Genomic DNA, 112,658 nt, shown 5'->3' with positions numbered 1-112,658 from the left:
TGGTGACGGTGCTGAAGGGCGAGGTGCGCGAGCCCAACATCCCGGCAACCATGGTCGAGATCCATGACGGGCTGGTGGCGATCAGCCAGAACCGCTTCCCCTCGCTGGCCTGGGATATCAATGCCGTCAACCAGCTCGGCGGCAAGATCCTGTCGGCCGGCTTCTATTACAAGACCTTCATGGGGCCGGTGGTCGGCCCGCTGAAAGGCACGCGTTTCTGGATGTTCTGCGAGCATTTCATCCGCCGCGCCGCCGGTCTCGGCAGCGCGGGATCGGCGAAAGACCCCGCCCGCTACGAGCGCATGAACGCCTTTTGCGACGTGCTGGTGGTTGGCTCCGGGCCGGCCGGACTGATGGCCGCCAAGGCCGCCGCCGATCAGGGCGCCCGCGTCATGCTGGCCGATCTCGAACCGCGTTTTGGCGGCTCGACCAGTTGGTCCGATGAAACCATCGACGGCGCGCCGGCCGCGGATTGGGCGCGCCGCACCGTCGCCCAGCTCGAAGGCCGCGACAATGTCCGGCTTTTGCCGCGCACCACGGTCTGGGGCTACTACGACAACAACACGCTTGCCGCACTCGAACGGGTCAGCGACCACAAGGAACAGCCCGCCAAGGGCGAGCCGCGCCACCGCTATTGGGCGATCCGCGCCAAGTCCGTGGTGCTGGCCACCGGCGCCTTCGAGCGTCCCCTGATCTTCCCGGGCAATGACAGGCCGGGCGTGATGCTGGCCCATGCCGCCGAGCGCTACGCCAACGAGTTCGGCGTGCTGCCGGGCGAGCGGATCGCACTGTTCACCAACAATGACAGCGCCTACCGCGCGGCCGTCGCCCTGAAAAAGGCAGGTGCGGCGATCGTCGCCATCGCCGACGTCAGGTCCGAGCTTTCGGCCGAAATGCGCAAGCTGGCGACGGAGGCCGAAGCCGAACTGTTGGCCGGCCATGCCGTCATCGCCACCGAAGGCGGCAGGGCGGTCTCCGGCGTCAAGGTCCAGCGTTTCGACATGGTCGCCGGGGCGCTGAGCGGCGATGAACGCAGCATCCATGCCGACTGCCTGCTGATGTCAGGCGGCTGGTCGCCGACCATCCATCTGGCCAGCCAGGCCGGCGCCAAAGCGGAGTGGAATGCCGCGCGGCAGGCTTTCCTGCCGCCGAAGCCGACGCAGCATTGGCCAACACAACAATGGATTGGCGCCGGCGCCTTTACCGGCAGTTTTTCCACCGCCGAGGCGATCGCCGAAGGCCGCGCCGCCGGTCTTGCTGCCGCAGGTGGAACGAGCACGCCGGCGGCTTTGCCCACCGTCGAGGCCGTACCCGGCGACCCCGATCCGGCCCCTGTCTTCGAGATCAGGGCCAAGGGCAAGAGCTTTGTCGATTTCCAGCACGACGTCACGGCGGAAGATGTCCGCCTGGCGCATCGCGAAGGCTTCGTCTCGGTCGAGCACCTGAAGCGCTACACCACGCTTGGCATGGCGACCGACCAGGGCAAGAGCTCCAATGTTCCCGGCCTTGCCATCATGGCCGAGGCATTGGGCAAGCCGATCCCCGAGGTCGGCACGACGCGTTTCCGGCCGCCCTTCGCGCCGGTCTCGATCGGTTCGCTGGCGGCCGAGCGCTTCGGCGACCTGAAGCCTGAGCGGCTGACACCAATGCATGATTGGCACCTCGCCAATGGCGCGACAATGTATTCCGCCGGCCTCTGGTACCGGCCGATGATCTACGGTCTTTCAGGCGAAACCATCGAGCAGGCCTATGTGCGCGAAGCCAAGGCGACGCGCGAAAGCGCAGGCATCGTCGATGTCTCGACGCTGGGCAAGATTGCCGTACAGGGTCCTGACGCCGCCGTATTCCTCGACCGCGTCTACACCAACATGTTTTCGACGCTCGCCGTCGGCAAGGCGCGCTACGGCCTGATGCTGCGCGAGGACGGCCTTGCCTTTGACGACGGCACCACCTGGCGGCTCGGCGAACAGGATTTCCTGATGACCACCACCACGGCCAATGCGGGCAAGGTGATGCAGCATCTGGAATATTTCCTCGACGTGATCTGGCCGGAGCTGAAAGTGCACGTCACCTCGGTGACCGACGAATGGGCGGGTGCCGCGATCGGCGGGCCAAAGGCCAGGCAGATCCTCGCCGCCTGCGTCACCGGAACCGCGGTCGACAACGCCACCTTGCCCTTCATGGGCATCGTACGTGGCGAAATCGCCGGCGCGCCGGTGATGATTTGCCGGCTGTCCTTCTCCGGTGAAATGGCCTTCGAAGTCTATTCCGGCGCCGGCCATGGTACCCATGTCTGGCAAGCTCTGGTCGAGGCCGGCAAGCCGTTCGGGCTGGTAACCTACGGGCTCGAGGCGCTGGGCACGATGCGCATCGAAAAGGGCCATGTCACCGGCGCCGAGATCGACGGCCGCACCACGGCGCGCGACCTGCATCTCGACTGGATGCTCTCGAAGAAGAAGCCGTTCATCGGCTCCGCGATGATGGACCGCGAAGGCCTGATCGCGTCCGACCGGCTAGAACTGGTCGGCCTGATCGCGCTCGACAACCGGCCGCTCAATGGCGGCGCGCACATTGTCGAAGAGCTTGACGAGGCCAATCCGCACGGCTCGATCGGCCACATCACCGCCTGCTGCTATTCGCCGGCGCTCGGCAAGCATATCGCGCTGGCGCTGGTCGAGGGCGGCAAGGCAAGGCACGGCACCCGCGCCCATGTCTCCGATCCCTTGCGCAACCGCTTCGGACCGGTCGAGATCGTCTCCAACCATTTCTACGATCCGGAAGGGACCCGCATGCATGGTTGAGCGCCAATCCCCCTCGAGCCGGAGTTTCATGTCGGCTCGCACGGCAATTTCGAGCATGGCGTCGAGATCATCCTCACCGAAACGCGGCCGGGCTCGATCGTGCAGCTCGCCGCGTGGCCGGGCGAAGAGAAGACGCTGATCGCTGCCATCCGCACCGTCACCGGGCTTGCCCTGCCCGACGGCGCCGGCGGGGGCTCTAGCGACGGCGTGAAATCGGTGTTCGGCTTCGCGCCGGGAAAATTCACCGTGGCCGATGAGGCCGAAGGGCTGGCCGCTTCCTTCGCCAAGATGGTGACTCCGGCCATCGGTACGGTGACCGACCTGTCGCATGGCCGCACCGCCATCCGCATCGCCGGACCGAAGGCCGAATGGGTGCTGGCGAAATTCTTCGCCATCGACTTCGCGCTGCCGGCCTTCCCGGTCGGCGCCGGCCGCTCGACCACCCATCACGATGTCTTCGCCCAGATCCAGCGCACCGGCGCCGACCAGTTCGACATCTACGTCTTCCGCTCCTTCGCGCGCTCATTCTGGAAGGCGCTTTGCCATGCCAGCGAGGAAGTCGGCTACGAAGTACAATAAGCGTTGCGGCCAGATTGCGGCCCCCGCTGCTTCTGGCCTCAATGCCGACCGGGTTCTGCCGCTAGAGAATCGCGCCGCGGGCGGCCATGGTGGAAAAACGTGGCCGCCAGATCGGCCCAAGGGGTATAAAAATCCCGTCTCAGACTCGGCACATTCGTTGGTTCGAACATCCCCATGACCGCAGAACTATCCGCCGGCGCCCCGGATCGCGCCGATGTGTCGGCCAGAGCCTTGCTCCTGCTGCCGCTGACGGTCGCTTGCGGCGTGTTCATGACCAGCCTCGACCAGAACGTCGTGGTGACGGCGCTGCCCGGCATCGGGGAAAGCCTCGCCCGCCCGCCGAGCCAGCTCGGCCTGTTGATCACCGTCTATGTCGCCAGCCTGATCATCTCTATGCCACTCGGCGGCTGGGCCGCCGACCGCTTCGGCCTGCGCAACGTCTACTGCTTTGCCTTGCTGGTGTTCGCCGGCTCATCGGCGCTGTGCGGGCTGTCCGACAACATCTGGATGCTTGTCGGCGCCCGCGCTCTGCAAGGCTTCGGCGGTGCGCTGATGGGCACGCTTGGCCAGGTCGTCATATTGTCCAGCTTTCCGCGCAGCCGGACGCTCAAGGTCAACATGTATATCTCGGTGGCCAGCCAGACCGGGCCGCTGGTCGGACCGCTCGTCGGCGGCGCGCTGACCACCTACATCTCCTGGCGCTGGATTTTTTTCATCAATGTGCCATTCGCGCTGGCTGCAGCAATCCTTGCCGCATCGCTGTTCCCGACAGTGACCAAGCCCGTGCGCACGCGCTTCGATTTTCCAGGCTTCCTGCTGGTCGGCAGCGGCATGATCCTGCTGGTCTTCGGCATGGACTCGCTTGCCGCCAAAGACGCGGTCGGCGGCATGATCGCCGGTGAGTTGGCGCTGGCGGTCGTCATCCTGTCGATCGCCTCGCTCTACTGCCTGCGCGTGCCCAACCCCCTGCTCGACCTCAAGCTCCTGCGCATCCGCACCTTTCGCATCTCGTTCCTCACCGGCGGCGGCCTGGACACGATCGGGCTGAGCTCCGTCGCCTTCCTGCTGCCGCTGATGTTCCAGCTCGGTTTCGGCATGAGCGCTGTGCAGGCGGGATCGCTGACCTTCGTTGCCGCGCTCGGCTCCGTCATCATGCGGTTCTTCATGCCACGCGTCCTCAACCGGTTCGGTTTCCGCCGCGTGTTGGTCTTCAACACGCCGGTCATTGCCACCATGGTTGCCGGCTTCGCCTTGATGCAGGCGACGACGCCGGTCTGGATCGTGCTTGGCTACATCTTCGTTTTCGGTGTTTTCCGTTCCATACAATGGGCTTCGACCGGAAACCTCGCCTATTCCGACATCGCGCCGGAACAGCTCGCCCGCTTCAGCGCGCTCTACTACATCCTCTGGCAGTTGGCGGTGGCAATCAGCGTTGGCCTGGCGGCTGCCATGCTGTCGTTCCTGGCTGGCGGCGGGCCTGCCGTGACCAACGATTTCCGCATCCTGTTCGCAATCGAAGGCGCCATCACGCTCTGCGCGCTGCTTGCCTATCTGAAGCTGACGCCGCAGGACGGCGCCCATGTCAGCGGCCATGGGATGCAGATGAATACCGAATAGCCGGCACGGTCCGCCAAGTCTCTTTCGGCGGCCGCTCTATTCGCTGAACGTCACCCACTCTTCCAGCGGCACGCGGTCGGTGCGGAAGGCGTTTTCCGGCTTGGACGTGTCCTCGTAGCCCAGCGCCATGCCGCAGACGACGATCTCCTCATCGGGAATGTTGAGCACCGGCCGGATCTGCCGGTGATAGGGCGCGAAGGCGGCCTGCGGGCAGGTGTGCAGGCCCCTGCCCCGCGCCGCGACCATGATGTTCTGCAGGAACATGCCGTAGTCGATCCAGGAGCCCTGGTTGAGGCGGCGGTCGATGGTGAAGATCATGCCGACAGGCGCATCGAAGAAGACGAAGTTGCGGTCGTGCTGGGCACGCATCTTGTCGACCTCGCGGCGGCCGATGCCGAGCGCGCCATACAGGCCGAAGCCATTGGCGCGTCGCCGTGTCAGATAAGGCTCGAAGAACTGAGTCGGATAGTAGCGGTACTCGTCCCAATCGGCCTTTTCGGCGCGGATCCCGGAATTCAGGATAGCATCCGATATCTGTTGCTTGGTCTCGCCCTTGGTAACGTAGACCCGCCACGGCTGCATGTTGGTGCCGGACGGGGCGCGTGCCGCAACCGCCAGAATGTCCCGGATCGTCTCGTCGTCGATCATATCGGGCAGAAACGCGCGCACAGAACGGCGCGACACGATCGCCTCATCGACGATCTCGGCCTCATCGGCGATTCGAGCCTTCTTTTCCAACATGGGCCGTCCCTTAGCCTTTGTATCGATCGGACGTCCCCACTCGCCGCTCACGGCGGAGCCTTTGCATGAACCGTCAAAATCCTGCAAGTAAATCTTGAGCATCGGTGAAATTCTGCTTGATTTTTTCATGAGCTTGATTTCTCATGAAATTCGGATTGAAATTTTCATGAAGAGCGCGTTTTGCCCTCCACTACCGCACGAACATTGCAGGGACCTGACGAACGCGTGCTGGCCGGCGATATCAGGGCGCTGCGCCGGGCACGCGGGCTGACGCTCGCCGAGATCGCGCTGAAACTCGGCCGTTCGGTCGGCTGGGTCAGCCAGGTCGAGCGCGGCCTGTCGACGCCATCGCTCAGCGACCTCAGGGCCTTTGCCGAACTGTTCGGCGTGCCGATCAGCCTGTTCTTCAGCCATGACGTGCCGGTCGAAAGCGAGCGCGGCGTCGTGGTGCGGGCCGGCAGGCGCCGCACGCTTGGCACCAGCGAATCCGGCCTGGTGGAAGAACTTCTGTCGCCCGATCTCGGTGGTAGCTTCGAGATGGTGCGCTCAATCTTCGCGGCGGGCGCGGAGATGAAGACCGAGCAGCTGCGGCCGACCGAGGAAGCCGGCTATATCGCCTCGGGTATTTTCGAGATCGAGATAGCTGGTATCTGGCACCGGCTCGGCGAAGGCGATTCCTTCCGCTTCGAAGGCAAGCCCTATCGCTGGCGCAATCCGGGCACCGAGCCGGCGGTCATCATCTGGGTGGTTTCGCCACCGGTTTATTGAGTCAAATTCTGGGAGACAAACATGGCGGGTTTGCCGAGCACGGCGCGCGTGGTGATCATCGGAGGTGGCGTTGTCGGCACCTCCTCGCTCTATCATCTCGCCAGGGCGGGCTGGACCGATTGCGTGCTTCTGGAAAAGAACGAGCTGACATCAGGCTCGACCTGGCATGCCGCAGGCAATGTGCCGACCTTCTCCTCGTCCTGGTCGCTGATGAACATGCAGCGCTATTCGACCGAGCTTTATCGTGGGCTGGGCGCTGAAGTCGACTACCCCATGAACTACCACGTCACCGGTTCGCTGCGGCTTGCTCATTCGAAGGAGCGCATGCAGGAATTCCAGCGCGCCAAGGGCATGGGCCGCTATCAGGGCATGGACATCGACGTCGTCGGCGTCGACGAGATCAAGCGCCGCTACCCCTTCATAGAGACGCATGATCTGAAGGGCGCGCTCTACGACCCCAGCGACGGCGACATCGACCCGGCACAGTTGACCCAGGCGCTGGCCAAGGGCGCACGCGACATGGGCGCCAAAATCATCCGCTTCTGCCCCGTCACCGGCGTGCGCCGCGAAAACGACGAATGGGTGGTTGCCACACCGCAGGGCGAGATCCGCTGTGAGATCGTCGTCAACGCCGCCGGTTACCGCGCCGCCGAGGTCGGCAAGATGTTCGGCCGCGAGGTGCCGATGATGGTGATGAGCCACCAATACATCCTGTTCGAGGAAATTCCCGAACTCGCCGTATGGTCGAAGGAACAGGGCAAGAAGCTGCCGCTGCTGCGCGATGTCGACACCTCCTATTACCTGCGCCAGGAAAAGGCCGGCATGAATCTCGGCCCCTATGAGCGCAATTGCCGCGCGCATTGGGCTACCCACAACGACCCGATGCCGGAGGATTTTTCCTTCCAGCTCTTCCCCGACGATCTCGATCGGCTGGAACATTACCTGGCCGACGCCGTCGCCCGCGTGCCGATCCTCGGCACCGCCGGCCTGTCCAAGGTCATCAACGGTCCGATCCCCTATGCGCCGGACGGCAATCCGCTGATCGGCCCGATGCCCGGCGTGCCCAATGCCTTCGAGGCCTGCGTCTTCACCTTCGGCATCGCCCAGGGCGGTGGCGCCGGCAAGGTGCTCGCCGAATGGGTGACGCAGGGCCAGACCGAGTGGGACATGTGGTCCTGCGATCCGCGCCGCTTCACTTCTTTCGCCGCCGCACCCGACTACTGCGTCGCCAAGGGTCTCGAAATCTACGGCAATGAATACGCCATCCAGTTCCCGCGCCATGCCTGGCCGGAAGGGCGCGACCGCAAGCTGTCGCCGATCCACGACCGCATCAAGGCGTTCGGTGCGCGCTTCGACGCCTATAATGGCTGGGAGCGTGCCACTTGGTACGCGAAGGACGGCGACGACATCTCCGAGGAAGCCACGCTGACCTTCCGCCGCGACGGACCGTGGCAGCATCGCGTGCGCGAGGAATGCTTGGCCGTGCGTGACGCCGCCGGCATTTTGGACCTGCCCGGCTTCTCGCGCTTCAACCTCGAAGGCCCCGGGGCCGCCGAATGGCTGAGCCTGCAGGTCACCGGACTGGTGCCGAAGCCCGGCCGCATCGGCCTCGTCTACTTCGCCGACGACAAGGGCCGCATCGTCACCGAAATGTCCGTCGTGCGCCACGACGGGAATGTGATGACGCTGATCACCGCCGCGGTCGCGCAATGGCACGATTTCGAGTGGCTGAAATCGCGTATGCCCAAGGGCGCATCGTTCAAGCTGATCGACCGGACTGAGGAATTCTCCACCCAGATCCTGGCCGGCCCCAATTCGCGAAAAATCCTCACTGATGTCTGCGACGCCGACCTCTCCTTGCCGTGGCTGACACATCAGGAAACGAAGATCGCCGGCCGCTGGGCCAAGCTCGTGCGTGTTTCCTTCGCCGGCGAACTCGGCTGGGAAATCCACACCAGGGTCGACGACACCGCCGCCATCTTCGATGCCGTTTGCGCGGCAGGGCAACAGCATGGCCTGAAGCCGTTCGGCATGTACGCTCTGGATTCACTGCGGCTCGAAAAGGGTTACCGCACCTGGAAAGGCGATCTCTCGACCGACTATTCCATCCTGCAGGGTGGGCTCGAGCGCTTCGTCAAATGGGAAAAGCCCGACTTCCGTGGTAAGGCCGCGCTGCAGAACGAAAAGCAGCAAGGCGTGAAGAAGCGCTTTGTCACCCTGGTCGTCGAAAACCCCGGCGATTGCGACGCACCCTACATGTCGACGCTGTGGCATGGCGGCCAGATCGTCGGCGAGACCACGTCAGGCGGCTGGGGCCATCGCATCGACAAGTCGATCGCGCTCGGCATGTTGCGCGTCGATTTGACCGAGCCCGGCACATCAGTCGAGGTCGAAATCTTTGGCGACCGTTTCAAGGCGATCGTGCAGAACGACGAACCTTTGTGGGATCCGAAGAACGAAAGACTGAGAGCATGAAGAAAGTCATCCTCACCGACGGTGGTATGGGCCAGGAACTGGTCCGTCGCAGCAAATCCGAGCCGACGCCATTGTGGTCGGCCAGGGTGCTGATCGACGAGCCCGATCTGGTGCGCGACCTGCATGCCGAATTTATCCGTGCCGGCGCCCGCGTCATCACCATCAACACCTATTCGGCGACACCCGAACGCCTGGCGCGCGAGGGCGCCGAGGACCTGTTCAAGCCCCTGCAGAAACGTGGCATCGAACTGGCCAGGCAGGCTCGCGACGAGGCCGGCGACGCAGCGATCGCCGGCTGCCTGTCTCCGCTTTTCGGCAGCTACGCCCCGGCGCTGACCATCTCTTACCAGGAGACGCTCGACATCTATCGCCGCATCGTCGCCGAGCAGGCCGACGGTGTCGATCTCTTCCTGTGCGAGACCATGGCGTCGGCCGATGAAGCGCGGGCGGCCGTCACCGCAGCCTCTGAGAGCGGCAAGCCGGTCTGGGTGTCGTGGACGCTCGCCGATCACGGCGCGCCACGGCTGCGCAGCGGCGAAACAATAGCTGCCGCGGCCAGCGCGCTCGATGGCCTGCCTATAACGGCGCGGCTGCTCAATTGCTGCCGGCCGGAAGCGATCGCCGCCGCCTTGCCTGAACTGATCGATCTCGGCGGCCCGGTCGGCGCCTATGCGAATGGCTTCACCTCCACGGAGGCGCTCAAGCACGGCGGTACCGTCGACGTGCTGCATGCCCGTCACGACCTCAGCCCGGACGCCTATGCCGAGCAGGCAATCGGCTGGGTGGAGGCAGGTGCCGACATCGTGGGCGGCTGCTGCGAAGTCGGACCGCCGCACATTGCCGCGCTGCGCGATCGACTGCAGCAGGATGGTTACGAAATTTCGGGAGTTTTGCATGCCTAGACCATCGTCTCGCATTTCCGGCATTGTCCCGTCGGGCAAGGATGGCTGGGAAGTCCATTCCGCCGCCTGGGCTCGCAAGGCAGCCGGCGAGAACATCATCATGCTGTCGGTCGGCGACCATGATTTCGACACACCTTCCCAAACGATCGAGGCCTGCGTGGCCGCGGTTCGCGGCAGCAATCATCATTACACACCGCTGCCCGGCCTGCCGCGCCTGCGCCAAGCAATGGCAGCAGCCTCCAGCGCCTGCACCGGCGTCGAGACGACGCCCGACCAGGTGATCGCCACGCCGGGCGGCCAGGCGGCCCTCTACGCGGCTGTGCAGGCCGTGCTCGACCAGGGCGACCACGCCATCGTCGTTGCCCCCTACTACGCCACCTACCCCAACACGTTCAGCGCCGCCGGTGCCAGTTTCACCGTGGTCGAGACGCCGGCCGAGGATGGTTTCCAGCCGCACGCCGACATGATCCGGGCTGCGCTCAAGCCCAACACACGCGCCATCCTGATCAACACGCCGAACAACCCGACCGGTGCGGTCTATTCGCGTGAGCGGCTGGAACAGCTGGCCGAAATCTGCCGTGAGCATGACCTCTGGCTGCTGTCGGACGAGGTCTACTGGACGCTGGGCGGTGGCGAGCACGTCTCGCCGCGCTCGCTGCCCGGCATGGCCGAGCGCACGTTGGTCATCAATTCCATGTCCAAGAGCCATGGCATGACTGGCTGGCGCATGGGCTGGCTGACCGGGCCTGAAGCGATGATCACGCTGCTCATCAACCTCAACCTGGTGACTACCTACGGCCTGCCGGCCTTCATCTCGGTCGCCTGCGCCGAGGCGCTGGAGAACCATTACGGCGTGAAGGACATCGCCGAGCGCTACGCGGCGCGCCGCACCGTCTTCCTCGATGCCGTGCGCGGCATGAACGACGTCAGTGTGCGCGGCTCCGAAGGCGGCATGTATGTCATGCTCGACATATCCGAGGTCGAACCCGACGACGAGAAATTCGCCTTCGCCTTCCTCGACAAGGAGAATGTCGGCGTCATGCCGGGCTCCAGCTTCGGCGAGGCCGCCGCCGGCCACATCCGCATCAGCCTCTGCCAGCCGGAGCCGATCCTGCAAGAAGCAGCACTTCGGCTGCGCCGTTTTGCTTCCAGCTACCGCCGTGAGGCCGCATGACCACCAAGTCCATCCCCACCAAAGCAAGGGCCGTCATCATCGGCGGCGGCGTTTCCGGTTGTTCGGTCGCTTACCATCTGGCCAAGCTCGGCTGGACCGACATCGTGCTGCTGGAACGCAAGCAGCTGACATCGGGCACGACATGGCACGCCGCCGGCCTGATCGGCCAGTTGCGCGGCTCGCAGAACATGACGCGCCTGGCGAAATATTCGGCCGACCTCTACGTCAAGCTGGAAGCCGAGACCGAAGTCGGCACCGGCATGCGCCAGGTCGGCTCGATCACCGTGGCGCTGACCGAGGAGCGCAAGCACGAGATCTACCGGCAGGCGTCGCTTGCCCGCGCCTTCGATGTCGATGTGCGCGAGATTTCACCCAACGAAGTCAAGCAGATGTACCCGCATCTCAATGTCTCCGACGTCGTCGGCGCCGTGCACCTGCCGCTCGATGGCCAATGCGATCCCGCCAACATCGCCATGGCTTTGGCCAAGGGTGGGCGCCAGCGCGGCGCCACCATCGTCGAGAATGTGAAGGTGACGAAGGTTCACACCAAGGCCGGCCGCGTCACCGGCGTGTCCTGGGCACAGGGCGAGGAACAAGGCACCATCGAAGCCGACATTGTCGTCAACTGCGCCGGCATGTGGGCGCGCGAACTGGGCGCCCAGAACGGCGTCACCATCCCGCTGCACGCCTGCGAGCATTTTTATCTCGTCACCGAGCCGATCCCCGGCCTCAGCCGCCTGCCGGTGCTGCGCGTGCCGGACGAGTGCGCCTACTACAAGGAAGATGCCGGCAAGATGATGCTCGGCGCCTTCGAGCCGGCGGCCAAACCCTGGGGCATGGACGGCATCCGCGAGGATTTCTGCTTCGACCAATTGCCTGAGGATATGGACCATTTCGAACCGATCCTTGAAATGGGCGTCAACCGCATGCCGATGCTGGCCACCGCCGGCATCCACACCTTCTTCAACGGTCCCGAAAGTTTTACGCCCGACGACCGCTACTATCTCGGCGAGGCGCCGGAATTGTCTGGCTACTGGATGGCGACCGGCTACAATTCGATCGGCATCGTCTCCTCCGGCGGCGCCGGCATGGCGCTGGCGCAATGGATCAACGACGGCGAAGCGCCGTTCGACCTCTGGGAAGTCGACATCCGCCGCGCCCAGCCGTTCCAGAAGAACCGCCGCTATCTCAAGGAGCGCGTCTCCGAAACGCTCGGCCTGCTCTATGCCGACCATTTCCCTTATCGGCAGATGGCGACATCGCGCGGTGTGCGCCGCTCGCCCCTGCATGAACACCTCAAGGCGCGCGGCGCGGTGTTTGGCGAGGTCGCCGGCTGGGAGCGCGCCAACTGGTTCGCCCGCGAAGGACAGGAGCGCGAATACCGCTATTCCTGGAAGCGGCAGAACTGGTTCGACAACCAGCGCGAAGAACATTTGGCGGTCCGCAACAGGGTCGGCCTGTTCGACATGACCTCGTTCGGCAAGATCCGCGTCGAGGGCCGCGACGCCTGCGCCTTCCTGCAACAACTGTGCGCCAACGATATGGACGTGGCGCCGGGCAAGATCGTCTACACGCAGATGCTCAACCAGCGCGGCGGCATTGAGAGCGATCTCACCGTCTCGAGGCTGTCGGATACGGCATATTTCCTCGTCGTGCCGGGTGCCACGCTGCAGCGCGATCTCGCCTGGCTGCGCCGGCATGTCGGCGAGGAGTTCGTCGTCGTCACCGACGTGACCGCGGCCGAAAGCGTGCTCTGTCTGATGGGCCCGGATGCGCGAAAGCTGATCCAGAAAGTCAGCCCCAACGATTTCTCCAACGAGAACAACCCGTTCGGCACGTTCCAGGAGATCGAGATCGGCATGGGCCTCGCCCGCGCTCACCGCGTCACCTATGTCGGCGAACTCGGCTGGGAACTCTATGTCTCGACCGACCAGGCAGCCCATGTCTTCGAGGCGATCGACGAGGCGGGTGCTGATGTCGGCCTGAAACTCTGCGGCCTGCATACGCTCGATTCCTGCCGCATCGAAAAGGCCTTTCGGCATTTTGGCCACGACATCACCGACGAGGACAATGTGCTGGAAGCCGGTCTCGGCTTCGCGGTGAAAACCGCCAAGGGCGACTTTATCGGCCGCGATGCCGTGCTGAAGAAGAAGGAAGCCGGATTGAACCGCCGCCTGGTCCAGTTCCGGCTGAAAGACCCGCAGCCCCTGCTCTTCCACAACGAGGCGATCCTGCGCGATGGCAAGATCGTCGGCCCGATCACCTCAGGCAATTACGGCCACCATCTCGGCGGTGCGATTGGGCTGGGCTATGTGCCGTGCCAGGGCGAGAGCGAGGCGGATGTGCTGGCCTCATCCTACGAGATTGAGATCGCCGGCGAGCGTTTCGCGGCGGAAGCGTCGCTGAAGGCGATGTATGATCCGAAGGCGGAACGGACAAGGATGTAGCGCCTCTTCCTTCTCCCCGTTTACGGGGAGAAGGTGCCCGAAGGGCGGATGAGGGGCGGCGCCAGCATTCGAAAGTTCGTGCTGCCCCTCATCTGCCTGCCGGCATCTTCTCCCCGTAAACGGGGAGAAGGACGCTAATTCCTCAAAACCGCTCCAGCTTCGCCCTCACCTTCGCCAGAAACGCCGCCCGCGTCTTTGGTGTCGAGGCATCCATCAGATAATGTGCCAGGAAGAACGTCTTGCAGCGCGTCGCGCACAGCGCCCGCATGCCGCGCAGCAACGTCTTGCGCCCCGGTTGTCCGACGACGACGCTCCACCAGGTCGGCGCGCCGCAGGTGGTGATGACGCCGACCTTGGTGACATGCGTCATCAGCGATTTGATCCGCCCCTTGCCCACAGGCAGCTTGAAGGCAACATCCGTCGCCCAGACCCGATCGAGCCAGCCTTTCAGCATCGCCGGCAGCCCGTACCACCAGGTCGGATAGACGAACAGGATCGCTTCCGCCCAGGCGAGCAGTTCGAAATGCGGCTTCAGCGCCGGATCCTGCGGCGCCTGGTTGTTGTAAGTGCGCCGCTCCTCGCAGCCCATCACCGGGTCGAATTTCTCGGCATAGAGGTCGAGCAGCCGCACCTCCCAGCCCCTTGCCTTCAGCACATCGACGGCGGTGTCGCGAATGCTTGCACAAAAACTTTCCGGCACCGGATGGCAATAGACCACGAGGACCCGCATCAGAACGCATCCATGCTCGCCGCAACCTTCGTCATGAAGGACTTCCGTGTTTCGTCGGTCGACAGATTCATTGCGTAGTGCGCGAGGTAAGTCACAGGTGCGCCCGGCTTTACCGTGGCGCGCAGCATGCGCTTGATCAGTTTGCGCGGCGGATCGCCCATCAAAATGGCGCGGAACCGGCTGCCGCCATAGGTGGTGACCGCCGCGACCTTGCGGATGTTGTGCAGCGATGGCTGCACCTTGCCGTCGACCAGCCTGAACGACACGCCGGGCAGCAAGACACGGTCGAAAAAGCCTTTCAGGATTGCCGGGAAACCGTAGTTCCAGACCGGATAGGAAAGCACCAGCGCATCGGCCCGCAACAGGCGATCGACATAAGGTGCTGCTGGATCCCCGGAGCCGCGCGGGTTGTGATAGTCCAGCCTCTCTTGGCGCGTCAGCCGCGGATCGAAATCCTCGGCATAGAGATCGCAGTCATCGACCGCATGCCCCGCCGCCGTCAGCCGCTCGACGATCAACCGGTGCAGGCCGGCATTGAAGCTGGTCTCGACCGGATGGGCGTAGAGGACGAGGATGTTCATCAGCCTGCCTTTTGCAGTCCCTTGAACAGAAAAGTCCGGCCCGAACGATAGTCATAGTCCGGGTTTTCCCAGGCGATCATCTTGCCGGGGTTGAGCAGGCCCTGCGGGTCCGTCTCGCGCTTGAAGGCGAGTTGCACGGCATCCGTCTGCTTCATGCCGCCCTCCTCCAGCGTATAGCGGTGCGGGTTGAAGATCGGGCAGCCATTGTCCTCATGCAGGCGCACGATCTCGTCGAGCCGCGCCTCGGTGGTGAACTTCACCAATGGCAGGCCAAAGCAGGTGATGTTGCCATCCAGCCGCACGAATTCGAGATGCGAGAACACTTCGCCCGGAAACATCGCATCCATCTTCTCGACCAGCGCCAACTGGTTGGGAAACGGGTAGAGCGACTGTAAATATGTGACCGAAGGGTCCACGCGTAGCGCTCTCAGCGTCGTGTGGTTCCAGGCCAGCTCATAGGCCGGCGGCAGGCCCTTTTTCTCCTCGGGCGTCGCGGTGGCGGCATTGAAGATCACCTCGCCGCCGGCGCGCCGGGTGAAGGCGAGGAACGCATCCAGCCCATGCTGCGCCACCATGACGACGCAGATGCTTTGCCCCTCCCTGAAAAATTTCTGGTGCCGCTTGAAGTAAAGCTGCGGCACGGGTGCCGCGATCGGCGTGATCAGCTTGGTCAGGATACCGTCCTGGCATGCCAGCTTATTGCCATAGCGCGCCGCATCCATGAAGGCATCGAAGCCGACAATGACGTCGACCCACTCATAGGCCGCGGTCAGCGGCATCTCGACTTCGGTGATGATGCCGTTGGTGCCGTAGGCGTGGGTGACCTTGTGCAAATCCTCGCCGGTGAGTTCGAGCGCCTTCGGCTCGGCCTCCATGGTCACGACGCGCAGCCGCAGCACATTGCCGAAATCGCGCAAGCCGCCAAAATTGATCGAGCCGACACCGCCCGAGCCGCCGGCGATGAAGCCGCCGATCGAGGCAGTGTTGTAGGTGGAGGGCGATAGCCGCAGCTCCTGCCCGGAATGCGCCCGCGTCGCCTTGTCTATATCGGCCAGCACCGCGCCCGGCCCGGTGACCACGCGCCCCGGCGCGATCGACTTGATCTCGTTCATCTCGGCAAGGTTGAGCACGACACCGCCCGACAATGGCATTGCCTGCCCATAATTGCCCGTACCGCTGCCGCGCGGAGTCACCGGCACGCCATGCCGATGACAAGCGGCAAGCACTCGGATCAGTTCGGCCTCGGTCTTCGGCGTCACAATCAGGTCGCCGGTAACATGGTCGAGTTGCTGTTTCAGCACCGGGCTGTACCAGTAGAAATCCCGGCTCTTCTGCTGGACGATGGCCGGATTGTCGTCGAGTTTCAGCCCGTCGAGATCACGTTTGAGCGCCGAAACATCCATCATTCCACCATCAGTTCGTCGAGCTCGGCATAATCGGGCAATTGCCGCTCGATCGCGCGGCCGGCGCGCACGACGATGCGATCCGATTCGGGCCGCGACAGCAATTCGGTCCAGCTTCGACCTTTAAACAGGATGAAGTCGGCGTCGCCGCCGGCGGCAAGCGTGCCGAAACCATCGAGCCGCATCACCTTGGCCGGGGTCGCGGTGACCGCTTGCGGCCAGTCGGCGACCGGATGATCGAAATGCAGGATGCGCGTCGCCATGCGGTACACCTCCAGCATGTCGAGATCGCCATAGGCATAGAAGGGATCGCGCGTGTTGTCGGAAGCGACGGCGACCGGAATGCCCCTCGCCTTCATCTCATGCAGCAGCGTCACGCCACGCCAGCGCGGCGTGGTCTGGTCCCCGCGCCGATCCTGCAGATAGAGATTGCACATCGGCAGCGACACCACCGCCAGCCCCGCCTTCGCCACCTTGTCCAGCGTGTCCAGCACCTCAAGATCGGGCTGGCGCGCCAGCGAGCAGCAATGGCCGACGAGGATCTTGCCTTCGAAGCCGCTCCAAAGTGCCGCCTCGGCGATCTTCTTCAGCGAGATCGCCGCGACGTCGTCGGTCTCGTCCGCGTGGAAATCGAGGTCGAGCCCATGCTTGATCGCCTGCGCGAAGACATGATCGAGCAGCTCTTCCAGATCCGGCACCATATAGGTGACGACACCGAGCACGCCCTTGGCGGCGGCAACCCGTTTCGCCAAGCTGTCGAACCATTCCTTGTCGCGCACGCCCTCGATGCCGAGCAGGCAGGCGCCCTGCAATTCGATGCGACCGCGCCAGGTCTCGCGCATCGTCTCGAACACCGGCCAGGAGATCTCCTCCTGCGGCGCGACGCTGTCGAGATGGGTGCGCAGCGCCCTGGTGCCATGCGCGTAGGCGGAGCGCAGCGAGAAATCCATGCGCTTGGCGAGGTCCTCGGCGCTCCAGCGCGCGACGCGGTCGGCGCCGGCGGCATTGAGCGCACCCATGAAGGTGCCGTCGGGATTGGGCTTTCGCGGCCAGATATGGCCCTTGTCGATATGCGTGTGGCAGTCGACGAAACAGGGCAGGATGATGCGGCCGGCAAGGTCGATCGCGTCGGCTGGCGCCGCTGCCCGATCATGCGCTGCAATGCCCGCGATCTTGCCATCGGCGACAGTGATGTCGACCAGCGCAAAGCCGTCCCCGTCATAGGCGGCGGCAAGCCCCGGCGTCAGCGATGCGTGAACACGGGCATTGGCGAGCCGGTATGAAGCTGAGTCTGGAATCAAGGCACTACCGCTCCTGCTTCAGCGCGCTTTCGTGCCAGCGCCGCAAAATGAGATGCGAAATCAGCGACAGCACGAGGAAGATCAGGATGCCGGTCAGCGAGATCAGGAACAGCGCCGCGAACAGCCGTGGCGCGTTGAGCCGGTAGCCGGCCTCGATGATCCGCGAGGCGAGCCCCGACGACTGGCCGGTGGTGCCGGCGACGAACTCCGCCACCACGGCGCCGATCAGCGACAGGCCGCCTGCGATCTTCAACCCGCCGAGGAAATACGGCATCGCCGCCGGCAGTCTGAGATAGCGAAGTTGCTGCCAGCGCGTCGCGCCATTGAGCTTGAACAGGTCGCGCAGATTGCGGTCGACGGAGTTGAGGCCGAGCGTGGTGTTGGACAGGATCGGGAAGAAGGCGACGATCCAGGCGCACAGCAGAAGCTTGGTCGTCTGGTTGTTCACATAGATGTTGATCAGCGGAAAGATCGCCACGATCGGCGTCACCTGCAGCACGATGGCGAACGGGAAGAACGACATCTCCACCCATTTCGACTGCGTGAACAGCACTGACAGGCCGACGCCGCCGATGACAGCCAAAGCCAGGCTGAGGAAGGTGATGCGCAAGGTGACCAGCAGCGAGGAGAACAGCAGGCCAGCGTCGTTGAAGAGTGTCTGCAACACCACGCCGGGGCGCGGCAGGATGTATTGCGGGATCTCGTTCCAGACACAGATGCGGTCCCACAGGCAGATCGCCAGGATCATGATCGCCAGCGGCAGAACCCAGCGGCCGATGCGTTCAAACTGCTCTTGGCGCACGCGGCGCGCTTCCTCGGGATCGAGTTGGAGCACCTGCTCGTCAATGACCGTCATGATGCGCGCCTGCTGTTGAATTGATGGCAGTGACCAACACGTCCGAGGCCTGTCGGCAAAGCGCCGCATAGTCCGGCGAGGTGCGAAACACCTCGTCGCGCGGATAGGAGGCCTCGATGGCAAGTTCGTCGAACACCCTGCCCGGCCGCGCCGCCATGACGACGACGCGATTCGACAAAAACACGCTTTCAAAGACGCTGTGGGTGACGAAAACGACGGTGAAGCGTTCGTCCTGCCATAGCTCCAGGAGATCGTTGTTGAGTTTGAAGCGCGTGATCTCATCCAGTGCGGCGAACGGCTCGTCCATCAACAGCACGCGCGGCTTGGTCACCATGGCGCGCGCGATCGACACGCGCATCTTCATGCCGCCCGACAGTTCGCGCGGCACCGCGTCCTCGAAGCCGGTCAGGTGCACCCGCGCCAGCATCTCGGTGATCGCCGGCGCCGCCTTGGCGCGGGAAATGCCTTTTAGCCTGAGCGGCAGCCAGACATTGTCGAAGACGCTGGCCCAGGGCAGCAGCGTCGGCTCCTGGAAGACGAAGCCGATATTGGCGCGGTCGAGCGAGCCGCCGCCGCGCCAGTCTAGCACGCCGGAGGTCGGCGTCGACAGGCCGGCGATCAGCCGCAGCGCCGTCGACTTGCCGCAGCCGGACGGCCCGAGCAGGCTGAGGAAATCGCCTTCCCGGATGGTCAGGTCGACAGCGCTCAGCGCCGTCACGCCGTTGGAAAACACCTTGCCGACGCCGCGCAGCGCCAGCAAGGTCGGAGCGACGTCCGATGCCGGCGCTCGCGCCACTTTTTCCCCTATCATGCCCAGGCTGGCCTATTTCTTCAGGTCGAGCCCGACGCCCTTGTTGACGAAGGCCAGCGTGTAGGCCTTCGTGATGTCGATGCCTTCAGGCGTGACCTTGGCCTTGACCATCTTGTCGTAGAAGCTCTTGATCCGCGCATCGGTCATGGCGCCGATGCCGAGCTTCTCGGTGTCGCCGGAATCGGCAAGGCCGAACTTCTTCATCTGGTCGATGGAGAAGGCGATCTGGTCGTCCGTCATGTCAGGATTGTCTTTCTTGATCATGTCGTTCGCGGCTTTGTTGTCGCCGTAGAGGTATTTGTACCAGCCCTTGGCCGAGCCATCGACGAAGCACTGGACAACCTCCGGCTTCTTGTCGATCGTGTCCTGCATCACCTCGATCGTCGTCGAATACGTATCCCAGCCATAGTCAGCGAGCAGGAACTGGTTCGGCACGAAGCCGCCTTCCTTCTTGACCGCGAACGGCTCCGAGGTGACGTAACCCTGCTGGATCGACTTCTTGTTGGCGAGGAACGGAGCGGTGTTGTAGGTGTAAGGCGCGCGCTTGGCGGCGTCGAAGCCGAGCGCCGTGACCATCCACTGGAAGAAGGTCTGCACGCCTTCGTCGCCCAGTATGTACTGGTCGGCGTTCTTCAGATCCTCCCATTTGTCCAGCCCCTCGCCGGGGTGGGACATGATGACCTGCGGGTCCTTCTGGAAATCGGCGGCCACGACGCGCATCGGAATGCCTTGCTGGACGGCGTCGAAGGCCGACAGCAGATTGCCGCCCATGTAGAAATCGATCTTGCCGGCCAAAAGCATCGGCCGGCCGCTGACCTGCGGGCCGCCCTGCATGATGGTGACGTCGAGACCGCAGGCGGCGTAGGTGCCGTCCGCCACGGCCTGGTAGTAGCCGCCATGTTCCGGCTCGGCCAACCAGTTGGTGCCGAAGGTCACCTTTTCATTCGCCACCGCACCCAGCGTGCTGGCGGCAAGCAAGGCCACCACCGCGACCGAGATCTTCTGTTTTGCGTACATCGACAACCACCCTCTGTTTGCTCCGGCGCCACGCGCCAGGCTCGACACCAAAGATCCAAGAAGCAAGACACATGCCACCGGCGTCTCGCGCCGGGACCCGCCCGCCTGCACCACAGCCATCTGCGAAAGCCGGAAAGGTCGTGCTGCACCGGAGGCATCGTGCCTATTTTTTGAACGCCTGTCCACAATCGCACGGGCAACATGCACCGCCATCTTGAAGCTGTAACGCATCCCGCCTTAGGCTGGCGATATCCAGGAGATTGCCATGTTCAGATTCCTCACCCCGAAGTCGATCAAGCCGCCTTTTGCCCGCTACAGCCACGGCGTCGAGGTGCCGCCAGGCAAGCGGCTGGTGCTGTGCTCGGGCCAGGTGGCGATCACGGCGGACGACCAGATTCCCGAGGACGCCGGCGCCCAGGCCGAACTCTGCTTCCGCAACATCGAGGCGATCCTCGCAGAGGCCGGACTGGCACTCCAGGACATCGTTCGCATCAACGCCTATGTCACCGACCGCGCGCATCTGCGCCCCTATATGGACGTCCGCGACCGGCTGTTTTCCAGCCCTGCGCCGGCCTCGACGCTGATGATCGTCAGCGGTTTTGCCCGACCCGAATTCAAGGTCGAGGTCGAGGCCATCGCGGCCGGGTGATCGACAGCAGGCCCTTCCCGCGCTAGGTCTCACCGATCATCGAAGAGGCATGACATGACCGCAGCCAAAAGACGCGTCTGGTGGGGCGACTACCGGACAACCGAATATGCCTCGATCGATCCGGAGGCGACGATCGCGGTTCTGCCGGTGGCGGCGATCGAGCAGCATGGGCCGCATCTGCCGGTGTCGACCGACACCTCGATCATGAACGGCATGCTCGACACGGTCATTTCGCGCCTGCCCGACGATCTCGACATCCGCATCCTGCCCGTCCAGGCGGTCGGCAAGTCAAATGAGCATCTGCACGCGCCGGGCACCCTCACCTTGCCGGCAACGACGCTGATCGAGGCCTGGACCGAGCTTGGCCTGTCGATCGCGCGCGCCGGCGTGCGCAAGCTGGTCGTCGTCAACTCGCACGGCGGCAATGAAGAGATCATGGGCATCATCACGCGCGAACTACGCGTGCGCGAAAAGATGCTGGCGGTGAAGACCAGCTGGCAGCGCTTTGGCCGCCCGGCCGGCATGTACACCGAACTCGAGGATCGTCACGGCATCCATGGCGGTGATGTCGAGACATCGCTGATGCTGCATTTCCGGCCGGACCTGGTCGACATGGGCAAGGCCGACAATTTCGTTTCCAACGTCGCCAAGGCCGAGAAGGAATTTTCGCTGCTGCGCCACACCGGCACCCACGCCTTCGCCTGGATCGCCAGCGATCTCAACCCCAACGGCGTGGTCGGCGACGCCAGCATCGCGACAGCCGAAAAAGGCAGGCTGACCGCGGAATATCAGGCCGATGGTTTCATCAGCCTGCTCAGGGACGTGCGCAAGGCGAAGCTCGCCGACTGGTTGAAGTAGCGGCATAGCCACAATCGCGCCTTCGCAAACAAAAGACTCCCGCATATGAGATTTTGACAAACTTTGCCAAAATAGATCGTACTGGACGGGATATGGAGGCCGATATGGCAACAATGAACGTATCATTGCCCGACCCGATGAAGGATTGGGTTGAGGCGCAAGCCGAAACGGGTCGCTACGCCAACGCGAGCGACTATGTCCGCGATTTGATCCGTCGGGATCAGGAGCGCAACGACAAGATTGCTGCCATGCAGCGCTTTGTCGATGACGGATTGAAGAGCGGCATCGGCAATCGATCCAGGGACGCGCTTTTTACTGAGGCGGTCAAGCGCGCTGGAAAGTCACCCGGCAACGGGTAATGGGATTTCGCCTTTCCTTAGCCGCCCATCTTGTCGTCTATCGGATCGAAGCCGACGGCGACGTGTTCATTGTCCGGGTACGCCACGGGCACGAAGATTGGGCGAATGAAGGCACTCGATAATATCCAACAACGACATATGGGCGCAGCTAGCTGTCGATCCTTAGCGCGAACGGCGTGCCTTCGAACGCGTCGGCGCCGCGCCCGATCGACTGGATCGCCTCGATCATGCGGCCATTGCGGTCAAGCAGCGTGTCAGCCACGGCAATCAGCCGCGGATTGGGCGTCGCCGAGGGCGACAGCGCCCGCAACGTGCGAGCCAGCTCGGCCTCGTCGCGTTTCGGCGCCAGTGCGGCGGCGATGATGTAGGCGGAAGCAGTCGAGCGGCTGATGCCGGCATAGCAATGCACCACCATCGGCTTTGTCCGATCCCAGCGACGGGCGAAGTCGAGCAGGTTGCGGACATGCTCCTCGCCCGGCATGGTCATGCCATCCTGCGCCACCGCGATATCGTGCATGACCAGATGCAGGTGGTTTTCCCGCGCTATCGAGGCCGGCCGCGTCACATCGGTTCCGACGGAGAGCAGCGACAGCATGCGGTCGGCGCCGGTCCTCGCCACCGTTTCCTCGATCTTCGCCAGCGAGCAGACATGGATCATCGTTCAAAACCCTTCGATCGATCCTCGCGCCGCGTCGCCCATTCGGCAAGGGCGGATTCGAGCCGCCGCCATTCCTCCTGACTCCCCGGCAGACCGGCACGCAAGACATGCGGCCGGTCGGAGAAATGCCTAAACAGCACGCCGCGCTCTCCAAGCGCAGAAAACAGGCCGGCTGCATCGGGCAGGCTGAGATAGCGGAAGAGTGTGGTGCCGCCCGCGACAGCCACGCCGAAACGGCCGAACAGCCCGTCGAGCCGCGCCGCTGCCTCGGCAAGGGATGCCCGCATTGCGTCCTGCCAGCCAATATCGGCAAGCGCGCGAATGCCATACTCCAGCGCCGGACCGGCGACAGCCCAGGGTCCGAACTGCGTTTCCAGCCGGCCGACCGTTGCAGCATCGGACAGCGCGAACCCAAGCCGCAGGCCGGCCAACCCAAAAAACTTGCCGAACGAGCGCAGCACGACGATGCCGCCCTGCCCAACATCGCCGGCGAGGCTGTGCTGGCGCGGGCCGACATCCATGAAGGCCTCGTCGACGACCAGCAGCCCGCCTTTGGCGCGCAGCCCGGCGGCAAGCGCCAGCAACCGGTCGCGCTCGATGACGCGACCGTCCGGATTGTTGGGGTTGACGATGATGGCGAGGTCGGCGTCCGCCAGTGCCGCAAAATCGCTGACTTCGCTCACCTGATGCCCGGCAATCGCCGCTGTACGCGCATGTTCGGCATAGGTCGGCCCCAGCACCAATGCCTTGCCGGGCCTGACCAGCGAAGCCACGCGCGGCAGCAGGATCTGCGTGCCGGGCGCCGCGACGACATTGGCCGGCGACGGCGCGCCATAGGTGCTGGCCGCGATTTCCGTCAGCTCGCGCCCGCGCGCGGCTTCCGGCAATCGCGACAGCGAGGTGGCGGGAAGCTCGAAAAGCGGATAGGAGTGCGGATTGATACCAGTCGAGAGGTCGACGAAAGGCTGCACGGCGTTGGGGAAAAGCACCCTCGCCCGGCCAAGACTTCCACCATGGTCCACCGCTCCATCAAGAAGCTTCATGTCAATCCTGATCGCTTTCCTGTCATTGGCCGTCGAATTCGCCCTCGGTTACCCGGACTGGCTGTTCCGCGCCATCGGCCATCCGGTGACGTGGTTCGGCAGGCTGATATCCTTTCTCGATCGCAGGCTCAACCGCGCCACTGATCCCGACGCGCTTCGTCGCCAACGCGGTGTCCAGGCGCTGCTGGTCATCGTGCTGGTGCCGGCGGTGATTGGCCTTAGCGTGCAGCTTGTCCTGCTCTGGTTCGTTCCGTTCGGGCTGTTCATCGCCGCCCTTCTGGCGACATCGCTTCTGTCGCAGAAGAGCCTCTACGACCATGTCGAGGCTGTTGCCGACGCGCTGGACTCGGGTGGCCTCGCCATGGGCCGTGTCGCCGTCTCGCGCATCGTCGGCCGCGATCCCGAAGCGTTAGACCGCGCCGCCGTCTGCCGTGCGGCAATCGAAAGCCTGGCCGAGAATTTTTCCGACGGCATCGTCGCCCCCGCCTTCTGGACTGGCGTCGGTGGGCTGGCCGGTGGCGCCGCCTACAAGGCCGCCAACACCGCCGATTCGATGATCGGCCACCGCACCCCGCGCCACGAGGCCTTCGGCTGGGCGGCGGCGCGCTTCGACGACTGGATCAACCTGCCGGCATCGCGGCTGACGGCGCTGCTGATCGTGCTGGCGGCTTTCCTGGTCAGGGATGCCGACCCTCGCAGTGCCCGGCAAGCGGTGGGGCGCGATGCGAGAAAGCACCGCTCCCCCAATGCCGGCTGGCCGGAAGCCGCCATGGCCGGCGCGCTTGGTCTGGCGCTGGCCGGGCCACGCAGCTATGGCGGCATCGTGGTCGACGACGTCTTCATGGGCGAAGGCGGCCGCCGCGACGTCGACAGCGGCGACATCAGGCGGGCGCTGAAACTTTATCGTGTCGCCGATTATCTGCTGATCGCGCTGTTCGGGTTGGTTTCGATGATCGCGGTTCTGGTGTTCTAGAACTCGATCCCCTGCTGCGCTTTCACGCCTGCCGAAAAATGGTGTTTGGTCACGCCCATCTCGGTGACCAGATCAGCCGCCTCGACCAGCGCCGGCTTGGCGTTACGACCGGTAACGACAACATGCAGGCCTTCGCGCCGCGCTTTCAGCGCCGCAACCACCTTGTCGAGATCGAGATAGTCGTAGCGCAGCGCGATGTTGAGTTCGTCGAGCACGACAAGGCTGATCGACGGATCGGCGATCAGCTCCAGCGCCTTGGCCCAGGCAGCTTCCGCGGCCGCGATGTCGCGCTTCAGATCCTGCGTTTCCCAGGTAAAACCCTCGCCCATCGCGTGCCAGATGACGCGATCGCCGAAGGCGGCGAAGGCGTCCTTCTCGCCGGTGTGCCACTTGCCCTTGATGAACTGCACGACGCCGACGCGTTTGCCATAGCCGAGCATCCGCAGCGCCAGGCCGAAGGCGGCCGTCGTCTTGCCCTTGCCCGGGCCGGTGTTGACGATCAGCAGCCCCTTCTCGACCGTCTTGCTCGCCACCTCGGCATCCTGCACCGCCTTGCGCTTGGCCATCTTGGCGCGGTGGCGCTCTTCGTCCTTATCATCGATGTCGGTCATCTCATTTCACCTTGAGCGGCAGCCCCGCCACCATCAGCAGCACGGTGTCGGCAATCGACGCGACCTGCTGGTTGAGCCGTCCGGCGTCATCACGAAATCGGCGCGCCAGGGCATTGTCCGGCACGATACCTTGCCCGACTTCGTTGGAAACCACGAACCAGGGCCCGCGCGGCCGCGACAGCACATCCGTCAGCCGCCGGCATTCCAGCTCGAGATCGTGATCGGCCAGCATGTGATTGGTCAGCCACAGCGTCAGGCAGTCGACAAGCACCGGCTGGTTGTCAGGCAGAGCCGTAAGCGCGCCGGCAAGATCGAGCGGTGCGTCGACGGTTATCCAGCCCTCGCCGCGCCGCGAGCGATGCAGTGCGATGCGCTCGCGCATCTCGTCGTCATAGGCTTCAGCCGTGGCGATATAGGCCCATGGTGACGGCAACGCCGTCGCCAGGGCTTCGGCGTGCGCGCTCTTGCCGGAGCGCGCACCGCCGATGATGAAGGTCAGCGAGCTTCGATCAGGCAAAGCTGTCGCGCAGGCTGGTCGCGGTGCCGGTGAAGCGTCCGCGCACCACGCCGACGACGGCGCCAAGCACCAGCCAGAACACCAGATTGGTCACCGTCACCGCCACCACGAACTGGTGGTGCAGGCCTTCCGGGATCGGCGTTTCGAAGCTGTCGGGCTGCGGCGCGCCGACGATGTGCGGAGCGACGATCAGCGCCACACCAAGGATCGCCAGCGGCAGTGACTTGCGGAACGCGATCAGGCCGAGCCCGGCTGCGGTCGCCGCCACCGTTGCCCACCACCAGATCTGGCGTTCGGTCAGATCGGCCGCAGGCATGGCCGGCAGTTCCGGCGGCAGGCCGAGACCAGGCGCCAGCGTGAATACGGCGAAGCCGGCCAGGCCCCAGAACACGCCCTGGCGCCAGGTGCCGATGCCACCAGCGAATTCCGAAACAGCGACCAGGATCAGCGCAAAGCCGATGCCGGTGACGATATTGGCAAGCACGCTGAAGGCGAAACGCTCGAAACCGTCGGCCGGCGCCCAACCCTCGTCTTCCGCCGGAGCAGTCGCTTCGGCCGGGGCCGGCGCCGCAGTGCTCATGGCATTCCCCGCCGGGGCGGCCGTGCTCATGGCAGTGGTATCCGTTGCGGCCGGTGCCGCGGCATGGTCGTGCTTGTGGCCACCGCCGGCCTGTTCGTAGACTTCCGCCTTCAGGATCAGCGGCACGGTGGCATAGGCCTGCATGCAGGCGAGGACGACGCCAGCCACGAGCCCTGCGATCGCCGCGATGAACACGACGTTGCGAAACAGGTTCATGATGTCAGATCCTCGTCAGTGGCAGGGAAACGCCATCGAATGGCGATAGTCGTGAGCCGCATTGTGGATCGCATCGATATGCGAAAAGCCGACAAAGCCCATCACGAAAATGCCGAGAAACGCAGCAAGAGCGAGCTGCATGAAGCGCGACTGCGAGGAGACGGAGGCGCCGAGGGAGACGGAAGCGGTAGTCATATCTTGTCCTTTCACCCTCCACCCGAGGGCCTGTCAGTTTTGCCGTCGTCGGCAGGTCTCCTGGCTCGCGGATCAGCGCCCTTCTCCACCTTCCCGAAGACGAGATCTTCAGTGGCATATGGAGAGGACTACCGCACACAGTTGCGGGGGCAGCCACGGCATTGGGCAACAAACGAGCCCGCACCGCATTCCCTCTTGGCTCCAAAACGGAACCGACGACTGTATGACTATAGGGAAAATCACGACACGCGGCAAACCAAATTCCGCCGGCAAACAGCGCGATTGCGCCATGCCGTCTCCAGGCACGACAATTGACAATTCTCCTGGCCGGGTGTCGGCTGGAGCCTTCACAGGAAGCCAGCCATGCAGCCCATTGCCAGCGAGCGCGATCCCTATAACGGCCTGACCCGGGCCGAACCGACGCTGCCCTCATCGGCCTATTGGGATGCGGCAGCCTATCAACGCGACCTTGATGCCATCTGGTACAAAAACTGGCTGCTCGTCTGTCGCGAGGCCGATCTGGCCCAGCCGCTGGCGTTCCGCCGGTTCCGCATCGGCACGCAGGACATCATCGTGCTGCGCGACGACACCGGCGCGCTGCGCGCCTTCCACAACACCTGCCGCCATCGCGGCTCGCAGCTGTGCCAGGAAAGCGAAGGCCGGCTGAAGGCGCGGCTGATCACGTGTCCCTACCACGCCTGGTCCTATTCGCTGCGTGGTGACCTTGTGCGCGTGCCGTCGAAATCGCTGCCGGACGGCTTCGACAAGGCCGACCACCCGCTCTATCGCGTCGCGCTGTCGGTGTGGCGCGGCTTCGTCTTCGTCAATCTGCAGGAGGACGCGGCCGGCTCGGCGCAGGAATCCTTCGACCCCGCCTCCGGTAATCTCGGCAACTGGCCGCTGGAAACACTGGTCTCAGGCCATGTGCTGCGCAAGGTGATGAACTGCAACTGGAAGATCTTTTGGGAAAACTTCAACGAGTGCCTGCATTGTCCGGGCGTCCACAAGGACCTGTCGCGGCTGGTGCCGATCTATGGCCGCGGCCTGATGAGCCGGCACGACGATCCCGAATGGACCCGCCACGCCGACAATGACGCGCCGGAGTTTTCCGGCGGCCTGCGCGCCGGCGCCGAAACATGGTCACGCGATGGCCAGACGCACGGGCCGGTCTTCTTAGGCCTGACACCGGCCGAACGTGCCGCCGGCCAGACCTACGTCACCAGCCTGCCCTCGATGTTCATCGTCGGTCATGTCGATTATGTCAGGACCGTTCGCCTGGTGCCGCTCGGCCCCGAACAGACGGAGCTTGTCGCCGAATGGCTGTTCGCGCCCGAGGCGCTGGCCACGACCGACATCGACAACATCGTCGCCTTCGGCACACAGGTGCTGGAAGAGGATGCGGCGATCTGCGAGGTCAACCAGAGGGGCCTGCGCTCGATGCGCCACCAAGCCGGCGTGCTGATGCCCGAGGAATATGACCTGCACCGCTTCCACAACTGGGTGCGCGAGCGGCACGCGGCGCTTGCGCCGTGATCCTTCACAAAGACTTCGGCAGATAGCGCCACGTCACGAAGCCGCAAACCGCCGCAAGCAGGCTGAGCGTGATGAACACCGAGCCCAGTCCGAAGAAGATCAACACCACGGAATAGACCAGCGGCGGCGTCAGCTCGGAAAAATCGAGATAGGTGCGGTAGACCGCTGCCATCTGCGCCCGCTCATAAGATCGCACCGAGCGCATGAAGGCGGTCGAGCCCAGCGCGTCGAGCGCAATGGTGAAGAACGCGCCGCACAGCAGGAAGGCACCGGTGAGCAGCGGCACGGTTTCGCCCACCGTGCCCGCCGCCAGAAGCATCGCCGACATGGCGAAATAGGCGAATGTCATGGTGCGCCTGCCGCCAAAGCGTTTTCCAGCCTTGCCCCAGAAGATCGCCATGAACAGCAGCGCATTGCCGGCCGAAACCAGCAGGCCGCCTGCCAGCTTGCCCTCGCCCGTGATCACCATGAACAGCGGGCCATAGACGAAGAAGGTCGTCCAGAAGCAGGAGCGGCCGAAGGCGATCAGCCAGGCGAGCCTCAGCCTCGGCTGCGCGATGAAGCGGCCGATATTGGCGAGCGGATTGGCCGGCCGGGTCTTGCCTGGCCGGATCGACTGGTTGTCGCCCAGCCGATAGGTCCAGAACAGCGCCAGCAGGGCAAACGCGAACACCGCCACCGCACCATGCGCGGCATAGATGCCGAAGCGCGTGTAGAGGAAGATGCCGAGCGTCGGCCCACCGGTCCACGCGAACATCGACCACGCCATGCGCAGCGATTCGGCCTGCATGAAGTCGGTCTTGCGGATGTGGTCCATGATGTAGAGGTTGAGCGTGATCGACAGCGCACTGGCGCCCATGACCCGGCACAGCATGCCGGCCAACTGCCCGGCCAGCGTGTGGGTGACGAAGAACAGCGAGCCGATGGCGAGCAGGCAGGCGCCTGCCGTGTAGACCCAGCGCCGGGCAAAGCGGCGGATCAGCATCGGCATGAACAAGGTCACCGACAGGCCGAGCAGCGCCACGATCGTGTAGAGGATCGAGACGATCTGCTCGTTGTGGAGGATTTCGTAGGCCTGGATCGGGATGACGCTCGACACCGTGGCGCGGGCGAAGGATTCGACTGCATAGAGCGAGGCGAAGGTGCGCGCATCCGCGGCCTTGAGGGCCGGGAGCCAGATCGGATGGCGTACATGGGTGGACATTGCTTCCCCAAAGCAGACTCACCGGTCAAATCTGCCGTGCTCAATCCCGGGCGATTAAGAGGAAACCGACGCATAACCGGCAAAAAGCGTAACCGGTCAAAGGCTTCCCAGCTCTGGCCCAAAGCGTCGCTTGATCCGATGTCCCGGCCTTCTTCTGTCCCGCCCAACCGTGATAGTCCTCAGGCGGGGCTGAATCAGAACGCGAGACCATGACCATCGACACGCCGACCGCACCCGTTCCGGAGCCATCCAAGCGCATCGTCGCCATCGACATCGTGCGCGGCATCGCGCTGCTGGCCATGGCGAGCTACCATTTCACCTGGGACCTGGAATTCTTCGGCTACACCGATCCCGGCCTCACCGCCTTCGGCTGGTGGAAGATCTACGCACGCTGCATCGCCTCGACCTTCCTGTTCCTGGTCGGCGTCAGCCTCTACCTCGCTCACGGCCAGCAGATCCGCTGGAACGGTTTTTGGAAGCGTTTCGCCATGGTTGCCGGTGCGGCGATCGCCATTTCGGTGGTTACCCGCATCGCGACGCCGGATGGGTTCATCTTCTTCGGCATCCTGCACGAGATCGCGCTCGCCAGCCTGCTCGGCCTCGCCTTCCTGAGACTGCCGGCCCTGCTGACGCTTGTCGTTGCCGCGCTGGTCATCGCGGCGCCCATTTATTTGCGCTTCGAGGCCCTGGATCACCCCTGGCTGTGGTGGATCGGCCTGTCGGCGATCAATCCGCGCTCCAACGACTATGTGCCGCTGTTTCCATGGTTCGGCGCGGTGCTTGTCGGCATCGGGGTGGCGAAACTCGCTTCCGCGTCGGGTGTAAGAGCGCGGCTGGCAAGCCTGGTGCCCGGCCGCTGGGCCAATCCGCTGCTCTTCATCGGCCGCCACAGCCTCGCTTTCTACCTCATTCACCAGCCGCTGCTGATCGGCTGCGTCTGGCTGTTTTCGCAAATCATGCCGGCCCAGGTCGAAACCCCACAGGTCAATTTCCTGAAAACCTGCCAGCGTTCGTGCGAGCAGACGCGCAACGCAACCTTCTGTTCGAGCTATTGCAGTTGCATGCTGACGACGATCGAGGGCGAGGCCACGCTTGATCGGCTCGAGAACAACGACCAGAGTGCGGAATTCCGGGCGCATCTGGGCGATCTGGCCGCCAGTTGCACGGCCCAGACCGAAGACAAGATGGACGAGGGAGGAACGCAATGAGCGAAACCCAGCCGAAGCCCGGGGTCCCATGGCCGCCGGTGATCTACACCGCGGCGATCGCCATCAGCATCATCCTCGGCATGCTCTATCCCCTGCCCTGGATCGGCGACCTTCTGGGCGACCTGCTGTTCGCCGCCGGCTGGGTGGCGCTGTTCGGCGTCGCCGCACTCTGGTTCACCGCCATCCGCACCATGATGCGAGCCAAGACCACGCTCAACCCCAACGCGGTACCCGACCACCTCGTCACCACAGGCCCCTTCGGCATCACCCGCAACCCGATGTATCTGGCCAACACGCTGCTGTTGATCGGCGTCGCCTTTGTCACAGGGATCGTCTGGTTCCTGCCGCTGGCGTTCATCGCCGCCTTCGCCACGCAAAAGGTCGCGATCGAGGGCGAGGAGAAGATCCTGGCGGCGAAGTTCGGCAAGAAATACCGCGACTACGCGAAGCGCGTGCGACGCTGGATTTGAGTGGCGTTATGTGTTGACGCCAAGCTCCACCAAGCGCTCGACGCAGGATTCCTCGGCCTGGTCGAGCTCTGCCAGCGTCTCCTCGAGGTCGCGGCGCTTTTGCCTCAAATCCTCGCGTTTTTCCTCGATGCGCTTGATCATCAGCTTGAGTTGACCGACCTCGCCGGGCGGCTCCTTGTACATCTGGATGATTTCGCGGATCTCGTTGATCGAGAAGCCGAGCCTTTTGCCGCGCATGATCTGCCGGATGAGATGGCGGTCGGACGGACGAAACAGCCGCGTGCGGCCACGCCGCACCGGCTGCACCAGTCCCTCGTCCTCATAGAAGCGCAGCGTCCGCGTCGACACGTCGAATTCGCGGGTCAGCTCAGTGATCGAATAATATTCCCGCATTGTCACTCCCGCACGCCGGATCCCTGGCGATCGCCATGCAGCGTCGCCTTCTGTCCCGAACCAAACCCTTGCCCGTCGGAATCGACATGGCCCCCGCATGAGCCTCGCACGGCATTTACGTAAAAGTCAATTGAGCGACCCATGTGCCTTCACGGCACCGCGAACCACCATGTGGCAAGGCCGAGGAAGGCGAAGAAGCCGACGACATCGGTGACGGTGGTGACGAATACCGCCGAAGCGACCGCCGGATCGATCTTGAAACGGTCGAGCAGCAGCGGGATCAGGATGCCGGCAAGTGCGGCGACGAACATGTTGATGATCATCGCCGCCGCGATGATGCCGCCGAGATTGCGATCGTGGAACCAGGCCGCTGCGACAATGCCGATCAGGATGGCGAAGATGATGCCGTTGATGAAACCGACGCCCATTTCGCGGCGGATGATGCGGCCGGCATTGTAGATGTCGATATCCTTGGTCGCCAGCGCCCGCACGGTAACGGTCATGGTCTGCGAGCCGGCATTGCCGCCCATGCCGGCGACGATCGGCATCAGCACGGCAAGCGCCACGATATGCTCGATCGTGCGGTCGAACAGGCTGATCACCGACGCCGCCAGGAAGGCCGTCAACAGATTGATCAGCAGCCAGGGAACACGCGAGCGCGAGGTCGAAAAAATGCTGTCGGAAAGCTCTTCGTCGCCGACGCCGCCCATGCGCAGCAGATCTTCCTCGGCCTCCTGCTGAATGACGTCGACGACATCGTCGATGGTCAGCACGCCGACCAGCCGCTCGTTCTCGTCGACGACGGCGGCCGAAAGCAGATCGTACTGCTCAAACTCCCGCGCGGCCTCTTCCTGGTCCATCGTCGCCGGAATGGCGTGCCGCGTTTCGTGCATGACCACTCCGACCTTGACCGTGCGCTTGGTGCGCAGGATCTGGTCGAGGTCGATGGCGCCGAGCAGCTTGAAGGTCGGGTCGATGACGAAGATCTGGCTGAAGCGCTCGGGCAGGTTCTTGTCCTCGCGCATATAATCGATGGTCTGGCCGATGGTCCAGAACGGCGGTACCGCGACGAACTCCGTCTGCATGCGCCGGCCGGCGGTCTCTTCGGGATAATCGAGCGAGCGGCGCAGCCTGATCCGTTCGGTGAACGGCAGTTGCGACAGGATCTCGTCCTGGTCTTCCTTTTCGAGGTCTTCGAGAATGTAGACCGCATCGTCGGAATCGAGTGCCTGCACCGCCTGCGCGATCTGCGCATTGGGCATATGATCGACGATCTCCATGCGGATCGCCTCGTCGACCTCGGTCAGCGCGGAAAAGTCGAAATCGGCGCCCAGCAGGCCGACCAGGGTCCGCCGCTGCTCGGGATGCAGCGCCTCGATCAGGTCGCCGAGTTCCGACTGGTGCAGATGGTCGACTTCATGCCTGAGGGCCGACGTATCGCGGTCGGCGAGCGCAGCCCCGATCTGGGCAAGGAAGGACGAACGGACCGCACCGTCCTCGCCATAGATGTCGGCATGGGCGTCGTCAGCCTCCTTGGCGGAGGTTGTCTGCTTGTCCTCCACCAGCGCCTCCCGCCATCCCGGAAAAAATTACGTCTCAGGTCTAGAGCATCGGACCCCAAAGCGGAAATCGGTTTCGCGGGAATCCGATGCATCTCGCATGCAGACGCGATTCGATTTGAGAACTTATCGCTCTAAGGCACGGAATATCAAACGAAACGCTTATTCCACGCCACTCGGCGGGCGTGTCTCGGATGCCTAACCTGGCAATGCCAATCCCATCACGAACCGGCGAATCCCGGCTTCAGACGGCGCGACAGCCGATGTCGCTGGGGAAAGAGCACCCCAGCGCGATTGGGGCAGAATTGTCATGATACGGGTCCAGGCCTGAAACCTGGCCCCGGAGTTGCGGCACAATCCGCCCAGGACAAAAACGGCCCTTGAACAGCAAACCCGGGAAAACGAGCAAGGCAATTGGCGACCGGCGCATGCGCATTGTCGTCGCCGAGCGCAATCCGTTCGTCATATCGGCGCTGCGCGAAATGCTTGAATGCGACGGTCGTTTCGAATTGCTGAGCAGCGTGCAGAGCGGCAAGCAATTCCTGGATCTGGCAGTGAAGGGCGGGTTCGACGTCGCAATCATCGGCTGGAAGCTCTCCGACATGGACGGCGCCGACGTGCTGGCCGAGGTCCAGAGCCGCAAGCTCGATGTGCGCATCACCGTCTTTTCCAACGACCATGATATCGGCATCCTGAAGCAATGCGTGCGGCTCGGCGCCCAGGGGTATTGCTTCCAGTTCGATGATCCGGCCATCATCTTCGACACGATCCTGGCCGTCGCGCATGGCCGCATCTGCATCCCCTACATCGACATCAACAAGGTCAACGACACGCCGCTCGCGCAGCTGACGGTGCGCGAGCGCGAGCTGCTGGCGGTGCTCTCCGATGGCTGGACCAATCTGCAGATCGCGACGCGGACCGGCATTTCCGAGAACACGGTGAAGTACCACCTCAAGAATCTCTACGACAAGCTCGACGTCCGCAACCGGGCAATGGCCGTCGCGCTCTATTCGCGAGAGCGGCGTACCCAGAAGCAGCCTTTCGGGTAGGCCAAGCTTGTACCTGGCCGGGTAGGCCTGCCGGGTAGGCCGAACCCACCCGCGCGCGGTGAGATCTTACCCGCTGAGGTGTTGTTGGCTTTAGCCGTCGAAACGAAACTCCCCTCACCGCTTTGCTGGATCAGGAGGAGTTCGCACCATGGCCGGTTTCACCCATCTCTTCATTCCCGGGCCGACCAACATCCCCGAACAGGTCCGGCAGGCGATGAACCTGCCAATGGAGGACATGCGCGCCGCATCGTTCCCCGATCTCACCTTGCCGCTGTTCGAGGACATTAAAAAGGTTTTCAAGAACGAGACCGGCCGCGTCTTCATCTACCCATCCTCCGGCACCGGCGCCTGGGAAGCGGCGATGACCAATGTGCTCAGCCCTGGCGACCGCGTGCTGATGTCGCGCTTCGGCCAGTTCTCGCATCTGTGGGTCGACATGGCCGAGCGCCTCGGCTTCGAGGTCGACGTCATCGACTGCGAATGGGGCACCGGCGTGCCGCTCGAGCTCTACGCGGAGAAGCTGAGGGCCGACAAGACGCATCGCATCAAGGCCGTCTTCTGCACGCAGAATGAGACCGCGACCGGCGTGACCAGCGACGTCGCCGGCTGCCGCGCCGCGCTTGACGACGCACACCACCCTGCCCTTCTGTTCGTCGACGGCGTGTCGTCGATCGGCTCGATCGACTTCCGCCAGGAAGAATGGGGCGTCGACTGCGCCGTAAGCGGCTCGCAGAAAGGCTTCATGCTGCCGGCCGGCCTCGGCTTCCTCTCGGTCAGCAAGAAGGCCCTCGTGGCTTCGCGAACCGCCACCCACCGGCGCTGCTTCTTCTCCTTCGAGGACATGATCCGCGCCAACGATGCCGGCTATTTCCCCTACACGCCGGCGACGCAGCTGCTGCGCGGCCTGCGCGCCTCGCTCGACCTGATCGCCGACGAAGGGCTGGAGAACATCTTTGCCCGCCATCATCGCCTCGCCGAAGGCGTGCGCAAGGCGGTCGACGCCTGGGGCCTGAAACTCTGCGCCAAGGCGCCGAAATGGCACTCCGACACGGTCAGCGCCATTCTGGTGCCGGAAGGCATCGACAGCGGCGACATCGTCAAGCGCGCCTACCAGACCTACCGGACGTCGCTCGGTGGCGGCCTCAACAAGGTGATGGGCAAAGTCTTCCGCATCGGCCATCTCGGCTGGCTGAACGAGGTGATGGTGCTGGCCTCGCTGTCGGCGGCCGAAATGGCGCTGCTCGATTGCGGCGTCAGGCTGGCGCCGGGCTCCGGTGTCGGTGCCGCCATCCAGCATTTTCGCGCTTCGGCCGCCGTGCCGGTCGCCGAAGCCGCCTGAGGGAGCGCCGACGATGAGCCACACCATCAACCATCTGAAGAAACTCAGGCTGCAGCGCAGCGAACTGGCGGTTCCCGGCTCCAGCCCGGAGATGATCGACAAGGCGGCGAACAGCGCCGCCGACTTCGTCTTCCTCGACATCGAGGACGCGGTCGCCCCGCCCGACAAGGAACGCGCCCGCAAGAACATCATCCAGGCGCTCAACGACATCGACTGGCGCGCCAAGGGCAAGACCGTCTCGGTACGCATCAACGGGCTGGACACGCACTACATGTACCGCGACGTCGTCGACGTCATGGAACAGGCCGGCGACCGGCTGGACACCATCCTGGTGCCCAAGGTCGGCGTCCCGGCCGATCTCTACATGGTCGAGGCCATGGTCAACCAGATCGAGATGGCCAAGGGTTTCAAGACCCGCGTCGGCCTCGAAGCGCTGATCGAGACCGCACTCGGCATGGCCAATGTCGAGGCGATTGCCGCCACGCCAGGACGGTTGGAGGCGATGCATTTCGGCGTCGCCGACTATGCCGCAAGCTGCAAGGCGCGCACCGTCAACATTGGCGGCCTCAACCCCGACTATCCCGGCGACCAGTGGCATTTCGCGCTGTCGCGGATGACCGTCGCCTGCCGTGCCTACGGCCTGCGCGCCATTGACGGGCCGTTCGGCGATTTCTCCGATCCCGAAGGCTATGTCGCCGGCGCCAGGCGCGCCGCCGCACTTGGCATCGAAGGCAAATGGGCGATCCACCCCTCGCAGATCGCGCTCGCCAACGACGTCTTCTCGCCACCGGAAAAGGAGGTCACGCGCGCCAGGCGCATCCTCGAAGTGCTGAAGGAGGCCGAGGCGCAGGGCAAGGGTGCCGCCGCACTCGACGGCAAGATGATCGACGCCGCATCGGAGCGAATGGCGAGGAATGTTCTGGTGGTCAACGAGGCCATCGAACGCGCCGGCCACGTCGCCACGCATTGAAAGTTACGGGAGGACAAAATGGACATCCACGAATATCAGGCCAAGGAACTGCTGGCACGGCATGGGGTGCATGTGCCGCGCGGCGGGCTGGCTTACAGCCCCGAACAGGCGACCTACCGGGCGCGCGAGATCGGCGGCAGCAAATGGGTGCTGAAGGCGCAGGTTCATTCCGGCGCCCGCGGTAAGGCCGGCGGCATAAAACTGTGCGCCAATGACGAGGAAATCTCGAGTGCCGCCGAAGCGATGCTCGGCCGCAAGCTGGTGACCCAGCAGACCGGCCCACGCGGCAAGCTGATCTCCAGGCTCTACCTCGAGGAAGCCGTCGACATCGCCCAGGAGCTCTATGTCGGCTTCGTGCTCGACCGCAAGGAAGAGCGCGTCATGATCGTGGCCTCGGCCGCCGGCGGCATGGAAATCGAGGACATCGTCGAGAAGGCACCCGATTCCATCCTGCGCACATCGGTCGACCCCGGCGTCGGCATGCAGCGCTTCCAGGCCCGCGAGATCGCCTTCGGGCTCGGTCTCGACCACAATCTGATCGGCAAGGCGACCGAAACCATCTTCAGCTGCTACCAGGTGTTCCGCGACTACGACGCCTCGATGCTGGAGATCAATCCGCTGGTGGTGACCCGCGACGGCAATCTTATCGCGCTCGACGCAAAAATGTCGTTCGATGAGAACGCGCTGTTCCGCCGGCCGGAAATCTCCGAACTGCGCGACAAGAGCCAGGAAGATCCACGCGAAACCTTCGCCAGCGACCGCGGCCTCTCCTATGTCGGCTTGGACGGCAATATCGGCTGCATCATCAATGGCGCCGGGCTCGCCATGGCGACCATGGACATGATCAAGATTGCCGGCGGCGAGCCGGCCAACTTCCTCGACATTGGCGGCGGCGCCTCGCCCGAGCGGGTCGCGAAATCCTTCCGCGCCGTGCTTGGCGACAAGAATGTCGAGACCATCCTGGTCAACATCTTCGCCGGCATCAACCGCTGCGACTGGGTTGCCGAAGGCGTCATCAAGGCGATCCGCGAGGTCGGCGTCAACGTGCCGCTGGTGGTGCGGCTTTCCGGCACCAGGGCCGAGGAAGGGCGTCGCATCCTGGCCGATTCCGGGGAGGCGGTGATCGTCGCCGACACATTGGCCGAAGCAGCCGAAAAAGCCGTCGCCGCCTGGCGCGCGGCCGCCAAGAAAAAAGCAGCCTGAGGGAGGTCGAGAAAATGGCAATCCTGCTCAATCGCAGCACCCGCGTCATCGTCCAGGGTTTTACCGGCAAGATCGGCAGTTTCCATGCCGAGGACATGAAGCGTTACGGCACCAAGCTGGTCGGCGGCGTCACCCCCGGCAAGGGCGGCCAGAAGCACCTCGGCCTGCCCGTCTTCAACACGGTCAAGGGCGCGGTGCGCGAGACCCGCGCGGAGGCGAGCATCGTCTTCGTGCCGCCGCCCTTCGCCGCGGATTCGATCATGGAGGCTGCGGACGCCGGCATCAAACTTTGCGTCTGCATCACCGACGGCATCCCCTCGCAGGACATGATGCAGGTCAAGCGCTACATGCGCCGCTACCGCTTCGAGGACCGCATGCGGCTCGTCGGCCCGAACTGCGCCGGCATGATTACCCCCGGACAGGCGCTGATGGGCATCATGCCCGGCAGCATCTACCTGCCCGGCCGCATCGGCATCGTCGGGCGCTCCGGCACGCTCGGCTACGAGGCCGCCTCGCAGATGAAGGCGCTCGGCATCGGCGTGTCGACCAGCGTCGGCATCGGCGGCGATCCGATCAACGGCTCGTCCTTCAAGGACATTCTGAAGCTGTTCGAACAGGATGACGACACCGACGCCGTGGTGATGATCGGCGAGATCGGCGGACCGCAGGAAGCCGAAGCCGCGATCTGGGCGCGCGACAACATGCGCAAGCCGCTGATCGCCTACATCGCCGGCCTCTCCGCCCCGAAAGGCCGCCGCATGGGCCACGCCGGCGCCATCATCTCGGCCTTCGGCGAGTCGGCGCAGGAGAAGGTCGAGATCCTGAAGGAGGCCGGGGTGATCATCGTGCCGACGCCGTCGTCGTTTGGTGAGGTGGTTGCCGATACGTTGTCGCGGATGAAGAAGGCGGCTTAATTTCCGCTGTAAGGCGGCTGTTGCGCAAACAACAAATGGCGGCGCGGTCGGCGTGACCCGCCGCCACTGCCGTTGGGAAATCGAATTCAGGAATTTGCGTGCACGCAAGACCAGCAAACCGACGCTCCGCCATTTCAGAGCGCGCTGGTACAGGCGACAAGATCAGACCAAGATTGCGCAACAAAACTTAACATCACTTCACGCATGCAGCCACTTTCACCTGAAATAGTCTGAGCATCAGGGGCTCTTACTGCCTCGCTGCTCTGGAGCATGCATGTTCAAAATGGTTTCTGGGACCTTCGCCGGCCGGGCCTCCCTCGCCGCGATCGCAATCCTGTTTTCAACGCATTCTGAGATCGTGCTGGCGGCGGACGCTATTGCCGTCGACACGGATGCCGATACTGGGGATTTGACCCCGCCGCCCGAGCTTTCCCGTTTCGGACGTTTCGAACAGAAACTGGGCGACTGGCATGTCGTCCTTGGCGGTGGCGCCATCATCGCTCCCAAATATGAGGGCAGCAACGAGTTCAAGGTCATACCGGTGCCTTTCGTATCGGCGACATTCCTCGACACGGTGACGATCGATCCGACGGGCGCCAACATCGCCCTCTATGAACAAGGGCCGTTCGAATTCAGTGCGCGGCTTGGCTATGACACGGGCCGCAAGGAAGACGATTCCGATCACCTGCGCGGCCTGGGGGATGTCGACATGGGCGCGGTCGTCGGCGCCAAGGCGGCAGTGAAGTTCGGTCCGGCGGAAATTTTCGCACAATTGGACAAGACCATCGGCGGCAGCGATGGCCTGCAGGGCACGATTGGCATCGAGGTGAACCAGCCGCTGTCCCAATCGTTGATGGTTGGCGCCAGCGCATCGGTCGTCTTCGCCGACGAAAACTACATGCAAGCCTATTTTGGCGTCACGCCGGAGCAATCGGCTCGCTCGGGGTTGGCCCAATATGATGCCGGCGCCGGGTTGAAGCGCGCCGATTTTTCGATTTCCGCCACATATATGCTCAATCAGAACTGGATGGTGCGTGGCCAGGCGGGGGTCGGCATTCTTGTGGGGGACGCCGCCGACAGCCCTGTTGTCGTCGACAAGGTCCAGCCTTCAGGGATGCTCCTTGTCGGATATCGGTTTTAATGCCCACACATTCAGCAATGCAGGCTGCGGCAGACTCTAGCCGGATCGATTTGAACGCCGAGTTCAAATCGCCGAGGCAAGGGTCGCGTATCCTCATTGTCGAAGACGATATCGAGATCGCGCGCATGCTGGGCGAGACGCTCACCGAAAACGGCATGATCGTGGAAGTCGCCGGCAATGGCGTCCGCATGAACGCCGCGCTTCGCAACCAAAAATTCGATCTGATCGTGCTCGATATCATGCTGCCGGGTGAAAACGGTCTCAGCATTTGCCGCCGGCTTCGCGCGCAAACGAACATTCCGATCCTGATGCTGACCGCGCTCGGCGAGGAAATCGACCGCATCTTCGGCCTGGAGATCGGCGCCGACGATTACGTGACGAAACCGTTCAGCGCGCGCGAACTGACGGCGAGGATACGGGCGCTGTTGCGCCGCACGGCCTACGCTCCCGAGGAACGCGACCGCACGAAGGTGCTTCGCTTCAACGGCTGGCGCCTCGATCCCGTTCGCCGGCAATTACATGATCCGAGCAACGCGCGGGTTGCGACCACGACGCATGAATTCGATCTGCTGCTGGCGTTCTGCCGCAATGCCGGCCGGGTTCCTTCGCGCGAGGAGCTTCTCAGCGTCACCCACGCAGGGCTTGCCGGCCCGATCGAGCGCAGCGTCGATGTCCATGTCAGCCGGATCCGCCAGAAGATCGAAAAGGAGGCACGCGATCCGGTGCTTCTCAAGACGGTTCGGCTGGGTGGCTACATCTTCACCGCCACGGTGGAGGAAGCGTGAGGCGCTTGGTCCGTCGCTTCCTGCCCCAGTCGGTGCGTGGGCAGTTCGCGGCAATCATTTTCATCGCGGTGATCGTGATCATGTCCGCCGGATCGGCCGTCGAAGGCTTGATAGACAACGTCGACCTTCCTGTCGTGGAAGACAGCGCCCGGCGGGCTGCCGTTGTCGCTGCCCTGCTGCGCCAAACACCAACAGAAGCCCGTGGTGCTGTTCTGGCCGCGGCGACACGCGCCGGCTTTGATTTCAAGATCCTGCCCAGGCAGCAGGTCAGCAATATTCCAGATTCCTATCTGCAATGGCGAAGCATCACATGGCTTCTCCAGATCGAAAGCAGCTCGATCGCTGGGCGCTGGAAAAGGATCGGCGGCAGGTACGCGTTTGTCATCGATCTGGACCAGCAGAGCGTCCTGGCGCATTTCGGCATGCCCGATTCCTGGCTGACATCAGGCTTTGTCCGTGTCTCGTTCTACAGGTTCATGGCTTTCGTCGCGTTGCCCATCCTGATCTGGCTGTTTGCGATATGGGCCGTGACGGCCCCGTTGCAGCGCATCTCGAACGCAGTGGGGGAAGCCGAGATCGAGAATGGCAACGAGCTTTTCGCCGAACGCGGCTCCATCGAAATGGTCGGCCTGGCGCGCGCGCTGAACAGAATGAGAACGCGTATCCGCACCATGATCGAGAACCGCACCCGCATGCTGCGCAGCGTCAGTCATGATCTGCGCACGCCGTTGACGCGGCTGCGCCTTCGCGCCGAGCGCATGGATGACGGCCCCGTTCGCACCGCCCTGCTGTCCGATGTCCAGCACATCGAGGATCTGATCGACGAGACCTTGACCTACCTGCGCAACGACGTCTCGACGGAGAAGCTGCAGCGGGCCGATATCGCCAGCGTGCTGCAGACCGTCTGCGCCGAATTCTCCGATGTCGGGTTTTCGGTCTCCTATTCCGGGCCGGACAGGCTTCTGGGCTGGTGCAAACCCAATGCGCTGGCGCGTGCGATCACCAATTTGTGCGACAATGGGGTCAAATTCGCCGGCAATGTCACCGTCGCATTGACGCAGACCGACACGGCGGCGCGCATCGCGGTCGGCGACGATGGGCCGGGCATTTCGATGACGGCGCGCTCGCGCGTTTTCGAACCCTTCTTCAAGGAGGATATGTCACGCGGCGTTGCCTCGAAGCACGGCTTTGGTCTGGGCCTTTCGATCGTAGCCGACATCATCCAGGGCCACGGCGGCAAGATCGAGTTGCACGACAACCAGCCAACCGGCCTCGTCGTGACCGTCGATCTGCCGAATGGACCCAAGGTCCAGCCATTGTAAGACGGCCAGCGCCGTACTCGGGTCTGATGATCGCCAGATTGCCGGAGGTTATTTCAAGGCGTCCGAAGGCTTGCTTCAGGAAATATTGGTGCGGTCGAGAAGACTCGAACTTCCACGGGTTGCCCCACAGCGACCTCAACGCTGCGCGTCTACCAATTCCGCCACGACCGCACGTGGTAGGAGCCGGAACCGACCGGCTCGCGGCGTGTAGCAAATCGTTTCCGGCGAAACAAGTGCGCCGCACGCAATAATCTCAGGCGATTGGCATAACGGTCCACAGGATCGGAATGAACGGCCGGAACTGGACGTTTTGGACGATTGACGCCATATGGGGGACAGATGCATGTCGCCCGAAAGTGCAAGCGGATCACGACGGCATAAGTGAAAAACGAAAAGCCATGCCAGAACGCAGCCAGATCGCCACGTCGTTCCTGCCCCTGCCCGGCTCGGCACCAGTCGAGTGGCGCATCGAGCCTGGCCTTACTGCCTATCCCGAGGCGTTGGCCTTCATGGAGGCACGTGCCGAGGCGATCCGCAGCGGGGCCGCCGGCGAAATGGTCTGGCTGGTCGAACATCCCCCGCTCTACACCGCCGGCACCAGCGCCCGCATCGAGGACCTGATCGATCCCGACCGCTTTCCGGTCTTTTCGGCCGGGCGCGGCGGCGAATACACCTACCATGGGCCGGGCCAGCGGGTTGCCTATGTCATGCTCGACCTGAAGCGGCGGCGTGAAGACGTGCGCGCCTTCGTCGCCGCGCTCGAACAGTGGATCATCGGCACGCTTGCCGCCTTCAACGTCCATGGTGAGCGCCGCGAGGACCGTGTTGGTGTCTGGGTGGTGCGGCCCGATCGCCCTGCCTTGCCGGACGGCTCGCCGGCCGAAGACAAGATCGCGGCGATCGGCATCCGGCTGCGGCGCTGGGTGAGCTTTCACGGCATCGCCATCAATGTCGAGCCAGAGCTCGAGCATTTCGGCGGCATTGTGCCTTGCGGCGTACAGGACCACGGCGTCACCAGCCTCGTCGACCTTGGCCTTCCCCTTGGCATGGCCGACCTTGATCTGGCGCTGAAATCAGCCTTCGAGGATGTGTTTGGTCCTGCCACTGCCTTGACCGCCGAAGCGGCCCGCAAGGCCGATTGACCTTTTCGGGCTCAACACGAGCTCAAAGCAGTTGCGCCGACGCCCACAACACGCCGCAGCCGTGAATGGTGAACACCGCCAGCAGCGCGCCGGCGATGGCGAAGCGGTCGACGGTGCGGATCGGCTCCAGCTCGTGGCGTGGCTTCACGCCGCTGCCGACAGTGAGCAGACTGAGGATCGAAAACACCGCTCCCGCCACGATCAGAAAGCCGGACGAGAAACCTGCCTGTCGGCCGAGTGCCAGGAAGACGGAAAGCAGGAAGAATGAGGCCAGCGCCAGCGCGATCGGCCCGGGGCAGATCTGGCGCAGCACCTGGCCGCCGTCGAACTTCCACACCGGAACCAGATTGGCGATGTTGAACAGAGCCGCACAACCCGCGAGCGCCGCCAGCAGCGCGGCCGCCGCCTTATGCCCCTCGCCGCCCGCAAACGCGCTCGCGGCAATGACGATCGGCACCAGGAAGGCGGAGAAACCCGCCCCCATCAGCGCCACGAACGCCACCTCGAAACGGCTGTTATAGGGCCGGCCGCCAATGGCGATGCCGCCGAGCAGCGGAATGAAGATCATCCGCGCCTTGCGGTGACCCATCAGCCGGAACGCCGCCATATGGCCAAGTTCGTGCAAGGCCACGACCGACGTCAGGATCGCGGCCAGCGCCAGCCCGCCGAGATGGAGGCCGAAGAACGGCCACAGGATCAATGCCGACAGCACGGCAAAGCCGACTTGGCTCAGCGGATGCTCGAACCAGCCACCCTTGCGATACTGCCCGGTTACCGCCCAACGCTGCAGCTTGGACAGTTCGCGGCGCATGGCGAAGAACCGAAACACCAGAAAGGCAGCGCCGCGGTAACGATCCGCCTGGCTGAGCGTCACCCGCGTGCCGCTGCCTACGGAGACGAGTTCGGCGGTTTCGCGATAGTCTTTCCAGAACGAGAGATCGAGCGCGGTGTCCTCGAGGACGCGCATGGCGAAGCGGCTGCCCTCGACGACGTCTTCAAACCGAGCCCTGCGCTCGATCGGCTTGCCGTCGCGGCCCTCCCACGACAGCATGATGCGGGACACGCCCTCGCCGTCCAGCGGCTCAGCTGACAGGATCTCGCCGGACCAGCCGGCATCGCTGCCAAGCGGCCACAGCGCCTGCCAGAGGCGCTGGCGGTCCATCGCAATCACGCGGCTGACCCTGACCGTGCGCAAACCAAGCGGCACGGTCATCAAGAGAAAGATCAGCCCGAGATTGCTGGCCACCAGAATGGCCGTGACGATGGGCGACACCTGGACGTTGCTCCTGCCTCAGAGGCGCACCCTAGCGCTGCGGCGGCAAGAAAGACTTAACGGAGAAGCGGGTCTCAACCGCTGGGAACGACGGCGGCAAGAGCCGCCAAATCACATGGCGCCGATCCAGATCGCCATGGAAACGAGAAACGCACTCATGCAAACCAGCGAGATGACATCCTGAACCAGATCGGTCATAACTCTCTCCTGTTGTTGATATGTTCGCAATTTGTTCTAATTTTGTTTCAAAGTCAACGCGCAGAATCCGCCCGCAGCTGGAATCTTCGAGCGATCAAATCGGCAGGGTTAAGAAAAGGTTGATGGGGAAATGACCGACTGCCCTGGCCAGGGCAAGCCAATCAGCCGCTGCCATTGGTAGCTGGAGATGGGGCAACAAGCGGCGGCTGATCGCACGTCTTGGCCCGCAGTTCATCATTCCAGATGTATTTTCCCGATGTCTGGTCGTCGCAAAGATCGATCTGATTGTTCACAACGTCGCACTGCCACAAGCCTATCGCGGGAAGCGATAGGGCTAGCGTTAGAAATAGGCCTCTCCTAACAAGAGATCGGACCACTACGCATCCTTACGCTCGTTCAGACCGATTGGGTTTTGCCCTAAAGCGGCACCACTTTGCCATCGGCCAGCGTAACGCGCCGGTCCATGCGCGAGGCCAGATCGTGATTGTGGGTCGCGATCAACGCCGCGAGGCCCGATTGCTTGACCAGCGCGCCCAGCGCGTCGAAGACATAGGAGGCGGTGACCGGGTCGAGGTTGCCGGTCGGCTCGTCGGCCAGCAGCACCAGCGGGGCGTTGGCGACGGCGCGCGCTATGGCGACGCGCTGCTGTTCGCCGCCGGACAATTCGGCCGGCCGGTGCGAGGCGCGCTTGCCGATCTGCATATAGTCGAGCAGCTGTGCGGCGCGCTCCGCCGCTTCCTTGCGCGACAGGCCCTTGATCAGCTGCGGCATCATGATGTTTTCCAATGCGGAAAACTCCGGCAGCAGATGATGGAACTGGTAGACGAAGCCGACATCGTTGCGGCGGATCGACGTGCGTTCGTCGTCGGACAGCCGTCCGCAGGCGCGGCCGGACAGGATCACGTCGCCGGCGTCAGGGCGTTCCAGCAGGCCAGCCGTGTGCAGCAGCGTCGACTTGCCGGTGCCCGACGGCGCCACCAGCGCCACCATCTCGCCGCGCTTCAGCGAGAAATCGGCGCCGTTCAAAATGGTGAGCTTGCGCGGCCCTTGCACATAGTGCCGCTCGACGCTCTTCAGCTCGATAATGACCTCGGCCACTACTCGTACCTCAAGGCTTCGACGGGATCGAGTCGGGCCGCCCGCCATGCTGGAAACACCGTCGCCAGGAAGGACAGTCCAAGTGCCATGATGACGACATAGGTCGTCTCACGCGGATCCATCTTCGCCGGCAGCTGGCTGAGGAAATAGAGTTCCGGGTTGAACAGCACCTTGCCGGTCATCCAGGAGAAGAACTGGCGGATCGATTCGATGTTGGTGCAGATGACGACGCCAAGCAACACACCGGCGAGCGTGCCGGTGACGCCGATCGCCGCCCCCGTCATCAGGAAGATGCGCAGGATAGCACCACGCGTCGCGCCCATGGTGCGCAGGATGGCGATGTCGTGCCCCTTGTCCTTCACCAGCATGATCAGTCCGGAAATGATGTTGAGCGCCGCCACCAGCACGATCAGCGTCAGGATCATGAACATCACATTGCGTTCGACCTGCAGGGCCGAAAAGAAGGTCTCGTTGCGCTGGCGCCAGTCGACCATGTCGATAGGCCGCTGCGCCGCCTCTTCCACTTCCGATTTCAGCGCGTCTACATCGTCGGGATTGTCGACATAGATCTCGATCGTCTGCGCGCGGCCATCCATGTTGAAATAGAGCTGCGCTTCGGAGAACGGCATGTAGACGATGGACGTGTCATATTCCGACATGCCGACTTCGAAGATCGCCGAGATCTTGTAGCCTTTCATGCGCGGTGTCGTGCCGATCGGCGTCACGTCGCCATCAGGCGAGATCAGCGTAATCGTGTCGCCGAGCGTCAGCCCGAGGTTCTCCGCCATGCGTTTGCCGATGGCGACGCCCTCGCCGCTATCGAAATCTGCGAGCGAGCCTTGCTTGATGTTGCTGGCGACGATGGCGATCTTGCCGAGATCTTCACCGCGTATGCCGCGTACCAGCGCACCGGTGCCGCCGCCGACATTGCCTTGCGCCAGCACCTGGCCGTCGATCAGAGGGATGGCGTATTTGACGCCGGGCACGCCGTTGATGCGGCCGGCAACCTGTGCGTAATCCTCAAGCGGCGAATCGAGCGGCTGCACGATCAGATGGCCGTTGACGCCAAGGATGCGCGTCAGAAGCTCGGCGCGGAATCCGTTCATGACAGCCATGACGACGATCAGCGTCGCCACCCCCAGCATGATGCCGAGGAAGGAGATCGAGGCGATCACCGAGATCACCGTCTCCTTGCGCCGCGAGCGCAAATAGCGCCACGCCACCATGCGTTCGAAGATGGAGAAAGGGCCGGCGCCCGCCGATCTTGTCGCCGCCGCCTCGCTCATGCGGCCGCACCGAAGCGTTTTTTCGCGTCAGCCAACGGCAGCGTTTCGCGCTCGCCGGTCTTGCGATTCTTGATCTCGATCTCGCCGGCGGCCACGCCGCGCGGCCCGACGATCACTTGCCAGGGCAGGCCGATCAGGTCGGCGGTGGCGAACTTGCCGCCCGGCCGCTGGTCGGTGTCGTCGTAAAGCACATCCTTGCCGCTGGCTGCGAAGGCGGCATAAAGCTCGTCGCAGACGCGGTCGCACTCGGCGTCGCCCACCTTCATGTTGATCAGGCCGATGTCGAACGGCGCCACGGCGTCCGGCCAGATGATGCCGTTATCGTCGTGGCTGGCCTCGATGATCGCCGCGACCAGCCGCGACGGGCCGATGCCGTAGGAGCCGCCGGAGACGAAATGATCCTTGCCGTCAGGCCCGGTCACCTTGGCACCCATCGGCTTCGAATATTTGTCGCCGAAATGGAAGATGTGGCCGACCTCGATGCCCCGCGCCGAGACCCGGTCGGCTTCGCCGAGCTTGCCCCACGCCGCCTCGTCATGCATCTCGTCGGTGGCGGCGTAAGGCGTCGTCCACGTCTTGACGATGTCCGATATCTCGGCGTCATTGGCGAAGTCGGTGTTTTCGCCGGGCACCTGGAGCGACAGATAATCGCGATCGCAATAGACCTGGCTCTCGCCGGTGTCGGCCAGGATGATGAATTCGTGGCTGAGGTCGCCGCCGATCGGCCCGGTATCGGCCCGCATCGGGATCGCCTGCAGGCCCATGCGCGTGAAAGTTCTGAGATAGGATACGAACATCCTGTTATAGGCAGCTCTCGCGCCTTCGAAATCGAGGTCGAAGGAATAGGCGTCCTTCATCAGGAATTCGCGTGAGCGCATGACGCCGAAGCGCGGCCGCACCTCGTCACGGAACTTCCACTGGATATGGTAGAGATTGAGCGGCAGGTCCTTGTAGGACTTGACGTAGGCGCGGACGATCTCGGTGACCACTTCCTCATTGGTCGGACCGTAGAGCATGTCGCGGTCCTGGCGGTCCTTGATGCGCAGCATCTCTTTGCCGTAGTCGTCATAGCGGCCGCTTTCGCGCCACAGATCGGCCGACTGGATGGTCGGCATCAGGATTTCCTGCGCACCGGCGCGGTTCTGCTCCTCGCGGATGATCTGGCAGACCTTGTCCAGCACCCGCTTGCCGAGTGGCAGCCAGGAAAAGCTGCCCTGCCCCTGCTGGCGGATCATGCCGGCACGCAGCATCAGCCGGTGCGAGACGATCTCGGCCTCGCGCGGATTTTCTTTGAGGATAGGCAGGAAATAGCGCGACAAACGCATGGACTGGTCCGTGAATGAGAACGGCCACGCCAGAATCGGCGCGACACAAGCTTGCTTGACCCGGCTTCATAGCCATTTCATGGCACAATGGGAACCCGGCCATGGCGGCACATTGACGCCCTCGTGCCCCGATTCCCTCACTTCCCAGATCATGCCGCGCCGGCTTGCTTGAGCCGAAAAGCCGTGGGACGCTGTCCACTTGGGTGGATTGGGGCAGTGCGTTTTTTCCTGGCAGTCATCCTTGCGATCTTTTTCGTCTCGGCGGGACACGCCGAGCGGCGGGTCGCGCTCTTCATCGCGGCCGACGAGTATCGCAACGTGCGACCCCTGAAGAATGCGGTGAACGACAGCCGCACGATCGAATCGGCGTTGCAAAAACTCGGCTTCGACGTCACCACCGAAGCGAACCGCGACTTGAAGCTTATGCGGCGCGCGCTGGAGGACTTTCGCGACGATGCGGCCGGCGCCGATGTCGCACTGATCTATTTCTCTGGCCATGGCGTCGAGATCGCGGGCGACAACCGTCTTCTGCCGGTCGATGCCGATCCGTCTTCGCTGGACCGGTTGAAGGCCACAACCCTTCCGCTTGAGGAGGTGCGCGAGACAGTGACCTCGGTCGGCAAGATCGGCCTCGTGGTGCTCGATGCTTGCCGCAACGATCCTTTCGGCCAATCGGGAGAAAGCAACTCCGGCGAAGGACGCGGCGTGGTGTCCATCGCGCCAGAGGTTAAAGCCGAAGCCAAGCCCGGGCTCGGACGCATGGGCCGGGCGGAAAACGTGCTGTTCGCCTTTTCCGCGGCGCCCGGACAGACGGCCTCTGACGGCACTTCAGGCAATTCCGAATTCTCCGCCGCATTGGCCAGGTTCCTGCCCACCGACGGGCTGGAAATACGCTCCGTGCTGACGCTGGTTCAGCAACAGGTCTACGACCTGTCGCGCGGCAAGCAGCTTCCCTATGTCGAGAGCGGCTTGCCGCGGCTTTTCTTCGCCGCCCAGGCCAGCAAGGACGCCCTGCCCGAGCGCGATCGTCTGCTGCTCGCCATGGCCGATGTCACGCCGGACTTGCGCGTCGAGGTCGAGGCGGTGGCGGCCCACGCCGACATGCCGCTGGCGCCGCTATACGCCGCACTCATCACCTCCGACGGCAAGGCGATGGCGCCGAGACAACGCCAGCAAAAGCTCCAGGAAGCGGCCGACGCTTTCATCAAGGTGCGAGCCGATTTGCGCAACTTCGCCTCGTCCGATCCGCAGGTGACAGCGCTGCGCCAACAGGCCGAGGCGCAATTGGCGCTCGGCTCGTTCGACGAGGCACGGGCGCTGCTTGGCAAGGCGGCGGATATCGACGGCAAGTCGCGCGACGATCTGAAAAACCGCTTCATCGAGCGTACGCTGTCCGAGGCAACGACACACTATTTAGCCGGCGGCGCCTCGCAGGCGCAGTTGCGCTACGACCTCGCCATCGAAGACTACCGCAAGGCCGTGGCGCTCTACGCGGATGTCGAGGGTTTCCAGATACCGGACGACGCGCGCTATCAGCAGACACTGTCCTGGGAACTGATCGGCACACTGGAAACGACCGTCGGTCATCTGCAGGAAGCCGGCAAAGCCTATGATTCGATGGTCCGGTCCGCTGAGAAACGCGCGGCCGCCGAGCCCGACAAGATCGACCACCAGCGCGACCTTGCCGTGGCGCAGAACAAGGTGGCCGACGTCAAGAAGGCGATGGGCGATACCGCCGGCGCGGTCGCGCTTTACCAGCAGGCTCTCGCCACAATGAAGGTGATCCTCGAAAAAGAGCCTACGCTTGGCTATCTGCGCGACTACGCGGTCTGCTTCAACCGCATCGGCGACGCCATGCGGGCTTCGGGCGACGGACCCGGCGCGCTGGTGAACTACCGTTCGGCGCTCAAGGTGGCCGAATTCCTGGTCGAGAAGGCGCCGGATGATGACGGCTTTCGGCGCGACCTTTCCGTCAGCCATTCCAAGGTCGGGCTGGCGCTCAGGCTGACCAACGACCTCAAAGGCTCGATCGCCGATTATGAGGTGTCCTTGCAGATCACCGAGGCGCTGGCGAAGAAGATGCCTGATGACGCCGAACTGCAGCGCGACATCACCGTCAGCCTCACCGCTATCGGCGACCTGCAGCGGCTTACCGGGCACAACGAAAAGGCTTTCGAACCCTACCAGCGCAGCGTCGATATCGCGCGGAGGCTGGTGGCGCGCGACCCCGGCAACACACTATGGCGGCGAGACCTCGAGCTTGCGCTGGGCAAGATAGCCGACGCCCGCGCCGAGGCCGGCGACCTTGATGGATCGCTCGCCGACCGCCGTTCCGCGCAGGCCATTGCGGAATACCTGGCCGAACTCGACCCCGACAATGCCGAATGGCAGCGCGACCTTGCGGTTGGCCACAACCGGATCGGCGATGTGTTGATGGCAAAGGGCGGCAAGACCGGCGCGGCTGCGGAATACCAGGCTGGCTTCGTCATCGCCAAGGCGCAGCTTCAGGCCGATCCCGGCAACGCACAGCGCACGGTCGATGCCGCCTACAGCCGCTACAAGCTTGCTGTGGCTGGCGTTGACCCCTCGACAAATTTCAAGGCCGCGCTGGCCATGCTGACCGGACTGAAATCTGAAGGACGCTTGCCCGGCGCCAATGAAGGCTGGATCGGCATGGTCGAGAAAGCGATGGCTGCGTCCGGCGTCGCAAAATAGGTCCAGCCGACTGTACGAGAGAGCCCAACCTCTTGTGATTTGGCCGCCAATTCTTTGCGCGCGTCAACCGAGGACATGCCGTAAAGGCTCCGTGTTCGTTTCGAAAGCAAAGCATGCCATACTATTGTGCAGTGCAGCACGAGAATGCCTGTTTCGAGGCAAAATTCTTCGTGACATTTTCATTCGGCTTGGGCTAATGTCCCGCGATAACCGAGAGGGCGGAGAAAAATCTGCTCTCCTACGCGGTCAAAGTCTTGGGAGGATGCGATCTAGGCGCGGTTACTCGCTGCCGCCGGAAAACGGAAACAGATCGGACGCGTTTAATTGCAAGGCCTCGTGCCTTGCATTTTTTTTGTGCAATCATCTGGTTAGCGCGGCGAGTTGCCGAGTTACATGACCTAGCGTTAGCTTAGCGTCCGGCCCAAACATGGCGGCATCTCAGTGCCCCTCCGCAACGCTCCGATGTCGCCGGAGCGCTCTCTCGGGAAGACCTATTTCGCCGGGGTCTGGCCGAAATCCGGCACGATGTGCGGGATGTCGTTGAGGCTGTATCCCAGCCCGTGCGTCAGGCCATAGAAAATGCCCATCAGGATCGCCGTGGCGATGGTGGTACGGATCACCGCGCGCAGCATGTGCGGCCCGCGCGGCGCGCTTGGAACCGTGCCCAGCGTCACGTCGTGATCGTCATCCTGCGTGCGGACGCTGAACGGCAGCACCGCAAACAGCACCACCCACCAGGTCGCGAAAAACAGGGCGGTGAACGAAACCCAGCTCATGATTGCTCCAGTTCGATCAGCGTGCCGAAGAAATCCTTCGGATGCAGGAACAGCACCGGCTTGCCATGTGCGCCGATCTTGGGATTGCCGTCGCCCAGCACGCGGGCGCCGGCGGCCTTGAGCTGATCCCGCGCGGCCAGGATGTCGTCGACATCGTAGCAGAGATGATGCATGCCGCCGGACGGGTTCTTCGCCAGGAACGCGGCGATCGGCGAGCCCTCGCCCAAGGGCTCCAGCAATTCGATCTTGGTGTTGCCGACATTGACGAACACCACCGTGACGCCATGCTCCGGCAAAGCCTGCGGCTCGGTCACTTCGGCGCCCAGCGTGTTGCGGTAGGCAGCAATGGCGGCAGCCAGATCCGGCACGGCAAGCGCGACATGGTTCAGCCGTCCGAGCATGTGCGAGCTATCTTTCCTCTGTCCAATGGCTGGCGTCATACGTCAAATCGGCCGAGATCAACAGCCATTCACGAGGCGCGCACTGTCGCACTTTGGTGAACACTCTCCCAAATCACGATCGAGGCTGTTCCGACCGGCAACCGCAAAGTACAAACGGCAATGTCTTACATCCGCCCTGCCCGCGCCCGCGTTTTCACCTTCGATCTCGGATCATTCAAGATTGCCGCCTTGCTCGACGGCGTCGATGTCCGCGACAACCTTGCATCGGCCTTTGCAGCCGGACAGTCGCCAAGCGCGGTGCGCGAACTTGCGATCTCGAACTTCATCGACCGGGATCGGTACGAACACTGTTTCACCCCGACGCTGATCGACACCGGTTCCGAAAAGATCCTGTTCGACACCGGATGCGGAGATGAAGGAAGTTCACTCCTGGACGGATTGCGAGACCTTGGGCTCGGGCCTGATGACATCGACGTGGTGGTCATCACGCACGGCCACCCCGATCACATCGGCGGACTTGTCAGCAATGGCGAACCGGTTTTCAGCCGGGCACGCTATGTATTCGGCGCGGCGGAATTCGCGTTCTGGACCGAGGCAACAGAGGTCCGCGAGGCCAGATTGGCCAACCGTGATCTGTTCAGACAGATTTGCACCGGGCTGGCCGACCGGGCGACATTCATAGCGCCAGGAGATGAGATGCTGCCAGGCATCACCGCCATCGACGCGTCAGGCCATTCCCCCGGCCTGCTGGCATTTCTCGTCGAAAGCGACGGTCAGCAATTGCTGATCTGGTCGGACGCCTTCCTGCACTATGTCGTGTCCATCCAGCATCCGGAATGGCATGCCGATTTCGATGACGACAAGGAACAGGCGGTCCAGACCCGCAAGCGCCTGCTGAAGATGGCCGCGGAACAGCGGCTGCTGGTCGCCGGCCACCACATGCCATTTCCAGGCCTGGGCTACATTGAATCGGCGAACGGTTCTTTTCGCTGGCTTCCGGTCAGCTATCAGCTGAACGTGTAGCGAACCGCTGCCATCCTCACCGTGTAACGAAAACCGTCACCAGCGGCTTCTTGCCCCAGGCTTCGTTGGCGGCCCCGCGCACCGCGCGCCGTACCGCTTCTTGCACCAGGTCTAGGTCTTTTCGCCGCTGGCGGGGGATCGAATCGACCGCGCCGACGGCCGCATCGATCATCAAATCCTCAAGCGTCTCGCCACTGGCATCAGCTTCGGCCACGCCGATGGCGACCAGGTCAGGATCGCCAGCCAGTTCGTATTTGTCGTCAAGCACGACGTTGACCGCGACATGGCCGGCAAAGGACAATTTACGCCGGTCACGAATGCCCATCGCCTGGTCGGTGCCGATCAGCCTGCCGTCCTTGTAGATGCGGCCGAACGGCACCTGGTCGATGATGGTGGCCGGGCCAGGAGCAAGCCTCAGCATGTCGCCGTCGCGCACCTGCGCCACCTGGCCGATGCCGGAGGTCGACATCAGCGAGCCCTGCGCCACCAGATGCGCCGCCTCGCCATGCACGGGAACGCCGATCTGCGGGCGCACCCATTCATACATCTTGCGCAATTCGCTGCGGCGGGGATGGCCGGAGACATGCACCAGCGCATCACCGTCCTCGATGATCTTGACGCCGAGATCGATGAGACGGTTCTTGATCTCGAGGATCGCCTTCTCATTGCCGGGAATGGTGCGCGAGGAAAACACCACCGTGTCGCCCGCCGTCAGCGACACCGATTTCATCTCGTCGCGCGACAGTTTCGCCAGCGCCGCCAGCGGCTCGCCCTGGCTGCCGGTGCAGATGATCACCAGGTTTTCGCGCGGGATGAAGCCGAAATCTTCCTCGGCAATGAATTCCGGCAGGCCGTCCATGTAGCCGAGTTCATCAGCCACATCGATGACCCGCTTCAGCGAGCGTCCAAGTACCAGGCACTGGCGGCCGGCATCGCGTGCTGCTCTCGCGATGGAGACGATGCGCCCGACATTGGAGGAGAAGGTGGTGACGGCAACGCGGCCGACAGCACTCTGGATGACGCCCTTCAGACCCTCGCCAACGGCGACTTCCGAAGGCGACTCGCCTTCCCTGAGCGCATTGGTCGAATCGCAGATCAACGCCAGCACGCCCTTGTCGCCATAGGCGCGAAAGCGCGCCTCGTCGGTCTTGGGGCCGATCGTCGGTTCCGGATCGATCTTCCAGTCACCGGTGTGGATGACCGTGCCGGCCGGCGTGGTGATGGCCAGCGACATCGGCTCGGGGATAGAGTGCGCCACCGGAATCGCTTCGATCTCGAACGGGCCGACCGTGAATTTCTCGCCGGCCCGGTAGATCGTCACCGGGATCTTCGGTGCGCCCTGCTCGCCCTGCCGCTTGGCGTCCAGCAAGCCGGCGCTGAACGGCGTCATCCAGACCGGTGCTTTCAGCTTCGGCCAGGTGTCGAGCAGCGCGCCATAATGGTCCTCATGCGCGTGGGTGATGATGATGCCGCGCAGATTGGCGAGGTTCTCCTCGATGAAGCGCGTATCGGGCAGCACCAGGTCGACGCCGGGCAGGCTGGCATCGGGGAAGGTGACGCCGACATCGATGACGATCCATTCGCGCGCACTCGGCGGACCGTAGCCGTAGAGGGCGAAGTTCATGCCGATCTCGCCGACGCCGCCGAGCGGCACGAAGACGAGTTCAGCGTTTTCGGCTTTCGCCATGATTTTTTCCTTCCTGGCCCTCAGGCCAAGCCGTTGGAGCAATTCCAGGAAAAGCGTGTAACGGCTTCCCCACAGGAATTGCGCAGAAACAAACAGTTATAGCCGTCATTGTTCATATCGAACAATGAGCCGCTCTAAACCCGGGCGGACGCCACCGCGCCGAAATGCACGTCGCCGGCGGCGACCGTCACAACAGATCCCTCATCGTCGCGGATCACGAAACGACAGTCTTCGTCAATGGTCTCGAACACCCCACGCACGACATTACCGTCAATTCTGACAGCAACCTCGCCGCCAAGCCCCGCCGCGCGCGCCAGCCAGCGCCGCCTGATGGCGGCAAGACCGCGCCCTTCATCCCACAGGCGGGCATTCTCGCTCCAGGCATCCGACAGCGCCAGGAACAGCGTTTCCGCGTCGCATGTCGCGCCCAGTGCCTGCAGCGATGTCGCGGGATACGGCAAATCCGGCGGATGCGCCACCACATTGACGCCGATGCCGACGGCAACCGCGAAGCGGCCACCATCCAGTATCGCCGACTCCAGCAGGATGCCGGCGAGCTTCGCACCGGAAGCAAGCACATCGTTCGGCCATTTCAGCTCGAAACGGTTTTGTCCCTGGCTCGCGCCATCGAGGCCGATGGCGATACGGCCCTTCGGCACCACGGCGTCGAGTGCATCGGCCAGCGACAGGCCGGCGACGAAACCGAGCGTCGCGGCAAGGCGAAGCTCACCGCCGGTGAGGACGAGTAATGTCGCGGCCAGATTGCCTTCGGGCGACACCCAGGCGCGGCCGCGCCGGCCACGCCCGCTTTCCTGCTTCTTGGAAACGACCCACAGCCTGCCAGGGTCGCCTGCCCTTGCGTGGTCCAGCGCCACCGTATTGGTGGAGCCGACGCTGTCATGGGCCTCGAGCCGGAACCCTTCCGACGCCGAGGTTGGGGCCAGCCGAAATGCCATCCCGTCTAGAAAAATGTCTTGGCGGCGGCTTCGGCATAGGTGCCGATCGGACCGCCGATCAGCACATAGAACAGCACGAAGGCGCCGCTGACGCCGAGCACGACACGCAGTTCGCTGGCCATCGGCACGAAGCCGCCGACCGGTTCGTCGAACCACATGATCTTGATGATGCGCAGATAGTAATAGGCGCCCACCACCGAGGCCAGAACGCCGATGATCGCCAACGCATAGAGATGCGCGTTGATGGCGGCGAGGAAGACGTACCATTTTCCCCAGAAGCCGGCGAGCGGCGGAATGCCGGCCAGCGAAAACATCAGGATGGTCAGGATCGTCGCCATGATCGGATTGGTCGAGGACAACCCGGCCAGGTCGCTGATCTGCTCGACATTGCCTTCCTTGCGCCGCATGGCGAGGATGAAGGCGAAGGTGCCGAGCGTCATCACCAGATAGATCAGCATGTAGATGGCGACACCGCGCACGCCGGCCTGACTGTTGGCGGCAAGGCCGACCAGCGCGTAGCCCATATGGCCGATCGAGGAATAGGCCATCAGGCGCTTGATGTTGGTCTGGCCGATCGCGGCGAAGGCACCGAGCGCCATCGAGGCGATCGAGATAAAGACGATGATCTGCTGCCAGTCGGCGGCGATCGGCTTGAAAGCGCCCATGGTGACGCGCACGATCAGTGCCATTGCCGCCATCTTGGGGGCTGCCGCCAGGAACGCCGTCACCGGCGTCGGCGCACCTTCATAGACGTCGGGCGTCCACATGTGGAACGGCACCGCCGAGATCTTGAAGGCAAGGCCGGCCAGCACGAAGACCAGGCCGAAAACCAGGCCAAGCTGGCGTTCGCCGCTGCCGAGCGCCGAGGCGATCTCCTGGAAGCCGGTGTTGCCGGTGTAGCCATAGACCAGGCTGATGCCATACAGCAGCATGCCTGACGACAGCGCGCCGAGGACGAAGTACTTGAGGCCGGCCTCGGTCGAACGCAGATTGTCGCGGTTGATCGCGCACAGCACATAGATCGCCAGTGATTGCAGTTCGAGGCCGAGATAGAGCCCGATCATGCCGTTGGCCGAGATCATCAGCATCATGCCCAGCGTGCACAGCAGGATCAGCACCGGATATTCGAACTTGTCGAAACGCTCCGCCTTGGCAAAGCGCATCGACATGATCAGCGTCACCGCCGAGCCGACCAGCGCCAGCACCTTCATGAAGCGGGAGAAGGAATCCTGGATGAAGGCGTTGCCATAGGCACTGCCCTGCCCGGTGTGAAAGATCAGCCAGAAACCGGCGATCACCAGCACGGCGACCGCAAGGCCCGTCACGAAGTTGGCGGTGTTGGCGCGCGAATAGGCGCCGACCATCAGCAGCGCAAGCGCACCGATGGCAAGGATCAGCTCGGGCGTCGAGAGCGACAGGCTGGAGAGAAGGTCCGGCGTCATGGTTCGCAAAACCTCTGGTCAGTTCGCCGCCGCGGTCTGCGCGGCGCCGATGGATGCGGTGACATTGGTGACGAGCGACTTGACCGATTGGGCCGTCGCGTCGAAGACGGGAGCGGGATAGACGCCGAAGAAGATGACCAGCACGACCAGCGGGTAGATGATCACCTTCTCGCGCGCCGAAAGGTCGAGCAGCCCCTTCAGGCTGTCCTTGGTCAGCGCGCCGAAGATCACCCGGCGGTAGAGCCAGAGCGCGTATGCCGCCGACAGGATGACGCCGGTGGCGGCGAAGAACGCCACCCAGGTGTTGACCCGGAACACGCCGAGCATGGTCAGGAACTCGCCGATGAAGCCCGAGGTGCCCGGCAGGCCGACATTGGCCATGGTGAAGATCATGAACACAGTGGCGTATTTCGGCATGTTGTTAACCAGGCCGCCATAGGCATCGATCTCACGCGTATGCATGCGGTCGTAGATGACGCCGACGCACAGGAACAGCGCGCCCGAGACGAGGCCGTGGCTGAGCATCTGGAAGATCGCGCCCTGCACGCCTTCCTGGTTCATGGCGAAGATGCCCATGGTGACGAAGCCCATATGGGCGACCGAGGAATAGGCGATCAGCTTCTTCATATCCTCCTGCATCAGCGCCACCAGCGAGGTGTAGATGATGGCGACGACCGAGAGCGTGAACACCAGCGGCGCGAACATTTCGGACGCCAGCGGGAACATCGGCAAGGAGAACCGCAGGAAGCCGTACCCGCCCATCTTCAGCAGAATACCGGCCAGGATGACCGAGCCTGCCGTCGGCGCTTCGACGTGCGCGTCGGGCAGCCGGTGTGCACCGGCCACATCGGCATCTTCACCGCGAAGGAGGCGAAGAAGGCCAGCCATAGCCATGTCTGCATGTTGGCCGGGAAGCTGTGTGTCAGCAGCGTCGGGATGTCGGTCGTGCCGGACTGGTAGAACATCGCCATGATGGCGAGCAGCATCAGCACCGAGCCGGCGAGCGTGTAGAGGAAGAACTTGAACGAGGCGTAGACGCGCCGCTTGCCGCCCCAGACGCCGATGATGATGAACATCGGGATCAGGCCGGCTTCGAAGAAGACGTAGAACAGCACGATATCCAGCGCGCAGAACACGCCGATCATCAGCGTTTCGAGCAGCAGGAAGGCGATCATGTAGGCCTTGACGCGCTTCTCGATCGATTCCCACGACGCCAGGATGCAGAGCGGCATCAGGAAGGTCGTCAGGATGACGAACAGCATGGAAATGCCGTCGACACCCATATGGTAGGAAATGCCGGAGTCGAGCCAGGCGAATTTCTCGACGAACTGGAAGCCGGCCTGCGAATTGTCGAAGCCGGTCCAGATGAACAGCGAGATGATGAAGGTGAATGTCGTGGTCAACAGCGCGATGGCGCGGATGTTGCGGCGTGCGTTTTCGCTGTCATCGTTGATGAACAGGATCAGCAGCACACCAACCAGCGGCAGGAAGGTGACCAGCGAGAGGATTGGCCAGGCGGTCATCAGAGCATCATCCAGGTGACGAGTGCGGCAACGCCGATCAGCATGGCGAAGGCATAATGGTAGAGGTAGCCGGTCTGCAGCTTGACGACGCGGTTGGTAACATCGACGACGCGCGCCGAAATGCCATCCGGCCCGAGGCCGTCGATGATGGTGCCATCACCGGTCTTCCACAGGAAATGGCCGAGGCGCTTGGCGGGCCGCACGAACAGGAAGTCGTAAAGCTCGTCGAAATACCACTTGTTGAGCAGGAAGGCGTAGAGCCCGCGATTCTGCTTGGCAAGGTTCACCGGCATTTCCGGCGAGCGGATGTAGAACTTCCAGGCCAGCGCGAAGCCGATCAGCATGGCGATGAAGGGCGACAGCTCGACCCACAGCGGCAATTCTTCGATGTCGTGCAGGATGTGATTGTTTGGCAGCGTGAACAGCGACGCCTTCCAGAACTCGGCATTGCCTTCGCCGATGAACGAATTGTGGAAGATGATGCCGGCAAACAGCGCGCCGGCGGCCAGGATGAACAGCGGCACCAGCATCACCGGCGGCGATTCATGAACGTGGTGCATCACCTCATGGCTCGCCCGCGGCTTGCCGTGGAAGGTCATGAAGATCAGCCGCCAGGAGTAGAAGGACGTGAAGCAGGCGGCGATCACCAGCAGCACGAAGGCCAGACCGGCGACCGAATTGTGGCTGGCAAAGGCGCTCTCGATAATGGCGTCCTTGGAGAAGAAGCCGGCGGTGCCGATGACCGTCACCGGAATGCCGACGCCGGTCAGCGCCAGCGTGCCGATCACCATCATCCAGTAGGTGGTCGGGATCAGCTTCCTGAGGCCACCCATCTTGCGCATATCCTGCTCGTCGGAGACGGCATGGATGACCGAGCCCGAGCCGAGGAACAGCAGCGCCTTGAAGAAGGCGTGCGTGAACAGATGGAAGATCGCCGCGCCATAGGCGCCGACGCCGAGCGCCACGAACATGTAACCGAGCTGCGAGCAGGTCGAATAGGCGATGACGCGCTTGATGTCGTTCTGGACGAGACCGACGGTCGCCGCGAAGAAGGCGGTGAAGGCGCCGATGAAGGTGACCACCGTCAGCGCCGAATGCGACAGTTCAAACAGCGGCGACAGCCGCGCCAGCATGAACACGCCGGCCGTCACCATGGTGGCGGCATGGATGAGCGCGGAGACCGGCGTCGGGCCCTCCATGGCGTCCGGCAGCCAGGTGTGCAGCGGCACCTGCGCCGACTTGCCCATGGCGCCCATGAACAGCAGCAGGCAGACGACGGTCATCGCCGACTGCTTGTCCAGCGCATGGCCGAGGAAAGTCAGCACCGCCGCACCTTGCGGAGCGCCTTCAGCCGGAATGAACGTCGCCGCATTGGCAAAGATGGTGCCGAGATTGACCGAGCCGAACAGCACGAACAAGCCGAAGATGCCAAGCGCGAAACCGAAATCGCCGACGCGGTTGACAACGAAGGCCTTGATGGCCGCGGCATTGGCCGACGGCTTCTTGTACCAGAAGCCGATCAGCAGGTAGGACGCGAGGCCCACCCCTTCCCAGCCGAAGAACATCTGCACCAGATTGTCGGCCGTCACCAGCATCAGCATGGCGAAGGTGAACAGCGACAGATAGGCAAAGAAGCGCGGCCGGTTCGGATCGTGGTGCATGTAGCCGATCGAATAGATATGAACCAACGCTGAGACGGTGTTGACCACCACCAGCATCACCACCGTCAGCGTGTCGATGCGCAGCGCCCAGGATACGTCGAGGCCACCCGACTGGATCCAGTGGAGCACGGGCACGACGAACACCTCGCCATGGCCGAAGCCGACGCTGAAGAAGGCAACCCACGACAGCACCGCCGAAATCACCAGGAAGCTGGAGGTGATGTATTCGGACGCCTTGGCGCCGAGCGACGTGCCGAACAGGCCGACGATCAGGAAGCCGAGCAGTGGAAGGAAGACGATGGCCTGATACATGGTGGTTCCGTCAACCCTTCATCATGTTCACGTCTTCGACCGCGATCGAGCCGCGGTTGCGAAAGAAGACGACGAGGATGGCAAGTCCGATGGCGGCCTCGGCCGCCGCGACCGTCAGCACGAACAGCGCGAACACCTGGCCGACGAGATCGCCGAGCGCCGCCGAAAACGCGACGAAATTGATGTTGACCGCAAGCAGGATCAGTTCGACCGACATCAGGATGACGATGACGTTCTTGCGGTTCAGGAAGATGCCGAACACGCCGAGCGTGAACAGAACAGCCGATACGGTCAGATAATGTGCGATGCCGACGACCATCTCAGACTCCTTCGCCCGACTTGACCTTGCGGATTTCCATGCCGGTGGCCGGCGTGCGGCCGACCTGGGCTGCGATCGACTGCCGCTTGACCCCTTCCTTGTGGCGCAGCGTCAAAACGATGGCGCCGATCATGGCAACCAGCAGGATGAGGCCCGAAATCTGGAAGTAGTAGAGGTAGTCGGTATAGAGGATGTCGCCGAGTGCTGCCGTGTTCGAGCGCGTGGCGAGATCGGGAATCGGTTTCGAGATTGTCGAGGCGAGTTGCGGCGCGAATGTATAGCCGCCGAGCACGACGATCAGTTCCGCCGCCAGGATAAGCCCAACCAGCGCGCCGATCGGCGCATATTGCAGGGCGCCGCTCTTGAGCTCCGCGAAATCGACGTCGAGCATCATGACGACGAACAGGAACAGCACCATGACCGCGCCGACATAGACGACGAGCAGGATCATCGCCAGGAACTCGGCGCCGGTCAGCATGAACAGGCCGGCGGCGTTGAAGAAGGTCAGGATCAGGAACAGCACCGAATGCACGGGGTTGCGCGACGAAATGACCATGAACGCCGACGCCACGGCGACAAAGGCGAAGAGGTAGAAAAAGGCCGCCTCTAGTCCACTCAGCATTGGGGTTCCCCCGGGTTCCTGTTCGAACATGGCGCTCGGCGCCGGGTTCGATTGTTTGCGACCGCCTCCGGTCGGCAAGTTGCGTGTTCCTTAGACGAGGCCCCTCGCCCCGTCCATGCGTCAAATATCAGCGGTAGGGTGAGTCCAGCGAGATGTTGCGCGCCAGTTCGCGCTCCCACCGGTCGCCATTCGCCAACAGCTTGTCCTTGTCGTAGTAGAGTTCCTCGCGCGTCTCCGTCGCGAACTCGAAATTCGGCCCCTCGACGATGGCGTCGACCGGGCAGGCTTCCTGGCAGAAGCCGCAATAGATGCACTTCACCATGTCGATATCGTAACGCACCGTGCGGCGCGTACCGTCATTGCGGCGCGGGCCGGCCTCGATGGTGATGGCCTGCGCCGGGCAGATCGCCTCGCACAATTTGCAGGCAATGCAGCGTTCCTCGCCATTGGGATAACGGCGCAACGCATGCTCGCCACGGAAGCGCGGGCTGGTCGGCCCCTTCTCGTGCGGATAGTTGATCGTCTCCTTCGGCGCTAAGAACTGGCGCATCGACAGGAAGAAGGCGCTGACGAAATCCTGCAGCAGCAGCGATTTTGCGGCCTGGGAAAGAGCGGACATCACGCAAACCCCGTGATCTTGAGGAAGGCTGCGGTGGCGACCACCATGAACAGCGAGATCGGCAGGAACACTTTCCAGCCCAGCCGCATCAGCTGGTCGTAGCGGTAGCGCGGCACGAAGGCCTTCACCATCGAGATGCCGAAGAACACGAAGCAGACCTTCAGCACGAACCAGATGACGCCGGGCACCCAGGTGAAGGGCGCAAAGTCGAAGGGCGGCAGCCAGCCGCCGAGGAAGAGGATGGTGGCCAGCGCGCACATCAGCACGATCGCGACATATTCGCCGAGGAAGAACAGCAGGAACGGCGTCGACGAATATTCGACCATGTGGCCGGCGACCAGTTCCGATTCGGCTTCAACCAGATCGAAAGGCGGGCGATTCGTCTCGGCCAGCGCCGAGATGAAGAAAATGATGAACATCGGGAACAGGGCCAGCCAGTTCCAGTCGAGGAACGTGTTGGGCAGGCCGAGCCGCGTGCCAATGCCATCATGCTGCGACAGCACGATATCGGTCAGGTTGAGCGAGCCGGCGGTGAGCAGCACGGTGACTATGACGAAGCCGATCGAGACTTCGTAGGACACCATCTGAGCCGCCGAACGCAGCGCACCGAGGAACGGATATTTCGAGTTGGATGCCCAGCCGCCCATGATCACGCCATAGACCTCAAGCGAGGAGATGGCGAAGACATAGAGGATGCCGACATTGACGTTGGCGATCGCCCAGCCCTGGTTGACAGGAATGACCGCCCAGGCCGAGATCGCCAGCACCGCCGACACCAGCGGCGCCAGCAGGAACACGCCCTTGTTGGCGCCGGACGGGATCACCGGCTCCTTGAAGACGAATTTCAACAGATCGGCAAAGGCTTGCAGCGTGCCCCAGGGGCCGACGACGTTCGGACCGCGGCGCAGCTGCACCGCCGCCCAGATCTTGCGGTCGGCGTAGAGGATGTAGGCGACGAAGACCAGCAGGATAACGATCAGCACGACCGACTTCAGCAGGATGATCAGCGCCGGCAGCACGTAGAAGGAGAAGAAGGTGTCCATGCTTATTCCGCCGCCTGCTTGAAGCCGCTCTTGGCCAGTGCCGAGCATTCCGCCATCACGGCGGACGCCCGCGCGATCGGGTTGGTCAGATAGAAATCCTTGACCGGCGAGGTGAACGTACCCTTGTTCAGCCGCCCGCCGAGTTTCGCCACCTTGGCGATGTCCTCGGCATTGCCGGCCGCGACCTGATCGATGCGGGCTAGGTGCGGGTACTCGCCATAGAGTTTGGCGCGCAACTGCGGCAGCGAATCGAACGGCAGTTTCTTGCCCAGCACGTCCGACAGGGCTCTCAGGATCGCCCAGTCCTCGCGCGCATCGCCCGGCGCGAAGCCGGCGCGGTTGGTCTGCTGCACACGCCCTTCGGTGTTGACATAGGTGGCCGACTTTTCGGTGTAGGCGGCCGCCGGCAGGATGACATTAGCGCGGTGCGCGCCTTGATCGCCATGGGTGCCGATATAGACGACGAAGGCGCCGCCGGTCTTGCCCATGTCGATCTCGTCGGCGCCGAGCAGGAACAGCACGTCCGTCTCGCCCAGCATGCCGGCGACATTCTTGCCGCCCTCGCCCGGCACGAAGCCGAGATCGAGGCCGCCGACTCTGGCCGCCGCATTGTGCAGCACGGCAAAGCCGTTCCAGTCGGCGCGAGCAGCGTTGACAGAAGCAGCGAGCTTCGCCGCCTGGCCAAGCACGGCCGCGCCATCGGCACGAGACAGCGCGCCCTGGCCAACGATGATCAGCGGATGCGTCGCCTTCTTCAGCGTCTGGAAGAACTTGCCATTGCCGTCGGCCAGATCCTTCAGCGAATCCGGTCCGGCACCCAGCAATTCGTACTCGTAGCGCGTATCGCCGACATCGCCGATGACGCCGACCGGCAGATTGCCGACCCGCCAGCGCTTGCGGATGCGCGCATTGAGCACCGAAGCTTCATAGCGCGGGTTGGCGCCGATGATCAGCACCGCGTCGGCCTGCTCGATGCCTTCGATGGTCGAATTGAAGATGTAGCTGGCGCGGCCGAGCGACGGATCGAGTGCGGCGCCATCTTGTCGGCAGTCGGTGTTCTTCGAACCGAGCGAAGCCATCAAAAGCTTTAGCGCGTAGATTTCCTCAACCGCCGCGAGATCGCCTGCGATAGCACCGATCTTCTCGGGCGTCGTCTTCGACACCGCGTCCTTGACCGCGGCAAAGGCCTCGGCCCAGCTTGCCGGAACCAGCTTGCCGTCCTTGCGCACATAGGGGCGGTCGAGGCGCTGCGTGCGCAATCCGTCCCAGATGAAGCGGGTCTTGTCGGAAATCCACTCCTCGTTCACCTGCTCGTTGACGCGCGGCAGGATGCGCATCACTTCGCGGCCACGGCTATCGACGCGGATCGCCGAACCGACGGCATCCATCACATCGATGGATTCGGTCTTGGTCAGTTCCCACGGCCGCGCCTGGAAGGCGAACGGCTTGGAGGTCAGCGCGCCGACGGGGCAGAGATCGATGACATTGCCCTGCAATTCCGAAGTCATCGCGCTTTCGAGATAGGTGGTGATCTCGGCATCCTCACCACGGCCGATCAGGCCAAGCTCCGAAATGCCGGCGACCTCGGTGGTGAAGCGGACGCAGCGCGTGCAGTGGATGCAGCGGTTCATCACCGTCTTGACCAGCGGGCCGATATACTTGTCTTCGACCGCCCGCTTGTTCTCGTGATAGCGCGAAGAATCGACGCCGAAGGCCATCGCCTGGTCCTGCAGGTCGCACTCGCCGCCCTGGTCACAGATCGGGCAGTCGAGCGGATGGTTGATCAGCAGGAACTCCATCACGCCTTCCCGGGCCTTCTTGACCATCGGCGTGTTGGTGAAGATTTCCGGCGGTTCGCCATTGGGGCCCGGGCGCAAATCGCGCACGCCCATGGCGCAGGAGGCCTGCGGCTTGGGCGGCCCACCCTTCACCTCGATCAGGCACATACGGCAATTGCCGGCGATCGACAGCCGCTCGTGGAAGCAGAAGCGCGGCACTTCCGCGCCCGCGTCTTCCGCCGCCTGCAGCAGCGTGTAGTGGTCGGGTACAGTGATCTCTTTCCCGTCGACCTTGAGCTTTGCCATTCGCTTCAAACCCCTGCGGATTTCCCGCAATCTCATTTCCCGGGCGCGGCAGACGCAGCGCCCGGCATTTCATTCACTTCTTCGCGGCCAGCACCGCTGCCTGGGCAGTCCAGTCGTCACGGCCGATGCGGCCGTTGAACGACAGATAGTCGTCGACCCAGGCGATCTCTTGCGCCGACCAGGCCGCGATCTGGGCATATGTCCAGATACCGAGCCCGTTCAGCACCTTTTCCAGCTTCGGGCCGATGCCCGAAATCGCCTTCAGGTCCGACGGTTTCGCCGGCTTGTCGATAGCCTTGGGCTGCCTGAAATCCTCGGGCAGCAGCACATCGGCGGCCTCGCTCGTTGCCGGAGCGACATTTACCGCCGGCGCCGTGATGGCGGCTTCCTTGGCGGCGATGTCGGTGACTTCCTGCGCGAAGGACTGCGCCTCGGCAATCATGGTCTTCGCCGTCGCCCGCGCCTTGGTGGACGACGAGTTCGCGTCCTCGAACTGCTCGACGCGCGCCTCGAAATCCTCGATCAGCGGCTGCATGAGGCGCTGTGATGCCTCGGCGGCTCCCGAAAGCGCCCCCAGCCAGACGCCGAACGCGTGGTTGGCGAGCCCGATGCCAAGCGCCGACATCGCCGCCGCACCTGCGACAGGGTGCACGAAAAGGTTGACGGCGCTGGCCATCTCCTTCGGCATCATCCTGGTCAGGTCCTGGTTCATCTTCTCGAGCTGGTCCAAATTGGGCATCAATGGGTAGGGTGTCGAATACGGCGCCATAGAGTTCTCCTGGTCGTTTTTCGTTCGCCCCGCCCCGTTCTTCCTGCAGTCACAAATCCGTCTATTCCGCCGCCACCAACACCGGCTCGGCCCGGTGCGCGTTGCGCGAAAACTCGTCGATGCGGCGCTCCACCTCGCCGCGGAAATGCCGCATCAGGCCCTGGATCGGCCATGCCGCCGCGTCGCCCAGCGCACAGATGGTGTGGCCTTCGATCTGCTTGGTGACGTCGAGCAGCATGTCGATCTCGCGCTTCTGCGCCTCGCCGCGCACCAGCCGCTCCATCACCCGCCACATCCAGCCGGTGCCTTCGCGGCACGGCGTGCACTGGCCGCAGCTCTCATGCTTGTAGAAGTAGGACAACCGAGCAATCGCCTTCACGACATCGGTCGACTTGTCCATGACGATGACGGCGGCCGTGCCGAGGCCGGACTTCAAGTCGCGCAAAGCGTCGAAATCCATCGGCGTGTCGATGATCTGCTCGGCCGGCACCAGCGGCACCGAGGCGCCGCCAGGAATGACCGCCAAGAGATTGTCCCAGCCGCCGCGAATGCCGCCGCAATGCGTTTCGATCAGCTCGCGGAACGGGATCGACATCGCCTCTTCGACGGTGCACGGATTGTTGACGTGGCCGGAGATGCAGAACAGCTTCGTGCCGACATTGTTGGGCCGGCCGAAGGACGAGAACCAGGCCGCGCCGCGACGCAGGATGGTCGGCGCCACCGCGATCGACTCGACATTGTTGACCGTTGTCGGACAACCGTACAAGCCGACATTGGCCGGGAATGGCGGCTTCAGCCTCGGCTGGCCCTTCTTGCCTTCGAGGCTTTCCAGCAGCGCCGTCTCCTCGCCGCAGATATAGGCGCCGGCGCCGTGATGCATGTAGATGTCGAAATCGTACCCGGACGTGTTGTTCTTGCCGATCAGCTTGGCCTCATAGGCCTCTTCGATGGCCCGCTGCAGCGCCTCGCGCTCGCGGATGAACTCGCCGCGCACATAGATGTAGGCCGCAATCGCGCCCATGGCGAAGCCGGCAAGCAGCGCGCCCTCGACCAGCGTGTGCGGGTCATTGCGCAGGATGTCGCGGTCCTTGCAGGTGCCGGGTTCGGATTCGTCTGCATTGATGACGAGATAGCTCGGGCGGCCGTCGCTCTGCTTGGGCATGAACGACCATTTGAGACCGGTCGGGAAACCGGCGCCGCCGCGGCCGCGCAGGCCCGACGCCTTCATCTCGTTGACGATCCAGTCGCGCCCCTTGGCGACGAGGCCGGGCGTGTTGTCCCAGGCGCCGCGCGCCATGGCACCGGCCAGCGACTTGTCGAAGAGGCCGTAGATGTTGGTGAAGATGCGGTCTTTGTCCTGAAGCATTTTTCGTCCCTCAGACCGGCTTCTTGCCGAAAACGCGGATGTATTCGGCGACGCCGCCCTTGGCGAGCGCCTTGGCCTGCTTGACCCAGTCGTCGCGGTCGATGCGGCCGTGGAAGGAGAGATAGCCGTCCACCCAATCGCGCTCGGCCTTCTTCCAGGAAGCAACCTGCGCAAAGGTGAAAATACCAAGCGTATGCAGGACGCCCTCGATCTTCGGGCCGACGCCGGAGATCAGCTTGAGATCGTCGACCGCGGCCGGCCTGTCGATACCGGCCGGACGGTTCTTGTCGTCCAGCGACGGTTTCGCCGGCTTTGCCGCTGGCGCCTTGGCTTCCGGCGCCTTGAAGGCAGCGGCCGGTTCGGCCTTGGCCGTCGGCCCATTGCGCTGCTTGGCGACCTTCTCGACTTCCGGCGCTGCCGTGTTGGCGTTGGCGGCCGAATGCAGCGGTGCCGAAACGCTCGCCGCCTTCTCCGCCGCCGGCGCCACCTTGGTCGCCGAAGGCGTCTTCAACGCCGGGCTGGTCTCCGGCGCGTCGGTCTTCGGCTTGCCGGCATTGGACGGCGCGGCAGGAGCGGCAGCCGGCGCTTGCGCAGCAGGAGCAGCCGGCGCGGCTGCGGCCGGAGCGGCGGCAGCGGTCGGCGCCGCATTCTGGGCGGCCTTGGTCGCCGCCTTGGCTTCCTTGTCACGCGTCGACTTGAGGATCGCCTTTTCGCTCTTCAGCGTCGTCAGGCCGGAGGCCGGCTCGGAGCCGGTGCGGCCATTCTGCGGACCCGGCGCGACGGAGGCGCCCTTGCCCGCATCATAGAGATCGATGATTTCGGCCAGCCGTTCCGGCGTCAGATCCTCGAACGTATCCTTGAACACCATGACCATCGGCGCGTTGACGCAGGCGCCGAGGCACTCGACCTCTTCCCACGACAAGGTGCCCTTGTCATTGGTGTGGAACTGGTCGTGGTGGATTTTCGAGCGGCAGACATCCATCAGCGCTTCCGAACCGCGTAGCATGCACGGCGTGGTGCCGCAGACCTGGATGTGGGCGCGAGTGCCAACGGGGTTCAGCTGATACTGTGTGTAGAAGGTCGCGACCTCGAGCCCACGGATGCGCGGCATGCCGAGCATGTCCGAAATCGTCTCGATCGCCGCCTTGGTGACCCAGCCTTCCTGCTCCTGCGCGATCATCAGCAAGGGAATGATCGCCGACTGCTCACGCCCTTTCGGGTATTTCTTGATCCATTGCTTCGCCGCTGCCGCGTTCGCCCGGTTGAAGGCGAAGGAGGCTGGCTGGACGCTTGCTTCTGCGAGACGGCGGACTGACATGGAGTATCGCTTCTACGTTTCTTACTGAGCTGATCTATAAGTGCGGTAGCAATCCTCGGATTGTCCCAGCACGCATACGAACTCTTCATTCCCCCGCTTCAGACGGATAAACTCGTCATAACGGTCATTCCACCAGATACTTGCGCAGCGAGGTCGAGGCTGGCCAGGCATTTCCGCAACGAAAATATCATTTCGTTTGCAATCTTCCCTCGGCGGGCCGTGTACAAATATCCCAGCGTCCAAAAGCCCATAGCCACCAATTTCGCGGACCGTCAGCAGATCGCCTTCGGCGATGAGCTTGAACCCTTCTTTCAGGAGATCAGCTGACGAGAGCCCGCCTTCGGCTCCCGCAAACGACGCTTCGGCGGAAGCAGCAAAACACGCCGCTGCCAGAAACGCCTTTGATGGTCGAGCCATTCCCATCATCACCGATCGACCTCACCAAACACGATGTCGAGCGAGCCGAGAACGGCGGTGACGTCGGCCAGCATGTGGCCGCGGCAGAGGAAATCCATGGCTTGCAGATGCGCGAAACCGGGCGCGCGCAACTTGCAACGGTATGGTTTGTTCGAGCCGTCGGAGACGAGATAGACGCCGAACTCGCCCTTTGGCGCCTCGACCGCCGCATAGACCTCGCCGGCCGGCACGCGGTAGCCCTCGGTGTAGAGCTTGAAGTGATGGATCAGCGCTTCCATCGAGCGCTTCATCGCCTGGCGCTTGGGCGGCACCACCTTGCCGTCGAGGTTCGACACCGGGCCGGTGCTTTCCTTGCCGAGCAAGAGATCGACGCACTGGCGCATGATCCGCGCCGACTGGCGCATTTCTTCCATGCGCACGAGATAACGGTCGTAGCAGTCGCCGTTCTTGCCGATCGGAACGTCGAAATCCATTTCCGAATAGCATTCATAGGGCTGCGACTTGCGCAGGTCCCACGGTGCGCCCGAACCGCGCACCATGACGCCGGAAAAACCCCAGGCCCAGGCATCGGCCAGCGAAACAATCCCGATATCGACATTGCGCTGCTTGAAGATGCGGTTGCCGGTCAGTAGACGATCGAGATCATCGATCGACTTCAGGAACGGATCGATCCACTTGCCGATGTCCTCGACCAGTTGACGCGGCAGGTCCTGGTGGACGCCGCCGGGACGGAAATAGGCGGCATGCATGCGTGAGCCGGAAGCCCGCTCATAGAACACCATCAGCTTTTCGCGTTCGACGAAGCCCCACAGCGGCGGTGTCAGCGCGCCGACGTCCATCGCCTGCGTCGTCACATTGAGGATGTGCGACATGATGCGGCCGATTTCGCAATAAAGCACGCGGATCAGCTGGCCGCGCCTCGGCACCTCGATGCCGAGCAGACGCTCGGCGGCGAGCGCGAAGGCGTGCTCCTGGTTCATCGGCGCGCAATAGTCGAGCCGGTCGAGATAAGGCACAGCCTGCAGATAGGTCTTAGCCTCGATCAGCTTTTCGGTGCCGCGATGCAAAAGTCCGATATGCGGATCGACGCGATCGACGACTTCGCCGTCCAGCTCCAGCACGAGGCGCAAAACGCCGTGCGCCGCAGGGTGTTGCGGCCCGAAATTGATGTTGAAATTGCGGACGGAGGTTTCAGCCATTCTGGCGCCTCAATTCGTCTTGGCTTTTTCGTCCCCGGGCAGCACGTAGTCCGTGCCTTCCCAAGGGGAAAGAAAATCAAAATTGCGGAATTCCTGCTTGAGCTCGACAGGCTCGTAGATGACGCGCTTGGCTTCGTCGTCGTAGCGCACCTCGACGAAGCCGGTCAGCGGGAAATCCTTGCGCAGCGGATGGCCTTCGAAACCATAGTCGGTCAGCAGGCGGCGCAGATCGGGATGGCCCGAAAACAGCACACCATAGAGATCGTAGGTCTCACGCTCGAACCAGTCGGCGCCCGGAAACACGCCGGTGATCGACGGCACCATTGTCTCCTCATCGGCCAGAACCTTGACGCGGATGCGCACATTCTGTTTCGGCGACAACAGGTGGTAGACGACGTCGAAGCGCTTGGCGCGCGACGGATAATCCGCGCCGCATACATCGATGATCGAGATGAACTGGCAGCGCGCATCGTCGCGCAGGAAGGTCACCACTTCGACGAGGTCGCGCGGCTCGACATGGACGGTGAGCTCGCCATAGGCGATCGCCGCGTCAGTGACGCGGCCGATCAGCTTTTCGCCGAGATAGGTCGACAGTTCGCTAAGGGATGCGGCCATGGATTTACCGTTCGATCGTGCCGGTGCGGCGGATTTTCTTCTGCAGGAGAAGAATGCCGTAGAGCAGGGCTTCGGCGCTCGGCGGGCAGCCGGGCACATAGATGTCGACCGGCACGATGCGGTCGCAGCCGCGCACCACCGAATAGGAATAATGGTAGTAGCCGCCGCCATTGGCGCACGAGCCCATCGAGATGACGTAGCGCGGCTCCGGCATCTGGTCGTAGACCTTGCGCAGTGCCGGCGCCATCTTATTGGTCAGCGTGCCGGCGACGATCATGATGTCGGACTGGCGCGGAGAGGCGCGCGGCGCCACGCCGAACCGCTCCGAGTCGTAGCGCGGCATTGAGGTGTGGATCATCTCGACCGCGCAGCACGCCAGACCAAAGGTCATGAACATCAGCGAGCCGCTGCGTGCCCAGGTGATCAGCGCCTCGGTCGAGGTGACCAGAAAGCCCTTGTCGGCAAGCTCATTGTTGATTTCGAGGAAGAAGGGATCGTCCTCCCCCACCGGCCGGCCGGTGTTGGGATCGATGATGCCCTTGGGCTTCGGCGCGACGAGGGTGCCTGAACTGTCGTTCAATCCCATTCCAGCGCTCCTTTTTTCCATTCATAGGCAAAGCCGATGGTCAGCACTGCCAAAAACACCATCATCGACCAGAAACCCAGCATGCCGATCTTCGTGAAGGAGACCGCCCAGGGGAACAGGAAGGCCACTTCCAGATCGAAGATGATGAACAGGATCGACACCAGGTAGAAGCGGATGTCGAATTTCATGCGGGCATCGTCGAACGAGTTGAAACCGCACTCGTAGGCGGAAAGCTTTTCGGGATCGGGATTGCGGTAGGCCACCAGGAACGGTGCGGCCAGCAGCGCCAGGCCGACGACCAGTGCCACGCCGATGAACAGGACGATGGGCAGGTACGAACTGAGGAGTGCGTTCATGCAGCGGTTTCCGTTGGCGCCAATCCACTTTGATTACAGCACCGGACCTTAATGCGGAAGCGTGACAGTTTAACCGCTGAACCGTTTTAAGGGGCCTATGCTGCAACGCGGCGAGGGTTAGCGCAGCACTTCCAGCGAAGCAAGTCAAACCTTGTTCAAAACGCAGTGCTGGACGGCATATCCGAAGAAACTGGTCCGATCCGCTCTTGTTTGATTTCCTTCACTTTTTACTCCACTTTTCTCTCCTGACAGGGTTGCCGCCAAAACCCTGCTAGCATGGGCCGGAATCACCCTGAATGACGGTCCACGAGCCATAAGAGTCGCATCCGAATGAAGGAAAAGATCTCGCTTGCCATGGCACGGCGCATTGCGCTCGCCGCTCAAGGGTTTCTCGATCCGCGCCCAAATGGCACACCCGACCGCCGCCACCTCGCCCGCGTGCTCTCCCGCACCGGCCTGCTGCAGATCGATTCCGTCAGCGCGGTGGTGCGCGCGCATTATATGCCGCTTTATTCGCGGCTTGGCCCCTACCCGCTCGCCTTGCTCGACAATGCCGCAGTGACGCGCAAGCGCACTGTCTTCGAATACTGGGCGCACGAGGCCTCCTTCCTGCCGGTCGAGACCTATCCGCTGATGCGCTGGCGCATGCAGCGCGCCGAGCAAGGCGACGAAATGTATCTGGGGCTGGCCAAATGGGGCCGCGAGCACGCTGCCTATATAGAAGAGATCTACCGCGAGGTCGTCGCGCGCGGCCCGATCGCTGCTTCAGCACTCGAGGGCCAGAAAGGTTCGGGTGGCTGGTGGGGCTGGAGCCACGCCAAGCACGCCTTCGAATGGCTGTTCTGGGCCGGGCGCATCACCACGGCGCACCGTCGCGGCTTCGAGCGCTTCTATGATCTGCCGGAGCGCGTGCTGCCGCAGGCGATCCTCGATCTGCCGGTGCCATCAGCCGTGGACGCACACCGCGAATTGCTGCGCATCTCCGCCCGCGCCCACGGCGTCGCGACATCAGGCGATTTGCGCGACTATTTCCGCCTGTCGCCGGCCGACATGAAGGGCCGGCTGGAGGAATTGGTCGAGGCCGGCGAGCTGGTGCCGGTGCGTGTCGAAGGCTGGGACAAGCCGGCTTACCTCTATAAGGACGCCCGCCTGCCCCGAAAAATCGAGGCGCGCGCCTTGCTGGCGCCCTTCGACCCGGTCGTCTTCGAACGCTCGCGCTCTGAACGCCTCTTCAATTTCCATTACCGCATCGAGATCTACACACCGGCCGAAAAGCGGCAGTACGGCTATTATGTCCTGCCCTTCCTGCTCGGCGACCGGATCGTCGCACGCGTCGACCTTAGAGCCGACCGGCCGGCGAGCGTCCTGCGCGTGCACGCGGCCTACCCCGAGCCCGGTGCGCCGCCTGAAACCGCCGCGCAACTGTTCGAGGAACTGAAGCAGATGCAGGGCTGGCTCGGCCTTGAACGCATGGAAGTGACGCCGGCCGGTGGGCTGGGGCCGGCGCTGGCCAGTCAGAGAGATGGTCAACCTCCACGGCCTCTGTCATAGACGCTCCAAGAAGCCCGGTAGATTTTGCAATGGCATCGCACAAAGTGCTCGACATGATCCATGGTGCGCTGATTGCACATGGAATGGATGCAGTACGTAGAGAGCAGGACGTTACGCTCCAGTCGGGGCAACTTCGGTTTGAGGCTGAGGTGTTCGAGACGGGCTCTGACCGGCTGGTTCTTGAAATCTACATATTCTCTCCGTTGCTTGATGTTCAGCCGGTCATCGAATCCTTTGCTGGCTTCGGTGACACGCGCGAACAAGAATTGAATCAGGCGTTTGAAAAATTTCTCCGTGGTGTTTTCCACGTGGCCATTGAGGGGCTGGCTGATCATGTGTGCGACAACATGCAGGCCGATGTAGAGATTTGGCAGCGAAGCAGCGCCAGTTGGAAGATCTGGCGCAACAATGCCCGCTGGAAAATCTATGGCGGACCGGTCATTTCCCAGGCCACTACCGAGCTATGCTCGCTGACCCCAAGCTATCCAGCATTCTATGCCAAGCTGGAAAAGCTGTTCACAGCTTCGGTACCCCCTGGAAGCCATTTTGTACGGACCTTTCTGGCAGGCTTGAACGGCACGCTTATTAGTGCCGAAGTCCTTCTGGACAACGTGGTTTGGCAAGAAGGACAGAATCTGGCTGTCGATCATGACTGGGACTATGGCGATGGCTATCAAGCTATCCGGCAGGTTATCCTGGCACTGCCGGAAGCTGGAAGATGACAGCCTCTTGCCGACATCGCCATGTCGTAGCCATGCGTTGACACCGCTGCCTGCAAAAGCCTAAATCCGGTCCAGACGGTCCCTTGCCCGCAACGGCAGGGGCTAAGAGGGAATGCGGTGCGGGATTTCGATCTCAAATCCGCGGCTGTCCCCGCAACTGTAAGCGAAGAGCCAAGGCCGAAAGCCACTGGGAGGTTCCCGGGAAGGCGGCTACCGAGGGCGATGACTCGCGAGCCAGGAGACCTGCCGTCTGCGACAGAAGAATCCGATCGCCCGGCGGGTTTCCGGGCAAGGAGCCCGGTTTTTGGACCAGAACAGCAGTTTTTCGGCTGGCACAGCGGATATTCCGTCCGCCAACAGTGATGCTTTGGCCGGCGTCACCGTCATTGTTTGCGCCTCCTGCCGCGATGAATCCGGCTCGGATGCCCATCCCCGCGCCGGCGAACTTTTGGCTGAAGATACGCGCCAAGCCGCAGCGGCCGACACTATCCGCGTTCGCACGGTTGAATGCCTCGGCAATTGCAAGCATCGCCTTAGTGCTGCCATCCTGCGCGACGGCTGCTGGAGCTATGTGTTCGGCGACTTGACGCTGACCAGCGGCGCCGACCTCGTCACCGGCGCAAAGCTCTTCGCCACCTCGACCGACGGCCTCATCCCATGGCGCGGCCGGCCCGATTCGCTCAAGCGCGGCCTCGTTGCCCGCATTCCACCTCTCGACATGCTGAAGGATTGACCATGACCGCTTCCGTCTCCCGCGTCCCCTGCACCGTCGTCACCGGCTTCCTCGGCGCCGGCAAGACGACGCTGGTCCGCCATCTCCTGGAAAATGCCGGCGGCAAGCGCATTGCGATCATCGTCAACGAGTTCGGCGATATCGGCATCGACGGCGAAATCCTGAAAGGCTGCGGCATCGACACCTGCCCGGAGGAAAACATCGTCGAACTCGCCAATGGCTGCATCTGCTGCACCGTCGCCGACGATTTCGTGCCGGCGCTCGACAAAATCCTGTCGCTGACGCCGAAGGTCGACCACATCCTGATCGAAACCTCGGGCCTCGCTCTGCCCAAGCCGCTGGTCCAGGCTTTCCAGTGGCCAAGCGTGAAGAGCCGCGTAACCGTCGATGGCGTCATTGCCGTGGTCGACGGCCCGGCGCTGGCCGAAGGCCGCGTCGCCAACGACATGGACGCCTTGCAGGCGCAGCGCGCCGGGGATGACAGCCTCGACCATGACGATCCGGTCGAGGAGGTATTCGAGGACCAGATCGCCTGCGCCGATCTGATCATCCTGTCGAAGAGCGATTTGATGGACGCCGCAGGTTCGGCCCGCGCCAACGCCATCATCGGCGAACACTCCGCCCGCGCCGTGAAGATCGTGCCGACGTCGCATGGCAAGGTCGATCCCTCGGTGTTGCTCGGGCTCGGTCTCGCCGTCGAGGACGACATCGAGAACCGCAAGTCCCATCATGACGGTGCGTTCGACCACGAGCATGACGATTTCGACACCTTCATCGTCGACATTGCCTCGATCGCCAATCCGGACGAGCTGGCAAAACGCGTCGCCACCGCCGCCGAGCAGGAAAACGTGCTGCGCGTCAAAGGCTTCGTCGAGGTCGGCGGCAAGCCGATGCGGCTTTTGCTGCAAGCCGTCGGCCCGCGCGTCAATCATTACTATGACCGCGCCTGGACCGCCGCCGACGACCGCCGCTCGCGCCTCGTCGTCATCGGCCTCAAGGGGCTGAACCGCCCGGCGATCGAGCGTATACTCGCCGGCTGATCTCAGACACGGGCCGCGATGCACATCCTCACCACGACCTCCGCCTCGCTCGACGATCTCGCCGAGCCGGTCGATCTGCGGCAGACGCCGGCGGATATCGTGGCCCTGTCCTTCACCGACAGTGACCTTGCCGGACTGGCGGCCGCATGGAAGGCGGATGCCGGCCGCCTGCCCTCGATGCGGCTGGCCGCTCTGCGCGACCTGCGCCATCCGATGTCCGTCGACCTTTGGGTCGACAGCGTCGCCCGCCACGCCAAAATCATCCTGGTGCGCATCCTCGGCGGCTACGACTGGTGGCGCTATGGCTGCGACCAGCTTGCCGCGACGGCCCGCGAACGCGGCATCAAACTGGCGCTGCTTCCGGGTGAAAGCCACGACGAGGATCTCCGGCTGATCGAAGCCTCGACGCTGCCGCGCGAGGAGTTGGATAGCCTGCTCGGTTATTTCCGCGAGGGCGGACCGGCCAATATGAGCGCGCTGGTGCAGAGGCTGGCGGGATTGGCGGGACGGGAAGCAGCTGTCACCGAGCCGGTCAGCGTGCCGAAAGCGGGCTACTACGAGCCGAACCGCGGCGTCGTTCCCCTCCCCCTCGAGGGGAGGGTCCGGCCGGAGGCCGGGGGTGGGGTCCTCTCCACAGCGCGCCGTCTCAAAGAAACCTCGCGCCCAGTCGTACCGACCCCACCCGGCCCTTCGGGCCACCCTCCCCTCGAGGGGGAGGGAAAGGTCGTGCCGATCCTGTTCTACCGTTCGATGCTGCTCGCCGCCGATGTCGCACCGATCGATGCGCTTTTTGAAGCGCTGGAGCAGCGCGGCGTGACGCCGATGCCCATCTTCGTCTCCAGCCTGAAAGACCCGACCTCGCTGGCCTTCGTCGAAACCGCACTCACTACGCTCAAACCCGCCGCCATCATCACCGCGACCGCCTTCGCGTCCGGCGCTGAACCGGGCATCGAAACCCTGTTCGACCGTGCCGGCGTCCCCGTCTTCCAGGTCATCGTCGCCACCACCCGCCGCGACGTCTGGGAGAACAACCAGCGCGGCCTGGCGCCGGCCGACCTTGCCATGCATGTCGTGCTGCCCGAGCTAGACGGCCGCATCCTTGCCGGTGCCATCTCTTTCAAGGGCGAGAGCGATGTCGATCCGGCCCTCGGCCATCGCGCCTTCGCCAACCGGCCGGAACCGGATCGCGTGGCGCAGGTAGCGGACCGTGTGGCGGCGTTCATCCGTCTGCAGGAAACGCCCCGCGCCGAGCGCAAACTCGCCATACTGATCCCGGATTACCCGAGTGCGCCTGGGCGCACCGGCTATGCCGTCGGCCTCGATGTGCCGTCCAGTGTGCTGGCGATGCTGCATGACCTGAGCGAACAGGGCTATGCCGTTGAGGGGATTCCGCAATCGCCGCGTGCGCTACTGGATTTGCTGGAGCGGAGTGGCGACGGGCTGGGCTTCGAACATTATCTGGAGTTCTCGATAGAGTTGCCGGTTCAGGCAATGACTGCCGTTGAGGCGGCGTGGGGAAAAGCAGAAGAAGAGACAGGTTCGCGCGAGGCACCCCCCTCTGTCCTGCCGGACATCTCCTCCGCAAGGGGGAGATCGGCAGCTTCGGCGCTAGGGCAAGTTTTGCAACGTTGGAGATTGGCGAAAGCAGAGATGAGAGCATAATCTCCCCCCTGCGGGGGAGATGTCCGGCAGGACAGAGGGGGGTGTACGCGCGCCAACCTCCGCGAGCTTCCCCTTCCGCGCCGCCACTTTCGGCAACGTCACCGTGGCGCTGGCCCCCGACCGCGGCCGCTCCGCCGACCGCCGCGCCGATTACCACGACCCGACGCTCCCGCCGCGCCACGCACTGCTCGCCTTCGGCCTCTGGCTACGCAAATCGCTCGGCGTCCACGCCCTGATCCATGTCGGCGCCCATGGCACGCTGGAATGGCTGCCCGGCAAGACCGTTGCACTCTCGCAAAACTGCTTCCCCGAGATCGTCACCGGTTCCTTACCCGTCATCTATCCCTTTATCGTCTCCAACCCCGGCGAGGCGGCACAGGCTAAGCGGCGCATCGCTGCCGTCACCCTTGGCCATCTGCCGCCGCCGCTGACCGGCGCCGGTCTGGACGAAAACCAGCACAAACTCGAACGCCTGGTCGACGAATACGCCCAGGCCGACGGCCTCGACCGGTGCCGCCGCGACCGCTTGGCCAAGCTGATCGTCGACACCGCGCAAAAGACCGGCCTCGCTTCCGAAGCCGGTGTCGCCAGGACCGACGCCCCCGACGAGGCGTTGCGTCGGATCGATGCTTGGCTCTGCGATCTCAAGGATTTCGCCATCAAGGACGGGCTGCATATCTATGGCCGCGCCCCCGAGGACGAACCCGACGCCATGCGTCGGCAAAGTGCGGCAGACGAAAAGGCGGCGCTGCTTGCCGCACTTGATGGCCGTCACATCAAGGCAGGTCCAGCCGGCGCGCCCGCGCGGGGCCGCTCCGATGTCCTGCCCACCGGCCGCAATCTGTTCACGTCCGATCCGCGCACCATGCCGACGCCGACCGCCTATGATCTCGGCCGCGCGGCGGCGGAGGAAGTCGTGCGCGGCTACCTGCAATCGCATGGCGACTGGCCACGCTCGCTGGTCATCGACCTCTGGGGCTCAGCTTCGCTGCGCACCGGCGGCGAGGAGATCGCGCAGGGCCTGGCGCTGATGGGCTGCCGGCCGCAATGGGATGGCGCCACCGGTCGCATCACCGGCATCGAAGTGCTGCCGCCGGCCACGCTCGGTCGCCCACGCGTCGACGTCACCTGGCGCATATCGGGCCTGTTCCGCGACATGTTCCCGACCCAGATCGCGCTGATCGACGCCGCCGCCAACGCCGTTGCCGCGCGCGACGAGGAGGATTCGGAAAACCCGCTCGCGGCCCGAACCCGCGCCGACGGCAAGGTCAGCCCGCGCATCTTTGGCACCTCGCCAGGCACTTACGGTGCCGGCATCGAGGATCTTTTGTCCCGTGGCGACTGGGCCGTGCGCGAAGAGATCGGCCGCGCCTATCTCGATGCCACCTCGCATGCCTATGGCGGCGAAGGTGGCGAAGGCGTCTCGGCGCCCGGCGCGTTTGAAGGCCGCATCGCCGAGGCCGATCTTCTCGTCCACACCGGCGACGACCCCGGCCGCGACATCCTCGAAGGCTCCGCCGACGTCGCCTTCATCGGCGGCTTCTCGGCCGCGCTTGCAGCACTTGGCCGGAATGCCGACGTCATCGTGCTGGACACGACAGATCCACAAAAGCCGAAGCCGCGCTCGATCAGCGAGGCTGTATCACGCGTCGTGCGTGCCCGCGCCGTCAATCCACGCTTCATATCAGGCCAGATGCGGCACGGCCCGCGCGGCGCCTCCGAATTCGCCGAGACGGTCGATCGACTGGTCGGCTTTGCCGAGACCACCCACGCTATATCGGGGGCGCTGATCGAGGCCGTGCACGACGCCTATGTCGGCGATCCCGAGGTCCGCGCTTTCATCCTGCGCGAGAATCCCGCCGCCGCGAAAGTCATTGCCGAGCGCTTCCTGTCGGCCCGCCGGCGTGGCCTCTGGCACCCCCTGCGCAACTCGATCGACGACGATCTCGCGGCCCTGATTGCCGAGGCCGAGGCGCTTGGGGTGGCGGCATGAACGCCTTCTCGCGACGCGGTGCCTGCCCGGCTTTGTCGTCGCCGATGCTGACGGGCGACGGGCTGTTGGTGCGGCTCAACCCGGTTGCTGGAGGGTTGTCTCCGAAGCTGTTGATCGAGCTGGCCGAATCCGCCCTGCGGCACGGGAATGGCATCATGGAAGTCACAGCCCGGGGTAGTTTGCAGATACGCGGTCTGACAGCGGACAGCGCGCGGTTGCTGGCGGCAGAAGTCGATACGCTGGGCATTGCGGTCCGCACTGGCGTGCCGGTCGAGACCGGGCCGCTGGCGGGCATCGATCCGCAGGAGATCGCCGATCCGCGGCCGCTGGCTGAGCGGATCAGGGCGGCGGTCGAGGACGCTGGGCTGACGCAACGGCTGGGGCCGAAGGTTTCGGTGGTTGTCGACGGTGGCGGGCAGCTGACGCTGGATGCCGTGACGGCCGATGTGCGGCTGACGGCGGTGCAGTGCGGCGAAGGCGTTCTGTGGACTGTATCTGTCGCTGTTGACGGCCAAAGCCCGAAACTGCTTGCGACGGTTGAGGACGATGCAGCGCGCGATATCACTGTCGCTGCTCTCCGAATGGTTGCCGAGAAGGGCCGCGACGCCCATGCGCGTGATTTGTCCGAGAGGCAATTGGCGTCTCTGGCGGGTTGGCTATGTTTGACAGGTTTGCGCGAGGCGCCCCCCTCTGTCCTGCCGGACATCTCCCCCACGAGGGTGGAGATTGCTCATGCACGCCCGCCTTCGCCAGTTTCCATGGCTGACGAGGGAAAGCCGGCGCCGAAACTGCCAATCTCCCCACCTGTGGGGGAGATGTCCGGCAGGACAGAGGGGGGCGCCTCGCACAAACCCATCGGCCTTTTCCCCTTAGCCGGCGACACTTTCAGCCTCGGCATCGGCCTGCCCTACGGCAGCATGCCTGCAGACAAGATCATCAGCCTTGCAAAAAGCGCCCTCACCTTTGGCACCACTGAAATCCGCCTCGCCCCAGGCCGCGCCCTGCTTTTCCTCGGCCAACCATCCGCAGCCGACCTCCCCCTCCAAACCACCGCCGCCATTCTCGGCTTCGTTACCTCCCCCACCGACCCGCGCACCCGCATCGCCGCTTGCCCCGGCACGCCGGCCTGTGCCTCCGGCCACATCGCCACCCGTGCCATCGCCGAGACGATCGCCGCTGAAAACGCCGACTTCCTCGACTTCACCATGCACATTTCCGGCTGTGCCAAGGGCTGCGCGCACCCCGGAGCGGCGACGCTCACAATCGTCGGCGGCGAAAATGGAGCCGGACTTGTCGTGAACGCGACGGCAAAGGCCCTTCCTGCCGGCTACAGGCCGGGCTATGACGCCGCGCGCGGCTTCAGCCGCATCGCCACAGTGATCGGCAGCGCACGATTTGAGGGCGAAACCGCCGCCGCTTGCCTGACAAGGCTTGGGCCGGCGGCGATCGCCGAGGCTTATCGACAGGCCCAAACTGAAAAACGGAAATGAGCATGGCCGCCTACGACTATATCCACGACGGCACGGCGATCTACGAGCGCTCCTTCGCCATCATCCGCGCCGAGGCCGACCTTTCGCGCTTCTCGGAAACCGAAGCGGATGTCGCCATCCGCATGATCCATGCCTGCGGCCAGGTCGAAGCATCAAGCCACTTTGTTTTCTCCCCCGATTTCGTCACCGCAGCGCGCACCGCTCTGGCGGCCGGTGCACCGATCTTCTGCGACGCGGAGATGGTCTCGCATGGCGTCACCCGCGCCCGCTTGCCGGCAGGCAACGAGGTGATCTGCACCTTGCGCGATCCTCGGACGCACGACATCGCCAAGGCGATCGGCAACACCCGCTCGGCCGCAGCGATCGACCTGTGGGGCGAGCGCATGACGGGTTCCGTCGTCGCCATCGGCAACGCGCCGACAGCACTGTTCTATCTCCTGGAAAAACTGCGTGACGGCGCACCAAAGCCGGCGGCCATCATCGGCATGCCGGTCGGCTTCGTTGGTGCCGCCGAATCCAAGGATGCGCTGGCCGAGAATTCTTATGGCGTGCCCTACGCCATCGTGCGCGGCCGGCTTGGCGGTAGCGCGATGACCGCCGCCGCGCTCAATTCGCTGGCGAGGCCAGGCCTGTGAACGCGCTTCCCAAAGGCCGTCTTGTCGGCGTCGGCACTGGTCCCGGCGACCCCGAACTGTTGACGCTGAAGGCCGCGCGGGCCTTGGCCGAAGCCGATGTCGTCGCCTATTTCGCAAAGCGCGGCAACAACAGCAATGCGCGCGCTATCGTCGAAACGCGCTTCCGGCCGGACATGCTCGAGCTGCCGCTGCTCTATCCCGTGACCACCGAAATCGACAAGGATCACGACGACTACCGCTCGCAGATCACCGGTTTCTACGAGGAATCGGCCGAAAAGGTCGCCGACCATCTCGAAGCCGGCAGGATGGTAGCGGTGCTGTCCGAAGGCGACCCGCTGTTCTACGGCTCCTATATGCATCTGCATGTGCGCCTCGCGCATCGTTTCCCCACGGAAGTCATTCCCGGCGTCACCGCCATGTCCGGTTGCTGGTCGCAGACCGGTGTGCCGATCGTCCAGGGCGATGACGTGCTGACCGTGTTGCCCGGCACGATGAGCGAGTTCGAGCTGACGCGTCGCCTCGCCGACACCGATGCCGCCGTCATCATGAAGGTCGGCCGCAACCTGCCCAAGATCAGGCGCGCGCTGGAGGCCACCGGCAAGCTGACGCGCGCGGTCTATGTCGAGCGCGGCACCATGGCCGGCAGCGTCTCGATGAAGCTTGCCGACAAGCAGGACGACAAGGCGCCCTACTTCGCCATTGTGCTGGTCGCCGGCTGGTCTGGCAGGCCCGGCGCGTTGGGAGCGCCGGCATGAGCGGCGGCCGTCTCACCGTCATTGGCCTCGGGCCCGGCAATGCCGATCAGGTCACGCCGGAAGCCAGCCGCGCCGTCGCGGAAGCCAAATTCTTCTATGGCTACAAGCCCTATCTTGACCGGCTGGACCTGCGCCCGGACCAGACCCGCGTCGCTTCCGACAACCGCGAAGAACTCGCCCGCTCCAAGGACGCCTTGAGCAAGGCGGCCGAAGGCCATGATGTCGCCGTCGTCTCCGGTGGCGATCCCGGCGTCTTCGCCATGGCTGCCGCCGTCTGCGAGGCGATCGAGGCCGGTCCGGCCGAATGGCGTGCGGTCGATGTCGCGGTCGTGCCCGGCGTCACCGCCATGCTCGCGGTCGCCGCCCGCATCGGCGCGCCGCTCGGCCATGATTTCTGCGCCATCTCGCTGTCCGACAATCTGAAGCCGTGGGATCTGATCGAACTGCGCCTGCTGGCTGCGGCCGGCGCCGGCTTCGTCATCGCGCTCTACAATCCGATCAGCAAGGCCCGCCCCTGGCAGCTTGGCCGCGCCTTCGAATGCCTGACCGCGATCCTGCCCGGCACCACGCCGGTCATTTTCGGCCGCGCCGCCGGCCGTCCCGATGAGCGCATCGAGGTGTTCCTGCTGGCAGACGTCGACGCGCAAAAGGCCGACATGGCGACCTGCATCATCATTGGCTCGCCGGAAACCCGGATCATCAAGCGCGGCGACAGACCGGCGCTGGTCTACACGCCGCGCTCGGCAGCGGGCTCGACAAAATGATCGACCATCGCGGCCAGCGCTTCTACGGTTTCAGCCGAAGGCACGTCCGGCAGCGTTGGCCGGCGCACCATGACCACCTCGATGCCAAGCGCCCTTGCGGCGGCGATCTTGCCGTAGGTCGCCGCGCCGCCGCTGTTCTTAGACACGACGACATCAATGCGATGGTTTCCAAGCAAGACGCGTTCGTCCGTCTCGCGAAACGGGCCGCGCGCCAGCAGATAGTCAGCGTCGGGAACGGCCAGCTTCGGTTCGACCGGATCAACGCTGCGGATGAGATAATGGTGTTGGGGCGCCGCCTCGAACGCGGCGACCTCTTGCCGTCCCAACGCCAGGAAAACCCGGCGCGGTGCCGGTCCAAGCGCTTGCACGGCCTCGCCGACCGCATCAACCTGAGTCCAACGATCCCCCTCGACAAGCTCCCAGCCGGGACGCCGCAGGGCGAAGATCGGCGCGCCGGCCATGCGTGCCGCTTGCGCGGCATTGGCGGAGATTCGCGCAGCATAGGGATGCGTGGCATCGATCAGCAGATCGATCCGCATGTCATTGAGATAGGCCGCCAGCCCGCCAGCACCACCAAAGCCGCCGACCCTTGTCGGCACGTTCTGGGCGATCGGGTTTTCAGTGCGGCCGGCCAGCGACAGAGTGACCGAGCAATCGGTACGCGCGGCCAATCTTCCGGCCAGTTGCCGGGCTTCCGTGGTGCCGCCGAGGATCAGAATGCGGTGGGTCATCATGCCTGCTGAGGGTCCGCGCGGCGCCAGACCAAAATGGCTGACTGTGATTGGCATCGGCGAGGACGGTTTAGCCGGTCTCGGCGACGAGGCCAAGCAGCGGATCGCCGACGCGGAGTTCATCTTCGGCGGCAAGCGGCATCTGGCATTGGTCGCCGCCTTCGCCAAGGGCAAGCCCTGCCCCTGGCCGGTCCCTTTCGATGCGAAAATGAGCGACGTGCTGGCGCTTGCCGGTAGCAAAGTCTGCGTGCTCGCCTCCGGCGATCCCTTCTTCCATGGGGTCGGCGCGACCCTCGCCCGCAAAGTGAAGCCACAAGCGATGCACGTCATCCCTGCGCCGTCGGCCATTTCGCTGGCGGCCGCCCGCCTGGGCTGGGCGCTGCAGGACATCGAGGCCGTCTCGCTACACGGCCGTCCACTCGACCTGATCCGGCCGCTGCTGCAGCCCAACGCACGCATCCTGGCGTTGACGTCGGATGCCGAAGCGCCAGCAGCACTTGCCCGCCTGCTCACCGAACTCGATTTCGGTGCCTCGCGGCTGACGGTCCTGGAAGCACTTGGCGGGCCAAAGGAAACGCTGCGCACGGCTCGCGCCGATGCCTTCGATCTCGAAAACATCAATCCGCTCAACGTGTTGGCGATCGAAGTTGAATCCGGCCCGGATGCGCGTGTTCTGCCATTGGCGTTCGGACTTGCCGATCATCTTTTCGACCATGACGGCCAGATCACCAAGCGCGAAATCCGCGCCATCACCCTGTCGGCGCTGGCGCCGAGGCGTGGCGAATTGTTGTGGGACATCGGCGCCGGTTCGGGTTCCATCGGCATCGAATGGATGCTGGCCCATCCCCTGATGCGCACTATCGCCATCGAAGCCGACCCGATCCGTGCCGCCCGCATCGGCCATAACGCCGCTACCTGTGGCGTTCCCGGCCTTGTCGTGGTGGAAGGCAGCGCGCCCAAGGCGCTTGCCGGACTGGACACGCCGGACGCGATCTTTATCGGTGGCGGCGGCAGTGACACCGGCGTGTTGAAGGCGGCTATGAAGGCGCTGCGCTCCGGCGGCCGTTTGGTCGCCAATGCGGTGACGCTGGAGATGGAAGCCCTGCTTCTCGCACAGCACACGAAACTCGGTGGCGATCTTACCCGGATAAACATCTCCCGGGCGTCTCCGGTCGGTTCGATGCAGGCATGGCGGCCTGCCATGCCGGTCACCCAATGGAGCTGGGTGAAGCCATGATGGTCGCGGGCATCGGCAGCCGAAAAGGCGTTGGAGTTGAAGACGTGCTTGCCGCGATTGAAACCGCACTCGAAGCGCACGGTCTGGCGATGACTGCGCTTTCGGCGCTGGCAACAGCCGCGCTCAAGAAGGACGAAGACGCAATCGCCGCCGCAGGCCGCGCACTGAACCTTCCGGTCATCATCGTCGATGACGCAGCACTTCAGGCCGCCTCGCCAGCGACGCTCAGCAGCTCCAGCCTCTCGCAGGAACTGGCCGGCACGCCGTCGGTTTCCGAAGCGTCAGCCCTTGCGGTCGCTGGCGCCGGGGCAAAACTGCTTGGACCCCGCACCGTGCTCGGCCCGGTCACCTGCGCCATCGCTATCAGCGGAGACGCGTCATGACCGTCCATTTCATCGGCGCCGGTCCGGGCGCCGCCGACCTCATCACGCTGCGCGGCGCCAGGCTCCTGGCAAGCTGCCCGGTCTGCCTTCACGCCGGTTCGATCGTCGCCCCCGAATTGCTGCAGCATTGCGCGCCGGGCACGAAGCTCATCGACACCGCGCCGATGTCGCTCGACGAGATCGAGGTCGCCTATCTGGAGGCCCACAAGGCCGGCCATGATGTGGCGCGCCTGCATTCCGGCGACCTGTCGGTGTGGAGCGCCGTTGCCGAGCAGATCCGCCGGCTGGAAAAACACGGCATCCCTTACACACTGACGCCGGGCGTCCCTTCTTTTGCAGCGGCAGCCGCCGCACTGCGCCGCGAGCTGACCATTCCCGAAGTCGCGCAAAGCCTAGTGCTGACCCGTCTCTCCGGCCGTGCGTCAAAAATGCCGCCCGGCGAAACGCTCGCCGGTTTCGGCCGCACCGGCGCCACGCTTGCCATTCATCTCGCCATCCACGCCATCGACCGCGTCGTCACTGAGCTGACGCCGCATTATGGCGGCGATTGCCCGGTCGCGATCGTCTTCCGCGCCTCCTGGCCGGACGAGCGGGTGCTGACGGGAACGCTGGAAACCATCGAGGCACAGCTTGCCGCCGATCCGATGGAGCGCACGGCGATCATCTTCGTTGGCCGCTCGCTGGCGGCGGAGGGCTTTGGCGAGAGTTCATTGTACGACGCCCACTACCAGCGGCGTTTTCGCGGACGGGACGGATTGTGAGCGGCAGCACCAAAACCAACGGCGAAAACGCCACGCTCGAACAGGCGCTTGCCCGGCTGAACTTCAAGCCGCGCCCGCTTGAACCGGGCCATGTCTGGCTGGCCGGGGCCGGCCCCGGCGACCCCGGCTGCCTGACGCTGGAAGTGCTGGCGGCGCTGGCCGAAGCGGACGCGCTGGTCTACGACGCGCTCGTCTCGCCAGATGTCGTCGCGGTTGCCGCAAATGCCGAGCTGTTCTTTGCCGGCAAGCGCGGCGGAAAACCATCAATGAAGCAGGACGACATCACCGCCCTTCTGGTGCGGTTGGCGCGCGAAGGCCGCCGTGTCGTCAGGCTGAAAGGCGGCGATCCCTATATTTTCGGCCGTGGCGGCGAAGAAGCTTTGGCGCTGGCGCGTGAAGATATCCCCTTCCGCGTGCTGCCCGGCCTGACCTCGGGCCTCAGCGCGCTGGCCGCCACCGGCATCCCGGCCACCATGCGCGGCATCAACAAGGCGGTGATCCTGGCCACCGGCCACGCTGCCGGCACCGATGACGACATCGACTGGGCGGCAATCGCCCGCACCGGCCAGCCCGTCGTCGTCTATATGGGCATGGCCAATCTGCCGCTCATCGCAGCCGCTCTGCTCGACGGTGGGCTGGCGCCGTCAACACCGGCGGCGGTAATCGTCGCCGCCACCACGCCGCAGGAGCGAATTGTCGTCGCCTCGCTTGCCACCATCGCCGAGGAAGCGGCAGCCGCGGGCCTCGCCTCGCCGGCGCTGATCGTCGTCGGCGGCATCGTCGCCATGCGCGCGGCACTGGCGGGGCAAGCATGACGGCCCGCGCCATCATCATCGGCGCGCCGCGCTCCGGCTCGGGCAAGACCAGCGTCACCATCGGCATTTTGCGCGCGCTCACGCGGCGCGGGCTGAAAGTGCGCGGCGCCAAATCCGGCCCGGACTATATCGACCCGGGCTTCCACACAGCGGCCACCGGACTTTCCGGCGTCAATCTCGACAGCTGGGCGATGCCTCCGTCGTTGCTCAATGCGCTGGCCGCGCAACAGGCCGACGACACCGATTTCGTCATCCTTGAAAGCGCCATGGGCCTGTTCGACGGCATTCCGGCCGCGCCGGGCCGCACCGGCTCTGCCGCCGACCTCGCCCGGCTCTACGGCCTGCCGGTGCTGCTGGTGCTCGACGTTTCCGGACAATCGACCACGGCGGCGGCCGTCGCCAAGGGCTTTGCCACCTACGATCCGGATGTCCGCATGGCCGGCGTCGTGCTCAACCGGCTGGGAAGCGAGCGCCACCGCAAGCTGTGCAGCGAGGCCATCGAAGCGCTCGGCCTGCCCGTCGTCGGCGCCATTTTACGCGACCCAACCCTCAACCTGCCTGAGCGGCATCTCGGCCTCGTCCAGGCCGGCGAATATGATGATCTGATGGCGCATCTCGATCGGCTGGCTGACATGGTGGAGAAATCGCTCGACCTCGATGCCGTGATGAGGTTGGCAACGCCCCTCACCCCGGCGCCCGGCGACTTCGCCGGCGCGCTGCAACCGCCGGGCCAACGCATCGCGCTGGCCGAGGATGCCGCCTTCACCTTCCTCTATCCGCATGTCGCCGCTTACTGGCGCAAGGCCGGCGCGGAGATCGTTCCGTTCTCGCCGCTCGCCGACGAAGCGCCCGACCAGGAGTGCGATGCCTGCTGGCTGCCCGGCGGCTATCCCGAGCTTCATGCCGGCAAGCTCGCAGCGGCGGAGACGTTCAAAACCGGAATGGCGCGTTTCGCCGCGACGAGGCCCATTCACGGCGAGTGCGGTGGCTTCATGGTGCTCGGTGAAGCGCTGGAGGATGCCTCGGGCGAGACGCACAGGATGCTCGGCCTGCTTGGCCATGCCACCAGCTTCGCCAAGCGCAAGATGAACCTCGGCTACCGCGAGGCACGGCTGCGTGCCGATTGCCCGCTGGGCTCGGAAGGCGCGCTGATCCGTGGCCACGAATTCCACTACGCGCAGATGACGGCCACCGGCAATGATGAGCCTTTGGCCGACCTCGCCGACGGCCAGGGCAATCCGATCGGCGCTTCCGGCTACCGGCGCGGCCATGTTAGTGGCACTTTCTTCCATGCCATCGCGAGGGGCTAGAAAAAGATGCCGAAAAATGGCGACCGGTTTTCGGACAAGATCAGGCTCAAGCTCCGGAGCTTGACCCTTTCGCCTCGCCAAATCCCTAGCGATATCGCGCTCTGCCTGGTCTTCTTCACCCGCCTGCCCTTGCCCGTCTTCGATTTTCGCGGCCGCAACCTTGCCGCCGCAATCTGGGCCGCACCCATCGCCGGCCTTGTCGTCGGCCTGATCGGCGCGATCGTCTTTGCCACGGCGGAACGGTTCGGCCTTGCCATGGGCCCGGCGGCGGCCCTTGCCCTTGTCGCAACGGTGATCACCACCGGCTGCCTGCACGAGGACGGGCTTTCAGATGTCGCCGACGGCTTTGGCGGTGGCAAATCGCGTGGCCGCAAACTGGAGATCATGCGCGACAGCCGCATCGGCGCCTATGGCGCCATGGCGCTGGCCCTGTCGCTGCTGATCCGCTGGAGCGCGCTGTCGCAACTGGTCGACCCTACGCAGGCTCTCTTTGCCCTTGTTGCCGCCCACGCGGCCTCGCGTGGCGTGCTGGGCGCCTTCATGCATCTCTTGCCCCCGGCGCGCGACGACGGCCTCTCGGCCGGCGCCGGCACCGTCTCGCTGGAAATAGCCATCGCCGGCGCCGTGCTCGGCGCGATTCCGCTCCTGCTGCTTGGGCTCGGCGGCGCCATCGCCGCACTGATCCTGCTCGGCCTGCTCTTTGCCGCCTTCCACGCCCTTTGCCTCAACCAGATCGGTGGCCAGACCGGCGACACGATCGGCGCCCTGCAGCAGGTCAGCGAAATCGCGGTGCTACTCGTCGCTTCCGTAGCCCTCTCTTGATTCCCTTTGACCTGATTCCCTTCCGGAGACCTTGCCCCCATGCCCTTCAAATCCCTCGATGAATTGCGCGCCGCCTGCCTCGATCTGCCAGCCGGCAGCGATACCGCTGCAAAGGCCGTTGCCAGCCGCCAGGACACGCTGACCAAGCCGCAAGGCAGCCTCGGCCGGCTCGAGACCATCGCCGCGTGGCTGGCGCGCTGGCAGGGCCGCGACATGCCGAAACTCGACCGCGTAAAAGTGTTCGTCTTCGCCGGCAATCACGGCGTCACCGCGCAAGGTGTGTCGGCCTTCCCCTCGGAAGTCACCGTGCAGATGGTGGCGAATTTCGCCGGCGGCGGTGCCGCCATCAACCAGCTCGCCCGCATCGCCGGCGCCGAGCTTGATGTCATCCCGCTCGACCTCGACCATCCGACGGGCGATTTCACGCAAGTGCCGGCAATGGATGAGAAAGCCTTCCTGGCCGCCGTCTCCGCTGGCTATGACGCCGTAACGAAAGACCTCGATCTCATCTGCTTCGGCGAAATGGGCATCGGCAACACCACGCCGGCGGCTGCCATTTCAGCCGCGCTGTTCGGCGGTGGTGCCGAGAAATGGACCGGGCGCGGCACCGGTGTCGACGACGCCGGCCTGAAGCGCAAGGTGGTCGCCATCGAAGCCGGCCTCAAGCGTCACGCCGCGGTCCTTGCCGATCCGCTCGGCATTGCCGCAGCACTCGGCGGCCGCGAACTCGCCGCCATCTTCGGCGCCACGCTGGCCGCCCGTCATCTCGGCATACCCGTGCTGCTCGACGGCTTCGTCTGCACCGCCGCCGCAGCCCCGCTGGCCAAGCTGCACCCGACAGGGCTCGCGCACACCATCGCCGCCCATGTCTCGGCCGAATCGGGTCATCGCGGCCTGCTCGAAGCGCTTAGCCTACCGCCCCTGCTCGATCTCGGCATGCGGCTTGGGGAAGGCTCCGGCGCCTGCCTCGCCGTCAACATCGTCCGTTCGGCGCTGGAGTGCCACGCAAGGATGGCAAGCTTTGCCGAGGCTGGCGTGTCGGAGAAGTAGGCCGCAACGCCAGGATCACACCTGATGAATAAGCCCTCGCAGATATTCGGAGACCCCAAACAGGGTCTTCGGGATATTTACGCGCAGATTGTCAGAGACTTCGATCGAAAGATCGGAGCTTTTGCGGGCCTGAAATACAACTCACCATGGATATTGGCTACGGAGGATTGGGCGGAACGCTCGGGCCACACGCTCGAAGAACTGCGAGAGATGATTTCTCAGTGGCGGATTTCGGTCAGATTCTGACCAACCGGATTCGAAAACCGTCCAGACTTTTGAAGATCTCCGCAACGCTGCGGAAGAGTGGAGAGCTGAAAGTGGCTATAGTGATCCGCCTACCCGTCTAACGCCTGAAATGACAAAATTCCCTAATCGCAAGGAACTGAAAGCCCATACCCTTAAGACATGGAGCGCTCTAGGGTTGACGAGGCAATGGCATAGCTATGATGCCCGAGACCTCAGTTTTGGCGGAGCTTTTGAAGACAGATTTGGTCACAATGTTTCGGTCACCATGACTTTCAAGCTTGGATATGGCGGGCCGGTTTGGCTGTATTTTCGCTTTCCCTATTACGAGCTTGGCGAGCCGACATCCTTTGAACTCCTTATGCTCTCCGGTTGGGGAATAAATCGGGCGCTTAAGTTGCCGGAAGCTCCCGAGTTGGAATGGACGGTCAGCAAAAGCAAGACAGACTTTGGAGCTGTCGACGGCGTCATCGCCATAACCCGGGCGATCCTCACCTATCTCCGGCCAACTGTGCAATAGCAGTCGAACGGTGCTGCCAACGGACGGCAGCGAAACGTCTCGCTTTCAGGGTCTTTCCACCAAGTCTTCTAGGAATTTGGTGGGTGCGCACAGGATTGAACTGTGGACCCGCTGATTAAGAGTCAGCTGCTCTACCAACTGAGCTACGCACCCACTCGGCCGGCAAAAACCGGCGTTGGCGGGCATATAGCCGCCACCATCGGTCATGTCTAGCCCTGCCGGAATCATTTCCCGACAAATCGACCAAGCCTCAATGCGATCAGACGAAGAGCTTGCCTTCCGCCACCTTCACCGCATGGCCGCCAATGCGCGCCGAGGCCAGTTTTCCGCCTTCCACGGTCAGTTCGAGGCGGATGCGCGACGGCCGCCCCATCTCCAGCCCCTGCTCGATCCACAGCTGTGAAATGCCATCCGTCGGGCCGTCGAAATGCATGATGGCGCCGGCAAAGGCCGCCGCCGCCGAGCCGGTCGCCGGATCCTCATAGGAAGGCGTGCCGGGCACGATCATGCGGACATGGAAGGCGCTTTCGTGGTTCACCGTCTCGCGGCAATAGACATAGGGACTGGCGAAGGCCCAGTCGCTCTTGCGCGGCGCCAGTTCCGACCACGCCTGGTTGTCCAGCCGGATGCGGCCCGCCGCTTCGAGATTGGCGACCGGAATCGTCACATAGGGCACGCCCGCCGACCAGAAGGCGACGCGGTGATTCTCGAAACCGATCTCATGCGGTGCCAGCCCAAGGGCGGCACCGATCGCCTGCGGATCGGCGGAGAGTTCCAGCGGCTCCGGCAATTTGGCGAGATCGAACTCGGCGAAGGTCGCACCATCATGCGTGCTGACGGCGCAGCGCACCGGTCCGATGTTCTCTTCCAGCACGAAGATGCCGGCCCCGCCCTCGCCGAAGAGTTCGGCAAGCGCGATGGCCGAACCCACTGTCGGATGGCCGGCGAACGGCATTTCATAATCGGGCGTGAAGATACGAATGCGGTTTTTGTGCTTGGGATTGTCGGGCGGCAGCACAAAGACCGACTCGGACAGATTGAATTCGCGCGCAATGGCCTGCATCGCGGCCGTGTCCAGACCTTTGCAATCCAACACCACCGCCAGCGGATTTCCGGCCAGTCGCTCGGTCGTAAACACATCGTAAAGCAAGTAATTCCGGGTTTGCATTCCTGCCTCAATCCCAACATGGGCGAAATTTAATTTGATATTTGAACTGGTAAGCCTGATCTGTGCACAGATAGGGACATTACGCATCATAGGGGTCCGACGTGGACCAGATTGTCAATCTGCCAAAGACGGAATCGGATTCCGCCATCGAGACGGCGCTCGGCCTCGATAAGAAGGGGCGGAGCAAGACGCGCCGGCGTGGCTGGCTCTATGCGTTGCTGACCCTGATCGTGCTCGCAGCCGGTCTCGGCCTCTATCAGTGGTATGCCGGTACACCCGCCAAGATCGATTACACCACCGTGCCGGCGGCCAAGGCCGACCTCACCGTCCAGGTGTCGGCGACGGGCACGCTGCAGCCGCTCACCCAGGTCGACATATCCAGCGAACTGTCCGGCATCATCCGTTCGGTCTCTGTCAATGAGAACCAGCAGGTGAAGAAGGGCGACGTGCTGGCGACGCTCGATACAGTGAAACTCGAGGTCCAGATCGAACGCGCCGAGGCATCCGCCAAGGGCGCCGCTGCCAATGTCGAAGACGCCACGGTGACGCTGGCCGAGAACGAAAGCGCGCTGGTACGCGCAGAGGCCTTGACCAAGCGCGGCATGGCGACGGACCAGTCGCTCGAGGCGGCAACCGCGACGCGCGACCGCGCCAAGGCGGCGCTCGACAGTGCTCAAGCCAATCTCGCCATCGCCCAGGCCGACCTCAAGGCGCAGCAGACCGACCTTGCCAAAAGCACGATTTATGCGCCGATCGACGGCATCGTGCTGACGCGTTCGGTCGACCCCGGCCAGACGGTCGCCTCCTCGCTGCAGGCGCCGGTGCTGTTCATCATCGCCGCCGACCTCAGAAATATGGAACTGGTGGCGGCGGTCGACGAGGCCGACATCGGCGCCGTCAAGTCAGGCCAGCATGCGCGCTTCACCGTCGATGCCTTCCCGGACCGGCCGTTCGATGCCGAGATCCGCGACATCTCCTATGCCTCGGTCACCACAGACGGCGTCGTCACCTACAATGCGCGGCTCGAGGTCGACAACAACGAGCTGTTGCTGCGCCCCGGCATGACCGCCACCGTTTCGGTCGTTACAAGGGAAGCCAAGGGCGTGCTCACCGTGCCCGCCACCGCCTTCCGCTACCGCCCGGCGCAGCAGGCGGCCCGTGGCTGGAGCCTGAGCGACCTGTTCACCGGCCGTATGGGTCGTCCCGGCGGCAATCGCCAGCGTCAGGCAGCAGCCGCCCCCACCGATGGCTCGCGCACGCTCTACGTGCTGGAGAACGGCCGGCCGCATGCGATCAACGTCAAGATCGGCTCGACCGACGGCGAACTGACCGAGATCACCTCCGGCCTGGAGGAAGGCGCGCAGGTTATCACCGCCTCGCAGCAGCGGAGCTGATTCCGTGGCCGCGGGTGCTGCCCTCATCGCCTTCGACAAGGTCTGGAAGAGCTATGGCCAGGGCGAGGCCCGCGTGCACGCACTGGCCGGCGTCGACCTTGCCATCAGGCGTGGCGAATTCGTCGCCATCATGGGTCCGTCCGGCTCCGGCAAGTCGACGGCGATGAACATCATCGGCTGCCTCGACACGCCGACGGCTGGCACCTATTCCTTCATGGGCGTCGATGCCGGCCGGCTCGACCGCAACCGCCGCGCCATGCTGCGCAACCTCTATGTCGGCTTCGTCTTCCAGGGCTACAATCTGCTGGCCCGCACCACCGCGGCTGAAAATGTCGAACTGCCGCTGATCTATCGTGGCGTGGCCAGCCGCGAGCGCCGCGACCTTGCCATGCAGGCGCTGGCGCAGGTCGGCCTTGTCGGCCGTGAGCATCACACGCCGGCGGAACTCTCCGGCGGCCAGCAGCAGCGCGTGGCGATCGCGCGCGCCATCGTCACCAGTGCCGACGCTGCTCGTCGCCGACGAACCGACCGGCAACCTCGACACCGCACGCACGCACGAGATCATGGAGTTGCTGACCCAGCTCAACACCGAGCTTGGCCTGACCATCGCCATGGTCACGCATGAAGCCGATGTCGCCGGCTATGCCGAGCGCACCATCCGCTTCCTCGACGGCCACGTCGCCTCCGACACCATGAAGGTAGAGCTGGCATGATCTGGGAAACCGTCCGCCTCTCGCTACGTTCGATCCGCCGCAATGTGCTGCGCTCGTTCCTGACGCTGCTCGGCATCGTCATCGGTGTCGCCGCCGTCATTGCCATGCTGACCATCGGCTCCGGCACCACCGAGAAGGTCAAGGCCGACATCTCCAAGCTCGGCAGCAACCTGCTGGTCGTCCGCTCCGGTCGTCCGGCCGGTCCCGGCGGTCCGGGCGGGCTCGACCAGGTGGTGCGCCCACTGGCTGAAAAAGACCTCGAAGCACTGATTGCGCATCTGACCGGCGCGCGCGCCATCTCGCCGGCTTCGCAGAAGCAGGTGCGCGTCATCTTCGGCACCGAGAGCCTGACCTCGGGCGTCACCGGCACCGACAGCGCCTATCTCGACGCGCGCGACTGGAAGCTGGTGTCGGGCCGCCCGTTCAGCGATTCCGAAACCCGCTCGGGCACCGGTGTCTGCCTGATCGGCGAGACGGTGCGCCAGCAATTCTTCGGCGCCGGCGACCCCGAAGGCGAGATCATCCGCGTCAACCGCACCTCCTGCAAGATCATCGGCCTGCTCGAACCCAAGGGCTACACCGGCTTCGGCCAGGACCAGGACAATGTCGTGCTGATGCCGCTGCATGCCTATCAGCGCCGCATCGCCGGCAACCGCGACATCGACAACATCTACATCGCCGCCGACGACCGCACGCCGACCAGCGAGCTGCAGCCACGCGTCGAGGACATTTTGCGCGATGCGCGCCGCATAACGCCCGACCGCGAGAGCGATTTCGGCATCCGCGACATGACGCAGATCGCCGACGCCATGGCCAGCGCCACCACCACCATGACCGGCATGCTGGGCGCGGTCGCCGGCGTCAGCCTGCTGGTCGGCGGCATCGGCATCATGAACATCATGCTGGTCTCGGTCACCGAGCGTACCCGCGAGATCGGCATCCGGCTCGCCATCGGCGCGCACGAGAAACATATCCTCATCCAATTCCTGGTCGAGGCGACGGTGCTGTCGCTGCTCGGCGGCATCATCGGCATCCTGATCGGCCTGGCCCTGGCCGGCCTTGCCTCGGTGACGCTGACGATACCTTTTGCGCCCAGTCCGGCCGTCATTCTGCTCGCCGTCGGCTTCTCCGCACTGATCGGCATGGTGTTCGGCTTCTTCCCCGCCCTGCGCGGCGCCAGGCTCGATCCGATCGACGCGCTGCGGCACGAGTAGAGGATGGCCAGGTTCACCGCGACCAACGGCTATCCCCAACTTGCACCTTTGCCTGCACAGGCCACACTGTCGTCCTGCGATCGACGATGCTAAGGCAAGACATCTCCGGTCGAGGGTCAACGGATGAGCAAGAAGGCACGCGTAATCCTGGCGATGGTGATCATCGAGGCCTTCCTTGCAGGCATCTGGTGGTACCTCGCCCGTTACGGCATGGCCAATCCCGACCGCGTCACATCGGATTTCCAGGCCGTTGTCGGTCAGACGATGGGGATGGCAATGGGTGGGTTGCTGGGCATCGGCTTTATCCTGTTCTTCGTCGCCGCCCGCAATGATCGCAAGGCGGCGCAGGACGGGACGCGTCGCTAATCCTCGCCGGCAAAATGCCACTCGATCAGCGGCTTCATGTGCGGCGACAGCCCCTCCGGCAGGTCGGCGGCATGACGGATGATCACCGGCCCTTCGATCTCCGGATCGGTCTCGGTGGCGACAAAGGCTGAGATCCGCCGCGCGATCTGATCGGCCGGCTCGTCGACATGATAGCGACGGAAAATGACCGTGCCGGTCGCGGTCGACAAAGCATGCCAGCGCTCGCCGCGCCTGACCGCCGACAGGTCGAGGCCGGTCTCCTCGCGCACCTCGCGGATCATGTTGAAATCGACATCGACGAGACCATCGCGAAAATCGATCGGCTCGAACGAGCCAGCGGCGAAGTAGACGCGGCCGGCGTTGACTGTGCGCGGGCCCATGCGGATCGCCACCAGCGCATTGTCGCCGGCCACCAGCACCGCGTGGGCATAGGCATGCTCGGCGCCGGAGTTCTCGCGCCGCTTCCGCCAGAGCATGAAGGTGGAGTAGTTGACCGCATGACAGCGGCCGACGAGCCGGTTGTCGCGCCAGGCAAGTTGCGAGAGCAGCACCACGGTGCCGTCGAACAGCGCCGGATTGGCTGCAATCTCGCGCTGCCAGTTCTCGGTGATCGCCTGCTCGTTGTCACGGGCGAACGGATGCGGGCCGGAGTCGAGCCGGACCTCGATGGCATCGACAGGCAGGATGACATTGCGCGGCAGGTCGAAACTCATGCGGCTCAGGCCATGTCCAGCGTGATCACCACCGGGCAGTGGTCCGACGCTTTCGGCCGGTCCCAGCCGGCGCGCGGGAAGCGTTCGACCTCCTGGCCGGCCGGAAAGATCGTGCGCCAGGGCTGGCCGTTGCGGATGATGTCGGGAACCGCGGTGGCGTTCTTCGCCGCCAGCCCCTTGGAGAGCAGGATATAGTCGAGCTGGCAGAGATGCCGCTCGTCGGGCCCCCGCGTGTGATAGAAGGTCCAGCGGTTCATTTCCGGCCGCCGCTCGACAACGTTCTCGCAGAAGCCGCCCGCCGTCAGCACATTGATGCAGGACTGGTTCTCGTCGACCACCTCGAAACGGTAGCCGTCGACATCGTCGCCGGCGATCTTCACGCGCTGGCGGTAGTCGTTCATGTCGCCGCAGATCGCCCAGCGCTTGTCGGCGGCATGCTCCCCACCGAAGCGCTCCTCGATGATGCGGCGCACGGCCTGGGCCTCGGCGATGCGCACCGGCATAGTCGCCTCGCGTCCGTCGAGCCCGTTGCGCGGCGAGCCCATCGACTTGAGGTGCACGAGATAGAGCGTCAGCGGCACGCCGCCGACGGTGATGTCGACCTCCAGGCAATCGCGGCGGAAGATGCGCTCATTGGCCTGGTTGCCGAGCGCCGCCAGTTCCGGCGTGTGCAGCCCGAACTGCTCATAGGTGACGTAGGCGTGGCTGGTCATGCGTACGAATTCGATCGGCTGGCCCTGCGCGGTCTCGTTGCGCATCATCACGGCGACATCGATGCCGCGCGAATCATTGCCTGACGTGGTGTATTTCTGCCGGTAGCCCTGCCCCACCATCTTGAACAGATAGCCATATTCGAAGGCCTTCAGCGCCTCGATGTTGTCGACCTCCTGCATGCAGATGATGTCGGCGCGGGTGGCGGCGATCGCCAGCGCCGTCAGCTGGCGCGTGTCGTCGGACTGGGCGATGGCGCGGGCCTGCTCCAGCATCTTGTACTCGGCCTCGCTCTGGATATCGAACAGCGCCAGCGTCCGATCTTCGTTGAGCTGGTTGCGATAGCCGGAAAAATCGAACCTGTTCATCAGGTTCTCGACATTGAAGGTGGCAAGGCGCAGCGACATGTCCTGACCTTTGCCTGCAAGCGCTGGAGAAAACAAGATCGCAGGGCCACAAGCCAAGATCGCTTGGGTCTGGAGGGATTCGCGCCATGGTTGACGGAACCTTTCCGTTCATCCGCCGTTCAGACGTAAAGATCCACAGTGGCCTCATCCCAGGGTAGGCGTGGGGCCTGTATCTCTTGGAGAGTGCAATGAATTCGCTCTTTTCTTCCACTGTAAAATCCGGGCTGATTGCGCTCGGCATTGTCTCCGGCATCACGGCACCGTCCGCCGCCGGACCGATCCTGCAGCCGGACCTGTCGATTCCCACCAGCACCGCGGCACCAACGGTCACCCCAGTCCGCGACAGCTGGGCGGGCGGCAACAACCGGGAGTTCAACAACAACTGGAACAACGACTGGAGATGGCGCCGCCATGACGGGCGTCGCAACTGGAACCGCGGCAATTGGAACGGCGGCAACTGGAACGGCGGCGGTGACGATTGGCGCTGGCGCCATGGCCGCCGCCACTATCACGGTGGCTATGACGATGGCGCCGCTGCAGTCCTTGGCCTTGGTCTGGGGCTCGGCCTCGGCAGCATGTACAACAACAACTACTACAACGACGACTACTATGCGCCGCCGCCGCGCCGCTACTACCGAGCCGGACGGCTTTCCAACGCCCATGTCCAATGGTGCTACAACCGCTACCGGTCGTATCGTTCCTGGGACAACTCGTTCCAGCCCTACAACGGCCCGCGCCAGCAGTGCTGGTCGCCCTATAGCTGAGCACGATCGCCAGAGCATGCTGAACGGCGCCGCATCGCGGCGCCGTTTTCATTTGGTTTCACGCTGGACAAAGCTATTCGGATGCAGGAACGCTCATAACAGGCGGTGGACTTAACTTTTCTTGTCACTGCAATTACTATCGCCCCCGCAAGACTTTGCGGCTTGAGGGGGTAGGCTGAAATGTCCGAAGCGCCCGTCGTGATCCTCATTCATGGCATCAGGACCGCCGCATGGTGGCAGAACCGGATCGCTTCGGTGATCGAGAGCGAAACGTCCGCCACCGTCATTCCGATCAAATACGGCTATTTTGACCTGCTGCGGTTCTGGTGTCCGTTCGGCATCTGCCGGGCGGGCCCGATCGAGAAGCTGCGGCAGCAGATCGAAGGCGTCAGCAAGCACTATGGCGACCGGCCGCTGATCGTCTTTGCACACAGCTACGGCACCTATGCGCTGACCCGGGTGATCCTGCAGAACCCCTACTTCCGGTTCGACAGGGTCATCCTGTGCGGCTCGGTGGTTCCGGGAGATTTCGACTGGCGCGCTGTCGAAGACCAGATACGTGGCCCGGAGAAGCGCAACGCCATCATCAATGAATGCGGAACGCGCGACATCTGGCCGGTGCTGGCGCAGTCCGGCACCTGGGGTTACGGCGCCACCGGAACCTACGGTTTCGGAACGTTCAATGTCCGCGACCGCTTCCATGACATCACGCACAGCGAGTACTTCACCAACGAATTCGTCAAGGCCAACTGGATCCCTCTGGTTCGCGGCGAGAAGGTGACGTTCTCGGATGTCGATATGCAAGGTGGCGGAACCCCGGCATGGTTCAACCTGCTGCGGCTGCCGCTGAAGTGGATCCCCTTTGTCGCGGCCGCCGGGGTGGCGGCGGTGCTTGCCCTCAATCCAGTCTGGATACTCGGTGGCTGTGCCAGCGGCACGAAGCCTTACAAGGATCAGTGCGTGACCGAGGATTGGCTGGCAGGCCGCAAGGATCTGAAAAAACAACTGGGCGATGTCGTTGCGGAGGTCAACAAGACGCTCGACCTCAAGGGCGGCCGGTTGTTTCCCCTGATGGATGAATATGAAGCCGATCCGACGCCGGAAAAATGGGCCGAGATCGTCCAGGTCGCCGACATGTTGCTGAAGCAGATCGATGACGGCGTAGCCAAGGCGCTCGACTATGATTCCAGGCTGTTCGGTGTCGGCAACAACATCATCCTGATCACGTCGACAGGCAAGCAAACCATCGACAAGAAATACAGCAACCCGTTCGTGACCGTCGAAAAGCAATGGAACGGGCGCCAGTTCGTCGTCAATCAGATCATCAAGGTGAAGGAGATGCCGACCGTCGAGCAAGCGCGGCAGTGGCACCAGCAACTGTCCGAAATGCATCAGCAATTGACGGTGGAAATGCGGAAACTGATGGATTTGCTGGATGACGACGGCGAGCCGGATGGATCAAGCGCCTAGCGCCTCCTTGCGGCAAGAATGAAAAAGGGCGGCACTCGCCGCCCTTTTGTTGGATGCAACCGAGTTTGGTTTTCGCTCAGTTCTTGGCCTTGTCGACCAGCTTGTTCTTGGAAATCCACGGCATCATCGCGCGCAGCTTGGCGCCGACTTCCTCGATCTGGTGGCTGTCATTGTTGCGGCGGATGCCCTTGAAGCGCGACATGCCGGCGCGGTATTCCTGCATCCATTCCGAGGTGAATTTGCCGGTCTGGATATCCTTCAAAACGCGCTTCATCTCGGCCTTGGTCTCGGCAGTGATGATGCGCGGGCCCGAGACATACTCGCCCCATTCGGCGGTGTTCGAGATCGAGTAGTTCATGTTGGCGATGCCGCCCTCATAGATCAGGTCGACGATCAGCTTGACCTCGTGCAGGCACTCGAAATAGGCCATCTCCGGCGCGTAGCCGGCTTCCACCAGCGTCTCGAAGCCGGCGCGGATCAGTTCGACCAGGCCGCCGCACAGCACGACCTGCTCGCCGAACAGGTCGGTCTCGCATTCCTCGCGGAAATTGGTCTCGATGATGCCCGAGCGGCCACCACCGACGCCGCAGGCGTAGGACAAGGCCAGATCAAGCGCATTGCCCGACGCATCCTGGTTGACGGCAACCAGGCACGGCACGCCGCCTCCCTTCTGATATTCGCCGCGCACCGTGTGGCCGGGGCCTTTCGGCGCGATCATGACGACATCGACGGTCGACTTCGGCTCGATCAGGCCGAAATGCACGTTGAGGCCGTGCGCGAAGGCGATCGCCGCACCATCGCGGATGTTCGGCGCGATTTCGTTCTTGTAGATGTCGGCCTGCAATTCGTCGGGCGTCGCCATCATCATCAGGTCGGCCCATTTGGCGGCATCGGCCACGCTCATCACCTTGAGCCCGTCGGCCTCGACCTTCTTGGCGGTCGCCGAGCCGGCCTTGAGGCCGATGGCGATCTCCTTGGCGCCGGAATCCTTGAGGTTGAGCGCATGCGCCCTGCCCTGGCTGCCATAGCCGATGATGGCGACCTTCTTGCCCTTGATCAGGTTGAGATCGGCATCACGATCGTAATAGACACGCATTTCGTCTTCCTTCCCGTTTTATAAGTCAGAGGGCTTACGGCCCGGTTTTGCTCCGAAAAGAGCGAGAAACTGCTGCGTCGCGCGGACGGCATCGCCGCCGATCGCCGCCTCAGTCAATTCCAGCCGGTCGCCGAGCAGCAGACGGATCTGCACGTCGCGGGCGACCAGCCCGAAAAAGGTGCGGAACGCCGTTTCAGCATCCGCGAAATCCAAAAGCCCGGCCTGGCGACCGGCCACCAGCACCGGCTTCAGCCGCTTGGCCAGGGCGAAGCGCCCGTTCTCCAGCACGACCGCGCCGAGGTTGTCCTTACCGGAGCCGGCATGGCCGACCGCCACCCGATTGAGCGCGATCGAGGTGTCGCTCGAAATCACTCTCAGCCAATCGGAGGCGAAGCGTTCCAGGCCTGATGCCAGCGAGGCAAGATCGAGCCCCTTGCCGTCGACCTGCGCCACCCGCACCTTGGAAGCCTGCCACTGCACCGTCGCGGTCAACAGCCCGTCGCGGTCGCCAAACCATTTGTAGAGCGTTTCCTTGGAACAGCTCGCCCGCCGCGCCACCGCGGTCATGGTCAGCTGATCGCCCTCCTCGACCAGCAGCCGCAACGCCGCATCCAGAACGGCCTTCTGCCGCTCCGTCAGCGTCTCGCTGGTGTCGATATCGGGCACGATGTGCAACACGCTCTTCCCTCACGGACAGGCAAGCCAATCATTTTGGCAAGCCGTACCGTACGTTACGGTTCGGCACTTCTATGGCGTATTGCACCTAGCCTTGCAAGCCCTATTTCTCTCTGGGCGGCATCGCTGTCGGCCGCCCGCGGGGGAAGAAATATGCTGATCGGATTGCTCGCTTTGACCATATCAGCCGTGTTTGCCGGCGCCGCGATCTACGTCAGCGTCGCCGAGCAGCCGGCCCGACTTCGCCTTGACGACAGGGCTTTGCTGCAGGAATGGCAGCCTTCTTACAAACGCGGCGCCGCCATGCAGGCGTCGATTGCCATCGTCGCCTGCGTTCTTGGCCTGATTGCCTGGTGGTTGAGCGGCGGCATTGCCTTTCTCGCCGGCGCGGTGCTGATCATCCTGCCCTGGCCGTGGACGCTCATTGCAATGATGCCGACCAACAGGGTGCTGGAAGCGATGGATGCCAGCGCCAACAATCCGCAAGCCAGGCTTCTGATCGTCAAATGGGGCAATCTGCACCTGGTTCGCGTCGCCCTTGGCGTGCTGGCGACACTGGCCTTTTTCTGGGGCAGCCATCTGGCCTGACATCGGTCGGATCTTACCGGGCCAGCCTCAATCGCCGGCAGGGGGATGGCGCAGCCGGCCGAGCAGCGCCGACACCGTGTTCAGCTCGTTCGGCGAGAGCCTGGCGCCAACCAGTTCGGCGATTGACCGACCGTAGACGGCCCACATCCCGCGGCGCGTCTCACGTCCCTTGGCCGAGATGCGGATGGTTTGGCCACGGCCATCATCGGCGACCGGCAGTTTTTCGACCAGCCCGTCTGCCTCAAGCCGCGCCAGCAGCCGCGAGATATTGTACTGCGCAAACAGCGTGCGCTCGATCAATTGAAACGGCCGCAAGCCGCCCTCACCCGCCTCGGCGAGCTCGTGCAGCACGTCGTACCAGGCAAGCGGCGGCAGGCCGCCCTGCTTCAGCGCATCTTCAGCACTCTCCACCAGCTGGCGCGAAACGCGCATCAGGCGAGCCCAGGCCTTGATGGCTTCCGGCGAAGGCGTTGCTTTTTCTGTCATGACTCACCCTAGGCGATAGATGCAGATGCATCAAGCTTGACGATAAATGCACATGCATCTATATAGATGCAATTGCATTAACTACTGAAAGGCAAATCATGTCCGACAAGCTCATCCTCGTCAGCCATCCTCTCTGCCCCTATGTCCAGCGCGCGGCGATCTCGCTGACCGAAAAGGGCGTGCCGTTCGAGCGCGTCGACATCGACCTCGCCGACAAGCCGGACTGGTTCAAGGCGATCTCGCCGCTCGGCAAGGTGCCGCTGCTGCGCGTGCGGCGAAGTGGCGAAGAGACGACAATCTTCGAATCCGCGGTCATTCTCGAATTCCTCGAGGAGACGCAGGCAAGCGCCCTTCATCCCGCGGACCCCTATGCACGCGCCCGGCATCGTGCCTGGATCGAGTTCGCCTCGGCCACCCTCAACGCCATCGGCCGGTTCTACTCAGCGCCGACCGAGGCCGGCTTCCTTGCCGAATCCGGCGCGCTGTCGGCCATGTTTGACCGCCTTGAGGCCGAACTGGCTGACGGCACCGATCGGAATGGCCCATGGTTCGCCGGCGACAGCTTCTCGCTCGTCGATGCGGTCTACGGGCCGGTTTTCCGATATCTCGACGCTTTCGACCAGATCGGCGATTTCGGCATCCTGGACGGCAAGCCGCTTGTTCAGGCCTGGCGGCAGGCGTTGCGTGATCGTCCGTCGATCAAGCACGCGGTGGCGGCGGACTATCCGCGGCGCCTGCATGCCTTCCTGCAAGCGAAGGGCTCATTTCTGTCGAGCCTCATCCGCCGGAGCGATCCGGCCACCGCGCCTCGGCAAGCCCTGCCTGCCTGAACGGGTCGATCACCGTGCCGGCGACCATCGATGCCAGAAGCTGCGGCGCCGGCGAGATCTTTGCGATGGTCGCCACCAGCCTGTCGCGGATGAAGGGCAGCGCGACCGAATCCGACTGGTAGAACGGCGTGAACGCCAGCGACAGCGCCTGGAAGACACGCACATGCCAGCGCCTCGCCTTGGCGTAGGTTTCAAGCGCTGCCTCGACGCTTTGCGTGCGTGCCAGCGCATGGCTGAGCGCCGCCGCGTCGAGCAGCGCCATATTAGCTCCTTGTCCGAGCTGCGGGCTGGTCGAATGCGCGGCATCGCCGATGACAGCCAACCTGCGGCCGGCGGGAAACCTCATCGTGTGGTGGCCGTAGCGGGCCAGCGAGAGCTGGTCGAAACTGTCGATCTGGCTGGTGTACGCCTCGCTCTGCGGCCACAGCCGGACCAGCCTCTCCTTCCAGGCGTCGATCCCGACAGCGCGCACCGCATCGGCATCGGCCGGCTTCAGGCTCCAAAAGAAGGCGGCCATCTTTTCGGCACCGGGCTCCGGCCGGCCGATCGGCAGCACGCCGATCATCACGCTGGCCTTGTCGTAACGCTGTAGAAGCGCGTGCTCGTCAAAGCCCTCGCCGCGCCAATCGAGCGATGCCCAGAACGCGCCATAGGTCAGAGGGCGCGGCGCGCCCGCAGCGCCAACGCACTGCCGCAGTTTCGATCGCGAACCGCTGGCGTCGACGACCAGATCGAACGGCCCTGCCCTTCGTTCATTACCACAGATCAGCATCACCCGTTCGCCGGCCTCCATGGTCTCGATCTCGACGCCGGTTTCAATGGTGATCGCCTCACGCCGGGCGGCACGAAACAGCACGCCGAACAGGGCCGCGCGGTGCACCGCCAGGCCGAAACGGCGGCCGCGCTGCGCGTCGTAGCGGACGTCGAGCACGGTGCGGCCGGTCGAGGCATCGGCGCCATGCAGCCGATCGATGCGGGCGCCGAGCGCCAGTATGTCGTCGAGCAGGCCGAGCTCGGCCAGGACCGTCAAGCCGGTCGGCTGCAGGATCAGCCCGGAGCCGACCGGCTTCGGCTCCTCGAAGCGCTCGAAGATGGTGACCCTGTGCCCGGCGCGCTTGAGATAAAGCGCGGCTGCCAGTCCGGCCGGCCCCGCGCCGGCTATCGCGATGTCCAGAGATTTTTCCATTGCCCGCCCAACCCGAAGTGGCCGGACAATCCTTCAGCGGCAAGGCTAAATCAAGCCACTGGTCGAGGCGGCAAAGGCTCAGGCCCGAGCTGCATCGAAGGCGGAGCGCGCTTCGCGCACTGCCTCATGGTTGAGCTCGGCCCATTGGACGAGTTGATACAAGGGGCCAAACATCGATCGCCCGAGATCGGTGAGGCTGTACTCGACGCTCGGCGGCCTGGTCGGGAACACCTCGCGATGCACGTAGCCATCGCGTTGCAGTTCATGCAGCGTCTGGGTGAGCATGCGCTGCGAGATATCAGGAACGAGCCGCCGCAGTTCGCCAAAACGATAGGGTTTCTCCGCGAGCGCCATCACCAGCAGCGGACTCCATTTGCCGTTGACGCCCTGCATGACGTCGCGAACCGGACAGTCGGCGAAATTGGCGCCGGCCGTCATGGCTTTGTAGATCTCGATCTTCGATTTCAGATTGACGATCTTGCCGTCCATGGCTGGTTCCCTGCGTGTGCCTACCTCCCGAAAAACTGCCTTCTTTACGGCACCAGGTCAATTCCTATTTTAGTGCTGGTCTCTTTTTGAGACCACGTACGCACCCGCCATGCTGGCGCAAAATCAGGACCTCCCCATGACCGAAACCCTCCTTGTCACCGGCGCTTCCGGCCAGCTTGGCCGCGCCGTCATCCGCCATCTGCTGGACGCTCAGAAAGTCGCGCCGGCAAGTATCATCGCCACCACGCGCGACCCCGAGAACCTCGCCGACCTGGCGGCACTTGGCGTCACCGTCAGGGCGGCCGACTTCAACGATCCGGCTTCGCTGGAGAAGGCGTTTGCCGGCGCCGACCGCGTGTTGATCGTCTCGACCGGCGATCTCGATCTCAAAACCGGCAGGCGTCTGAAGCAGCATGAGGCGGCGGTGGCGGCTGCGAAGAAAGCAGGCGTTTCGTATCTGCTTTATACGTCGATGCCCAATCCTGAACCTGTTTCGCCGGTGCTGTTCGCTGGCGACCATTACGGCACCGAGCAGGCGATCAAGGCGAGCGGCATCCCCTACACCATCTTCCGCAATGGCTGGTATCAGGAGAACCTGTTCCTGGCGCTGCCGCACGCCATTGCATCCGGCAAGTGGTACTCCTCGGCCGGCGATGGCCGCATCGCCCACGGCGCCCGCGACGACATGGCCGCTGCGATCGCGGCAGGTCTCGCATCCGGCACAAAGGAGAGCAATATCTACACGCTGACCGGCCCGCACGCCTACACCACGAGCGAGATTGCCACTCTGGTGACGGAAGTCACCGGCAAGCCGCTGGAGGTCATCCAGTTGCCGGATGAGGCGCTGACCGAGGGCGTCAAGGCAGCGGGCCTTCCCGAGGACTTCGCCCGCATCATCGTTTCCTTCGACGCCAACACGCGGTCCGGCCGCATCGCAATGGTGACGGACGCGGTCGAAACGCTTTCCGGCAGGAAGCCCCAGACGCTGAAGCAGTTTCTGGAAGCCAACAAGGCCGCTCTGGCTGGCTGAAAACTTCGCGGCGGCTGGTCTTCCTGCCGCCGCGCTACTTCTTGAGCAGGCCGAGCCGGATCAGGCTTTCTCCGGTGGCAGCCAGCGCGTCCTCGCGCGAGCGCGGCGCCCAGCCGAGCATGCGCACCGCCTTGGCGTTGGTGGCGTTCTTGACCTTGCCCAATTCCGTCACCAGCTGCGCGGCTTCCGGGTTGAACAGCCCGACGATCCGCACCAGCCAATCGGGAAGCTGCCTGGTCGAAACGCGCGCCGCCGCATCGCCGAGCCGCGTTTTCAAGGTCTGCGCCATCTCCCGCACGGTCATGAAATCGCCTGACACCGCCAGGAAGCGCTGGCCTTTGGCGGCGGGATTGGTCATGGCGCGCACATGCAGGTCGGCCACGTCGCGCGCGTCGACCACGCCGAAGGACAGGCGCGGCAGTCCCGGCATGGCCCCGTTCATCATGCGCTGGACAAATTCGGTGGAGGTCGAATGGTCCGACCCGAGCACCGGCCCGAAAATACCGACCGGATTGACGACCGCCAGTTCCAGCCTGCCACCCTCGGCGGCGACGAAATCCCAGGCCGCGCGCTCGGCAAGCGTCTTCGACTTCACATAGGCGCTGACCTTGCCCGTAGGATCGGTCCAGCTCTCCTCGGTGAAGGGCCGGCCGTCAGGCGGCATCTTGCCGTAGCCGATGGCCGCGAAGGACGAGGTCAGCACGACGCGTTTCACACCAGCGTCCCGCGCCGCCCGCAGCACCCGCAATGCGCCTTCACGAGCCGGGATGATCAGATCATCCTCATGCTTCGGCACGCCGGGCGGAAATGGCGAGGCGACATGCAGCACATAGTCACAGCCGGCGACCGCCTGCGGCCAGCCTGCGTCGCTCATGAGGTCGGCCATGGCAAAGGAGAGCCTGTCGTCCGGCTCGACGCCACCGGCCTTCAGCATGGCCAGCACATCGGCTTGCCGCCTGGCGGAGCGCACGGTCGTGCGCACCCGATACCCGCCCTTCAGCAATTCGATAATACAGTGGGCGCCGAGAAAGCCCGATCCGCCGGTGACAAGCACCAATTCGCCGCTCATGCCCGCCTCCTGTTAGGTCGAGGCGATCAAGCCGATCAGATCGCCACCTGCGTGCCGATTTCTACCACGCGTCCGGTCGGGATCTGGAAATATTCGGTCGCGTCCGATGCGGTGCGCGCCAGGCCGATGAAGAGCTTGTCCTGCCACACTGGCATGCCTGAATTGGGCGATGCCTTGAGCGAGCGCCGCGACAGGAAGAACGACGTCGTCATGATGTCGAACTTCCAGCCCTGCTTGCGACAGATCGCCAGCGCGCGCGGAATATTGGGCTGTTCCATGTAGCCGAAGGTCAGCGTCACCCGCATGAACAGCTCGTTGACCGTCTCCATCTTGACCCGCTCGCTGTCGGGCACCACCGGCTGCGGCGCAGTCACCACCGAAAGGATGACGTTCTGCTCATGCAGCACCTTGTAGTGCTTCAGGCTGTGCATGAGTGCTGTCGGCGCGCTGAGCGGATCGCTGGTCAGGAACACCGCGGTGCCGGACACCAGTTGCGGCTTCTTCTTCAACAGGTTGGCGGCGAGGAAATCGAGCGGGATCTCGTTGCGGCGGGTCTTGTCGAACAGATAGCGGCTGCCGCGCACCCAGGTCCACATTCCCAGCACGATGGTGAAGGCCACCGCAAGCGACGCCCAGCCACCTTCGAACACCTTGACGATGTTGGACGCAAAGAAGCCGACGTCGATGAAGGCAAACAGTGCGGTCAGTGGGATCGCCACCCTCAGCTTCCACTTCCAGATGCGGGTCATCACGACATAGAGCAGCACCGTCGTCACCAGCATGTTGCCGGTCACCGAGATGCCGTAGGCCGAGGCGAGCTTGCTGGACTCGCCAAAGCCGACCACCAGCATCATCACCACCAGCGCCAGCAACAGGTTGACGCGCGGCATGTAGATCTGGCCGGACTGCCTTTCCGACGTGTGCAGGATTTCGAGCCGTGGCAGCATGTTGAGCTGCACCGCCTGCCTGGTGAGCGAGAAGGCACCCGAAATCACCGCCTGGCTGGCGATGACCGTCGCGGCGGTCGCCAGCACGACCATCGGGATCAGAGCCCAACCCTCGTTCATCTCGAAGAACGGATGGCCGACGATGCCATTCTTGGCCAGCACGAAGGCGCCCTGTCCGGCATAATTGAGCAGCAGGCATGGAAAAACGATCGCCAGCCAGGCAAGTACGATCGGCTTGCGGCCGAAATGACCGAGATCGGCATAGAGCGCTTCCGCACCGGTCACGGCGAGGAAGACAGCGCCGACGGTGACGAAGGCCACGTCCGGCGAATGGATCAGGAAGGCGACGATATAGTGCGGGCTGATCGCCAGCAGGATTTCCGGATCGTTGATGATATGTTTCAGGCCGGAAAGGCCGATGGCCAGGAACCAGACCGCGGTCACCGGGCCGAACACCAATCCCACCCCGCCCGTGCCAAAGCGCTGCACCGCGAACACCATGGCGAGGATGACCAAGGTTAACGGCACCACATAAGGCTGGAAAGCAGGCGTAACGACGTTCATGCCCTCGACCGCCGAAAGCACCGAAATCGCCGGTGTGATGACCGCATCGCCGAAAAACAGCGAGGCGCCGACGATACCGATACCCAGAATCACCGCCGAGCGCTTCGGGAAACTGCCGCGTGCCAGCGCCATCAGCGACAGCACGCCGCCCTCGCCGCGGTTGTCGGCGCGCAGCACGAACATGATGTATTTTATCGTAACCGTAATCGTCAGCGACCAGATGATCAGCGACAGCACACCGAGAATATCGCCGCGATCGGCAACGGTGCCGTGGGACGACGCCACCAGCGCCTCGCGAAAGGCATAGATCGGGCTGGTGCCGATATCCCCATAGACCACGCCGAGTGCGCCCAGCATCAGCACCTTGGTGCTATGCTGTTCGATCTCCGGATGGCTCGACTGTTCGACGGGTTCTGCCTCACTACCAGTATTGGCAAGGGCCATGGACAACACTCCGATAAGCGCGCGGTGCTCTACGCTTGCTGCAATGCAATATCAAGTGCCGTCGCGTGATGGCTCCCATGCCGGCAACGCTAGGCTCCTTGGAAAATGGCCTGTAAATCCAATGGTTGCGGGCTGAATTCGCGCCTGCGGGGGCATGACGGGCGCCCAATAATACCTGCCCTATTTGCTTTAGATAGCGACTTGCGTGCCGATTTCCACGACACGTCCGGTCGGGATCTGGAAATATTCGGTCGCATCGGCCGCCGTACGCGCCAGGCCGATGAACAGCCGGTCCTGCCACACCGGCATGCCGGAATTGGGCGATGCCTTGAGCGAGCGCCGCGACAGGAAGAACGAGGTCGTCATGATGTCGAACTTCCAGCCCTGCTTGCGGCAGATCGCCAGCGCACGCGGGATGTTGGGCTGCTCCATGTAGCCGAAGGTCAGCGTCACCCGCATGAACAGCTCGTTGACCGTCTCCATCTTGACCCGGTCGCTATCGGGCACCACCGGTTGCGGCGCCGTCACCACCGAAAGGATGACGTTCTGCTCATGCAGCACCTTGTAGTGCTTGAGGCTGTGCATGAGTGCTGTCGGCGCGCTGAGCGGATCGCTGGTCAGGAACACGGCGGTGCCCGACACCAGGTGTGGCTTCTTCTTCAACAGATTGGCGGCGAGGAAATCGAGCGGGATCTCGTTGCGGCGGGTCTTGTCGAAGAGATAGCGGGTGCCGCGTATCCAGGTCCCCATGATCAAGCCCATCAGGCAGGCAACCGTGATCGATACCCAGCCGCCTTCGAAGATCTTCACGATGTTTGCCAGGAAGAAGCCGCTGTCGATGATACCGAACAGCAAGGTCAGCGGCAGGGCGACCGCCAGTGTCCATTTCCACAGCTTGCGCATGACGACGAACAGCAGGATCGTCGTCATCAGCATTTCGCCGGTCACCGAGATGCCGTAGGCGGAAGCCAGCGAACTCGAGCTGCCGAAACCGACGACCAGCAGCATCACCCCGAGCGCGATGAGCAGGTTGACGCGGGGCATGTAGATCTGGCCGTGTTGCATTTCGGACGTGTGCTGAACCTCGATGCGCGGCAGAAGGTTGAGCTGCACCGCCTGGCGGGTCAGCGAAAAAGCACCTGATATGACTGCCTGGCTGGCGATGACGGTCGCGGCCGTGGCCAGTCCCACCATCGGCATCAGCGCCCAGTCAGGCAGCATCTGGAAGAATGGATTGGTCGGCCTCCCGCCATTGGCCAGCACAAAGGCACCTTGCCCGAAATAGTTGAGCAGCAGGCAAGGGAAAACCACGGAAAACCACGCCAGCACGATGGGCTTGCGTCCAAAATGGCCGAGATCGACATAGAGCGCCTCGGCCCCGGTCACCGCCAGGAACACCGCGCCGACAGTGACAAAGGCGGCCGTGGGTGTGCTGACGAGATAGGCGACCGCGTAATACGGATTGATGGCCAGCAGGATCGATAGATCGTCCATCAGGTGATAGAGCCCCGCGACACCGATAGCCAGGAACCACAGCGCGGTCACCGGCCCGAACACCGCCGCCACCTTTCCCGTGCCAAAGCGTTGCACCGAGAACAGGATGGCCAGGATGACCAGCGTGATCGGCACGACGTAAGCGTCCAGCGTAGGGGTCACCACCCTGAGGCCTTCGACCGCCGACAGCACCGAGATGGCCGGCGTTATGATCGAATCGCCGAAAAACAGCGCCGCGCCGCAAAGGCCGATGGCCAGGATGAGTCGCGCGCCTTTGGGATAAGCGCTGCGCGCCAGCGACATCAGCGACAACGTGCCGCCTTCGCCCTTGTTGTCGGCACGAAGCACGAAGGCGACATATTTTATGGTCACGATGATCGTCAGCGCCCAGACGATCAGCGACAGCACGCCAAGCACATGAACGCGCGTATCGACACCGGGCGAAGCGTGAAGCGCCTCGCGGAAGGCGTAGATCGGACTGGTGCCGATATCGCCATAGACAACGCCGAGCGCACCCAGCATCAGCACCTTGGTGCTTTGCTGTTCGGCCCCGGAATGGCTCGATTGCTCGACGGTTTCGGCCTCGCTACCGCGACTGGCAAGGTCCATAGACCACTCCCCGACAAGCGCGCGGTGCTTCATGCATGCTGCGATGCGATGTCAATTGCACACTATGGCTGCCATACCTGCAAGGCGAAGCTCTATCCCTACCAGCCGCAGGCTCTGAGAAACCGTCCCACCGTTCCGGCCATGCCATACTCCAACGCGTCGGCTGTCAACCCATGTCCGATCGACACTTCGGCCAATGCCGGGATGCGCTTCGCCAGTGCAGGCAAATTGCCCACCGTCAGATCGTGGCCGGCGTTGACCTGGAGGCCGCCGGCGATTGCCGCATCGGCTGTTTTCCCCAATCTTTCCAGCTCCTTGGCCGCCTTTTCGGAATCGGAATGATAGCTTCCATAGGGACCGGTATAGAGCTCGATCCGGTCGGCGCCGGTATCGCGCGCGGCGGTCATGCCGGCAGGATCAGCGTCTGAAAACAGCGATACTCTGAAACCACCCTTCTTCAGGCGTCTGACGATCGGTGTCAGGAACGCCGCGTCGGTGACGAAGTTCCAGCCATGGTCGGAGGTTGCCTGTGCCGGATCATCGGGAACCAGCGTCACCTGTTCGGGCTGATGCTTTTCCACAAGCGCCAGGAAATCCTCGCTCGGATAGCCCTCGATGTTGAATTCGGCCTGCGGAAACTCGTCGTCGATCAGCGCCCTGATCTCGGGCAGGTCGGAATGGCGTGTGTGACGTTCGTCGGGACGCGGGTGGACGGTCAGCCCATGCGCTCCGGCGGCAAGGGCAAGCCGACCGATACCGGTTACGCTGGGCCAGGGCAGGTCGCGGCGGTTGCGCAGCATGGCGATGGCGTTGAGGTTGACGGAAAGCTTTGCAGGCATGGGCTGGCGTCCGTGAAATCAGGCGGTTGAGGCGCGCCACTGTTCGGCCGCGGCGCGCTGAGACCGGGCATCTATAGCGCCTTTGGCGGGAA

General features: G+C 63.7%; 103 protein-coding genes, 2 tRNA genes, 5 pseudogenes and 2 riboswitches (1 of these 112 running past the window's edge). Of the genes and pseudogenes, 54 read left to right on the top strand and 56 right to left on the bottom strand.

What is annotated here, in order from left to right:
• From AC56QX_RS19800 to AC56QX_RS19790, 3 genes and pseudogenes are all read left to right on the top strand, one after another.
• Positions 1-2,801: the 3' portion of a sarcosine oxidase subunit alpha gene (locus tag AC56QX_RS19800; RefSeq protein WP_497110132.1), read on the top strand. The gene continues 208 nt to the left of window position 1, outside the view; 2,801 of the gene's 3,009 nt are visible here — the last part of the coding sequence; its start codon lies off the left edge, out of view; it ends in the stop codon at positions 2,799-2,801.
• A pseudogene (locus tag AC56QX_RS19795) lies at positions 2,794-3,380 on the top strand (sarcosine oxidase subunit gamma). The gene AC56QX_RS19800 and the pseudogene AC56QX_RS19795 overlap by 8 nt, the downstream one beginning before the upstream one ends.
• Before the next feature lie 174 nt (positions 3,381-3,554).
• The gene (locus tag AC56QX_RS19790; RefSeq protein WP_497110131.1) at positions 3,555-4,997 is read left to right on the top strand and encodes an MFS transporter; all 1,443 of its coding nucleotides are present in this window, start codon (positions 3,555-3,557) and stop codon (positions 4,995-4,997) included.
• Between the two features lie 36 nt (positions 4,998-5,033).
• Here AC56QX_RS19790 and AC56QX_RS19785 read toward each other — a convergent pair whose 3' ends face one another.
• Positions 5,034-5,738 (bottom strand): nitroreductase, encoded by a 705-nt coding sequence (locus tag AC56QX_RS19785; RefSeq protein ID WP_497110130.1) that lies wholly within the window; start codon positions 5,736-5,738, stop codon positions 5,034-5,036.
• 180 nt (positions 5,739-5,918) lie between these two features.
• On the opposite strand from AC56QX_RS19785, the gene AC56QX_RS19780 reads away from it, so the two are divergent.
• Genes AC56QX_RS19780 through AC56QX_RS19760 form a run of 5 tightly spaced genes read left to right on the top strand, consistent with a single transcriptional unit; the run spans position 5,919 to position 13,504 of the window.
• Entirely contained in the window at positions 5,919-6,506 is a 588-nt protein-coding gene (locus AC56QX_RS19780) for a helix-turn-helix domain-containing protein (protein WP_497110129.1), read from the top strand.
• A 21-nt stretch (positions 6,507-6,527) separates the two neighbouring features.
• Entirely contained in the window at positions 6,528-8,981 is a 2,454-nt protein-coding gene (locus tag AC56QX_RS19775) for a GcvT family protein (RefSeq protein ID WP_497110128.1), read from the top strand.
• The gene (locus tag AC56QX_RS19770; protein WP_497110127.1) at positions 8,978-9,883 is read left to right on the top strand and encodes a homocysteine S-methyltransferase family protein; all 906 of its coding nucleotides are present in this window, start codon (positions 8,978-8,980) and stop codon (positions 9,881-9,883) included. The genes AC56QX_RS19775 and AC56QX_RS19770 overlap by 4 nt, the downstream gene beginning before the upstream one ends.
• Positions 9,876-11,057 carry a pyridoxal phosphate-dependent aminotransferase gene (locus AC56QX_RS19765; protein WP_497110126.1) on the top strand — a complete coding sequence of 394 codons (1,182 nt, stop codon included), beginning with the start codon at positions 9,876-9,878 and terminating at the stop codon, positions 11,055-11,057. Before AC56QX_RS19770 ends, AC56QX_RS19765 begins: the two co-directional genes overlap by 8 nt.
• Positions 11,054-13,504, top strand: coding sequence for a GcvT family protein (locus AC56QX_RS19760; protein WP_497110125.1), 2,451 nt, complete (start codon positions 11,054-11,056; stop codon positions 13,502-13,504). The genes AC56QX_RS19765 and AC56QX_RS19760 overlap by 4 nt, the downstream gene beginning before the upstream one ends.
• Before the next feature lie 142 nt (positions 13,505-13,646).
• Here AC56QX_RS19760 and AC56QX_RS19755 read toward each other — a convergent pair whose 3' ends face one another.
• The 7 genes from AC56QX_RS19755 to AC56QX_RS19725 are packed head-to-tail and all read right to left on the bottom strand — an operon-like array spanning position 13,647 to position 20,203.
• Entirely contained in the window at positions 13,647-14,234 is a 588-nt protein-coding gene (locus AC56QX_RS19755) for an NAD(P)H-dependent oxidoreductase (RefSeq protein ID WP_497110124.1), read from the bottom strand.
• Entirely contained in the window at positions 14,234-14,815 is a 582-nt protein-coding gene (locus AC56QX_RS19750) for an NAD(P)H-dependent oxidoreductase (RefSeq protein ID WP_497110123.1), read from the bottom strand. Before AC56QX_RS19750 ends, AC56QX_RS19755 begins: the two co-directional genes overlap by 1 nt.
• Positions 14,815-16,218: an FAD-binding oxidoreductase gene (locus AC56QX_RS19745; RefSeq protein ID WP_497117813.1), complete on the bottom strand. Its 1,404-nt coding sequence runs from the start codon at positions 16,216-16,218 to the stop codon at positions 14,815-14,817. The genes AC56QX_RS19750 and AC56QX_RS19745 overlap by 1 nt, the downstream gene beginning before the upstream one ends.
• Entirely contained in the window at positions 16,218-17,519 is a 1,302-nt protein-coding gene (locus AC56QX_RS19740) for a cytosine deaminase (protein WP_497110122.1), read from the bottom strand. The genes AC56QX_RS19745 and AC56QX_RS19740 overlap by 1 nt, the downstream gene beginning before the upstream one ends.
• A 4-nt stretch (positions 17,520-17,523) precedes the next feature.
• A complete protein-coding gene (locus AC56QX_RS19735) occupies positions 17,524-18,375 on the bottom strand; it encodes an ABC transporter permease (protein WP_497110121.1) in 852 nt (283 codons plus the stop codon).
• Positions 18,362-19,186, bottom strand: coding sequence for an ABC transporter ATP-binding protein (locus tag AC56QX_RS19730; protein ID WP_497110120.1), 825 nt, complete (start codon positions 19,184-19,186; stop codon positions 18,362-18,364). Before AC56QX_RS19730 ends, AC56QX_RS19735 begins: the two co-directional genes overlap by 14 nt.
• 12 nt (positions 19,187-19,198) lie before the next feature.
• The gene (locus AC56QX_RS19725) at positions 19,199-20,203 is read right to left on the bottom strand and encodes an ABC transporter substrate-binding protein (protein ID WP_497110119.1); all 1,005 of its coding nucleotides are present in this window, start codon (positions 20,201-20,203) and stop codon (positions 19,199-19,201) included.
• 265 nt (positions 20,204-20,468) lie between these two features.
• On the opposite strand from AC56QX_RS19725, the gene AC56QX_RS19720 reads away from it, so the two are divergent.
• From AC56QX_RS19720 to AC56QX_RS19705, 4 genes and pseudogenes are all read left to right on the top strand, one after another.
• Positions 20,469-20,852 (top strand): RidA family protein, encoded by a 384-nt coding sequence (locus tag AC56QX_RS19720; protein ID WP_497110118.1) that lies wholly within the window; start codon positions 20,469-20,471, stop codon positions 20,850-20,852.
• A gap of 54 nt (positions 20,853-20,906) precedes the next feature.
• Entirely contained in the window at positions 20,907-21,710 is an 804-nt protein-coding gene (locus AC56QX_RS19715; RefSeq protein WP_497110117.1) for a creatininase family protein, read from the top strand.
• A gap of 104 nt (positions 21,711-21,814) precedes the next feature.
• Entirely contained in the window at positions 21,815-22,069 is a 255-nt protein-coding gene (locus AC56QX_RS19710) for a type II toxin-antitoxin system ParD family antitoxin (protein WP_497117812.1), read from the top strand.
• A 23-nt stretch (positions 22,070-22,092) separates the two neighbouring features.
• Positions 22,093-22,191: pseudogene (locus AC56QX_RS19705) on the top strand (type II toxin-antitoxin system RelE/ParE family toxin); the annotation flags it as partial.
• A 26-nt stretch (positions 22,192-22,217) separates the two neighbouring features.
• Here the strand turns inward: AC56QX_RS19705 and AC56QX_RS19700 are convergent.
• The gene (locus AC56QX_RS19700) at positions 22,218-22,727 is read right to left on the bottom strand and encodes a tyrosine phosphatase family protein (RefSeq protein WP_497110116.1); all 510 of its coding nucleotides are present in this window, start codon (positions 22,725-22,727) and stop codon (positions 22,218-22,220) included.
• Complete coding sequence (gene cobD / locus AC56QX_RS19695; protein WP_497110115.1) at positions 22,724-23,770, bottom strand: threonine-phosphate decarboxylase CobD; 1,047 nt, start codon at positions 23,768-23,770, stop codon at positions 22,724-22,726. Before cobD ends, AC56QX_RS19700 begins: the two co-directional genes overlap by 4 nt.
• On the opposite strand from cobD, the gene cbiB reads away from it, so the two are divergent.
• A complete protein-coding gene (gene cbiB / locus AC56QX_RS19690; RefSeq protein WP_497110114.1) occupies positions 23,769-24,743 on the top strand; it encodes an adenosylcobinamide-phosphate synthase CbiB in 975 nt (324 codons plus the stop codon). The genes cobD and cbiB overlap by 2 nt on opposite strands.
• Here cbiB and cobO read toward each other — a convergent pair.
• Genes cobO through AC56QX_RS19670 form a run of 4 tightly spaced genes read right to left on the bottom strand, consistent with a single transcriptional unit; the run spans position 24,740 to position 26,862 of the window.
• Positions 24,740-25,354, bottom strand: coding sequence for a cob(I)yrinic acid a,c-diamide adenosyltransferase (gene cobO, locus AC56QX_RS19685; protein WP_497110113.1), 615 nt, complete (start codon positions 25,352-25,354; stop codon positions 24,740-24,742). The two genes, cbiB and cobO, sit on opposite strands and share 4 nt — an antisense overlap.
• Before the next feature lies 1 nt (position 25,355).
• Complete coding sequence (gene cobU, locus AC56QX_RS19680) at positions 25,356-25,871, bottom strand: bifunctional adenosylcobinamide kinase/adenosylcobinamide-phosphate guanylyltransferase (protein WP_497110112.1); 516 nt, start codon at positions 25,869-25,871, stop codon at positions 25,356-25,358.
• Complete coding sequence (locus AC56QX_RS19675; RefSeq protein ID WP_497110111.1) at positions 25,864-26,667, bottom strand: CbtA family protein; 804 nt, start codon at positions 26,665-26,667, stop codon at positions 25,864-25,866. The genes cobU and AC56QX_RS19675 overlap by 8 nt, the downstream gene beginning before the upstream one ends.
• Before the next feature lie 15 nt (positions 26,668-26,682).
• Entirely contained in the window at positions 26,683-26,862 is a 180-nt protein-coding gene (locus AC56QX_RS19670) for a CbtB domain-containing protein (RefSeq protein ID WP_172227833.1), read from the bottom strand.
• 33 nt (positions 26,863-26,895) lie between these two features.
• Positions 26,896-27,094, bottom strand: a riboswitch (cobalamin riboswitch).
• Between the two features lie 131 nt (positions 27,095-27,225).
• Here AC56QX_RS19670 and AC56QX_RS19665 point away from each other — a divergent pair.
• Positions 27,226-28,395 carry an aromatic ring-hydroxylating oxygenase subunit alpha gene (locus AC56QX_RS19665; protein ID WP_497110110.1) on the top strand — a complete coding sequence of 390 codons (1,170 nt, stop codon included), beginning with the start codon at positions 27,226-27,228 and terminating at the stop codon, positions 28,393-28,395.
• A gap of 4 nt (positions 28,396-28,399) precedes the next feature.
• On the opposite strand, the gene AC56QX_RS19660 is transcribed toward AC56QX_RS19665, so the two are convergent.
• Positions 28,400-29,599 carry an MFS transporter gene (locus AC56QX_RS19660; protein ID WP_497110109.1) on the bottom strand — a complete coding sequence of 400 codons (1,200 nt, stop codon included), beginning with the start codon at positions 29,597-29,599 and terminating at the stop codon, positions 28,400-28,402.
• 209 nt (positions 29,600-29,808) lie between these two features.
• Here AC56QX_RS19660 and AC56QX_RS19655 point away from each other — a divergent pair, with 209 nt between their 5' ends.
• Positions 29,809-30,807 carry a heparan-alpha-glucosaminide N-acetyltransferase gene (locus AC56QX_RS19655; protein WP_497110108.1) on the top strand — a complete coding sequence of 333 codons (999 nt, stop codon included), beginning with the start codon at positions 29,809-29,811 and terminating at the stop codon, positions 30,805-30,807.
• A complete protein-coding gene (locus AC56QX_RS19650) occupies positions 30,804-31,277 on the top strand; it encodes a methyltransferase family protein (protein ID WP_497110107.1) in 474 nt (157 codons plus the stop codon). The genes AC56QX_RS19655 and AC56QX_RS19650 overlap by 4 nt, the downstream gene beginning before the upstream one ends.
• A gap of 6 nt (positions 31,278-31,283) precedes the next feature.
• Here the strand turns inward: AC56QX_RS19650 and AC56QX_RS19645 are convergent, their stop codons facing one another.
• On the bottom strand, positions 31,284-31,670 hold the full coding sequence (locus tag AC56QX_RS19645) for a MerR family transcriptional regulator (RefSeq protein ID WP_006203215.1): 387 nt from the start codon (positions 31,668-31,670) through the stop codon (positions 31,284-31,286).
• 149 nt (positions 31,671-31,819) lie between these two features.
• A complete protein-coding gene (gene mgtE / locus AC56QX_RS19640) occupies positions 31,820-33,232 on the bottom strand; it encodes a magnesium transporter (protein ID WP_497110106.1) in 1,413 nt (470 codons plus the stop codon).
• 425 nt (positions 33,233-33,657) lie between these two features.
• On the opposite strand from mgtE, the gene AC56QX_RS19635 reads away from it, so the two are divergent.
• From AC56QX_RS19635 to AC56QX_RS19600, 8 genes are all read left to right on the top strand, one after another.
• Complete coding sequence (locus tag AC56QX_RS19635; protein WP_497110105.1) at positions 33,658-34,278, top strand: LuxR C-terminal-related transcriptional regulator; 621 nt, start codon at positions 33,658-33,660, stop codon at positions 34,276-34,278.
• Positions 34,279-34,426: 148 nt separating this feature from the next.
• Positions 34,427-35,617, top strand: coding sequence for an aminotransferase class V-fold PLP-dependent enzyme (locus tag AC56QX_RS19630; protein WP_497110104.1), 1,191 nt, complete (start codon positions 34,427-34,429; stop codon positions 35,615-35,617).
• 13 nt (positions 35,618-35,630) lie between these two features.
• Entirely contained in the window at positions 35,631-36,587 is a 957-nt protein-coding gene (locus AC56QX_RS19625) for an HpcH/HpaI aldolase/citrate lyase family protein (RefSeq protein WP_497110103.1), read from the top strand.
• 18 nt (positions 36,588-36,605) lie between these two features.
• Positions 36,606-37,790, top strand: coding sequence for a malate--CoA ligase subunit beta (locus AC56QX_RS19620; RefSeq protein ID WP_497110102.1), 1,185 nt, complete (start codon positions 36,606-36,608; stop codon positions 37,788-37,790).
• A 14-nt stretch (positions 37,791-37,804) separates the two neighbouring features.
• Positions 37,805-38,704: a succinate--CoA ligase subunit alpha gene (gene sucD / locus AC56QX_RS19615; protein WP_497110101.1), complete on the top strand. Its 900-nt coding sequence runs from the start codon at positions 37,805-37,807 to the stop codon at positions 38,702-38,704.
• Between the two features lie 274 nt (positions 38,705-38,978).
• Positions 38,979-39,845, top strand: a complete 867-nt coding sequence (locus AC56QX_RS19610) for a MipA/OmpV family protein (protein ID WP_497110100.1) — start codon at positions 38,979-38,981, stop codon at positions 39,843-39,845.
• Positions 39,846-39,862: 17 nt separating this feature from the next.
• On the top strand, positions 39,863-40,630 hold the full coding sequence (locus AC56QX_RS19605) for a response regulator (RefSeq protein ID WP_497117811.1): 768 nt from the start codon (positions 39,863-39,865) through the stop codon (positions 40,628-40,630).
• Positions 40,627-41,952 carry a sensor histidine kinase gene (locus AC56QX_RS19600; RefSeq protein ID WP_497110099.1) on the top strand — a complete coding sequence of 442 codons (1,326 nt, stop codon included), beginning with the start codon at positions 40,627-40,629 and terminating at the stop codon, positions 41,950-41,952. The genes AC56QX_RS19605 and AC56QX_RS19600 overlap by 4 nt, the downstream gene beginning before the upstream one ends.
• Before the next feature lie 86 nt (positions 41,953-42,038).
• Here AC56QX_RS19600 and AC56QX_RS19595 read toward each other — a convergent pair.
• Positions 42,039-42,123: transfer RNA gene (locus tag AC56QX_RS19595), tRNA-Leu, on the bottom strand.
• A gap of 227 nt (positions 42,124-42,350) precedes the next feature.
• Between AC56QX_RS19595 and lipB the strand changes: the two genes are divergently transcribed.
• A complete protein-coding gene (gene lipB / locus AC56QX_RS19590) occupies positions 42,351-43,094 on the top strand; it encodes a lipoyl(octanoyl) transferase LipB (protein WP_497110098.1) in 744 nt (247 codons plus the stop codon).
• 22 nt (positions 43,095-43,116) lie between these two features.
• Here lipB and AC56QX_RS19585 read toward each other — a convergent pair whose 3' ends face one another.
• The 4 genes from AC56QX_RS19585 to proS form a co-directional block, all read right to left on the bottom strand.
• On the bottom strand, positions 43,117-44,367 hold the full coding sequence (locus AC56QX_RS19585; protein ID WP_497110097.1) for a site-2 protease family protein: 1,251 nt from the start codon (positions 44,365-44,367) through the stop codon (positions 43,117-43,119).
• A 615-nt stretch (positions 44,368-44,982) separates the two neighbouring features.
• The gene (locus AC56QX_RS19580) at positions 44,983-45,711 is read right to left on the bottom strand and encodes an ABC transporter ATP-binding protein (protein ID WP_497110096.1); all 729 of its coding nucleotides are present in this window, start codon (positions 45,709-45,711) and stop codon (positions 44,983-44,985) included.
• The gene (locus AC56QX_RS19575; protein WP_497110095.1) at positions 45,663-46,949 is read right to left on the bottom strand and encodes a lipoprotein-releasing ABC transporter permease subunit; all 1,287 of its coding nucleotides are present in this window, start codon (positions 46,947-46,949) and stop codon (positions 45,663-45,665) included. Before AC56QX_RS19575 ends, AC56QX_RS19580 begins: the two co-directional genes overlap by 49 nt.
• Positions 46,946-48,274: a proline--tRNA ligase gene (gene proS, locus AC56QX_RS19570; protein ID WP_497110094.1), complete on the bottom strand. Its 1,329-nt coding sequence runs from the start codon at positions 48,272-48,274 to the stop codon at positions 46,946-46,948. Before proS ends, AC56QX_RS19575 begins: the two co-directional genes overlap by 4 nt.
• Before the next feature lie 216 nt (positions 48,275-48,490).
• Between proS and AC56QX_RS19565 the strand changes: the two genes are divergently transcribed.
• Complete coding sequence (locus AC56QX_RS19565; protein ID WP_497110093.1) at positions 48,491-50,989, top strand: caspase family protein; 2,499 nt, start codon at positions 48,491-48,493, stop codon at positions 50,987-50,989.
• A gap of 491 nt (positions 50,990-51,480) precedes the next feature.
• Here AC56QX_RS19565 and AC56QX_RS19560 read toward each other — a convergent pair whose 3' ends face one another.
• Both AC56QX_RS19560 and mce read right to left on the bottom strand, forming a co-directional pair.
• Positions 51,481-51,765: a DUF1467 family protein gene (locus tag AC56QX_RS19560; RefSeq protein ID WP_010910093.1), complete on the bottom strand. Its 285-nt coding sequence runs from the start codon at positions 51,763-51,765 to the stop codon at positions 51,481-51,483.
• Positions 51,762-52,166: a methylmalonyl-CoA epimerase gene (mce, locus tag AC56QX_RS19555; RefSeq protein ID WP_497110092.1), complete on the bottom strand. Its 405-nt coding sequence runs from the start codon at positions 52,164-52,166 to the stop codon at positions 51,762-51,764. The genes AC56QX_RS19560 and mce overlap by 4 nt, the downstream gene beginning before the upstream one ends.
• 159 nt (positions 52,167-52,325) lie before the next feature.
• Between mce and AC56QX_RS19550 the strand changes: the two genes are divergently transcribed.
• Positions 52,326-53,189, top strand: a complete 864-nt coding sequence (locus AC56QX_RS19550; RefSeq protein WP_497110091.1) for an MBL fold metallo-hydrolase — start codon at positions 52,326-52,328, stop codon at positions 53,187-53,189.
• 16 nt (positions 53,190-53,205) lie between these two features.
• On the opposite strand, the gene AC56QX_RS19545 is transcribed toward AC56QX_RS19550, so the two are convergent.
• The 18 genes and pseudogenes from AC56QX_RS19545 to AC56QX_RS19460 all read right to left on the bottom strand — a co-directional run bounded on the left by AC56QX_RS19545 (position 53,206) and on the right by AC56QX_RS19460 (position 72,083).
• Positions 53,206-54,876, bottom strand: a complete 1,671-nt coding sequence (locus AC56QX_RS19545; protein ID WP_475450239.1) for a ribonuclease J — start codon at positions 54,874-54,876, stop codon at positions 53,206-53,208.
• 134 nt (positions 54,877-55,010) lie between these two features.
• Positions 55,011-55,832, bottom strand: a complete 822-nt coding sequence (locus AC56QX_RS19540) for a biotin--[acetyl-CoA-carboxylase] ligase (protein ID WP_497110090.1) — start codon at positions 55,830-55,832, stop codon at positions 55,011-55,013.
• A gap of 5 nt (positions 55,833-55,837) precedes the next feature.
• Positions 55,838-57,274: an NADH-quinone oxidoreductase subunit NuoN gene (gene nuoN, locus AC56QX_RS19535; protein ID WP_497110089.1), complete on the bottom strand. Its 1,437-nt coding sequence runs from the start codon at positions 57,272-57,274 to the stop codon at positions 55,838-55,840.
• A gap of 18 nt (positions 57,275-57,292) precedes the next feature.
• Positions 57,293-58,797: pseudogene (locus AC56QX_RS19530) on the bottom strand (NADH-quinone oxidoreductase subunit M).
• Positions 58,797-60,770, bottom strand: a complete 1,974-nt coding sequence (gene nuoL / locus AC56QX_RS19525; protein WP_497110088.1) for an NADH-quinone oxidoreductase subunit L — start codon at positions 60,768-60,770, stop codon at positions 58,797-58,799. Before nuoL ends, AC56QX_RS19530 begins: the two are co-directional and overlap by 1 nt.
• 10 nt (positions 60,771-60,780) lie before the next feature.
• Positions 60,781-61,089, bottom strand: a complete 309-nt coding sequence (gene nuoK, locus AC56QX_RS19520; RefSeq protein WP_010910101.1) for an NADH-quinone oxidoreductase subunit NuoK — start codon at positions 61,087-61,089, stop codon at positions 60,781-60,783.
• Position 61,090: 1 nt separating this feature from the next.
• Entirely contained in the window at positions 61,091-61,711 is a 621-nt protein-coding gene (locus tag AC56QX_RS19515; RefSeq protein ID WP_497110087.1) for an NADH-quinone oxidoreductase subunit J, read from the bottom strand.
• Between the two features lie 127 nt (positions 61,712-61,838).
• Positions 61,839-62,330 carry an NADH-quinone oxidoreductase subunit NuoI gene (gene nuoI, locus AC56QX_RS19510; protein ID WP_497110086.1) on the bottom strand — a complete coding sequence of 164 codons (492 nt, stop codon included), beginning with the start codon at positions 62,328-62,330 and terminating at the stop codon, positions 61,839-61,841.
• Complete coding sequence (gene nuoH, locus AC56QX_RS19505; RefSeq protein WP_477222082.1) at positions 62,330-63,373, bottom strand: NADH-quinone oxidoreductase subunit NuoH; 1,044 nt, start codon at positions 63,371-63,373, stop codon at positions 62,330-62,332. Before nuoH ends, nuoI begins: the two co-directional genes overlap by 1 nt.
• Before the next feature lie 2 nt (positions 63,374-63,375).
• Positions 63,376-65,457, bottom strand: coding sequence for an NADH-quinone oxidoreductase subunit NuoG (nuoG, locus tag AC56QX_RS19500; RefSeq protein ID WP_497110085.1), 2,082 nt, complete (start codon positions 65,455-65,457; stop codon positions 63,376-63,378).
• A gap of 73 nt (positions 65,458-65,530) precedes the next feature.
• On the bottom strand, positions 65,531-66,226 hold the full coding sequence (locus AC56QX_RS19495) for a helix-hairpin-helix domain-containing protein (protein WP_497110084.1): 696 nt from the start codon (positions 66,224-66,226) through the stop codon (positions 65,531-65,533).
• 61 nt (positions 66,227-66,287) lie between these two features.
• Entirely contained in the window at positions 66,288-67,592 is a 1,305-nt protein-coding gene (gene nuoF, locus AC56QX_RS19490; protein WP_497110083.1) for an NADH-quinone oxidoreductase subunit NuoF, read from the bottom strand.
• Between the two features lie 10 nt (positions 67,593-67,602).
• A complete protein-coding gene (locus AC56QX_RS19485) occupies positions 67,603-68,910 on the bottom strand; it encodes an NADH-quinone oxidoreductase subunit E (RefSeq protein ID WP_497110082.1) in 1,308 nt (435 codons plus the stop codon).
• Between the two features lie 21 nt (positions 68,911-68,931).
• Positions 68,932-69,327, bottom strand: a complete 396-nt coding sequence (locus AC56QX_RS19480; protein WP_497110080.1) for a hypothetical protein — start codon at positions 69,325-69,327, stop codon at positions 68,932-68,934.
• A gap of 8 nt (positions 69,328-69,335) precedes the next feature.
• Positions 69,336-70,526 (bottom strand): NADH-quinone oxidoreductase subunit D, encoded by a 1,191-nt coding sequence (locus tag AC56QX_RS19475; protein WP_497110079.1) that lies wholly within the window; start codon positions 70,524-70,526, stop codon positions 69,336-69,338.
• Positions 70,527-70,535: 9 nt separating this feature from the next.
• The gene (locus AC56QX_RS19470) at positions 70,536-71,141 is read right to left on the bottom strand and encodes an NADH-quinone oxidoreductase subunit C (protein WP_497110078.1); all 606 of its coding nucleotides are present in this window, start codon (positions 71,139-71,141) and stop codon (positions 70,536-70,538) included.
• A 4-nt stretch (positions 71,142-71,145) separates the two neighbouring features.
• Positions 71,146-71,727 carry a NuoB/complex I 20 kDa subunit family protein gene (locus AC56QX_RS19465; protein WP_013531090.1) on the bottom strand — a complete coding sequence of 194 codons (582 nt, stop codon included), beginning with the start codon at positions 71,725-71,727 and terminating at the stop codon, positions 71,146-71,148.
• On the bottom strand, positions 71,718-72,083 hold the full coding sequence (locus AC56QX_RS19460; RefSeq protein WP_095204098.1) for an NADH-quinone oxidoreductase subunit A: 366 nt from the start codon (positions 72,081-72,083) through the stop codon (positions 71,718-71,720). The genes AC56QX_RS19465 and AC56QX_RS19460 overlap by 10 nt, the downstream gene beginning before the upstream one ends.
• Before the next feature lie 330 nt (positions 72,084-72,413).
• On the opposite strand from AC56QX_RS19460, the gene AC56QX_RS19455 reads away from it, so the two are divergent.
• The 9 genes and pseudogenes from AC56QX_RS19455 (at position 72,414) to AC56QX_RS19415 (ending at position 83,428) form a co-directional block, all read left to right on the top strand.
• On the top strand, positions 72,414-73,634 hold the full coding sequence (locus AC56QX_RS19455) for a winged helix-turn-helix domain-containing protein (protein WP_497110077.1): 1,221 nt from the start codon (positions 72,414-72,416) through the stop codon (positions 73,632-73,634).
• 29 nt (positions 73,635-73,663) lie between these two features.
• Positions 73,664-74,356, top strand: a complete 693-nt coding sequence (locus AC56QX_RS19450; RefSeq protein ID WP_497110076.1) for a DUF6348 family protein — start codon at positions 73,664-73,666, stop codon at positions 74,354-74,356.
• A 59-nt stretch (positions 74,357-74,415) separates the two neighbouring features.
• Positions 74,416-74,621: riboswitch (cobalamin riboswitch) on the top strand.
• Between the two features lie 39 nt (positions 74,622-74,660).
• A complete protein-coding gene (locus AC56QX_RS19445; protein WP_497110075.1) occupies positions 74,661-75,089 on the top strand; it encodes a DUF1636 family protein in 429 nt (142 codons plus the stop codon).
• Positions 75,090-75,091: 2 nt separating this feature from the next.
• Positions 75,092-76,129: a cobalamin biosynthesis protein CobW gene (gene cobW / locus AC56QX_RS19440; protein WP_497110073.1), complete on the top strand. Its 1,038-nt coding sequence runs from the start codon at positions 75,092-75,094 to the stop codon at positions 76,127-76,129.
• Positions 76,130-76,147: 18 nt separating this feature from the next.
• Positions 76,148-79,784, top strand: a pseudogene (gene cobN, locus AC56QX_RS19435) (cobaltochelatase subunit CobN).
• Complete coding sequence (cobG, locus tag AC56QX_RS19430) at positions 79,781-81,274, top strand: precorrin-3B synthase (protein WP_497110072.1); 1,494 nt, start codon at positions 79,781-79,783, stop codon at positions 81,272-81,274. Before cobN ends, cobG begins: the two are co-directional and overlap by 4 nt.
• Positions 81,275-81,276: 2 nt before the next feature.
• Positions 81,277-81,909 carry a precorrin-8X methylmutase gene (locus AC56QX_RS19425; RefSeq protein WP_497110071.1) on the top strand — a complete coding sequence of 211 codons (633 nt, stop codon included), beginning with the start codon at positions 81,277-81,279 and terminating at the stop codon, positions 81,907-81,909.
• Positions 81,906-82,664, top strand: a complete 759-nt coding sequence (locus AC56QX_RS19420; RefSeq protein ID WP_497110070.1) for a precorrin-2 C(20)-methyltransferase — start codon at positions 81,906-81,908, stop codon at positions 82,662-82,664. The genes AC56QX_RS19425 and AC56QX_RS19420 overlap by 4 nt, the downstream gene beginning before the upstream one ends.
• On the top strand, positions 82,661-83,428 hold the full coding sequence (locus AC56QX_RS19415; RefSeq protein ID WP_497110068.1) for a precorrin-3B C(17)-methyltransferase: 768 nt from the start codon (positions 82,661-82,663) through the stop codon (positions 83,426-83,428). The genes AC56QX_RS19420 and AC56QX_RS19415 overlap by 4 nt, the downstream gene beginning before the upstream one ends.
• Here the strand turns inward: AC56QX_RS19415 and AC56QX_RS19410 are convergent.
• Positions 83,392-84,159 (bottom strand): cobalt-precorrin-6A reductase, encoded by a 768-nt coding sequence (locus tag AC56QX_RS19410; protein ID WP_497110066.1) that lies wholly within the window; start codon positions 84,157-84,159, stop codon positions 83,392-83,394. The two genes, AC56QX_RS19415 and AC56QX_RS19410, sit on opposite strands and share 37 nt — an antisense overlap.
• Before the next feature lies 1 nt (position 84,160).
• Here AC56QX_RS19410 and cbiE point away from each other — a divergent pair, with 1 nt between their 5' ends.
• From cbiE to AC56QX_RS19365, 9 genes are all read left to right on the top strand, one after another.
• The gene (gene cbiE, locus AC56QX_RS19405) at positions 84,161-85,396 is read left to right on the top strand and encodes a precorrin-6y C5,15-methyltransferase (decarboxylating) subunit CbiE (protein ID WP_497110065.1); all 1,236 of its coding nucleotides are present in this window, start codon (positions 84,161-84,163) and stop codon (positions 85,394-85,396) included.
• Complete coding sequence (locus tag AC56QX_RS19400) at positions 85,393-85,779, top strand: cobalamin biosynthesis protein (RefSeq protein WP_497110064.1); 387 nt, start codon at positions 85,393-85,395, stop codon at positions 85,777-85,779. Before cbiE ends, AC56QX_RS19400 begins: the two co-directional genes overlap by 4 nt.
• Positions 85,776-86,540: a precorrin-4 C(11)-methyltransferase gene (gene cobM / locus AC56QX_RS19395; RefSeq protein WP_497110063.1), complete on the top strand. Its 765-nt coding sequence runs from the start codon at positions 85,776-85,778 to the stop codon at positions 86,538-86,540. The genes AC56QX_RS19400 and cobM overlap by 4 nt, the downstream gene beginning before the upstream one ends.
• Positions 86,537-87,355 (top strand): uroporphyrinogen-III C-methyltransferase, encoded by an 819-nt coding sequence (cobA, locus tag AC56QX_RS19390; protein ID WP_497110062.1) that lies wholly within the window; start codon positions 86,537-86,539, stop codon positions 87,353-87,355. Before cobM ends, cobA begins: the two co-directional genes overlap by 4 nt.
• Entirely contained in the window at positions 87,352-88,665 is a 1,314-nt protein-coding gene (locus tag AC56QX_RS19385; RefSeq protein ID WP_497110061.1) for a cobyrinic acid a,c-diamide synthase CobB, read from the top strand. The genes cobA and AC56QX_RS19385 overlap by 4 nt, the downstream gene beginning before the upstream one ends.
• Positions 88,666-88,671: 6 nt before the next feature.
• Complete coding sequence (gene cobS / locus AC56QX_RS19380) at positions 88,672-89,487, top strand: adenosylcobinamide-GDP ribazoletransferase (protein ID WP_497110060.1); 816 nt, start codon at positions 88,672-88,674, stop codon at positions 89,485-89,487.
• Between the two features lie 39 nt (positions 89,488-89,526).
• The gene (gene cobT, locus AC56QX_RS19375; protein ID WP_497110059.1) at positions 89,527-90,537 is read left to right on the top strand and encodes a nicotinate-nucleotide--dimethylbenzimidazole phosphoribosyltransferase; all 1,011 of its coding nucleotides are present in this window, start codon (positions 89,527-89,529) and stop codon (positions 90,535-90,537) included.
• Positions 90,538-90,561: 24 nt separating this feature from the next.
• The gene (locus tag AC56QX_RS19370; RefSeq protein WP_497110058.1) at positions 90,562-90,783 is read left to right on the top strand and encodes a hypothetical protein; all 222 of its coding nucleotides are present in this window, start codon (positions 90,562-90,564) and stop codon (positions 90,781-90,783) included.
• Between the two features lie 109 nt (positions 90,784-90,892).
• Positions 90,893-91,300 carry a hypothetical protein gene (locus AC56QX_RS19365; protein WP_497110057.1) on the top strand — a complete coding sequence of 136 codons (408 nt, stop codon included), beginning with the start codon at positions 90,893-90,895 and terminating at the stop codon, positions 91,298-91,300.
• 77 nt (positions 91,301-91,377) lie between these two features.
• On the opposite strand, the gene AC56QX_RS19360 is transcribed toward AC56QX_RS19365, so the two are convergent.
• Positions 91,378-91,453 (bottom strand) — tRNA-Lys (locus tag AC56QX_RS19360).
• Between the two features lie 106 nt (positions 91,454-91,559).
• Positions 91,560-92,468, bottom strand: coding sequence for a PhzF family phenazine biosynthesis protein (locus AC56QX_RS19355; RefSeq protein WP_497110056.1), 909 nt, complete (start codon positions 92,466-92,468; stop codon positions 91,560-91,562).
• 101 nt (positions 92,469-92,569) lie between these two features.
• Here AC56QX_RS19355 and AC56QX_RS19350 point away from each other — a divergent pair, with 101 nt between their 5' ends.
• The 4 genes and pseudogenes from AC56QX_RS19350 to AC56QX_RS19335 all read left to right on the top strand — a co-directional run bounded on the left by AC56QX_RS19350 (position 92,570) and on the right by AC56QX_RS19335 (position 96,155).
• On the top strand, positions 92,570-93,862 hold the full coding sequence (locus AC56QX_RS19350; RefSeq protein WP_497110055.1) for an efflux RND transporter periplasmic adaptor subunit: 1,293 nt from the start codon (positions 92,570-92,572) through the stop codon (positions 93,860-93,862).
• Positions 93,863-93,866: 4 nt separating this feature from the next.
• Positions 93,867-94,575: pseudogene (locus tag AC56QX_RS19345) on the top strand (ABC transporter ATP-binding protein).
• On the top strand, positions 94,572-95,789 hold the full coding sequence (locus AC56QX_RS19340; protein ID WP_497110053.1) for an ABC transporter permease: 1,218 nt from the start codon (positions 94,572-94,574) through the stop codon (positions 95,787-95,789). Before AC56QX_RS19345 ends, AC56QX_RS19340 begins: the two are co-directional and overlap by 4 nt.
• Positions 95,790-95,912: 123 nt before the next feature.
• Entirely contained in the window at positions 95,913-96,155 is a 243-nt protein-coding gene (locus tag AC56QX_RS19335) for a hypothetical protein (RefSeq protein WP_497110052.1), read from the top strand.
• Here AC56QX_RS19335 and AC56QX_RS19330 read toward each other — a convergent pair.
• Both AC56QX_RS19330 and AC56QX_RS19325 read right to left on the bottom strand, forming a co-directional pair.
• A complete protein-coding gene (locus AC56QX_RS19330; protein ID WP_497110051.1) occupies positions 96,152-96,868 on the bottom strand; it encodes a hypothetical protein in 717 nt (238 codons plus the stop codon). The genes AC56QX_RS19335 and AC56QX_RS19330 overlap by 4 nt on opposite strands.
• Before the next feature lie 5 nt (positions 96,869-96,873).
• On the bottom strand, positions 96,874-97,986 hold the full coding sequence (locus tag AC56QX_RS19325; RefSeq protein WP_497110050.1) for an endonuclease/exonuclease/phosphatase family protein: 1,113 nt from the start codon (positions 97,984-97,986) through the stop codon (positions 96,874-96,876).
• A gap of 188 nt (positions 97,987-98,174) precedes the next feature.
• Between AC56QX_RS19325 and AC56QX_RS19320 the strand changes: the two genes are divergently transcribed.
• The gene (locus tag AC56QX_RS19320; protein WP_497110049.1) at positions 98,175-98,750 is read left to right on the top strand and encodes a BA14K family protein; all 576 of its coding nucleotides are present in this window, start codon (positions 98,175-98,177) and stop codon (positions 98,748-98,750) included.
• 180 nt (positions 98,751-98,930) lie between these two features.
• Entirely contained in the window at positions 98,931-100,220 is a 1,290-nt protein-coding gene (locus tag AC56QX_RS19315; RefSeq protein ID WP_497110048.1) for a lipase family protein, read from the top strand.
• Between the two features lie 76 nt (positions 100,221-100,296).
• Here the strand turns inward: AC56QX_RS19315 and ilvC are convergent, their stop codons facing one another.
• Positions 100,297-101,316, bottom strand: a complete 1,020-nt coding sequence (ilvC, locus tag AC56QX_RS19310; RefSeq protein ID WP_013531065.1) for a ketol-acid reductoisomerase — start codon at positions 101,314-101,316, stop codon at positions 100,297-100,299.
• 18 nt (positions 101,317-101,334) lie between these two features.
• Positions 101,335-101,994, bottom strand: coding sequence for a TetR/AcrR family transcriptional regulator (locus AC56QX_RS19305; RefSeq protein WP_497110047.1), 660 nt, complete (start codon positions 101,992-101,994; stop codon positions 101,335-101,337).
• Between the two features lie 150 nt (positions 101,995-102,144).
• Between AC56QX_RS19305 and AC56QX_RS19300 the strand changes: the two genes are divergently transcribed.
• Positions 102,145-102,579 carry an anthrone oxygenase family protein gene (locus AC56QX_RS19300; RefSeq protein WP_497110046.1) on the top strand — a complete coding sequence of 145 codons (435 nt, stop codon included), beginning with the start codon at positions 102,145-102,147 and terminating at the stop codon, positions 102,577-102,579.
• Positions 102,580-102,606: 27 nt separating this feature from the next.
• On the opposite strand, the gene AC56QX_RS19295 is transcribed toward AC56QX_RS19300, so the two are convergent.
• The gene (locus AC56QX_RS19295) at positions 102,607-103,065 is read right to left on the bottom strand and encodes a MarR family winged helix-turn-helix transcriptional regulator (protein ID WP_497110045.1); all 459 of its coding nucleotides are present in this window, start codon (positions 103,063-103,065) and stop codon (positions 102,607-102,609) included.
• Between the two features lie 98 nt (positions 103,066-103,163).
• Here AC56QX_RS19295 and AC56QX_RS19290 point away from each other — a divergent pair, with 98 nt between their 5' ends.
• The gene (locus tag AC56QX_RS19290; RefSeq protein ID WP_497110044.1) at positions 103,164-103,895 is read left to right on the top strand and encodes a glutathione S-transferase family protein; all 732 of its coding nucleotides are present in this window, start codon (positions 103,164-103,166) and stop codon (positions 103,893-103,895) included.
• Here the strand turns inward: AC56QX_RS19290 and AC56QX_RS19285 are convergent.
• Together AC56QX_RS19285 and AC56QX_RS19280 are read right to left on the bottom strand one after the other, a co-directional pair.
• Complete coding sequence (locus tag AC56QX_RS19285) at positions 103,843-105,081, bottom strand: FAD-dependent oxidoreductase (RefSeq protein ID WP_497110043.1); 1,239 nt, start codon at positions 105,079-105,081, stop codon at positions 103,843-103,845. The two genes, AC56QX_RS19290 and AC56QX_RS19285, sit on opposite strands and share 53 nt — an antisense overlap.
• Before the next feature lie 78 nt (positions 105,082-105,159).
• Positions 105,160-105,570 carry a winged helix-turn-helix transcriptional regulator gene (locus AC56QX_RS19280; RefSeq protein WP_497110041.1) on the bottom strand — a complete coding sequence of 137 codons (411 nt, stop codon included), beginning with the start codon at positions 105,568-105,570 and terminating at the stop codon, positions 105,160-105,162.
• A gap of 136 nt (positions 105,571-105,706) precedes the next feature.
• Here AC56QX_RS19280 and AC56QX_RS19275 point away from each other — a divergent pair, with 136 nt between their 5' ends.
• Complete coding sequence (locus AC56QX_RS19275; protein WP_497110040.1) at positions 105,707-106,600, top strand: SDR family oxidoreductase; 894 nt, start codon at positions 105,707-105,709, stop codon at positions 106,598-106,600.
• A 34-nt stretch (positions 106,601-106,634) separates the two neighbouring features.
• On the opposite strand, the gene AC56QX_RS19270 is transcribed toward AC56QX_RS19275, so the two are convergent.
• The 4 genes from AC56QX_RS19270 to AC56QX_RS19255 form a co-directional block, all read right to left on the bottom strand.
• Positions 106,635-107,669 carry an SDR family oxidoreductase gene (locus tag AC56QX_RS19270; protein ID WP_497110039.1) on the bottom strand — a complete coding sequence of 345 codons (1,035 nt, stop codon included), beginning with the start codon at positions 107,667-107,669 and terminating at the stop codon, positions 106,635-106,637.
• A gap of 35 nt (positions 107,670-107,704) precedes the next feature.
• Positions 107,705-109,624 carry a potassium transporter Kup gene (locus AC56QX_RS19265; RefSeq protein ID WP_497110038.1) on the bottom strand — a complete coding sequence of 640 codons (1,920 nt, stop codon included), beginning with the start codon at positions 109,622-109,624 and terminating at the stop codon, positions 107,705-107,707.
• Between the two features lie 189 nt (positions 109,625-109,813).
• On the bottom strand, positions 109,814-111,727 hold the full coding sequence (locus AC56QX_RS19260; RefSeq protein ID WP_497110036.1) for a potassium transporter Kup: 1,914 nt from the start codon (positions 111,725-111,727) through the stop codon (positions 109,814-109,816).
• 98 nt (positions 111,728-111,825) lie between these two features.
• Entirely contained in the window at positions 111,826-112,566 is a 741-nt protein-coding gene (locus tag AC56QX_RS19255; RefSeq protein WP_497110035.1) for a pyridoxine 5'-phosphate synthase, read from the bottom strand.
• Positions 112,567-112,658 lie beyond the last annotated feature (92 nt).

This window comes from Mesorhizobium sp. RCAM 06353 (assembly GCF_059683585.1).
The sequence above is the reverse complement of the archived record's forward strand: the minus strand, read 5'-3'. Positions and strand labels throughout refer to the sequence as shown.

Excerpts from the sequence above, each read along its gene's own strand:
- AC56QX_RS19775 (WP_497110128.1), top strand. The coding sequence starts at position 6,528 with ATGGCGGGTTTGCCGAGCACGGCGCGCGTGGTGATCATCGGAGGTGGC.
- mce (WP_497110092.1), bottom strand. The coding sequence starts at position 52,166 with ATGCTCGGACGGCTGAACCATGTCGCGCTTGCCGTGCCGGATCTGGCT.
- AC56QX_RS19630 (WP_497110104.1), top strand. The coding sequence starts at position 34,427 with ATGGCCGGTTTCACCCATCTCTTCATTCCCGGGCCGACCAACATCCCC.
- AC56QX_RS19635 (WP_497110105.1), top strand. The coding sequence starts at position 33,658 with ATGCGCATTGTCGTCGCCGAGCGCAATCCGTTCGTCATATCGGCGCTG.
- nuoG (WP_497110085.1), bottom strand. The coding sequence starts at position 65,457 with ATGGCAAAGCTCAAGGTCGACGGGAAAGAGATCACTGTACCCGACCAC.
- AC56QX_RS19300 (WP_497110046.1), top strand. The coding sequence starts at position 102,145 with ATGCTGATCGGATTGCTCGCTTTGACCATATCAGCCGTGTTTGCCGGC.
- nuoN (WP_497110089.1), bottom strand. The coding sequence starts at position 57,274 with ATGACGCCGGACCTTCTCTCCAGCCTGTCGCTCTCGACGCCCGAGCTG.
- AC56QX_RS19550 (WP_497110091.1), top strand. The coding sequence starts at position 52,326 with ATGTCTTACATCCGCCCTGCCCGCGCCCGCGTTTTCACCTTCGATCTC.
- AC56QX_RS19665 (WP_497110110.1), top strand. The coding sequence starts at position 27,226 with ATGCAGCCCATTGCCAGCGAGCGCGATCCCTATAACGGCCTGACCCGG.
- AC56QX_RS19735 (WP_497110121.1), bottom strand. The coding sequence starts at position 18,375 with ATGACGGTCATTGACGAGCAGGTGCTCCAACTCGATCCCGAGGAAGCG.
- cbiE (WP_497110065.1), top strand. The coding sequence starts at position 84,161 with ATGCCTGCTGAGGGTCCGCGCGGCGCCAGACCAAAATGGCTGACTGTG.
- AC56QX_RS19460 (WP_095204098.1), bottom strand. The coding sequence starts at position 72,083 with ATGAACGCACTCCTCAGTTCGTACCTGCCCATCGTCCTGTTCATCGGC.
- AC56QX_RS19515 (WP_497110087.1), bottom strand. The coding sequence starts at position 61,711 with ATGCTGAGTGGACTAGAGGCGGCCTTTTTCTACCTCTTCGCCTTTGTC.
- AC56QX_RS19760 (WP_497110125.1), top strand. The coding sequence starts at position 11,054 with ATGACCACCAAGTCCATCCCCACCAAAGCAAGGGCCGTCATCATCGGC.
- AC56QX_RS19370 (WP_497110058.1), top strand. The coding sequence starts at position 90,562 with ATGAATAAGCCCTCGCAGATATTCGGAGACCCCAAACAGGGTCTTCGG.
- AC56QX_RS19355 (WP_497110056.1), bottom strand. The coding sequence starts at position 92,468 with ATGCAAACCCGGAATTACTTGCTTTACGATGTGTTTACGACCGAGCGA.
- AC56QX_RS19730 (WP_497110120.1), bottom strand. The coding sequence starts at position 19,186 with ATGATAGGGGAAAAAGTGGCGCGAGCGCCGGCATCGGACGTCGCTCCG.
- cobS (WP_497110060.1), top strand. The coding sequence starts at position 88,672 with ATGCCGAAAAATGGCGACCGGTTTTCGGACAAGATCAGGCTCAAGCTC.
- AC56QX_RS19470 (WP_497110078.1), bottom strand. The coding sequence starts at position 71,141 with ATGGCCGCATCCCTTAGCGAACTGTCGACCTATCTCGGCGAAAAGCTG.
- AC56QX_RS19750 (WP_497110123.1), bottom strand. The coding sequence starts at position 14,815 with ATGAACATCCTCGTCCTCTACGCCCATCCGGTCGAGACCAGCTTCAAT.
- AC56QX_RS19410 (WP_497110066.1), bottom strand. The coding sequence starts at position 84,159 with ATGACCCACCGCATTCTGATCCTCGGCGGCACCACGGAAGCCCGGCAA.
- nuoL (WP_497110088.1), bottom strand. The coding sequence starts at position 60,770 with ATGTATCAGGCCATCGTCTTCCTTCCACTGCTCGGCTTCCTGATCGTC.
- AC56QX_RS19580 (WP_497110096.1), bottom strand. The coding sequence starts at position 45,711 with ATGGCGGGCGGCCCGACTCGATCCCGTCGAAGCCTTGAGGTACGAGTA.
- nuoK (WP_010910101.1), bottom strand. The coding sequence starts at position 61,089 with ATGGTCGTCGGCATCGCACATTATCTGACCGTATCGGCTGTTCTGTTC.
- AC56QX_RS19675 (WP_497110111.1), bottom strand. The coding sequence starts at position 26,667 with ATGAACCTGTTTCGCAACGTCGTGTTCATCGCGGCGATCGCAGGGCTC.
- AC56QX_RS19655 (WP_497110108.1), top strand. The coding sequence starts at position 29,809 with ATGACCATCGACACGCCGACCGCACCCGTTCCGGAGCCATCCAAGCGC.
- AC56QX_RS19480 (WP_497110080.1), bottom strand. The coding sequence starts at position 69,327 with ATGGCTCGACCATCAAAGGCGTTTCTGGCAGCGGCGTGTTTTGCTGCT.
- AC56QX_RS19275 (WP_497110040.1), top strand. The coding sequence starts at position 105,707 with ATGACCGAAACCCTCCTTGTCACCGGCGCTTCCGGCCAGCTTGGCCGC.
- AC56QX_RS19455 (WP_497110077.1), top strand. The coding sequence starts at position 72,414 with ATGAAGGAAAAGATCTCGCTTGCCATGGCACGGCGCATTGCGCTCGCC.
- AC56QX_RS19495 (WP_497110084.1), bottom strand. The coding sequence starts at position 66,226 with ATGGCGCCGTATTCGACACCCTACCCATTGATGCCCAATTTGGACCAG.
- AC56QX_RS19335 (WP_497110052.1), top strand. The coding sequence starts at position 95,913 with ATGAGCAAGAAGGCACGCGTAATCCTGGCGATGGTGATCATCGAGGCC.
- AC56QX_RS19295 (WP_497110045.1), bottom strand. The coding sequence starts at position 103,065 with ATGACAGAAAAAGCAACGCCTTCGCCGGAAGCCATCAAGGCCTGGGCT.
- AC56QX_RS19315 (WP_497110048.1), top strand. The coding sequence starts at position 98,931 with ATGTCCGAAGCGCCCGTCGTGATCCTCATTCATGGCATCAGGACCGCC.
- nuoI (WP_497110086.1), bottom strand. The coding sequence starts at position 62,330 with ATGTCCGCTCTTTCCCAGGCCGCAAAATCGCTGCTGCTGCAGGATTTC.
- AC56QX_RS19415 (WP_497110068.1), top strand. The coding sequence starts at position 82,661 with ATGAGCGGCGGCCGTCTCACCGTCATTGGCCTCGGGCCCGGCAATGCC.
- AC56QX_RS19475 (WP_497110079.1), bottom strand. The coding sequence starts at position 70,526 with ATGGCTGAAACCTCCGTCCGCAATTTCAACATCAATTTCGGGCCGCAA.
- cobW (WP_497110073.1), top strand. The coding sequence starts at position 75,092 with ATGACCGCTTCCGTCTCCCGCGTCCCCTGCACCGTCGTCACCGGCTTC.
- AC56QX_RS19650 (WP_497110107.1), top strand. The coding sequence starts at position 30,804 with ATGAGCGAAACCCAGCCGAAGCCCGGGGTCCCATGGCCGCCGGTGATC.
- AC56QX_RS19710 (WP_497117812.1), top strand. The coding sequence starts at position 21,815 with ATGGCAACAATGAACGTATCATTGCCCGACCCGATGAAGGATTGGGTT.
- AC56QX_RS19280 (WP_497110041.1), bottom strand. The coding sequence starts at position 105,570 with ATGGACGGCAAGATCGTCAATCTGAAATCGAAGATCGAGATCTACAAA.
- AC56QX_RS19610 (WP_497110100.1), top strand. The coding sequence starts at position 38,979 with ATGTTCAAAATGGTTTCTGGGACCTTCGCCGGCCGGGCCTCCCTCGCC.
- AC56QX_RS19755 (WP_497110124.1), bottom strand. The coding sequence starts at position 14,234 with ATGCGGGTCCTCGTGGTCTATTGCCATCCGGTGCCGGAAAGTTTTTGT.
- proS (WP_497110094.1), bottom strand. The coding sequence starts at position 48,274 with ATGCGTTTGTCGCGCTATTTCCTGCCTATCCTCAAAGAAAATCCGCGC.
- cobM (WP_497110063.1), top strand. The coding sequence starts at position 85,776 with ATGACCGTCCATTTCATCGGCGCCGGTCCGGGCGCCGCCGACCTCATC.
- AC56QX_RS19545 (WP_475450239.1), bottom strand. The coding sequence starts at position 54,876 with ATGGCGAAAGCCGAAAACGCTGAACTCGTCTTCGTGCCGCTCGGCGGC.
- sucD (WP_497110101.1), top strand. The coding sequence starts at position 37,805 with ATGGCAATCCTGCTCAATCGCAGCACCCGCGTCATCGTCCAGGGTTTT.
- AC56QX_RS19620 (WP_497110102.1), top strand. The coding sequence starts at position 36,606 with ATGGACATCCACGAATATCAGGCCAAGGAACTGCTGGCACGGCATGGG.
- AC56QX_RS19450 (WP_497110076.1), top strand. The coding sequence starts at position 73,664 with ATGGCATCGCACAAAGTGCTCGACATGATCCATGGTGCGCTGATTGCA.
- cobD (WP_497110115.1), bottom strand. The coding sequence starts at position 23,770 with ATGAAGCTTCTTGATGGAGCGGTGGACCATGGTGGAAGTCTTGGCCGG.
- AC56QX_RS19285 (WP_497110043.1), bottom strand. The coding sequence starts at position 105,081 with ATGGAAAAATCTCTGGACATCGCGATAGCCGGCGCGGGGCCGGCCGGA.
- cbiB (WP_497110114.1), top strand. The coding sequence starts at position 23,769 with ATGTCAATCCTGATCGCTTTCCTGTCATTGGCCGTCGAATTCGCCCTC.
- AC56QX_RS19575 (WP_497110095.1), bottom strand. The coding sequence starts at position 46,949 with ATGAGCGAGGCGGCGGCGACAAGATCGGCGGGCGCCGGCCCTTTCTCC.
- AC56QX_RS19770 (WP_497110127.1), top strand. The coding sequence starts at position 8,978 with ATGAAGAAAGTCATCCTCACCGACGGTGGTATGGGCCAGGAACTGGTC.
- AC56QX_RS19715 (WP_497110117.1), top strand. The coding sequence starts at position 20,907 with ATGACCGCAGCCAAAAGACGCGTCTGGTGGGGCGACTACCGGACAACC.
- AC56QX_RS19485 (WP_497110082.1), bottom strand. The coding sequence starts at position 68,910 with ATGTCAGTCCGCCGTCTCGCAGAAGCAAGCGTCCAGCCAGCCTCCTTC.
- AC56QX_RS19765 (WP_497110126.1), top strand. The coding sequence starts at position 9,876 with ATGCCTAGACCATCGTCTCGCATTTCCGGCATTGTCCCGTCGGGCAAG.
- AC56QX_RS19745 (WP_497117813.1), bottom strand. The coding sequence starts at position 16,218 with ATGGATGTTTCGGCGCTCAAACGTGATCTCGACGGGCTGAAACTCGAC.
- AC56QX_RS19465 (WP_013531090.1), bottom strand. The coding sequence starts at position 71,727 with ATGGGATTGAACGACAGTTCAGGCACCCTCGTCGCGCCGAAGCCCAAG.
- AC56QX_RS19645 (WP_006203215.1), bottom strand. The coding sequence starts at position 31,670 with ATGCGGGAATATTATTCGATCACTGAGCTGACCCGCGAATTCGACGTG.
- AC56QX_RS19560 (WP_010910093.1), bottom strand. The coding sequence starts at position 51,765 with ATGAGCTGGGTTTCGTTCACCGCCCTGTTTTTCGCGACCTGGTGGGTG.
- AC56QX_RS19340 (WP_497110053.1), top strand. The coding sequence starts at position 94,572 with ATGATCTGGGAAACCGTCCGCCTCTCGCTACGTTCGATCCGCCGCAAT.
- AC56QX_RS19790 (WP_497110131.1), top strand. The coding sequence starts at position 3,555 with ATGACCGCAGAACTATCCGCCGGCGCCCCGGATCGCGCCGATGTGTCG.
- cobO (WP_497110113.1), bottom strand. The coding sequence starts at position 25,354 with ATGACCGACATCGATGATAAGGACGAAGAGCGCCACCGCGCCAAGATG.
- AC56QX_RS19785 (WP_497110130.1), bottom strand. The coding sequence starts at position 5,738 with ATGTTGGAAAAGAAGGCTCGAATCGCCGATGAGGCCGAGATCGTCGAT.
- cobG (WP_497110072.1), top strand. The coding sequence starts at position 79,781 with ATGAACGCCTTCTCGCGACGCGGTGCCTGCCCGGCTTTGTCGTCGCCG.
- cobT (WP_497110059.1), top strand. The coding sequence starts at position 89,527 with ATGCCCTTCAAATCCCTCGATGAATTGCGCGCCGCCTGCCTCGATCTG.
- AC56QX_RS19260 (WP_497110036.1), bottom strand. The coding sequence starts at position 111,727 with ATGGACCTTGCCAGTCGCGGTAGCGAGGCCGAAACCGTCGAGCAATCG.
- AC56QX_RS19725 (WP_497110119.1), bottom strand. The coding sequence starts at position 20,203 with ATGTACGCAAAACAGAAGATCTCGGTCGCGGTGGTGGCCTTGCTTGCC.
- AC56QX_RS19605 (WP_497117811.1), top strand. The coding sequence starts at position 39,863 with ATGCAGGCTGCGGCAGACTCTAGCCGGATCGATTTGAACGCCGAGTTC.
- AC56QX_RS19270 (WP_497110039.1), bottom strand. The coding sequence starts at position 107,669 with ATGAGCGGCGAATTGGTGCTTGTCACCGGCGGATCGGGCTTTCTCGGC.
- AC56QX_RS19670 (WP_172227833.1), bottom strand. The coding sequence starts at position 26,862 with ATGACTACCGCTTCCGTCTCCCTCGGCGCCTCCGTCTCCTCGCAGTCG.
- nuoF (WP_497110083.1), bottom strand. The coding sequence starts at position 67,592 with ATGCTTCAGGACAAAGACCGCATCTTCACCAACATCTACGGCCTCTTC.
- AC56QX_RS19265 (WP_497110038.1), bottom strand. The coding sequence starts at position 109,624 with ATGGCCCTTGCCAATACTGGTAGTGAGGCAGAACCCGTCGAACAGTCG.
- AC56QX_RS19290 (WP_497110044.1), top strand. The coding sequence starts at position 103,164 with ATGTCCGACAAGCTCATCCTCGTCAGCCATCCTCTCTGCCCCTATGTC.
- AC56QX_RS19700 (WP_497110116.1), bottom strand. The coding sequence starts at position 22,727 with ATGATCCATGTCTGCTCGCTGGCGAAGATCGAGGAAACGGTGGCGAGG.
- nuoH (WP_477222082.1), bottom strand. The coding sequence starts at position 63,373 with ATGGACACCTTCTTCTCCTTCTACGTGCTGCCGGCGCTGATCATCCTG.
- ilvC (WP_013531065.1), bottom strand. The coding sequence starts at position 101,316 with ATGCGTGTCTATTACGATCGTGATGCCGATCTCAACCTGATCAAGGGC.
- AC56QX_RS19365 (WP_497110057.1), top strand. The coding sequence starts at position 90,893 with ATGACAAAATTCCCTAATCGCAAGGAACTGAAAGCCCATACCCTTAAG.
- AC56QX_RS19385 (WP_497110061.1), top strand. The coding sequence starts at position 87,352 with ATGACGGCCCGCGCCATCATCATCGGCGCGCCGCGCTCCGGCTCGGGC.
- AC56QX_RS19720 (WP_497110118.1), top strand. The coding sequence starts at position 20,469 with ATGTTCAGATTCCTCACCCCGAAGTCGATCAAGCCGCCTTTTGCCCGC.
- AC56QX_RS19330 (WP_497110051.1), bottom strand. The coding sequence starts at position 96,868 with ATGAGTTTCGACCTGCCGCGCAATGTCATCCTGCCTGTCGATGCCATC.
- AC56QX_RS19660 (WP_497110109.1), bottom strand. The coding sequence starts at position 29,599 with ATGTCCACCCATGTACGCCATCCGATCTGGCTCCCGGCCCTCAAGGCC.
- lipB (WP_497110098.1), top strand. The coding sequence starts at position 42,351 with ATGCCAGAACGCAGCCAGATCGCCACGTCGTTCCTGCCCCTGCCCGGC.
- AC56QX_RS19400 (WP_497110064.1), top strand. The coding sequence starts at position 85,393 with ATGATGGTCGCGGGCATCGGCAGCCGAAAAGGCGTTGGAGTTGAAGAC.
- AC56QX_RS19425 (WP_497110071.1), top strand. The coding sequence starts at position 81,277 with ATGGCCGCCTACGACTATATCCACGACGGCACGGCGATCTACGAGCGC.
- AC56QX_RS19320 (WP_497110049.1), top strand. The coding sequence starts at position 98,175 with ATGAATTCGCTCTTTTCTTCCACTGTAAAATCCGGGCTGATTGCGCTC.
- AC56QX_RS19255 (WP_497110035.1), bottom strand. The coding sequence starts at position 112,566 with ATGCCTGCAAAGCTTTCCGTCAACCTCAACGCCATCGCCATGCTGCGC.
- AC56QX_RS19325 (WP_497110050.1), bottom strand. The coding sequence starts at position 97,986 with ATGTCGCTGCGCCTTGCCACCTTCAATGTCGAGAACCTGATGAACAGG.
- AC56QX_RS19625 (WP_497110103.1), top strand. The coding sequence starts at position 35,631 with ATGAGCCACACCATCAACCATCTGAAGAAACTCAGGCTGCAGCGCAGC.
- AC56QX_RS19540 (WP_497110090.1), bottom strand. The coding sequence starts at position 55,832 with ATGGCATTTCGGCTGGCCCCAACCTCGGCGTCGGAAGGGTTCCGGCTC.